Below are 115,343 nucleotides of genomic sequence, written 5' to 3'. Positions count from 1 at the left end.
GGCGCGCAGCGCCAGGCGCCGCGCGAATTCGTCCGGCGCCAGCCCGGGCGCGAACAGGAAGCCCTGGCCGACCGAGACCCCCAAAGAGGTCAGAAACTGGCGCTGGGCCTCCGATTCGATGCCTTCGGCCACCAGGCCCAGCCCGAGGCTGCGGGCGATCCCACAGACCGCCTCGCACACCGCCACGTCCGAGCGGTTGGCCGGCACCCCCTCGACGAACAGCTGGCTCAGCTTGAGGCCATGGATCGGCAGCCGGCGCAGATAGTTCAGCGCGCTGTAGCCCTCGCCGAAGTCGTCGATGGTCAGCAGCACGCCCATCTCGCGCAGCTGCGCGAAGGTGCGCAGGGTGTCCGGGGCATCTTCGATCAGCACCCGTTCGGTGAATTCCAGTTCCAGCGCGCTGCCGGGCAGATGGAACTCGTCCAGCACCGCGCGGACATGCCGGGCCAGGTCCTCGCCCACGAACTGCCGGTAGGACACATTGACCGCCACCCGCACGATGCCCAGCCCGTCATCCTGCCACTGGCGGACCTGCCGGCAGGCTTCGCGCAGCACCCACAGGCCGATCCGGACGATGTCACCGGTGCTCTCGGCATGGCCGATGAAGATGTCCGGGCGCAGCTCGCCGAGCTGGGTATTGCGCCAGCGGATCAGCGCTTCGGCGGCGATCAGCTGGCCGCTGTGCAGGTTGACCTGCGGCTGGTAGACCAGATGGAACTCGTCGTCGTCCAGCGCCCGGTGCAGCCGGCTCTCGATCTGCAGGCGGTCATGCTGGCGCTGGGCCAGCTCGGGCGAGAACACCTGCCAGCCGTTGCGGGTGCGCCGCTTGCAGTCGTACATGGCGATGTCCGCGTTCTGGATCAGCTGCTGCGGGCGCAGCCCATCCTGCGGCGCGCGCGCGATGCCGATGCTGGTGGTGACCGGGAATTCGTCGGCACCGAAGCGGAACGGTGTGCTGAAGGCGCGCGTGATCGCAGTGGCCAGCCGCTCGGGTTGATCGGCCTGGTCGCGGGTATCGCAGATCACCAGGAACTCATCGCCGCCGAACCGGGCCAGCAGGCCTTCGGTGCCGATCGCGGTGGCGATGCGGCGGGTGGCATCGATCAGCAGTTCGTCACCGGCGTTGTGGCCCAGCAGGTCGTTGACGGTCTTGAACCGGTCCAGGTCGATGTACAGCACCGCGACCCGGCAGTGGGTCGGGTTGGCCATGCGCATGGCCAGGTCGTTGAGCACCGCATCGCGGTTCATGATCCCGGTGAGCGGATCGGTGCGCGCCTGGATCCGCAGCGTCTCCTCGGCCTGCTTGCGCGCGGTGATGTCCTGCACGGTACCGGCGATGCGCGCGGCATCGACATCCCCGGCCTCGGCCTCGCCGATCATCCGCACCCAGAACGAATGCCCGTCGCTGCGCTGGCCCTGCAGCTCCAGTTCGAACGAGACCTGGCGGTCGACCACTTCCAGCAGCGCCTGCTGCAGCTGGGCGCGGTCGTCCACGCGCAGGCATTCCAGCAGCTCGGCCATGTCGCGCATCGGCAGCTCCTGGCCGAGGATGCGGGTCGCCTCGTCCGTCAGGTACAGCCGCTGCAGGCCGCGGTCCCACTCCCAGCCGCCGATGTGCGCCAGCGACTGCGCGCGGTCGAACAGCGTGTTGTTGCGTTTGAGTTCGGTGATGTCGCTGAACAGGCCGAACACATGGTCCGGCGCATCGCGCCCGTTGCCGTACACCGGCACGTTGGTGGTGGAGATCCAGATCATCCGGCCGCGCGGGCGGTGGTACAGCCCGACGATGGTGCTGCGCACGATGCGCCCACTGTGCAGAGAGACGCTGGCCGGCCATTGCTCGCGGGTGAGCGGGTGGCCGTGCTCGTCCACGCTGATCCAGTCTTCCGGGGCAAGCATCGCCTGCAGGCTGCCGCCATTGCCGGCGGTGCCCAGAATGCGGTGCGCGGCCGGGTTGGCCGAGACCACCCGCAACTGGCGATCGAACAGGATCACGCCCTTGTCGATGGATTCCATCAGCAGCCGGTAGCGCGATTCGGCCTGCCAGCGGCTGCTCAGGTCGCGCGCCACCGCCACGATGCAGTGCTCGCCCTGGTGCTCGAAGCCGGCCGAATGCACCTCCACCGGGAAGCGGCTGCCATCGCCGCGCATGTTGGTGACCTCGATGACATAGGTCTCGCCCCGGTGCAGTGCCTCCCAGACCGGATCGAGGTGGTCGCCCGGCAGGTCCGGGTTCAGCAGCTCGATCGGTTGCCCGACGATTTCCTCGCGGGGACGGCCATAGGCGCGCACGCCAGCCTTGTTGAGGTCCAGCACCACGCCGCGTTCGCTGAGGATGCTGACCGGGTCCGGGACCGCATCGAACAGCGCGGCATAGCGACGCAGCGCCAGCTGGCGCTCGTCCATGGCCTCCTGCAGGGCCTGCTGCACTTCTTCCAGCAGGCCGCGCAGATCGCCCGGTGACTGTGCCAGGGCGCGTTGCAGGGCGGCCAGCGCGTGGACGTGGGCGGTGAGATGATCACCTACCGCAGCGTCCTTGCGCGGGCCGCCGCTTTTCATGTCGCCGCCAGCGCCCTGCCGGTCTTGCTGCCGGTCTCGCGCCCCAGCCGTGCGGCCAGCCAGCGCCCGGTGGCGGCCAGCGCCGGCAGATCGATGCCGGTGCGCATGCCGATGCCATGCAGCATGTAGACCACGTCTTCGCTGGCGACGTTGCCGCTGGCGCCCTTGGCATACGGGCAGCCGCCCGCACCGGAGACCGCCGAATCGACCACGCGCACACCTTCTTCCAGGCAGGCATCGATGTTGGCCAAGGCCTGGCCATAGGTGTCATGGAAGTGCACCGCCAGCGCGGGCATCGGCAGTTCGCCGGCGACCGCCTTGAGCATGGCGCGGGCCTTGCGCGGCGTGCCGACGCCGATGGTGTCGCCGAGCGAGATTTCGTAACAGCCCATCTCGTACAGCGCGCGCGCGACGCGCACCACCTCGCTCACCGCGACCTCGCCCTGGTAGGGGCAGCCAAGCACGGTGGAGACGTAGCCACGCACCTTGACCCCGTCGGCCTTGGCCCGCTCCAGGATCGGTGCGAAACGGGCCAGCGATTCGTCGATGCCGGCATTGGTGTTGGTGCGGTTGAAGGTTTCCGAGGCGGCCGTGAACACCGCCACTTCCTGCACGCCCACCGCGCGTGCACGGTCATAGCCCTGTTCGTTGGGGACCAGTACCGGGTAATCGATGCCCGGGCGGCGCTCGATGCCGGTGTACACCTCGGCGGCGTCGGCCAGTTGCGGGACCCAGCGCGGGCTGACGAAACTGGTCGCCTCGATGGTGCGCAGCCCGGTCAGCGAGAGCTGGCGGATCAGTTCGATCTTGTCGGCGGTGGCCACCGGCTGGGCTTCGTTCTGCAGCCCGTCGCGCGGGCCGACCTCGACGATGCGGACGAAGTCATCCATGTGCCGGCCCTCCGCGAACGGAGCGACGGACGACCAGCAGGGGGCGGGGTGGGGTAGAGGTCACGGAGATTCCTGTCAGACGAAAGGCGGCCCACGTTCCCCGGCGGGCCACGAAAAGGGGATACGCGGGATGGGCGACAAAGCGGCCATCCCGCCGGCGTACGCGGTCAGCCGGGGTGGTGGCAGACCGCTTCGATGTTGTTGCCGTCCGGATCGAGCACGAACGCCCCGTAATAATCGGGGTGGTAATGCTCGCGGATGCCCGGGGCGCCATTGTCGGTGCCACCGGCCGCCAGTGCCGCACGGTGGAAGGCGTCCACGTCGGCCCGCCGGGTCGCGCTGAAGGCCAGGTGCACGCCGCCATGGGCGCCGGGGCCGTTGCTGATCCAGAAGTCCGGTTTGCCGCTACGGCCGAAGCCGGCGTGGTCATGCTCGCCGGTCTGGGCGGCCGAGACCTGCATCACCACGGTGACGCCCAGCGGCGCCAGGGCCTGCTGGAAGAACGCCAGGCTGCGCCCGAAGTCGGCGCAGCGGATACCTGCATGGTCGAGCATGACGCTGTCCTCAGTCCTGGGTGACCCAATGCGGGGAACGCTTGTCGAGGAAGGCCCCGAGGCCTTCCTGGCCTTCGGCCGAGACCCGCAGGCGGGCGATCAGCGCCGCGTTGTCGCGGTCGGTGGCGTCCCGGTCGCGGCCCAGCGCCACGCGCCGGACCAGGTCCTTGGCCGAGGCCGAGGCCACCGGGCCGGCCTTGTCGAGCAGGCCGAGCTGGCGCTGGACGGCCTCGTCGATCCGTTCCGGCTCGATCAGCTGGTGCACCAGGCCGATGCGCAGGGCGGTTTCGGCGTCGAAATGCTCGCCGGTGGCAAACCAGCGGCGGGCCTGGCGCGGGCCGATCGCGTCAATGACATAGGGCGAGATCACCGCCGGCAGCAGGCCCAGGCGGCTTTCGGTCAGGCCGAAGCGGGCGCTGGTGCTGGCGATGGCGATATCGCAGCAGGCCACCAGGCCGACCCCGCCACCGAAGGCGGCACCCTGCACGCGGGCGATGGTCGGCTTGGGCAGCTCGTCCAGGGTCCGCATCAGGCGGGCCAGGGCGAGCGAATCCTGGCGGTTGTCCTCCTCGCTGGCGGCGGCCATGCCACGCATCCACTGCATGTCCGCACCCGCCGAGAAGGAGGCGCCTTCCCCGGCCAGCACCACCGCGCGGACATGGTCGTCGCGTCCGGCGGCCTGCAGTGCGGCGGTCAGCTGGGCGATCAACGAGGCGTCGAAGGCATTGTGCAGGGTCGGGCGGTTCAGCCACAGGGTCAGCACCGAGGCGCTGCGTTCAATCCGTAATGCGTCACTCATGGGCGGGTTTACTCCATACATGTACAGATCATAGCGGGCCGTTGGTCACGGGCAATGACGCGGCGCGGCGATGGTAGAATTGATAACCATTCCTATCATCGAGAAGGCGCTCCGTGACGTTGTCCGATCTGGCGCTGTACAGCTCCGCCCTGGTGGAGTCCGTGCAGGAACTACACGCAAACGATGCGATCGCCCGCCGCCTGAAGGAGCTTGGCTTCGTCAAAGGGGAAGAGGTCCGTCTGGTAGCCCGTGGTCCGGTCGGCGCCGAGCCGCTGCTGGTGCAGGTCGGGTTCACGCGCTTCGCGCTGCGCCGCAGTGAGGCCGCCCGCATCGTGGTCACCGCGCTGCAGGGCCAGGAGGCCCGCGCATGAGCGCTGCCACCAACGCCCTGCGCATCGCTCTGGTCGGCAATCCGAACAGCGGCAAGACCGCACTGTTCAACCAGCTGACAGGCAGCCGCCAGAAAGTAGCCAATTACACCGGCGTAACCGTGGAGCGCAAGGAAGGCCGCCTGCGCGCGCCGTCCGGCCGCGAATTCGCCGTCCTCGATCTGCCGGGCGCCTACAGCCTGCAGCCGGCCAGCCTGGACGAGGCGATCACCCGGGACCTGTGCCGGGGCTTCTACCCGGGCGAGGCCGCCCCGGACGTGCTGCTGTGCGTGATCGATGCCACCAACCTGCGCCTGCACCTGCGCTTCGCGCTGGAACTGCGCGAGCTGGGCAAGCCGATGATCGTGGCGCTGAACATGGTCGATGCGGCCGAGCGCCGTGGCATCAAGATCGACGTCCAGGCGCTGGAGCAGGCGCTGGGCGTGCCGGTGGTCGAGACCGTGGCGGTGCGCCGCAACGGCGCGGCCAGGCTGGTGGAGCGCCTGGATGCGATGGTGCCGCACCTGCAGGCCCCGGTCGCGGTGCCCGCGGCGACCGATTACCACGCCCAGGTGCGCGACATCCTCGCCGCTTCGGTGAGCATGCCGACGCGGACGGCGAAGATCGACGACGCGCTGGACCGCTGGCTGCTGCACCCGGTGTTCGGGCTGCTGACCCTGGCGGTGGTGATGTTCCTGATCTTCCAGGCGGTGTATGCCTGGGCCACGCCGGTGATGGACCTGATCGAGGCCGGCACGGCCGCGCTGGGGGGCTGGATCGGCGGCGCGCTCCCCGAGGGCCCGCTCAACAGCCTGCTCACCGACGGCATCATCGCCGGCGTCGGTGGGGTGATCGTGTTTCTGCCGCAGATCCTGATCCTGTTCGCCTTCATCCTGGCGCTGGAAGAGTCCGGTTACCTGCCGCGCGCTGCCTTCCTGCTGGACCGCATGATGGCGGCGGCCGGCCTGTCCGGCCGTTCGTTCATCCCGTTGCTGTCCAGCTTCGCCTGCGCGGTGCCGGGCATCATGTCCACCCGCAGCATCCAGGACCCGCGCGACCGGCTGGCCACGATCCTGGTCGCGCCGCTGATGACCTGTTCGGCGCGCCTGCCGGTGTATGCGCTGCTGATCGGCGCCTTCATCCCGCAGAAGCAGATCTGGGGCGTGTTCAATCAGCAGGGTCTGGTGCTGTTCGGGTTGTATGCGGCCGGCATTCTCAGCGCGCTGCTGATGTCCTGGACCATGAAGAAGTGGCGCCGCGACAAGAGCGAGCATCCGTTGATGCTGGAACTGCCGTCCTACCGCATCCCGCACCCGCGCGATCTGGCGGTGGGCCTGTACGAGCGCGGCATGATCTTCCTCAAGCGCGTGGGCGGCATCATCCTTGCGCTGACCATCCTGCTGTGGGTGCTGCTGTCGTTCCCGGGGGCGCCGGAGAACGCGACCATGCCGGCGATCGACTACAGCTTCGCCGGTCAGATCGGCCACGCCATGGCGGTGTTCTTCGCGCCGCTGGGCTTCAACTGGCAGATATGCATCGCGCTGATTCCGGGCCTGGCAGCGCGTGAAGTGGCGGTGGCCTCGCTGGCCACTGTGTATGCGCTGTCGGCCGCCGATGACGATGCGGCCAGTCAGGCGCTGACCCCGCTGATCAGCGATGGCTGGTCGCTGGCCACCGCGCTGTCGCTGCTGGTCTGGTACATCTACGCGCCGATGTGTATCTCGACGCTGGCCACGATCAAGCGCGAAACCAATTCGTGGAAGCAGATGGGCTTCGCCACGTTCTACCTGTTCGCAGCCGCCTACATCGCCTCGCTGATCACCTACCAGGTGACCGTGGCACTGGGCGGCGGCTGATGAAGACCGGCCTGCTGCTGCAGTACGCCGTGATCGCGCTGGCCGTGCTGGTCAGCGCGTGGGTGGTGATGAAAAAGCAGTTCCCTGGCACCGTGCGCAAGGCGCGCGGGGCGATCGCGCTGGGGCTGGTGAAGCCGCAGCGCGCCGCCTGGCTGCAGGCGCTGGGCCGGAAGATCGCGCCACCTGCCACGGGTGGCGGTGGTGCGTGTGGCGGCTGCGACAGTTGTGGGCCGACGCCCCCGAAGCAGCACTGAGCCGCCAGGGCAGGGCCACGCCAAAACCTCTTGTGCAGCCTCACCACCACCCGCTAGCCTGCGTGCATGACTACCACTCCCCTACGTTTGCTCATCCACGGTGCCTCCGGCCGCATGGGCCAGGCGCTGCTCCGTCTTGCCGCCGACAATCCCGCCCTGCAGGTCGTTGCCGCGGTCACCCGCCGCTCGCCGGCCCAGCGCGTGGTGGACGGCGTGCCGCATTTCGCCAGCAGCGAGCTGGCCGGCGCGCCCCAGTTCGATGTCGCCATCGATTTCAGCCTGCCCGAGGGCTTTGATCCGGTGCTGGCGCTGTGCGTGGAGCGCGGTGCGGGCTTCGTGTCCGGCACCACCGGCATCAGCGAGACGCAGCGCCAGGCACTGATCCAGGCGGCGGGCCGGATTCCACTGGTCTGGGCCTCGAACTTCAGCCTGGGCGTGGCGGTGCTGGATGAACTGGTGGAGCGGGCCGCAGCGGCGCTGGCCGGCTGGGACTGCGATATCGTCGAATCCCACCACACCCAGAAGAAGGATGCGCCTTCCGGTACCGCCCTGACCCTGGGCGCCGCGGCGGAGAAGGGCGGGGCGCACCCGCACTACGCCAGCCTGCGTGCCGGGGACATCGTGGGCGAGCACCTGGTGCAGTTCACCGGGCTGGGCGAGCGCATCGAGCTGACCCACCGCGCCACCAACCGCGACATCTTCGCCCGTGGCGCGCTGTTTGCCGCGGCCCAGCTGCCGGGCCGCGCCCCGGGCAGCTATCGGGTCCGCGACCTGCTGGATGGCGCCACCCCGCCGCCCGCCGTCTGAATGGGGCCCGCGCGGCCAGCTGGGGCAGGCGCCTGAACCGGCGCCATGCCCTCTGTCGGGCTGAATAGGGCAATTGCACGCGGATACTGGCGTCGAACCCGGCTTCCCTTTACAATTCCCGCTCGCCGAATCACGACAGCCGGACCGGTCCAGAACCGCAGTCCGCGCTTTTTTGCAGCCGCTTTTTCGTGAAGCGCAGGCGTGACTTCGGCGACCCCTCGGTAGCCAAAGTGAGATTTCCGTGACCCAAGCCGCAATCCTCGTCCTCGAAGACGGCACCGTATTCGAGGGCGAATCCGTAGGCGCGCCCGGCCTGTCCGTTGGTGAGGTGGTGTTCAACACCGCCATGACCGGCTATCAGGAAGTGTTGACCGATCCTTCCTACGCCCGGCAGATGGTCACGCTGACCTACCCGCATATCGGCAATACCGGCATGACCGACCAGGACGACGAAGCGGCCAAGGTGTGGTCGGCCGGCCTGATCGTGCGCGATGTGCCGCGCCGCCCGAGCAACTGGCGCAGCCAGGTGTCGCTGCAGGATTGGCTGGTCCAGCGCGGCGTGGTCGCCATTTCCGGGATCGATACCCGCAAGCTGACGCGCATCCTGCGCGAGCGCGGCGCCCAGAACGGTGCGCTGATGGCCGGCGAAGGCCTGAGCGTGGAAACGGCGCTGGAAGCGGCCCGCACGTTCCCCGGCCTGAAGGGCATGGATCTGGCCAAAGTGGTCAGCACCGACAAGCGCTACACCTGGACCGAGGGCCAGCTGGATCTGGACAGCAACGCCTTCGTCAACGCCGCACCTCGCTTCAAGGTGGTGGCCTATGACTTCGGCGCCAAGCTCAACATCCTGCGCATGCTGGCCGAACGCGGCTGCGAGCTGACCGTGGTGCCGGCGCAGACCCCGGCCGCCGAAGTGCTGGCGATGAACCCGGACGGCGTGTTCCTTTCCAATGGCCCGGGCGACCCGGAACCGTGCGATTACGCGATCGCCGCCATCAAGACCTTCCTCGAGAAGAAGGTGCCGACCTTCGGCATCTGCCTGGGTCACCAGCTGCTGGCGCTGGCCTCCGGTGCGAAGACGGTCAAGATGGGCCACGGCCATCACGGCGCCAACCACCCGGTCCAGGACCTGGACGGTGGCCGCGTGATGATCACCTCGCAGAACCATGGCTTCGCGGTGGATGAAGCCTCGCTGCCGGCCACCCTGCGCGTGACCCACCGCTCGCTGTTCGACGGCACCAACCAGGGCATCGCCCGCACCGACGTGCCGGCGTTCTCGTTCCAGGGCCATCCGGAAGCCTCGCCGGGCCCGCATGACGTCGGTCCGCTGTTCGACCGCTTCGTGACCCTGATGGCCGAGGCCAAGGCGTGATGCGCAGCCCCGTGCTGCTGCTGTCGCTGTTGTGCTTCACCGGTGTGGCCCAGGCCGCACCGGCCACGGATGCGGAGGTGCGGGCGGTGGTCCAGTCCCTGGGCCTGGGCACGCTGGGCACGGACATGGCCAAGCTGATGGTCGACAACGTGCCCGCGCTCAATGCGCTGCCCGAGACCGATCGCCAGTGCGCGCATGCGCCGATCAAGAGCCTCCTCGACGCACAGTTCCGTCGTTCGGTGATCTCCGGCCTCGGCAACGACGGCGACGAGGTGATCGCGGAGTGGTCGCGCTTCCTGGGCACCCCCGGGGGCAAGAGCCTCTCCTCGGCCTTCGCCGCTGCGAATCCATCGACGATCGCCGAAAAGTCCAACGTGGATCTGAGTGAAGCCGAGCGCGCCGAAGTGGCTGCGTTCCTGGCCAGCCCGGCCTACACCCGCTTCATCGCCACGCTCGACATCGAATCGGAGCTGCCCGACGACATCGGCGTGCAGCTGGCCAAAGGACTGCAGGACCAGTGCCGGATCGCGCTGAACCCCGACGATATTTCCTGATCGACAGCGTGCGATCACCCCCATCTGCCTCGCTGTCCAGACTTAGAGAAGACAATGCCCAAGCGCACTGACCTTAAAACCATCCTCATCATCGGTGCTGGCCCGATCGTCATCGGCCAGGCCTGTGAGTTCGACTACTCTGGCGCGCAGGCCTGCAAGGCACTGCGCGACGAGGGTTACCGCGTGGTGCTGGTCAACAGCAATCCGGCCACGATCATGACCGACCCGGAGATGGCCGACGCCGTCTACATCGAGCCGATCAACTGGCAGACGGTCGAGAAGATCATCGCCAAGGAAAAGCCCGACGCGCTGCTGCCGACCATGGGTGGCCAGACCGCGCTGAACTGCGCGCTGGACCTGGCCGACAACGGCGTGCTGGAGAAGTACAACGTCGAGCTGATCGGAGCCAAGCGCGACGCCATCCGCATGGCCGAAGACCGCGAGCTGTTCCGCGTGGCGATGGGTGAGATCGGCCTGGAGTGCCCGTCCGCCGCAGTGGCGCACACGCTGGAAGAAGCGATCGAGATCCAGACCCGCGTCGGCTACCCGACCATCATCCGCCCCAGCTTCACCCTGGGCGGCAGCGGTGGCGGCATCGCCTACAACCGCGAAGAGCTGGTCGATATCGTGACCCGCGGCCTGGAGCTGTCGCCGACCACCGAAGTGCTGGTGGAAGAGTCGGTGCTGGGCTGGAAGGAATTCGAGATGGAGGTCGTGCGCGACACCGCCGACAACTGCATCATCGTCTGCTCGATCGAGAACCTGGACCCGATGGGCGTGCACACCGGTGACTCGATCACCGTGGCCCCGGCCCAGACCCTGACCGACAAGGAATACCAGCGCCTGCGCGATGCCTCCATCGCCGTGCTGCGCAAGATCGGCGTGGACACCGGCGGCTCGAACGTGCAGTTCGGCATCAGCCCGACCACCGGCCGCGTGGTGGTGATCGAAATGAACCCGCGCGTGTCGCGCTCCTCGGCGCTGGCCTCCAAGGCCACCGGCTTCCCGATCGCCAAGGTCGCGGCCAAGCTGGCCGTGGGTTACACCCTGGACGAATTGAAGAACGAGATCACCGGTGGCCTGACCCCGGCCTCGTTCGAGCCGTCGATCGACTACGTCGTCACCAAGATCCCGCGCTTCGCCTTCGAGAAGTTCCCGGCCGCCGACGCACGCCTGACCACCCAGATGAAGTCGGTGGGCGAGGTGATGGCGATGGGCCGCACCTTCCAGGAGTCGCTGCAGAAGGCCCTGCGTGGCCTGGAAACCGGCAAGATCGGGCTGGACCCGACCGGCCTGGACCTGGCCAACGAGGACGACATCACCACCCTCAAGCGCGAGCTCAAGGCCCCGGGCCCGGAGCGCCTGTTCTTCGTGGGTGATGCGTTCCGCGCCGGCTTCAGCGTGGAAGAGGTCTTCGCGCTGTCGCACATCGACCCGTGGTTCCTGGACCAGATCGAAGAGATCATCCAGGCCGAGGCCGAGGTGGCCGCCGACGGCATCGATGCACTGGACGCCGCACGCCTGCGCAAGCTCAAGCGCGCCGGTTTCTCCGACGCCCGCCTGGCCGAACTGACCGGCACCAACGAAGCGGCCGTGCGCGCGCTGCGTCGTGCCCACAAGGTGCGCCCGGTGTACAAGCGCGTGGATTCCTGCGCCGCCGAGTTCGCCACCAGCACCGCCTACCTGTATTCGACCTACGAGGACGAGTGCGAAGCGGCCCCGAGCAACCGCGACAAGATCATGATCCTGGGCGGCGGTCCGAACCGCATCGGCCAGGGCATCGAGTTCGATTACTGCTGCGTGCACGCCGCGCTGGCGCTGCGCGATGATGGCTTTGAAACCATCATGGTCAACTGCAACCCGGAAACCGTCTCCACCGATTACGACACCTCCGACCGCCTGTACTTCGAGCCGCTGACGCTGGAAGACGTGCTGGAGATCGTCGAGCTGGAACAGCCCAAGGGCGTGATCGTGCAGTACGGCGGCCAGACCCCGCTGAAGCTGGCGCGCGCGCTGGAAGCCAACGGCGTGCCGGTGATCGGCACCTCGCCGGACTCCATCGATCTGGCCGAAGACCGCGAGCGTTTCCAGCAGCTGGTGGAGAAGCTCGGCCTGAAGCAGCCGCCGAACCGCATCGCCCGCAACGACCAGGAAGCCCTGCTGCTGGCGCGCGAGATCGGCTACCCGCTGGTGGTGCGCCCGAGCTACGTGCTGGGCGGCCGCGCGATGGAAATCGTCTACGGTGAATCCGACCTGGCCCGCTACGTCCGCGACGCGGTGAAGGTCTCCAACGATTCGCCGGTGCTGCTGGACCGCTTCCTGGACAACGCCGTGGAAGTGGACGTGGACATCATTGCCGACAAGGACGGCAACGTGCTGATCGGCGGCGTGATGGAGCACATCGAAGAAGCCGGCGTGCATTCGGGCGATTCGTCCTGCTCGCTGCCGCCGTACTCGCTGTCCGCTGAAACCCAGGCCGAGCTGCGTCGCCAGGTGGTGGAGCTGGCCAAGGCCCTGAACGTGGTCGGCCTGATGAACACCCAGTTCGCGATCCAGGCCGGCGAGAACGGCGAAGACATCGTGTACCTGCTGGAAGTGAACCCGCGTGCCTCGCGCACCGTGCCGTTCGTCTCCAAGGCCACCGGCATGCCGCTGGCCAAGATCGCCGCGCGCTGCATGGCCGGCAAGACGCTGGCCGAGCAGGGCGCCACCAAGGAAATCGTGCCGGGCTACTACTCGGTCAAGGAAGCGATCTTCCCGTTCGCCAAGTTCCAGGGCGTCGACCCGATCCTCGGGCCGGAGATGCGCTCCACCGGTGAGGTGATGGGCGTGGGCCGCAGCTTCAGCGCCGCCTTCGCGCGTGCGCAGGAAGCCGGTGGCATCAAGGCCCCGCCGCTGGGCAAGGCCTTCGTCTCGGTCCGTGATCCGGACAAGAAGCGCGTCCTGCCGGTGGCCCAGGCCCTGCTCGAGCGTGGCTACACCCTGGTCGCCACCCGTGGCACCGCCGCGTGGCTGCAGCAGCACGGCATGGACTGCGAGATCGTCAACAAGGTGGTCGAAGGCCGTCCGCACATCGTCGATTCGATCAAGAACGGCGAGATCGTCTACATCGTCAACACGACCGAAGGTCGCGCGGCGATCAACGACTCGTTCTCGATCCGTCGCGAGGCGCTGCAGCACCGCGTCACCTATTCGACCACCATTGCCGGCGCCAAGGCGCTGGTGCAATCACTGGAATTCCGCGGGACCGGCCCGGTCTGGTCGCTGCAGGAACTGCACAAGGAGTTGAACGCATGAGAGCACCGATCACCCTGAAGGGCGCGCAGCGTCTGCGCGAAGAGCTTGACCACCTGAAGTCGGTCAAGCGCCCGAAGGTCATCGCGGCGATCGCCGAGGCCCGTGAGCACGGCGATCTCAAGGAGAACGCCGAGTACCACGCCGCGCGCGAAGAGCAGGGCTTCATCGAAGGCCGCATCAAGCAGCTGGAAGGCGAGCTTTCGCATGCCGAGATCATCGACATCACCAAGCTCAACGCCGGCAGCAAGGTGGTGTTCGGCGCCACGGTCGAGTTGTCGGACGTAGAGAGTGATGAAGAAAAGCGCTACCAGATCGTTGGCGACCTGGAAGCGGACATCAAGCTGGGCCTGATCGCGATCTCCTCGCCGCTGGCCCGTGCCTTGATCGGCAAGCTGGAAGGCGATGCGGTCACCATCGACGCGCCGGCCGGCCAGCGCGAGTACGAAATCGTCAGCGTCCAGTACCTGGACTGACGGCGATGGCCACGGCGACGTTGTTGCTGCCGGCGCGCAGCCGGTTTCCGGCGGCGCCGCTGCCCGATGACGTCGCCAAGGCGCTGGGGCGTGCCGAACGCCGCAGTGCCGATGCGGGCGAGCGCGCCCAGCTGCGTCGGCATTTCCAGACGCAGCCGGACGCGTGGTCGGCCGCAGCCCTGACTCGCCAGCTCGATGTTGGCGATGCCGATGGCGCGGTCTGGCTGCGGGCCGATCCGGCCAACGTGGTGCCGGACATGCACGGCGCCCGCCTGATGGGGCACGGGGATACCCTGCGCCCCGAACTGGCCGATGCCATGCACCTGCTGCCGGCGTTGCAGCCGTTGTTTGCCGGGTTCGGTTTCGTGCTCGATGCCCCGGTGCCGTCGCGCTGGTACCTGCGTCTTCCGCCGGGCACGACCCTGCCAGCCTTTGCCGAGCCGGATGAAGTGCTCGGCGATGATCTGTTCGCCCATCTGCCCGAAGGCGATGCCGGCCGCCGCTGGCGCGCCCTGCTGACCGAAGCGCAGGTGGTGCTGCACCAGCATGCGTGGAACCAGCAGCGCGTGAGCGAGGGCAAGCGCGCGATCAATTCGTTGTGGTTCTGGGGCGGCGGTGAGCTGCCCGAACGTGTGACCACCGCGCATGCCCAGGTCCGCAGCCGCGATGCGCTGCTGCAGGCACTGGCCAAGGCCGCGGGCCTGCAGGCCGACGGGGAGCAGACCGTGGATGCCCTGGTGGACCTGCGCCAGCTGCGTTCGCTGGAACAGCTGGGCAACGATGCGATCCGCCCGTTGCTGGCGGCGATCGCACGCGGGGAGTTGAAGCGGCTGGTGCTGGATTTCGAGGACGGCACCCGCGTGGAGATCGACAAGGCCCAGCGCTGGCGGTTCTGGAAGAAGCCGGTGCAGCTGCACGAGCTCTGAGTGCGCCGAACGGCAGCCGGCCAGCGGTCGGCTCTACCGGTAGCAGGGCGGTATCATGGGCGCGCACGTCATTGATCGAGCCTGTTTTGACCCAGTCTGAAGCACCCCGTATCCAGCGCCGTCCTGCCGCCGCCGTCAGCGAGTGGCCCTCGTCCATGTTGCCGTTGCTGCAGCGCCTGTATGCCGCCCGCGGCGTCACGGATGCCGCACAGGCCCAGCCGAAACTGGCCCAGTTGCATGCGCCTGACCTGCTCGGCAGCATGCAGGCCGCGGTAACACTGCTGGCCGATGCGATCGCCAACAACGAACGCATCCTGATCGTCGGTGATTTCGACTGCGACGGCGCCACGGCCTGTGCGGTTGGCGTGCGCGGCCTGCGCATGCTCGGCGCGCGCGATGTGGTGCACGCCGTGCCCAACCGCATGCTGCACGGCTATGGGCTGTCGCCGTCACTGGTGGCCGAACTGGCCCCACTCAACCCCGGGCTGCTGGTCACGGTCGACCATGGCATCGCCTGCCACGCCGGCGTCAACGCGGCCAAGGCGCTGGGCTGGAAAGTACTGGTGACCGATCACCACCTGCCTGGCGAGCACCTGCCGCCGGCCGATGCGATCGTGGACCCCAACATCAGCGGCGATGCCTTCCCGAGCAAGGCACTGGCCGGCGTCGGGGTGATCTTCTATGTATTGATGGCACTGCGCCGCCACCTGCGCGGGCAGGGCGCCTACGCCACGGCCCCGGAGCCGGACCTGCTGACCCTGCTCGACCTGGTCGCGGTCGGTACCGTCGCCGATCTGGTCGCGCTGGATGACAACAACCGCGCCCTGGTCTCGGCTGGCCTGCGCCGGCTGCGCAGCGGCAAGGGCTGCGTCGGGCTGCAGGCGCTGATCGAAGCCAGCGGGCGCGATGCCTCGCGGCTGACCGGCAGCGACATCGGTTTCGCGCTGGGCCCACGTTTGAATGCGGCCGGCCGGCTGGAAGACATGGCGCTGGGCATCGAACTGCTGCTCACCGAAGACCGCGCCCACGCGCGTGAGATCGCCACAACGCTGGAATCGATCAATACGGAGCGCCGTGCGGTTCAGCAGCTGATGACCGACGACGCCGAACTGGCCGTGTCCCGTGCGGTGCTCAGTGCCGAGGGCGTGCGCCCGGTTGCGGCCTGCCTGTTCGATGCCGAGTGGCATCCGGGGGTGGTGGGGCTGGTGGCGTCTAAGATGAAAGATCGCCTGCATCGGCCGGTGATTGCGTTTGCGCCTTCAGAGCCAGGTGGCGATTCGCTGCGTGGCTCGGCGCGCTCGATCCCTGGCTTCCATATCCGTGACGCGCTGGCCTTGGTCAACGCCGCGCACCCGGGCCTGATCGACAAGTTCGGTGGGCATGCGATGGCCGCCGGGCTGAGCCTGCCGCACGCGCAGCTGGCCGCCTTCGAGCAGGCCTTCGTGGACGTGGTGGAGCGCACGCTGGACCCGCTCTCGCTGCAGCAGCTGCTGCTGACCGATGGCGAGCTGCTGCCGCAGGAACTGGACTTCGCCCATGCCGAGGCACTGCGCCTGGCCGGGCCGTGGGGGCAGGGTTTCCCGGAGCCGTTGTTCGATGGTCACTTCCAGGTAGCCCGCTGGCAGGTGCTCAAAGAGAAACACCTCAAGCTGAGCCTGCGCGTGCCCGGCCGTGCCGAGCCGATCAGCGCCATCCACTTCAGCGGCTGGACCGGCAATGCACCGGCCAACCAGGTGCATATCGCCTACCGGCTGGTCAGCGATGATTACCGGGGCGGTGGGGCGATCCAGTTGATTGTGGAGCACTGCGCGGATGAGTGAGGCGCATGCCCGTTCTCTGACTTCAGGGGGGAGCGCCGAACGTCCGTGCCGATTGCGTTAACTTCTGGCGCAGCGGGGCAGTACTTGCTGTGCTGGACCAATTAGGATCTGAACCAACGAAAGCGGAATCGAGTGCGTTCAAAGTGGATCACCAGTTAATGGACATGATCGCCCTGGATATCATGACGGGGGACGGGGATCTTTATGGCTTGCCTGCCACCGATTCTGAGATCGAGACCGCGGAACAGACACTTGGTGTCAAGTTCAATGCTGACTACATCCAGTTCATCAAGGCGTTTGGGGGTGCATTTGGCGGTATCGAGATCCACGCTTTCAACAATGGCTCTCTTATCGGCAATGAAACAGTCACTGAGCTGACCGAGCGGTTTCGAGACAACTATCTGGAAAGTGCCGGAGAACAGTGGCGCGACGCCTACGTCATATCGGATGACGGGACCGGCAACCCGGTTTTGATGACGGCCGAAGGGGTCCTTCATCTGTATCTCCACGAGACTGGAGAAACCGAGTTGTTGTATGACTCGTTGGAGCAGCTGCTAAGCCAGACCTTCCCTTTCAGGATGCCGCGTCCGCCAAGGTGATTCCCTGGCACGGGCTGACCACTGCCCGATGACAGGGCAGCGGGCAGACGAGGCACTTACTTCAGCACACGGGTCACCAGTGTCGGCATCTGCCATGGTCCGCCAAGGGTGACAAGGCGGCACAGGCCGATAGTCAACGCCGATGTGGGGACAAAATCCTTGCCATCCCACGCCCAGCTCTTGGCCGATAAACAGTCGCCAGCAACATTCCTCTGTGATGCAAAAATGTGGCTTGCCCCAATACTTTCGTCGGCTGATATGGTGACCAGAGCAGCCTGATAGGGCGCGCGGTGGTTGACCATCCAATAGCCGAACCCTGCGTTTTGCCCCCTTATCCAGCATTGGGCGGAAACCGGCAGTTTGCTGCCGCTTAATCTGCGTACGGTCAGAGGGTGGTCGCGTTCGTCGAGGAACAGGTCGGGGCATCGTTCCTGCAGCTCCACCTGCTCGGTGGCACGCAGAGCCGAGCGACGGGAAGGGGATCGTTCCAATGCTCTATCCGCCGCGCGGGTCGGCGGTGGTGTCACTACTTTGACGATGGGCATGGAGAGTCCGGCGGGAACCCTCTCCTCGCTGCGCCCGCCACTGTGGAGCTTGGCGGTGATGCACACAGGCAACCGATCACCGCACTCTTTCCCAAACCGCGTTCGAGGGCTTACTCCATCACCTGCGTCACCAGCGTCGGCATCTCCCAGGCGCCACCGGCGGCAACCAGGCGGCACAACCCGGTGCTGGAATCGGCCGTCTTCACGAACTGCGAGCCCGTCCAGCCCCACGTGGTGGTGGACCAGCAGTCGCCGAGGCCACGGCCCTTCTGCGCCTCCTGGATGGTGCGCACCTCATCCCCCACGGCTGCCGTGGTGACCAGCCGCGGCTGGTACGGCGCGCGGTCGTTGATCACCCAGTAGCCGTCGCCGGTGTTGTAGGCCCCGCGCCAGCAACTCAGCGACACCAGCAGCTTGTCGGCACTGAGCCGCTGTACGGTCAGCGCTTCGGGTTCGCCGTCCGGTGACAGGCTGCCGCCGGCGCCCAACGCTTCGCAGTCGTCGGCCGACGTCACCGCCGCCAGCGCGGCGCGCAGCGCGGGCGACGCGGCGAGCGCCTTGTCCGCCGGGCGGGTTGGCACCGGCTTGCCCAGTTGCACCACCGGCACCGGCAGTGCAGGCGGCACCGAGGACTCGGCCTGCTTGCCCTTGCGCATCAGCGCGCCGGGTGTGCCGAGGCGGCCCTGGAACGCATCCATCTTCAACAGCACGGCCGAGGCGCCCTGATCGGAAACCGTCCAGCGCGCGCCATCGTCGCCCATCAGCTCGATGCGGCTGTTGCGTGCCAGCGAAGCGAGCAGGGCAGCGAGTTGCTTCGCGGAAAAGGTGGCGGTGCCCTCGGCGGCATCGAACTGCATCGGGCCCAGCGAGGTGCCATTGATACTCAGGCTGAGCCGCTTGGTGGCCGTGTTGTCGTCGTACTGGCCGAGCATCAGTTCCGCGTGGACCGGTTGATCCGGCCCGCCCGCGCGGGTGAGCAGGATCGAGACCGGGTCGCCGCCATTGTCATCGGCCTGATAACCGGCGGCGCGGCAGGTGCGGGTGTTGTCGCAGGCCAGCGTCCAGTCGTGGTGGGTGAACGTCACGCCCTCGATGGCGGCGGCATAACCGGGCAGGGCGAGCCCCATCAACAGCGGGGCGGTCAACAACAGGCGCATGCGGCATCCTTGGTCCATCAATCCGTGGAGAGCGATCTTGGCCCAGCGCGGATGAGGCGTCCATGACCGGAACAGGCGATTGCCACCGCTCAACCCCATTGCGGATCGCGGTGCGTTCAATGGAGGGACATCGGATCAGGAGCCTCACATGGGACTCGCACTGCGCAGTATCGGTCTGCTCGCGCTGCTGTGCTGGCAGCTGCCCAGCGCCCACGCACAGCCACGGCGTTTTCCCTCGCCGCGCCCACCCATCCTGGAGGTCGCCGGTGCCGAGGTGCCGGTGCGGTTGACCGAGGCCCACATCGACAGTCGCGTCGTGGCAGGGCTCGGCGAAACCACGATCGAATTGACCTTCCACAATCCCAATGCGCGCGTGCTGGAGGGGCAGCTGGAATTTCCGTTGGCCTACGGCCAGCAGGTGGCCGGTTTCGCACTGGATATCAATGGCGAGCTTCGCGATGCGGTGCCGGTACCCAAGTCGCAGGGACGCCAGGTCTTCGAGGCGATCGAACGCCGCCAGGTCGATCCGGGTCTGCTGGAACAGACCGCCGGCAACCAGTTCCGGCTGCGCCTGTATCCCATCCCGGCGCGTGGCGAGCGGCGTGTGCGGCTGGTGCTGCGTGACAGCCTGCCGCTCGTGCCGCAGGGTCTGCACTGGTCACTGCCGGTGTCCTTCGCACGCCAGGCCGAGCAACTGACGCTGCGGTTGGAGACCAGCGGGACCGGCAAGCCGGTCGGCGTGGGCGTCAATCCTCTCGGGTTTACGTTGAAGGCCGGTGCCTACGCGGCGCAGTGGCAGGGGCGGGGCGCCGATCTGCCTGCCCAACTGCAGTGGAGCCTTCCGCTTGCGCGCAGCACTGACCTGGTCACCGGGCTGCATGACGGGCAGCGCTATCTGCTGGCCAGCGTGCCGGTCCGCACCCCGACCGCCGCGCGTGTCCTGCCTGCGCGCATCGGTCTGCTCTGGGATGCCTCCGGTTCGGCCGGTACGCGCAACCGTGCGGCTGAGCTGGCCGTGCTGGACCGCTATTTCCAAGTGTTCGGCTCGGGTCAGGTCCAGCTGACGGTGCTGCGTGACCGCAGCGAAGCGCCGCGTGAGTTCCCGATCACCCGGGGCGACTGGTCGGCGCTGCGCGAGTATCTGTTGGCGCTGCCCCACGATGGCGCCAGTGCGCTGGGCGACTGGACGCCGAACCGCACCATCGGCGAGTACCTGCTGGTCAGCGATGGCCTGGCCAACTATGGCCGCCAGGCGTTGCCCACCCTGTCGCCCGATCAGCGCCTGTATGCATTGAGCAGCGCCGGTGCGAAGACCGACGCGCCGCGCCTTCGTGCGTGGACCAGCGCCCATCATGGTCAGCTGCTGCAGCTGGGCAGCGAGGCGGAGGTGGAGACGGTAATGCCGCTGCTGCTGCGGCAGCCCGCCGAAGTGACCGATGTGCTGGCACGTGGCGTGGAGGACGTGAACGTGGATGCCTCGCGGGCTGCGCAGGGCTGGATTCGCGTCACCGGCCGCCTGCTGCGTCCCGATGCGACGGTGCTGCTGTCCCTGCGTGGTGGCGACAGCGATCCGCAGCCGGTCACGCTCAACGTCGCGAACGCGCGTGCGGTGGACGGCGGCCTGGTCGCTCACGCGTGGGCGAATGACCGGTTGGCAGCACTGGCGGCGGACCCCGCCGGGGCGCCGGAGGCCAAGGCGCTGGCCCGGCAGTTCGGGATCGTGACGGCCGATACATCGCTGCTGGTCCTGGAGACGCTGGAGGACTATCTGCGCTATGGCATCCGCCCGCCGGCTCCGCTGCGCGCGGCCTACGACCAGCGCCATGCGTTGACGGTGGCCGACGTGGCAACCGAGCGGAAGCGCCGCCTGGATGGCATCGCCCGCCAGTTCGCCGAGCGCGAGCAGTGGTGGAATACCCGCTGGCCCAAGGATGCGCCACCGCAGCCCAAGCAGGAATCCCGATCCGTCGCCGCGCCGGTGGCCATGGCGATGGCCGCGCCACCGCCGGCACCTGCAGCGCCGATGGCGCTGGACCGTGTCGAGCTGACCGCCTCGGCGGCGGCCGATGAGGCGGAGGCCACCCCCGAGCGTCGCCCCAAATCGGCCCCCAGGGCCAACAATGGCCAGATCACACTGACGCTGGCGCCGTGGGCACCGGATTCGGCCTATGCACGCCGCCTGCGCGATGCAACGCCCGCGCAGCTGTATCCACTGTATCTGCAGGAGCGCGAACAGCACGCCGGCAGCAGCGCGTTCTATCTGGACGTAGCCGATCTGCTGCTGGCCAGCGGACAGCGGGAGCTGGCCCTGCGCGTGCTCTCCAATCTCGCCGAGATGGAACTGGAAAACCGCCACGTGCTGCGCGTGCTCGGCTATCGCCTGATGCAGGCCAAGGCGCCGGCGCTGGCCGTGCCGGTGTTCCGCCAGGTGCTGGCGATGGGCGAGGAGGAGCCGCAGAGTTTCCGTGACCTCGGCCTGGCGCTGGAAGCGGCCGGGCAGTACCAGGCGGCGGTGGCATCGCTGTATGAAGTGGTGGTACGCCCGTGGGATGGCCGCTTCGACGGCATCTCGCTGATCGCGCTGGATGAATTGACCCGACTGATCGCGCGCGAGCGTGTGGATGCCTCGGCCATCGATCCACGCCTGCGCCGTGCGATGCCGCTGGACCTGCGCGTGGTGCTGAGCTGGGACAGTGACAACAGCGACATGGACCTGTGGGTCACCGATCCAAATGGCGAGCGCGCCTACTACGGCAACCGGCTGACCTACCAGGGCGGGCAGATGTCGCAGGACTTCACCGGCGGCTATGGCCCGGAGCAGTTCTCGTTGCGCGATGCCAAGCCGGGCATCTACAGGATCGAAGCGAACTACTTCGGCAGCCGCGAGCAGCTGGTCACCGGTGCCACCACCTTGATGCTGCGCCTGAGCACCCGATGGGGCAGCCGCGACCAGCGCGACCAGCAGGTCACGCTGCGGTTGAAGGACCGCGCGGAGACGGTGCTGGTCGGGGAGTTCGAGGTGAAGTAGCCGCTTAGCCGGCCCCTGGCGATCCCGCCGCTGCGCCACCGGCGGCGGGACGCATCGGCGAGAGCCGCTCCCGGCGCAGTCCGAACAGTGGGCGCAGCCAGCCAACGCGCCGGATCAGCCCTTCGTACAGCACCAGGCAGCCGGCCACCGTCCCGGCCAGCACCAGCAGCGGCTCCCACCACGGCCCCAGGTGCAGCGGTTTGAGCCAGAACAGCAGCGCGATGATCAGGCTCTGGTGCAGGATGTACCAGGGATACACCGCCTCGGTGCAGTACGGCAGCCAGCGGAACGGGCGATCCAGATACACCTTGGCCCAGCCGAGCAGGGCCAGCAGCACGGCCCACAGGTACAGCGACTGGCTGGCCATCACCTGCAGCGTCCAGACACTGTCCGGCCACTGCCGCAGCACCGAATCGTCAGGCAACACCCGCCCCAGGAGGCGGATGCCGAAGTACCAGCTCGCCGCAACGGCTGCCACCCACAGGGTGGTCTGGCGCAGCTCGACCACGCGCGCCCAGAACGGGGTGGCGCGGGCAAGCAGGTAGCCGGCCAGGAACACCGTTCCGTACTTGGCGTGCTGGTACCAATCGCCAAACAGCAGGTTGGTGGACGGGAAGCGGGGATCGAGCCAGGCCACCCAGCCGAAGGAGAGCAGGCTGGGCAGCCCGATCAGCAGCGGCGCCGGCGCACGGGCGAAGCGCTCCACGGCGCGATGCACGGCAGCGGTATCCAGGACGGGCATCAGCAAGGCCAGTACCAGCGTGTAGACCCACAGGTAGGCCAGGTACCACAGGTGGTTCCAGGTGATGCGCAGCTGCCAGCCGGCAAAGCTGTCCTGCGGCCAGGCCGGCATCTGCCAGTAGCGCAGCAGGAACGCGCCGAAGCCGGGCTCGATGCGGCCGTTGGTCACTGCCTCGCAGTACGGCTGGATCGGCACCACCACGGCCATGCCGAATAGCAGCGGCAGCAGCAGCCGCCACGTGCGCAGCAAGGCGAAGCGCGCGATGCGCGTTTCGGGCCGCATCAGGGCGATGGCGATGCCCGAGAGCAGAAACAACAGCTGCATCCGCCAGCGGTTGACCAGCAGCATCGGCCATTGCAGCCACTCGGCGGTGTGGTCGCTCTTGAGATGGAACCCCCAGCCGTCCACGTAGGCCATGGCGGTGTGATACAGGATGAGCAGGGCGAAGGCGAGTACGCGCAGGGCGTCGATGTCGTGGCGGCGTGGCATGGATGGGGCAGGGAGGGCAGGAGCCTCCACGGTGCGCACTGTGAGGGGGTTCGGCCATGGCAAAGGGCTCTGCCGTGGGTGCCAAGTGACCAATGGCGGTCGCCAAGGGACGGGCGGGGCGCACTACCATGGCGTGATGAGTCAGGCTGACGACCCTTTGCGAATGGACGATTCAATGGCGAACGGACGTGCCGCGCGGTGGCGGCCGGGTGCGCGGATGCTGGTGTGGTCGGTGATCCTGCTGACCACCGCGGTGGCCAATGCGCTGGTGGAAGTGATGGATGCGGGGCGCCGTGGCGAAGAGCTGGGCCTGTGGCAGCCGATGATCTGGGAGTTGAGCAGCGTCACGATGATCCTGCTGACCCTGCCGGTCCTGTGGTGGGGCTGCCAGCGTTGGCCGCTGCATGCCGATACCTGGAAGCGCCGCCTGCCGCTGTACCTGCTGGCCAGCGTGGCGTGGTCGCTGGTGCATGTCACCGGGATGATGGGGCTGCGCCATCTCGCCTATGCCGCGCTCGGCTACCACTACCAGGACGATGCCAGCTGGCCGGTACGCCTGGTGTACGAGTACCTCAAGGATGTGCGTGCGTTCTTCACCTTCGTGGCGATCGAGCACTTCTTCAGCTGGTTCGGACGGCGCCGGCAAGGCGAGGCGCATCTGCTGGCCGCGCCGGACGATGCTCCGCCGGTGGACGCCGTGGAACGTCCGGAGCGGTTCCTGGTGCGCAAGCTGGGCCGCGACTTCCTGGTCGCCACCGGTGATATCGAGTACGCCCAGGCGGCCGGGAACTACGTCAATCTGCGGGTGCGCGGGCACGACTACCCGCTGCGCAGCACCATGGCGGCACTGGAAGAACGGTTGGATCCGGCCGTGTTCGTGCGGGCCCACCGCAGCTGGCTGGTGAACGTGCGGCACCTGGTCTCGATCGAGCCGCTGGACGGGGGCGAGGCCTTGCTGCACATGGACGATGGTGGGCGCGTACCGTGCAGTCGCCGGCAGCTGCCCTCGTTCCGGCAGGCGCTGGCGGTGCAGGCCACCGGCTGACGGCAGAGCGCCGCCAGCCGGCGTGGCATCCCGGCAGGCCGGGATGCCGTCAGGCAGCTCAGCGCTTGCTGTCTTTCTTGATCATCGCGTCGATGCGCCCGGCGCGGGCTTCCGAGCCCGGGTGGGAGGACATCAGGCCGCCCTTGCTGGACAGCTTGCGGAACATGCTGGCCAGGGCGGCCGGGTCGTACTGGTGGCGCTTCATGAAGCGGTAGCCGTATTCGTCGGCAGCGCTTTCTTCCTTCTGCGAGAACTGCGCGTTGACGAAGCCCTCGGCCAGTTCGCCGAGCTGGCCCTGGGTCAGGGTGGCGATGTTGGCATTGCCCGAGGCGGCCAGCGTGTCGCGACCGGCCGAGGCCAGCAGTGCGGTACGCATCTTGGTCTTGGAGTGGCCCAGTTTGACGTGGCCGATCTCGTGGCCGATCACGCCGCGCACTTCGTCGTCCGAGGCCATGTCCATCAGGCCCGAGTACACGCGCACGCAGCCGTTGGCCATGGCCCAGGCATTGACGTCGTCGGTCAGGTAGACCTTGAAGTTGAGGTTCATGCCGTCTTCGTTGGCCAGGCCCTGGGTGATCCTGGCCAGGCGCTGGGCGTAGGGCGAGTTGGCGGGGGCGACCTTGTTCTGCTGGTCCATGTAGACGCAGGCTTCGTCGGCGGCCTTGGCCACGTCCTGGTCGGACAGGGTGAGCGCCTGGCCGGCCTTCAGGCCGGTGCTGGTCAGCTGCTTGAGGTCCAGGGCCGAAGCGGCGGTGGAGGCGGTCAGGCAGGCGAAGGCCAGCAGCAGGGCGGAGGATGACGTCCTCATCGGGGTGGTGCTCCATGTAGTGCGTTGGGGGACGCCGCGGGCAGGGGGCCGCGCGGCGGGGCCGAAGTCTACCGTCTGGCCGGGCGGCCGTGTTCAGCGATCTCGCTTTCCTGCCCGCCGGCGGGTACCTGCCGCCCCGGCCACCGCCGAAAAGGCCCGGATAGGCTATGATGGACAGTCTTTTCGCACGCATTAATCGCCGACATGATCGAGCTCAATCCTGTCCGCCAGCGCATCACCGATCTCACCGATCGCGTGCTCTCGCTCAGGGGGTATCTTTGACTACGACGCCAAGAAAGAGCGTCTGGAAGAAGTAACCCGGGAACTGGAAAATCCTGATATCTGGAACAACGCCGAGTACGCCCAGAACCTTGGCCGCGAACGCGCCAACCTGGACAAGACCGTGGGCGGCATCGCCACGATCCTCGACGGCCTGACCGAGTCGGGCGAACTGCTGGAACTGGCCGAAAGCGAACAGGACGAAGAAACCGCCCTGGCCGTGGTCAGTGACCTGGACAAGTACCAGAAGCACGTGGAGCAGCTGGAGTTCCAGCGCATGTTCTCCGGCCAGATGGACAACGCTGCGGCGTTCGTCGATATCCAGGCCGGCGCCGGTGGTACCGAAGCCCAGGACTGGGCCGAGATCCTGCTGCGCATGTACCTGCGCTGGTGCGAATCGCGCGGCTGGAAGACCGAGCTGATGGAAGTCTCCGGCGGCGACGTCGCGGGCATCAAGTCGGCCACGCTGCGCGTGGAAGGCGATTACGCCTACGGCTGGCTGAAGACCGAGACCGGCGTGCACCGCCTGGTGCGCAAGTCGCCGTTCGATTCGGACAACCGCCGCCACACCAGCTTCACCTCGGTGTTCGTGTCGCCGGAAGTCGATGACAACATCGAGATCGACATCAACCCCGCCGACCTGCGCACCGATGTGTACCGCTCCTCCGGCGCCGGTGGCCAGCACGTCAACAAGACCGAGTCGGCGGTGCGTATCACGCACATCCCGACCAATACGGTCGTGGCCTGCCAGACCGGCCGCAGCCAGCACCAGAACCGCGACAACGCGATGAAGATGCTGGCCGCCAAGCTGTATGAGCTGGAGATCCAGAAGCGCAATGCCGAGCGTGACGCGGTGGAAGCCACCAAGTCCGACATCGGCTGGGGCAGCCAGATCCGCAACTACGTGCTCGACCAGAGCCGCATCAAGGACCTGCGCACCGGCATCGAGCGCTCCGATACGCAGAAGGTGCTGGACGGCGACCTCGACGAATTCGTCGAAGCCAGCCTGAAGTCCGGCCTGGCCGTGGGTGCCAAACGCACCGACGCCTGACCGTCGGGGCCGCCACGCGCGGCCCCGATCCGTTGTGCCCGGGCCGCGCCCGGTTTCGCAATCCGCCCCGACCATCGGCATGATGGCGGGGACCGTACCTCCCCCCCGACATACATAGACCCACGCCATGAACGATCAGACCGCCGCGCCGCAGCCCCCCGTCGACGAGAACAGCCTCATCGCCGAGCGCCGCGCGAAACTGACCGCCCTGCGCGGGCAGGGCATTGCCTACCCGAACGATTTCCGCCGCGAGCACTTCGCCGGCACCCTGCAGGCCGAGTTCGCCGATGCAGAGCACTGGACCGCCGAAGCGCTGGAGGCCAGCGACCGCCAGGTCAAGATGGCCGGCCGCCTGATGGCCAAGCGCGTGATGGGCAAGGCCAGCTTCGCCCAGATCCAGGACGAGTCCGGCCGCATCCAGCTGTTCCTGCAGGGCAGCACGCTGGGCGATGCCTACACCGCCTTCAAGGGCTGGGACGTGGGCGACATCATCGCCGTGGAGGGCGGGCTGACCCGGACCAAGACCGGTGAGCTGTCGGTCAAGGCCACCAGCATCCGCCTGCTGACCAAGTCGCTGCGCCCGCTGCCGGACAAGTGGCACGGCCTGGCCGACGTGGAGCAGCGCTACCGCCAGCGTTATGTCGACCTGATCGTGACCCCGGAGTCGCGCGAGGTGTTCATCAAGCGCTCGCGGATCATCCGCGCCATGCGCGCGTGGCTGGACAACCGCGACTTCCTGGAAGTCGAAACGCCGATGATGCATTACATCCCCGGCGGCGCCACGGCCAAGCCGTTCACCACCCACCACAACGCGCTGGACCTGGACCTGTACCTGCGCGTGGCCCCGGAGCTGTACCTCAAGCGCCTGGTCGTGGGTGGGCTGGAGCGCGTGTACGAGATCAACCGCAACTTCCGCAATGAGGGCGTGAGCACCCGCCACAACCCGGAATTCACCATGATGGAGCTGTACGAGGCCTACGCCACGTACACCGAAGTGATGGACCTGACCGAAGGCGTGATCCGTGACGTGGCCAGCAAGGTGCTGGGCACCACCACGGTGGAGTGGGACGGTGCCACGATCGACCTGGCCCCGGCGTTCCGCCGCTGGCGCATGGACGAGGCGGTGCGCCACCACAACCCGGAGATCAGCGCCGCCGACTGCACCGACCGCGATGCGCTGGCCGCCCACTGCGAGCGCCTGAAGATCCGCATCAAGCCGTCCTTCGGCTGGGGCAAGCTGCTGCTGGAGATCTTCGAGGCCACCGTCGAGCACACCCTGATCCAGCCGACCTTCATCACCGACCACCCGGTCGAGGTCTCGCCGCTGGCCCGCGCCAACGATGACCAGCCCGGCTACACCGACCGCTTCGAGCTGTTCATCAACGGCAAGGAGCTGGCCAACGGCTTCTCCGAGCTGAACGACCCGGAAGACCAGGCGGCCCGGTTCCAGGCCCAGGTCACGGCCAAGGAAGGCGGCGATGACGAGGCCATGCACTATGACGCCGATTACATCCGCGCGCTGGAGTACGGCATGGCCCCGACCGGCGGCCTGGGCATCGGCATCGACCGTCTGGTGATGCTGCTGACCGGCAGCAGTTCGATCCGTGACGTGCTGCTGTTCCCGTACATGCGTCCGGAAAACTGAGACCTGGGTCCGGGCGTGCTTGGGGCACGTCCGGCGCGGGGGTTCCGCTGCCGTGGCCGCGCGGGTATGGTTTCTGCGTGGCCTTAACAGGCGCTATGGCGTGATGGCCACAGACCATGACGGGTTGCAGGGAGACGCCGACACCGGCGTCACACTGTGACGACGATCATGAACTGGGGTGTTCATGACGGGAGGCGGACCGATGCAAGGTGCCAGCGTGCAGAGCGGCGGAGTATCCTCTTCGCAGCATGTTCCAGTGTGGTCAAGGAAGAAGGCAGAAGCAGCCTTGAATATTGTCATCGTTGACGATCAGACGTCCGCGCGTACCATGCTGCGCCATGTCATCGAGGACATCGCGCCGGAACTGTCCGTGCACGACTTCGGCGATCCGCTGACGGCGCTTGCCTGGTGCGAGTCGCACGCCGTGGATCTGCTGTTGCTCGATTACCGCATGCCGGAGATGGACGGGCTGGAGTTCGCCCGCCGCTTCCGCCGCCTGCCCAAGCACCGCGACATCCCCGTGATCCTGATCACCGTGGTCGGCGACGAGCCGATCCGCCAGGCCGCGCTGGAGGCCGGGGTGATCGATTTCCTGGTCAAGCCCATCCGCCCGCGCGAACTGCGCGCGCGCTGCTACAACCTGTTGCAGCTGCGCCAGCAGTCGGAGAACGTCAAGCAGCGCGCGCTGTCGCTGGAGCAGCGCCTGCTGGCCAGCATGCACGAGGTGGAGGAGCGCGAGCGCGAGACGCTGTCGCGGCTGGCGCGGGCGATCGAATTCCGTGATGCCGGCACCAGTGCCTACCTGGAGCGCATGGCCCATGTCGCCGGGCTGATCGCCGAGCAGCTCGGGCTGCCGGAAGAAGAGGTCAAGCTGATCGAGATGGCCGCGCCCCTGCACGACATGGGCAAGATCGCCATTCCCGATGCGGTCCTGCTCAAACAGGGCAAGCTGAGCGATGAGGAGCAGGCGATCATGCGTCGGCACCCGCGGATCGGCTACGAGCTGCTGAGTGGCAGCCAGAACCGTTTCATCCAGGTCGGGGCCCTGATCGCGCTGCGCCACCATGAGCGCTACGACGGCAGCGGCTACCCGGATGGGCTGGTCGGCGATGCGATTCCGCTGGAAGCGCGGATCGTGGCGGTGGCCGATGTGTTCGACGCGCTGATCTCACCGCGTCCGTACAAGGAAGCATGGACCATGGAAGCCACGCTGGCGTATCTGTATGCCCAGCGGGGCCGGTTGTTCGATCCGCGCTGCGTCGATGCCCTGCTGCGCGGCCGCCTCCAGCTTGATGAGATCTGCGCACAGCACTCCACCGCGTCATCCCGCCCGGGGATGTGATATGCGTCGTCTGTACCCGCGCCTGAAGCACCGCCTGGCGCAGCGCCCGGATACCGAACACGGCCAGGCGATCGTGCGCATCGTGCTGATCACCCTGATCCTGCTGTATGTGCTCATGCCGGGGCCGCGCCACGACCTGCCCCCGGCGCAGTACCACGGGGTGCTGGCGATCGTGCTGACCGGCCTGACCCTCTCGCTGGGGCTGTTCGGCTGGCTGCTGTGGCGGCCGGGACGCTCGGACCCGCGCCGGGTGGCCGGCATGCTCGCCGATTACGGGCTGATCGCCGCCGGCATGGTGCAGATGGGCGAGCCACTGGCCTGGGTCTACATCGTGGTGATGTGGGTGACGGTCGGCAACGGCATGCGCTACGGCAACAACTATCTGTACGTCGCGGTGGCGATGGCGATGGTCAGCTTCGGCAGCACCGCACTGCTGACCCCGTACTGGCATCAGAACGCGCGGCTGGCATTCGGCCTGTGGCTGGGCCTGGCGGCAGTGCCGCTGTATTTCTCCACGCTGCTGCGCCAGCTCACCCGTGCGATGGCCGAGGCGCGCCGCGCGAGCGAGGCCAAGAGCCGTTTCCTGGCCAACATGAGCCACGAGTTCCGCACGCCGCTCAACGGCCTGTCGGGCATGACCGAGCTGTTGGCCACCACCAAGCTCGATGACGAGCAGCGCGAGTGTGTGAACACCATCCAGGCGTCCTCGCGCAGCCTGCTGGCGCTGGTGGAGGAAGTGCTCGATATCTCTGCGATCGAAGCGGGCAAGCTGCGCGTGACCGCCGAGGACTTCGCGCTGGCCGATGTGATCCAGGCCATCGGGTTGATCCTGCTGCCGCAGGCCAAGGCCAAGCGGCTGGATTACCGGGTCAAGGTGGCCGATACCGTGCCGCCGCTGCTGCGCGGTGACCTGGGTCACCTGCGGCAGATCCTGCTCAACATCGCCGGCAACGCGGTCAAGTTCACCGACCACGGCCGGGTCGAAATCCGCGTGGCCGTGCTCGATGCCGAATCCAACGGCGGGGTGCGCCTGCGGTTCGACATCCTCGATACCGGCATCGGTGTCGCCCCGGAGATGCGCCCGCGCCTGTTCGAAGCGTTCGAGCAGGCTGACGTCAGCATGGCGCGCCGCCACGAAGGCACCGGCCTGGGCACGACCATCGCCAAGGGCCTGGTCGAGGCGATGGGCGGGGACATCGGCTACGAAGAGAACCCGCCGCAGGGCAGCCATTTCTGGTTCGAGCTGCCGTTCGCGCCGCCGCGCGTGCCGCTGGGCACGGTCACCCCGGCGCTGGTCGGCGACGGGCTGCCGGACCGCAACGGCAATGTCATTGCGTTCGCCGACCCGTTCCTGCGCCACCGCGCGCGCGTGCGCAGCATGCACATCCTGGTCGCCGACGATCACGAGGCCAACCGGATGGTGCTGCAGCGCCTGCTGCAGAAAGCCGGCCACAAGGTGCTGTGCGTCAACGGCGGTGAAGCGGTGCTCGATGCGATGGCCGAGAGTGATTTCGATGCGGCCATCGTGGATCTGCACATGCCCGGCATGAGCGGCCTGGACATGCTCAAGGAACTGCGCGTGATGCAGGCCGGTGGCGGTCCGCGCACGCCGGTGCTGGTGCTCAGTGCCGACGTCACGCCCGAGGCCATCCAACGCTGCACCCAGGCCGGCGCGCATACGTTCCTGGCCAAGCCCGTGGTCGCGGTGCGGCTGCTGGATGTGCTTGCCGATATCGCCTCCAACGGCCAGCTCAAGGCCAGCGCACCGATCGTGCGTACCGCTACCGTGCTGGATGGTGTACTGGACCCGGGCGTGCTCGACGAGCTGGCCTCGCTCGGCATGGGTGACGGTTTCGAACGCGAGTTCATCCGCCAATGCCTGGCCGATGCCGACCAGTGCATCGGCGTGGCACTGGCCGACGGCGAGCGCAGCGACTGGGTCCATTTCCGCGAGCAGGCGCACGCGATCAAGGGCGTGGCCAGCAATCTGGGCCTGGTCCGCGTTGCCAACCGTGCCGGAGATCTGATGCGCATGGCCGACTGGCAGCTCAAGAGCGAATGGCGGCAGCGCGTGACCCTGCTGCAGGCGGGCATCAAGGAAGGCCGGCAGGCGCTGGATGCACGTGCGCAGCGCAAGGCGCAGGGGCAGGCCGACGACGGCGGCGACATGCGCTGAGTGGGGCTGCAATAAAAAAAGCCCGGCGGCAGCCGGGCTTGAACAACACAGGGGAGGGGATGGCTCAGGCGACGTCGAGGGTGGCGCGGCGGGTCTGGGCCTTGATCAGGCGGTCCATGGTGCGCAGCGACTTGTCGCCCAGCGCAAGGGCGGAGTCCACCCAGACCTTGGTGATTTCCAGCAGTTCGTCATAGCGCACGGCCTGGGCCAGGTTGCGCGCGGCGTTCATCGCCAGATACGAATGCGGAATGCGCTGGTGCTGGCGGATCAGATCTTCCACGGCCTTGACGCCCTGGCCCTTGGGCACCAGCACATCGACCACGCCCATGGCATGCATCTCTTCGGAGGAATACACGCGGCCGTCGAGGATGATCTTCTCGGCCAACTGCGGGGCTACGCGTTTGCACAGGAAGGAATAGGCGCCCATGCCCGGGAACAGCCCGAACAGCACTTCCGGCAGGCCCATGCCGCAGCCTTCCTCGGCCACGATGGTGTGGCAGGCCAGCGCCATCTCCAGGCCGCCGCCGAGGGCATCGCCCTGGATCAGCGCGATCGAGCGCACGTCGCCACCGAAGCCGGTGTGCAGGTGGTGCACGCCTTCCACGCAACGCTGCGCATAGGTCAGCAGGCGGTCGCGGTTGCCCTCGCGGATCAGGCGGGTGAACAGGTCCAGATCGCCGCCCAGGTTGTAGGCATTGGCATCGGACGCGAGCACGAAATGGCGCAGCTTGCCGCTGTTGCGCTCGGCCGGGCTGCGGGTGATCGCGCTCATGAAGTTCCACATTTCATCGAGCATGTCCTTGCGGCAGCACGGGCGGATGCCGCTGGCGGCATCGGCATGCATGAACAGCCAATGGGCATCGTCGTTGCCGGTGGTTTCAGTGCGGATGGTGGCGTAGCGGTGGTTGACGGGCAGCTTTTCAATGGTGCTCATGGCGATTTCCTCGGAGGCTGGCCCGCTGGGAGGACGGTGGGCGGCGGGCCTGACGGGTCCACACGCCGCGATCCTACACCCCCGGCATCTCACGCAATGCAAAAGGCCCCCGCCGTTGCCGGCAGGGGCCCTGTGAAGATGCAGCCGTTGGGGAACCGTTACGGCGCAGGGGTATCGCGCAGTTCGCGGCGCAGGATCTTGCCGACGTTGGTCTTGGGCAGTTCCTTGCGGAACTCCACGATCCGCGGGTGCTTGTAGCCGGTCAGGTTCGCGCGTGCATGTTCCTTGACCATCTCGGCGGTGAGGTTGGGGTCCTTCTTGACGATGACCACCTTGACCACTTCACCGGACTTCTCATCGGGCACGCCGACCGCCGCGACTTCGAGCACGCCGGGCATCATCGCGATGACGTCTTCGACCTCATTGGGGTACACGTTGAAGCCGGACACCAGGATCATGTCCTTCTTGCGGTCCACGATGTAGAAGAAGCCCTGCTCATCCATCCGTGCCATGTCGCCGGTGTGCAGCCAGCCCTCGGCGTCCACCGCCTGCGCGGTATCTTCCGGACGCTGCCAGTAGCCCTTCATGACCTGCGGACCCTTGATGCACAGCTCGCCGACTTCGCCGACGGCCAGCGTCTTGCCGGCGTCATCCTTGACGCAGGCATCGGTGGACGGGATCGGCAGGCCGATCGCACCGTTGTACTCGGCCAGGTCGAGCGGGTTGATGCAGGCGGCCGGCGAGGTCTCGGTCAGGCCATAGGCCTCGACCAGGGTGACGCCGGTGACCTTCTTCCAACGCTCGGCGACGGCGCGCTGCACCGCCATGCCGCCGCCCAGGGTGACCTTCAGCGAGGAGAAATCGACCTCGTCGAAGCCCGGGGTGTTGAGCAGGCCGTTGAACAGCGTGTTGACGCCGGTGATCGCGGTGAAGCGGGTCGCCTTGAGCTCCTTGACGAAGCCCTTCATGTCGCGCGGGTTGGTGATCAGGTAGTTGCAGCCACCGAACTTCATGAAGACCAGCCCGTTCGCCGTCAACGCGAAGATGTGGTACAGCGGCAGGGCGGTGATGATCACCTCCTTGCCCATCTCGATCCCCGAGGCGGAGATCCAGGCCGAGGCCTGCTGCATGTTGGCGACCAGGTTGCGGTTGGTCAGCATCGCGCCCTTGGCCACGCCGGTGGTGCCGCCGGTGTACTGCAGGAAGGCGACATCGTCGTGGTCGATCTCGACCTTGGGCAGGGTGTGGCGGCTGCCCAGCTTGAGCGCCTGGTTGAAGCGGATCGCGCCGCGCAGGCTGTAGTTGGGCACCATCTTCTTGATGTACTTCAGGACGAAGTTCACCACGATGCCCTTGGCGCCGAGCATGTCGCCCAGGCCGGTGGTCACCACCTGCTTGATCGGGGTGTCGGCAATGACCTGCTGCACGGTGTCGCAGAAGTTGTCCACGACCACCAGCACGGCCGCGCCGGAATCCACCAGCTGGTGCTTGAGCTCGCGGGCGGTGTACAGCGGATTGACGTTGACCACGGTCAGGCCGGCACGCAGCACGCCGAACGTGGCGATCGGGTACTGCAGGCAGTTGGGCATCATCAGGGCAACGCGGTCGCCCTTCTTGAGCTGTAGCTCACCCAGCAGATAGGCGGCGAACTGTTCGACCAGTGCGTCCGTTTCCCCGTAGGTCAGGACCTTGCCGAAACTGGAGTAGGCGGGGCGGTCGCGGAACTTGGCCACCGAAGTGTCGAAGACGGCCGAGACCGAATGGAACTCGTTGACGTCGATCTCGGCGGGTACACCTTTGGGATAGCTCTGCAGCCAGGGTCGTTCCAGACTCATATTCCCCCTCCAGGAAACGTGGATGATGTAAAGCGATGACGGAGAGTATCCGTCGTTTCATGCCTCGGCAGCATACCGTCCCGAATGGAAAACGCGAAGGGCCGGTGAACAACGGCGGCAGCGGGGCCGCGGGGCAGGGTGGCGCCGGTGATAAATGACGTTTGCAGCCGCATGTGTTCGCTCATCCGTCCATCCCTGCTCATCGCGGCGGCTCGCCAGCGCAGCTGTCGTGGCACTGCAGTGCAGCTTCCAGCACCGGCACGGCCCAGTCGGGTGTCTGCCGCAGTTGGGCGGCGTCATCGGCCGCAGGCCAGGTCAAACGGCCACCGTCCATCTGCAGCACAAGCTGTGGATCGGCAACCGACTGGCCAGGACCGGCCTCTGCACTGTTGTCGTACACCTGCAGCTGTGCCAGCGCTGGCAGCAGGGCGATCAGGTTCTGCAGCGCCAACGGGTAGCGGCGGTGGATGTCCGCATCGCTGATCGGGTGGCCACCGGCCGCAACGCGTGCGCGCACCCGTGCGATGTGCTGCTGGGGAGAGGCCAGGCCGCAGTACCAGACCAGTACGTCATGCGTGGCGCAGGCCTCGGCCAGGGTCGCGGCGATCGACTGCCCGCCCAAGGTGGTTTCGAAGGCGTGGTTGCGGCGTTCGGCGATGGCAGAGCGCAGCCGGCTGAAGCCCTCCGTCCACGCCCGGCCATTGGCCTCGCGCTGATTCATGCCGAATTCGCGGCACAGCTGGCGGGCCCAGTCGTCGGGATTGAACCAGTCCAGACCCGCTTGGCGGAGCAGATGGCCACCAATGGAGCTCTTGCCTGCGCCGTTGACCCCTGCCAGCACGAACAGGAAGGGCCGTGCAGGCATCAGTAACCGCTGCCTGCGGTCACCTTGCCCTTGAGGCGTGCCGGCTTGCGCAGCAGCGCGCGCGCCTTGTTGGCGGCCGCGGCGCTGTCCAGCACGGCAAGGCGATCATCGAAGCGCTGACGGAGCTGCTGCAGGGCCGGTGCCTGTTCGCGCAGGGACGCGAGGTCCCGCTGCAACGACACGACCTCGGCTTGCATGGCCTGGTACTGCTGGGCGGACAGAATGACGGCCTGCGGCTCGTTGTGATTGGTGACCAGTACGGCCTGCTGTTCGCGGACGTCCTGCATCACCTTGCGCCAGTGCTCCTTCACCGTCGAGGCGGTGGTGCGGGTCAGCTCGGTGATCGGGTCGAACTTGAGCGCGTGCAGCATGGCGGCGGCTCCCTGGCGGATGGCGTCCAGTGTAGCCCGATCCGTACGAATTGGGAGAAATATGGGATTTATGAAATTTATGAAAATGAAGACTGGCGGCGGGGAACGCCAAACAGCAGCAAGGGGGCGTGTGCCCCCTTGCTGTCGTGCAATCCCTCTATCGGAGAGGGCGTAATTGGCGCCGTGCCAGGCGCTTACTTCTTTCCGGCCAGCTGACGCAGCACGTACTGCAGCAGGCCGCCATGCTTGAAGTACTCCACTTCCTTCGGCGTGAGCAGCATCACGTGGGCCTCGAAGGACTTCTTCGTGCCATCGGCCTTGGTCGCGGTAAGGGTGGCCGTCTTGCTGGCGCCATCCTCCAGGCCGGTGATGTCGATTACTTCCGAACCGTCCAGGCCCAGGCTCTGTGCGTTGTCGCCGTTCTTGAACTGCAGCGGCAGCACGCCCATGCCGACCAGGTTGGAGCGGTGGATGCGCTCGAAGCTCTCGGCGATGACCGCCTTGACGCCCAGCAGGTTGGTGCCCTTGGCGGCCCAGTCACGCGAGGAGCCGGTGCCGTATTCCTTGCCAGCAAAGACGACCAGCGGAACGCCCTCGGCCTTGTACTTGACCGCCGCATCGTAGATCGCCAGCTTCTGCGGCTCGCCGCCATCCTTCGGGAAGTACAGGGTGTTGCCACCTTCTTCGCCGCCGAACATCAGGTTCTTGATGCGGATATTGGCGAAGGTGCCGCGCACCATGACGTCATCGTTGCCGCGGCGGCTGCCGTAGCTGTTGAAGTCGGCCGGCTGCACGCCGCGCTCCTGCAGGAAGCGGCCCGCCGGGGAATCCTTCTTGATGTTGCCGGCCGGGGAGATGTGATCGGTGGTGATCGAATCGCCGAACAGGCCCATCACGCGGGCGCCATGCACATCTTCGATGTGGCCGACGTCCATGGTCATGCCCTCGAAGTAGGGCGGGTTCTTGATGTAGGTCGAGCTGCCGTCCCACTCATACAGATCGCCATCGGGCGACTTGATGGTGTTCCAGCGGGTGTCGCCCTTGAACACGTCGGCATAGTTCTTCTTGAACATCTCCGGCCCGATGGTCGCGGCAATCACATCGCCGATTTCCTTGTTGCTCGGCCAGATATCGCGCAGGTACACCGGCTGCCCATCGCTACCCGTGCCCAGCGGCTCGGTGGTCAGGTCGATGTCGGTGGTGCCGGCGATGGCATAGGCGACGACCAGCGGCGGGCTGGCCAGGTAGTTCATTTTGACTTCCGGGTGCACGCGGCCTTCGAAGTTGCGGTTGCCCGACAGCACCGAGGCCACCACCAGGTCACCGGCGGCGATGCCGGCACTGACTTCGGTGGGCAGGGGGCCGGAGTTGCCGATGCAGGTCGTACAGCCGTAGCCGACCACGTAGAAGCCGACCTTCTCCAGCTCGGTCAGCACACCGGCTTTTTCCAGGTAATCGGTGACCACGCGCGAGCCTGGGCCGAGCGAGGTCTTGACCCACGGCTTGCGGTCCAGGCCCTTGGCGGCCGCGTTGCGGGCGAGCAGGCCGGCACCGATCATCACCGCCGGGTTGGAGGTGTTGGTGCACGAGGTGATCGCAGCGATGACCACCGCGCCATCCTTCAGGCGGAATTTCTGGCCATCCAGTTCGACATCGCTGTATCCCTTGGCCAGCTGTTCGTTGCCGACCGCCGCGCCGCCACCTTCGTTGACGAACTTGGCGACATCATCGTTGCGCTTGTCGCGGTTGGTGGTCAGGCCGACGAGGTTCTCGCGGTAGTTCTGCTTGACGTCTTCCAGCAGCACGCGGTCCTGGGGGCGCTTCGGGCCGGCCAGCGACGGCTTGACCTGGCCCATGTCCAGTTCCAGCGTGGCGCTGTAGCTGGCGTGCGCGGTGTTGGCGTCATGCCACAGGCCCTGGGCCTTGGCATAGGCTTCCACCAGCGCGATCTGCTCCTCGCTGCGGCCGGACAGGCGCAGGTAGGTCAGTGATTCTTCATCGATCGGGAAGATGCCGCAGGTGGCGCCGTACTCCGGGGCCATGTTGCCGATCGTGGCACGGTCGGCCAGCGGCAGGTGCTGCAGGCCTTCGCCGAAGAACTCCACGAACTTGCCGACCACGCCGTGCTTGCGCAGCATCTGGGTGACGGTCAGCACCAGATCGGTGGCGGTGGCCCCTTCGGGCATGCGGCCGGTCAGCTTGAAGCCGACCACCTGCGGGATCAGCATCGACGACGGCTGGCCCAGCATCGCCGCTTCCGCTTCGATACCGCCCACGCCCCAGCCGAGCACGCCGATGCCATTGATCATGGTGGTGTGGCTGTCGGTGCCGAACACGGTGTCCGGGTACGCAACGGCCTTGCCATCCTTCTGCGCGGTCATCACCACGCGGGCCAGGTTTTCCAGGTTGACCTGGTGGACGATGCCGGTGTTGGGCGGCACCACCTTGAAATTATCGAAGGCCTTCTGGCCCCAGCGCAGGAAGCCGTAGCGTTCCTGGTTGCGCTGGAATTCGATCTTGCCGTTGAGGTCCAGCGCGTCGGGGGTGCCGAACACATCGACCTGCACCGAGTGATCGATCACCAGCTCGGAGGGAATCTGCGGGTTGATCTGCTCCGGGCGTCCGCCGAGCTTGACCACGGCATCACGCATCGCGGCCAGATCGACCACGCAGGGCACGCCGGTGAAATCCTGCAGCACCACGCGCGCGGGCATGAACGCGATCTCGATGTCCGGTTCGGCCTTGGGGTCCCACTGGGCGACGGCCTGGATGTGGTCCTTGCCGACGGTCACGCCGCCATCCTCGTGCCGGAGCAGGTTCTCCAGCAGGATCTTCATCGAGTAGGGCAGGTGGGAGATGTCGAACGTCTGTCCGAGCTTGGGCAGGCTGAAGTAGTCGTAGGTGGTGCCGCCGACGTCCAGCTGGCTGCGGGTGGAGAACGAATCGCTCATTGCAGATGACTCCTCTTGCGGATGGCTTGCGTTGGCCCGCCCGAGGCAGACCTGCTTGCGTTCGCCGCTGACCGGTGGGCCCGCGATCATCCTGATTATGAACGATTCAGGGCGGTGTCCACCTGCGGCAGTTGGTCTCAGGCTACATGGAGATATGTATCCCTCATGTCACGGATGAGACAGATCCTTTCTGTGCCAAGGGTCTTGGCGGCCAGATCAGTACTCCAGTGGAAGTATGCCCCCGGAAGTATGTATAATTTGTGCATACTTTGGAGGGCGTACCGATGGAAGCTACCGTTGCAGAACGCGGGCAGATCACCTTGCCCAAGGCGGTCCGTGATGCGCTTGGCCTGACCAAGGGCACCCAGCTGAAGGTGGAGCTCGAGGGCAGCCGCATCATCCTGCGCAAGAGCGTGGACGATGCGATCTCCCGTGCCCGCGGCAAGTTCGCGCTGGATGGTTTCGATTCGGCCGAAGCAGCCGTGCGCGCGGTCCGCGACGAGGAATGAGCGCGTGATGATCGCCGTGGATTCACCGGTGCTGATCGAGCTGCTCAGCAATGGCCCGCAGGCCGACGCGGTCGAAGCGGGCCTGCGCCAGAGCCTGGTCGGCGGGCGCGTGGTGATCTGCGGGGTGACCCTCGCCGAGATCTGCGCGTCGCTGCGCGGCGGCGCCGAAGTGCAGGAGGCGCTGGAGGAAATGGGCGTCCACTTCAGTCCGCTGGAGGCCAAATCCGCATTGCGCGCCGGTGAGATGCACCGCCGGCACCGGCAGCGGGGCGCCAAGCCACGCGGGCTGGACGAATTCATGGTTGGGTCGCATGCACTCCTGCAGTGCGATGGCCTGATTACCTGGAACGACACGTTTTACCGCGACTACTTCAAGGGCCTGAAGCTGATCGTGCCGCACGCCTGAGCCCATACTTTTAAACCGCATTCTTTCAAAGAATCACCCGGGAGTTGTCATGTTGGAAGCCTACCGCCACCACGTAGCCGAGCGCGCCGCGCTTGGCATCCCGCCGCTGCCGCTGAGCGCCCAGCAGACGGCCGACGTCATCGAGCTGCTGAAGAACCCGCCGGCGGGCGAAGCCGGGTTCCTGCTGGAACTGCTGACCCACCGCGTGCCGGCCGGCGTCGATGACGCCGCCAAGGTCAAGGCCTCGTACCTGGCCGCGATCGCGCTGGGCAGCGAAGTCAATCCGCTGATCACGCGCGAGCGCGCCACCGAACTGCTGGGCACCATGCTCGGTGGTTACAACGTCGCCCCGCTGGTGCAGCTGCTGGACGACGCCACCGTCGGCGCGATCGCCGCCGAGGCGCTGAAGAACACCCTGCTGGTGTTCGATGCCTTCCACGATGTGCAGGAAAAGGCCAAGGCCGGCAACGCGAACGCCCAGGGCGTGCTGCAGAGCTGGGCCGATGCGGAGTGGTTCACCAGCCGCCCGCAGGTGCCCGAGAGCCTGACCATCACCGTGCTCAAGGTGACCGGCGAAACCAACACCGATGACCTGTCTCCGGCCCCGGATGCCACCACCCGCCCGGACATCCCGCTGCACGCCCTGGCGATGCTGAAGAACAAGCGTGATGGCATCGAGCCGGAAGAAGACGGCAAGCGCGGCCCGGTCAAGTTCATTGAATCGCTGAAGGACAAGGGCCATCTGGTTGCCTACGTCGGCGACGTGGTCGGTACCGGTTCCAGCCGCAAGTCGGCCACCAACTCGGTGCTGTGGTTCACCGGCGAAGACATCCCGTTCATCCCGAACAAGCGTTTCGGCGGCGTCTGCCTGGGTTCGAAGATCGCACCGATCTTCTACAACACCATGGAAGATGCCGGCGCGCTGCCGATCGAACTCGACGTGTCGCAGATGAACATGGGCGATGTGATCGAGCTGCGCCCGTACGACGGCAAGGCCCTGAAGGACGGCGCCGTCATCGCCGAGTTCAAGGTCAAGTCCGACGTGCTGTTCGACGAAGTGCGCGCCGGTGGCCGCATTCCGCTGATCATCGGCCGTGGCCTGACCGCCAAGGCGCGCGAAGCGCTGGGCCTGGCCCCGACCGATCTGTTCCGCCTGCCGATGGACCCGCCGGATACCGGCAAGGGCTTCTCGCTGGCGCAGAAGATGGTTGGCCGCGCCTGTGGCCTGCCGGAAGGCCAGGGCATGCGCCCGGGCACCTACTGCGAACCGAAGATGACCTCGGTGGGCTCGCAGGACACCACCGGCCCGATGACCCGTGACGAGCTGAAGGACCTGGCCTGCCTGGGCTTCTCGGCCGACCTGGTGATGCAGTCGTTCTGCCACACCGCGGCGTACCCGAAGCCGGTGGACGTCAAGACCCACCACACCCTGCCGGAGTTCATCTCCACCCGTGGCGGCATCTCGCTGCGCCCGGGCGACGGCGTGATCCACAGCTGGCTCAACCGCATGCTGCTGCCCGACACCGTCGGCACCGGCGGCGACTCGCACACCCGTTTCCCGGTGGGCATTTCGTTCCCGGCCGGCTCGGGCCTGGTTGCCTTCGCCGCCGCCACCGGTGTGATGCCGCTGGACATGCCCGAATCGGTGCTGGTCCGCTTCAAGGGCACGATGCAGCCGGGCGTGACCCTGCGTGACCTGGTCAACGCGATCCCGCTGTACGCGATCAAGTCCGGCCTGCTGACCGTGGCCAAGGCCGGCAAGAAGAACATCTTCTCCGGTCGCATCCTGGAAATCGAGGGTCTGCCGGATCTGAAGGTCGAGCAGGCGTTCGAACTCTCCGATGCCTCGGCCGAGCGTTCGGCGGCCGGTTGCTCGGTGTACCTGAACAAGGAGCCGATCATCGAGTACCTCACGAGCAACATCACGCTGCTGAAGTGGATGATTGCCGAGGGTTACCAGGACGCCCGTTCGCTGGCGCGCCGCATCGAGAAGATGGAAGCCTGGCTGGCCAACCCGGAGCTGCTGGAGCCGGATGCCGACGCCGAGTACGCCGCCGTCATCGAGATCGACCTGGCCGACATCCACGAGCCGATCGTGGCCTGCCCGAACGATCCGGACGACGTCAAGACGCTGTCCGACGTCGCCGGTGCGGCGATCGACGAAGTGTTCATCGGTTCGTGCATGACCAACATCGGTCACTTCCGTGCGGCGGCAAAGCTGCTGGAAGGCAAGCGCGACATCCCGACCAAGCTGTGGGTCGCCCCGCCGACCAAGATGGATGCTTCGGAGCTGACCAAGGAAGGCCATTACGGCACCTTCGGCACCGCCGGTGCCCGCATGGAAATGCCGGGCTGCTCGCTGTGCATGGGCAACCAGGCGCAGGTGCGTGAGGGCGCGACGGTGTTCTCCACCTCGACCCGCAACTTCCCGAATCGCCTGGGCCGCAACTCCAACGTGTACCTGGGCTCGGCCGAGCTGGCCGCGATCTGCTCGCGCCTGGGTCGCATCCCGACCAAGGAAGAGTACATGGCCGACATCGGCGTGCTGGATGCCAGCAGCAAGGACATCTACCGCTACATGAACTTCGACCAGATCGAGGACTATCAGGGCGTGGCCGGTACGGTTGCTGCCTGATCCGACGCCGGGCGCTGCCCGGCTTCGGTAACCCAGCGGTCACTGGCCGATGGATGAAGCACGAAAACACCCGGCGCGAGCCGGGTGTTTTTTCATATGCACGATCAGGTTGCCGGAAACCGGAACGGCCAGGCGTCGTCGGTCACCTCATTGCGCTCGGCACAGACCTGGCGGAAGGTTTCCACGAACGCCTGCTGCAGCCGGGTAGGGTGCCAATCGGCGCGGGTGGTGAGGCCGATGCGGCGGCGCAGGTCATCACCGGCCCGCCCGACCTCGCAGAGCAGGCCGGCGCGACGTTCGAACACGAACTGATCGCGCGACATCAAGGTGAGCCAATCATCTTCGAGCAGCAGGCCGCGCGTGATCAACACCGAACCACACTCGATGCGCAGCCGCGGCGGTTCGTGGCCGTGCTGCCGGAACATGTGTTCCCAGCGCGCCCGCACGGGTGCGCCGGTCGCGGCGATCACCCACGGGTAGTCCAGCAGCCGGGCAAAGCCGAAGCCCTTGGTCGCGGCCAGGGGATGACCGCTGCGCGCGACAATGACCGGGTCGTCGTCGAACAGCCCTTCCTGGGCGATGTCGCGCACCGGCAGCCTGTCGCGCATCGCGCCGATCAACAGGTCCAGGCTGCCCTCGCGCAGATCGCCCAGCAGTTCGGCGTAGGGGCCTTCGATCACGTTCACCGTGGCGCCCGGATAGCCCCGCGCGAAGCGTGCCAGTACCTGGGGCAGCAGGATCGCCCGCGCGAGCGGCATGACCCCCAGCGAAACCCGGCCGCCCTGCTGCGAGCGCAGCGAGGCGAGTTCATCGATGCCGGCGCCGAGTTCGGACAGGGCCAGCCGGACCAGGCGCAGCATGCGCGTCGCCGCCGGAGTGGGCTGCACGGTCTTGCCTCGGCGCACGGTCAGCGGTGTTTCGATCACCTCGGACAACTCGTGCACCGCACGGTAGATCGCGGGCTGCGACACGCCCGCGCGGCTGGCAGCCAGGGTGAAGCTGCCGGCCGTATCCACCGCCGCCAAGGCGCGCAGCTGGCCCAGGGTGACGCGGCGTTCGACAGCCGGCATCGCCGGCAACCGCTGCGCGCGACGAGCCACGCGGACCCCGTGCGTGATGTAGTCCAGCGCGCGTTCGATGCGGGGGACCAGCAGGTCGGCCGCCTCGGTGGGCGACATGCCACCGGGCTGCCGGTCGAACAGCGGCGCGTCCAACTGTTTCTCCAGCCGCGCGATGGCCTGGGTCAGGGCCGGCTGGGACAGGTTCACGTGCGGAGCGGCGGCGCTGATGCCGCCGTGGTGGTAGACGGCGGCAAGGGCGTGCAGATGCTTGAGGTTCAGATCCAGAGGGCGGCTCATGGATCAACTATAACCAAACCCAATGGCTGTTTCGAAAAACGATCTTGAGGGGGCAGACCGGGCGACGACAGACTGCGTCATCGTCAACGAAGGATGGATGGATGTCCCGGGTAGTCTCTTCTATCGAACGCGCTGCTCCGGCGGCGATCCAGGTGCTGGCAGAGGCCGGTGTCGCCACCGCGCACGAAGCGCAGGGCCGCAGCGGCCTGCTGCATCCACGGCTGCGCCCGATCTACAGCGGCGTCCGCATCGCCGGCAGCGCGGTCACTGTGTCGGTGCCGCCGGGCGACAACTGGATGATGCACGTGGCGATCGAACAGCTGCGCGAGGGCGATGTACTGGTGGTCGCGCCCACCAGTGATTGCACTGACGGCTACTTCGGCGATCTGCTGGCGACCTCGGCCCAGGTGCGCGGCTGCCGCGGGCTGGTGATCGATGCCGGCGTGCGCGACGTGCGTGACCTCACCGCGATGGGCTTTCCGGTCTGGAGCCGCGCGGTCCACGCACAGGGTACGGTCAAGGAAACGCTGGGTTCGGTGAACGTGCCGGTGGTCTGCGGCGGGGCGCTGGTCCAGGCGGGCGACGTGGTGATCGCAGACGATGACGGCGTCTGCATCGTGCCGCGTGCCGATGCAGACCGGGTTGCCGCCGACGCACGGGCGCGCGAGGCGCGCGAGGCTGACAAGCGCGAACGCCTGGCCAACGGCGAGCTCGGCCTGGACATCTACCAGATGCGTGAGCGCCTGGCGGCCAAGGGCCTGCGCTATGAGTAAGGGCGTGCGCGCGATGTGGATGCGCGGTGGCACCTCCAAGGGCGGGTTCTTCCTCGCTTCGGAGCTGCCCGCCGAGCCGGCCGCGCGTGATGCCTTCCTGCTGCGTGCGTTCGGTTCGCCCGATCCGCGCCAGATCGATGGCATGGGCGGCGGCGATCCGTTGACCTCCAAGGTCGCCGTCGTGGCGCCTTCCAGTCGCGCCGATGCCGACGTGGAGTACCTGTTCCTGCAGGTTTTCGTGGACCAGGCCGTGGTGAGCGATGCGCAGAACTGCGGCAACATGCTGGCCGCGGTCGGCCCGTTCGCGATCGAGCGCGGGCTGGTTGCCGCCACCACGGATCAGACCGAGGTGCGCATCTTCATGTGCAACACCGGTACGCTCGCCGTGGCCAGCGTACAGACGCCGCAGGGCAAGGTGGCCTACGACGGTGAGGCGCGCATCGATGGTGTCCCTGGCAGCGCCGCGCCGGTGCCGCTGGCGTTCGCCGATGTTGCTGGCTCCAGCTGTGGTGCCCTGCTGCCGACCGGCCAGGCCGTGGATGTCATCGACGGCGTGCAGGTGACACTGATCGACAACGGCATGCCGTGCGTGGTGCTGCGTGCCGGCGATGTCGGGATCAGCGGGCATGAGGACCGCGCCACGCTGGATGCGGACGAGGCGCTCAAGGCACGGTTGGAGGCCATCCGCCTGCAGGCCGGCCCGCTGATGCGGCTCGGCGATGTCCGTGCCCAGTCGGTGCCCAAGATCATGCTGGTGGCCGCGCCGCGCGCGGGCGGGGTGATCAGCGTCCGTTCCTTCATTCCGCACCGCTGCCACGCCTCCATCGGCGTGCTCGGTGCAGTGACGGTCGCCACCGCCTGCCTGCTGCCGGACTCACCCGCGCACGCCCTGGCGGTGCTGCCCGGCGGCCTGCACCAGACGCTGGAGATCGAACATCCCAGCGGCAGCACCGCGGCCGTGCTTGATCTGGATACGGCCGGGCAGGTGTCCCGCGCCGCCGTACTGCGCACTGCGCGGAAGCTCTTCGACGGCGTGCTGTTCGACTGAATACGCACGACGTCCTTATTCTTGTGACCTGGGAGGGTTGATATGACCGTTGTAGAGAAGCGGCCGAGCCGCTTCGGCATTGTTGGCCAGCTCTGGTTCCAGGTGCTGGCCGGTACGCTGATCGGTGTGTTGTTGGGGTGGCTGCAGCCAGACATCGGCTCGGCGATGAAACCCTTCGGCGATGCGTTCATCAAGCTGATCCGGATGATGATCGGTCCGATCATCTTCGTCACGGTGGTGCATGGCATCGCCGGCATGCGCGACATGCGCAGCGTGGGCCGCCTGGCCTTGAAGTCGCTGATCTACTTCGAAGTCATCACCATCCTGGCGCTGATCGTGGGCCTGGTCGTGGTCGATGTCTGGAAGCCGGGCGCCGGCATGAACATCGACCCGGCCACGATCGACATGGCCAGCATCCAGGGCTATGTGCACAGTGCGCACGACCAGTCGATCGTGTCCTACATCATGGCGATCATCCCCAATACGCTGGTCAGCGCTTTTACCGAAGCGCATGTGCTGCAGGTGCTGTTCGTGGCGGTGCTGTTCGGCGTGGCGCTGGCCTCGATCGGCGAGCGCGGCGCGCCGGTGATGAAGGTGATCGAGTCGACCTCGGGCGCGCTGTTCAAGATCATCGGCTACATCATGTACTTCGCCCCGATCGGTGCGTTTGGTGCGATCGCCTTCACCGTCGGCCAGTTCGGCGCCGGCTCGCTGCTGTCGCTGGGCGAGCTGATCATCGAGTTCTTCGTGGTCTGCGGGCTGTTCACCGTGCTGGTGCTGGGCAGCGTGTGCTGGTGGACCGGCGCCAGCCTGTGGCGGCTGCTGGGCTATCTGCGCGATGAGATCGTGATCGTCGCGGCGACCACCTCCACCGAAACGGTGCTGCCGCGCCTGATCGAGAAGATGAAGAAGCTGGGCTGCGAGGAAGGCGTGGTCGGTTTCGTGATCCCCGCCGGTTACTCGTTCAACCTGGATGGCACCTGCCTGTACCTGACCACCGTGGCGCTGTTCCTGGCCCAGGCGACCAACACCGAACTGACCGTCTGGCACCAGCTGGGCCTGATCGCGGTGCTGCTGCTGACCTCCAAAGGGGCGGCCGGCGTGGCCGGTGCGGCATTCGTGGTGCTGGCGGCGACGCTGGGCACGACCGGCACCATTCCGGTGGCGAGCATCGCGTTGATCCTGGGCATCCACCGGATCCTGGCCGAGGGGCTGACCTTCGTGAACCTGATCGGCAATGCGATCGCGGTGCTGGTCATCGCCAAGTGGGAAGGCAAGCTGGATGAGAAGGTGCTGGCCGAGCAGATCGGCACCCGCCGCCTGCGCCGCCGCGTGCTGACCGCCGCCACGGTCTGATCCTCCCGCCGCGGCGCTGCCGCGGCCTCCCGACATCCATCCGTTGCGCGGCTCCGGCCGCGCACAGGAGGCGCTTGTGTCCCGTTTCTCCCGTAACACCCTTTCCCTGCTGGTGGCTGCCAGCCTGGCGGCGCCGGCGTTCGCCGCGTCCTCTGCAACCCAGGGCGGTCTGCCTGATGGCGTTGATCTCACGCTGGACCTGGTCGGCAACGTCGCCTCCAATCCGGTCGGCGGTGTCGAGCAGGGCACCGAAGGCTCGTACTGGGTGATGGCCCAGTCCAAGCTGGATCTGGACACGCTGTGGGGTATCCACAACACCGAGGTCGACGCGCAGTGGGCCTGGTTCGCTGGCCGCAACCTGGCACGCGAGAAGATCGGCAATTCGATCAGTGCCCAGCAGACCTGGCGGCCGGTGGCCGGCGGGCGCCTGACCCGCCTGACCCTGCGCCACCGCTTCGACAACGGCCTGAGCATCATCGCCGGGCGCGCCCCGGTGAACAGCTACTTCAACAGCTCCGCGCTCAACTGCGTGTTCATGAGCAACGCGATGTGCCTGACCCCGTATGGGGCGATCACCGACCTGGGCATCACCGCCTACCCGAACGCGTCCTGGGCCGGGATCGTGCGCTACGACGTGAACGAGCGCTGGTATGCGCAGGCTGGCGCGTTCGACTACAACAACGAGTTGAACAAGGCTGGCAAGAACGGCCTGGACTTTTCGGTGGGCGAGGGCACCGGCACCATCACCGCCTATGAAGTGGGTTACCAGACCAGCTTCGCCAATGACCGCCTGCCACGGACCTACCGGCTGGGCATGTACCGCAACAGCGATGGGGGCAAGAGCTCCTACTACGACGCCGACGGCAACTCCGCGGCGCTGACCGGCAGACCGACCGCCGTGCAGGACGGTGCGCGGGCGGGCGGGTATGCGATGGCCGACCAGACCGTCTGGCGTGGCGAAGGCAAGCGCAACCTCGCGCTGTTCGCACGGGCATACGTGAACACGGGCAACGAAGCACCGATCGATACCTTCTTCTCGGCCGGCTTCGTCAAGACCGGTACCTTCGCCGGCCGCGAGCAGGACACGCTGGCGATGTTCGTCTCCAACACCCATTTCAGCGATGAACAGATCGACTTCCTGCGCGACCGGCGCACCCGAAACGGCGGCAGCGGGGCTCCTCATGCGGACGAGATCATCGCCGAACTCAGCTACGGCTGGGCCGTGCACAAGGGGATCCGCGTGATGCCCAACCTGCAGTACGTCATCAACCCCGACCCCATCTACGCGCCGACCCGCACCACCGACATCCCCGATGCGCTGATCGTCGGGCTGCGCGTGGACATCCACTTCGCCCAGCTGTTCGGCTGGTGATTCCTCCCCCACGAGGCCCTTGCATGATCATCGACTGCCACGGTCACTACACGACCGCCCCCGCCAGCCACGACGCCTTCCGCAAACAGCAGATCGCGCACTACAACGATCCCTCGCTGCCTGTGCCGGTCTATCCGGACATCAGCGATGCGGAACTGCGCCAGAGCGTGGAGGGCAACCAGCTGCGCCTGCTGCGCGAGCGCGGTGCGGACATGACCATCTTTTCCCCGCGCGCCAGCACGATGGCCCACCACATCGGCGATGACCGGGTCAGCGCCGAGTGGACCCGCCGCTGCAACGACCTGATCGCCCGCGTGGTGGCGCTCTACCCGGAAACCTTCATCGGCGTGTGCCAGCTGCCGCAGTCGCCTGGCGTACCGATCGCCCACTCCATTGCCGAGCTGGAGCGCTGCGTCAACGAACTCGGCTTCGTCGGCTGCAACCTCAACCCCGACCCGTCCGGCGGACACTGGACCGGCCTGCCGCTGACCGACCGCGCCTGGTATCCGTTCTTCGAGAAAATGGTGGAACTGGACGTGCCGGCGATGGTGCACGTCTCGGGCAGCTGCAATGCCAACTTCCATGCCACCGGCGCGCACTACCTCAATGCCGATACCACGGCGTTCATGCAGTTCCTGCAGGGTGACCTGTTCCGTGACTTCCCCGACCTGCGCTTCATCATCCCGCATGGCGGCGGCGCGGTGCCCTACCACTGGGGGCGCTTCCGCGGGCTGGCCGACATGCTGGGCAAGCCGCCGCTGAACGAGCACGTCATGAAGAACGTGTTCTTCGATACGTGCGTCTATCATCAGCCGGGCATCGATCTGCTGTTCAAGGTGATCGACATCGACAACATCCTGTTCGGCTCGGAAATGGTGGGCGCGGTGCGGGGCATTGACCCGGAGACCGGGCAGTTCTTCGACGACACGCTGCGCTACGTGAACGCGCTGGGCCTGTCCGAAGGCGACCGTTACAAGGTTTGCGAAGGCAACGCGCGGCGCGTCTATCCGCGCCTGGATGCACAGCTGAAGGCAAGGGGTCTGTGAAATGACGACGTTCGTGAAAGACGCTGACTGGCTGGATTTCTGCCCGGACCCGAGCGTGCCCGGTTTCGTGCCGCCGCCCGGCGCGGTGGATGCGCATTGCCACGTGTTCGGCCCGGGCGACCGGTTTCCGTATGCCCCCGAGCGCAAGTACACCCCGTGCGACGCGGGCAAGGACCAGTTGTTCGCGCTGCGCGACCGGCTGGGTTTCGAGCGCAACGTGATCGTACAGGCCACCTGCCACGGCGCCGATAACAGCGCCCTGGTCGACGCCCTGCGCAGCGCGGAAGGCCGCGCCCGTGGCGTAGCGACCGTACGCGATAGTGTGACCGATGCAGAGCTGCAAGCGCTGCACGAAGCTGGCGTGCGCGGGGTCCGCTTCAACTTCGTCAAGCGGCTGGTCGACCCCAAGCCGGATGCCTACTACCGCGCGATCATCGAGCGCATCGCGCCGTTGGGCTGGCACGTGGTCGTCTACTTCGAGGCGGCTGACCTGGCCGAACGCTGGGGCTTTTTCACCTCGTTGCCGACCACCGTGGTGGTGGACCACATGGGGCGCCCGGACGTCACCCAACCCGTGGATGGCCCGGCGTTCCAGCAGTTCGTGCGGCTGATGGCCGAGCACCCGAATGTGTGGAGCAAGGTGAGCTGCCCGGAGCGTCTGTCACGGAGCGGCCCGCCGACCTACGACGACGTGGTGCCGTTCGCCCGGCATCTGGTGGAGCGCTTCCCCGATCGCGTGCTGTGGGGCACGGACTGGCCGCACCCGAACCTGAAATCGCATATGCCCGATGACGGCGCGCTGGTGGATGTCATTCCCCGGATCGCGCCGACCGCCGAGCTGCAGCGCAAGCTGCTGGTGGACAACCCGATGCGGTTGTACTGGGCATAGGGCCAGCGGGCGGTCCGTCGGGGTCAGCTGCGCGCCAACGCCATCAAGCGCTCGGCGATCCGCTCCAGCGGCACCATTTCCTCGGCCGCGCCGATCCTCACCGCGCTGCCGGGCATGCCCCAGACCACGCTGGTGGCCTCGTCCTGCACCAGGGTCGGGGCGCCGGCATTGCGCAGGTCCAGCAGGCCGCGGGCGCCGTCGTCGCCCATGCCGGTCAGGATGGCGCCGATGGCGTTGGCCCCGGCACTTTCGGCCACCGAGCGGAACAGCACATCGACCGCCGGCTTGTGGCGGTTGATCGGGGGGCCATCGTCGATCCGGCAGCGCCAGCGGGCGCCATCGCGGATCACGCGCAGGTGCTTGCCGCCAGGGGGCAGGTAGGCGTGGCCGGGCAGCACCGCTTCACCGTCTGTGGCCTCGCGCACCGACATCGCCGAATGGCGGTCCAGGCGCTCGGCGAAGGGGGTGCTGAACTGCGCCGGCAGGTGCTGGGTCATCACCACCGCCGGGGCGTCGGCCGGCAGGCCCTCCAGCACCACGCGCAGGGCTTCGGTACCCCCGGCCGAGGCACCAATGGCGATCAGGCGGTCGGTGGTGCGGAACTGGATGGAGCGGGGCACGGCCACGGGCGCAACCGCATCGAGCGTGATGCGCGGCGGGTTCGGCCGCGACAGGGGCCGCACGCGCGAGCGCGCGGCCATCTTGACCTTGGCGATGATCTCCTCGGCGTAGCCCTGCAGGCCGCGGGCGACGTCGAGCTTGGGCTTGGAGACGAAGTCCACCGCGCCCAGCGCCAGCGCCTGCAGGGTGGTGTCGGCACCGCGCTCGGTCAGCGAGGAAATCATCACCACCGGGAGGGGGTGCAGGCGCATCAGGTTTTCCAGGAAGGCCAGCCCGTCCATGCGCGGCATTTCCACGTCCAGCGTGATCACATCCGGCGCCAGGCGCTTGATCTTCTCGCGCGCCAGCAGCGGATCGGCCGCGGTGCCGACCACCTCGATACCGGGATCGCTGGCGAGGATCTCGCTGAGCATCTGGCGCACGACCGCCGAGTCGTCGACGATCAGGACCTTGCAGGGCTCACCGTGGCTCATTCGAACAGCTCCACGCCACCGGTGACGGGGGCTTTGGACAGGCGGGCGCGCACGGCCGATTCGGTCGCGGCCACTTCGGCTTCGTGGGCGTGCGGCAGTCGCTGCACCACCACGCGCCCGGTATCGGCGAAGAACCACACCTTGCGCGGGTGGATGCCGCACAGGTCCTCGGCGATGATCGGGATGTGCTCGGCCTGCAGGTACTGGCGGACGAACTCGGCGTTGCGGGTGCCGACCGGATTGCTGGTGAATCCCTTGAGCACGTTGGCACCGCCGAACACTTTGGCCTCCAGGCGCTTGCGGTGGGCGCCGCGCTTGAGCAGGTCGTTGATCAGCAGTTCCATGGCATAGCTGCCGTAGCGTGCAGGCGCGCCATCACCGACGTTGCCCTCGGGCAGCAGGAAGTGGTTCATCCCGCCGATCTTGAGCACCGGGTCGCGCAGGCAGGCGGCCACGCAGGAGCCCAGGGTGGTGGTCAACGCGGTGGCGTCGTCCACGGCCAGGTACTGGGTCGGCAGCAGCTTGGCCGCGGTGACCTGGAAGCGGCTGTCGAAATACCGCATCACCTCGTCGTTGCGGATCGGCAGACTCATGCCGGCGCTCCCGTCGCGCGTTTGTACAGCGTGCGGCCACAGGGCTGGATCAGGTCGGCGGCGTGCAGGTAGTTCTCCGAGTGGCCGGTGTAGAGCAGGCCGTCATCGCCCATGTGCTGGATGAGCCGCGAGAGGATGCCGCGCTGGGTGGGTTTGTCGAAGTAGATCATCACGTTGCGGCAGAACAGGGCATCGAACGGGCCGCCAACGTCGTAACGGGTGGCGAGCAGGTTGAGCGGGCGGTAGTCGATCAGGTCGCGCAGCGCGGGGTTGACCCGGCAGTGACCTTCGTTGGGACCGGTGCCGCGCTGGAAGTACCGCTTGCGGATCGCCGGATCCAGCCCGGCGACGCGGTCGATCGCGTAGACGCCACGGCTGGCGGTGGCCAGCACCTGGGTGTCCACGTCGGTGGCCAGGATGCGCACCGGCGGCTTGAGCGTGCCGAAGGTCTCGCAGGCGGTGATCGCCATCGAGTAGGGCTCCTCACCGGTGGAGGCCGCGCACGACCACAGCTGCAGCGTGCCCTGGCCGGCGCGCAGGCGCAGTTCCTCGGCCAGCTTCTCGAAGTGGTGCGGCTCGCGGAAGAAGGCGGTCAGGTTGGTGGTGAGCGCATTGGTGAACGCCTGCCATTCGTCGCCGCCGTGGGCTTCAAGCTGGTCCAGGTACTCGCTGAAACTGCGCATGCCCAGCGCCCGCAGCCGGCGCGACAACCGGCCGTAGACCATGTCGCGCTTGGCCGGCGCCAGCGAAATGCCGACCCGCTGGTAGATCAGTTCGCAGACGCGGCGGAAGTCGCGGTCGGCGAACTCGAATTCGCGAGCGTTCGGTGAAGCGGCGTTGGCGGGGGGCGTGGACACGGGCGGACTCGCAGGGGAAGGGGATGCGGCGACCGGGTGATCGCCGCGGGCACTCAGAACTCTTGCCAGTTGCCGTCATCGGCCAGCGTGCTGCGCGCGGGACGCATCGGCGTGGCGGCACGCGGGGCGGCCGGCGTTGGGCGGCTGACGGGACGCACCGGCGGCATCCCGGCAACCGCGCGGGCGGTGACCGCGCTGACGGCCTGCGCGACCTGGTTGTCCAGGCGGAAGATGGCCACGGCATCGGCCAGCTGGGTGGCCTGTTCTTCCATCGCGCGGGCGGCAGCCGTGGCTTCTTCCACCAGGGCGGCGTTCTGCTGGGTGGTCTCGTCCATCTGCACCACGGTCTGGTTGACCTGGTCGATGCCGGCGGACTGCTCCTGCGAGGCCGCCGAGATCTCGGCCATGATGTCGGTCACGCGCTGCACCGAGGCGACGATCTCGCCCATGGTCGCGCCGGCCTGGTTGACCAGCTGCGAGCCTTCGGCGACCTTGCCGACAGAGTCGTCGATCAGGCCCTTGATCTCCTTGGCCGCACCCGCCGAGCGCTGGGCGAGGGTGCGCACCTCGGAGGCGACCACGGCAAAACCACGTCCCTGTTCCCCGGCACGTGCCGCCTCCACCGCGGCGTTCAGCGCCAGGATGTTGGTCTGGAAAGCGATGCCGTCGATGACCGAGATGATCTCGGCAATCTTCTTCGAAGAGGTCTGGATCGCGGCCATGGTGGTGACCACTTCGCCGACGACATGGCCGCCCTGGGTGGCCACGGTGTGGGCGCCGATCGCGAGCTGGTTGGCCTGGCGCGCGTGCTCGGCGTTCTGGCGCACGGTGGAGGTGAGTTCCTCCATCGAGGCCGCGGTCTCTTCCAGGTTGGCAGCCTGCTGCTCGGTACGGCGCGAGAGATCGCTGTTGCCGGTGGCGATTTCGCCGGCGGCGAGGTTGATGCTGCCCGCGGCCTCCTGGATCTGGCCGACGATCTGGGTCAGCTGCGCGACGGTGGCGTTGGCATCGTCGCGCATGGTGGCGAACACGCCCTGGAAGTCGCCGTGCATGCGTGCGGTCAGATCACCCTCGGCGATCGCCGAGAGCAGCTGGGAGAGCTTGCCCAGGTTGTCATCGCTGACCTGCATCATCGCGTTGAGGTGGCCGATCATCCGGCGGAAATCGTGATCGAAGCGGGCGGTGTCGCCACGCTGGCTGAAATCGCCGGCGGCGGCTGCCGCGGCCAGGCGCTGGATCTCGCCGTTGATGTTGCCCAGGTTCTGCTTGACCGCATCCACGGTGGCGGTGATGGCGGCCTTCTCACCGGGGTAGCGCGCAATGTCCGCGCTGAGGTCGCCCTGCGCGTAGCGTTGCACCACCGCCAGCACCGCATCCATGGTCTGCACGTGTGCGCCGACCAGGGTATTGGTTTCATGCACCATCAGCCCGTACTCACCGGGGAAGGCGGTTTCGTCCATGCGGTAGCCGGTGCTGCCGGCATCGTGGCGGCGGGCCATCTCGCGCTGGCCGCTGATCACCGCATGCAGCTGTTCCTGCATGCGCGCCATGCTTTCCAGCAGGCGGCCGGGCTCGTCGTGCGCCTGCTCACCGATGCGGCTGTCCAGCTTGCCGCGGGCGATGCTTTCGGCCACGTGGGTGGCCTGGCGCAGGGGCAGGGTGATGCGGTTGCCGATCAGCCAGCTCAGCCCCAGCACGATCAGCACCACGGCGCCGCCACTGGCGGTCATCACGGCCGTGAAGGCCAATGCGTCGGACTGCACGTCATCCATGTACACGCCGCTGGTGATGACCCACTGCCACGGGGCGTACATGCCGGCGTAGGTGACCTTCTCGATCAGGGCGTCATTGCCGGGCTTGGTGGTCTTGTAATACGTGTAGCCGCCGCCGGTCCTGGCCATGTCGACCTGCTGCAGATAGATCGGCACGCCGTCCTTGGAGGTGTAGTCCTTCTGCACCTTGCCCACGCGGTCACGCGCGAAGGGGTGCATCAACAGGGTGTAGTCGGTGCCGAGCACGTTGTAGTACGCGCTGTCATTGTCGGCACGCATCACGTCCAGCGCCTGCAACGCCGCTGCCTTGGCGGCCTCTTCGGTCAGCTCGCCGGAACTGGCCAGTCGGGTGTAGTGCGCCAGGATGCCGTAGCTGAGTTCGACCTGGGTCTTCAGCGCTTCCTTGCGGGTTTCGGCAAGGTCCAGGTACTGCATGCGGGCAGCAATGATCGCCAGCGCGATCACGCCGACGGCGATGAGTGCGGTCAGCAGGTTGAGCTTGCGCCTGACGGACAGGTTGGAGAAGGACTGGTTCCAGCGGCTGAGTAGATTCATGGGCAGGGGTCTTTGATCGACAGACATGTCGCGGCAATGCTGTTATCGGCCGCAGGTCGCCACGATTGAGTCCGCTCGACTGAGCGTATTCAGGTTGCGGGCGGCGCCGCAGTGGAACGCGCAGAAAAAAGGCCCCGATGCGCATGCATCGGGGCCTTTCCGCGTGGTGCGTGGCGGGCTTAGAACTCCTGCCAGTCGCCGTCGGCCAGTTCGGTGGCCACCGGGCGCGAGGCCGGGCGACGTACCGCGGCCTGCGCCAGCGGCGCACGCACGGCGCGCGGCGGTGCGGCCACGACCGGCGCCGGGGCGATCTCCTGCTCGTCGAGCTTGAAGATGGACACCGCGTCGGTCAGGTGACCGGCCTGTTCTTCCATGGCACGGGCAGCGGCGGTGGCTTCTTCCACCAGCGCGGCGTTCTGCTGGGTGGTCTCATCCATCTGTACGACGGTCTGGTTGACCTGCTCGATGCCGGCCGACTGTTCCTGCGAAGCTGCGGAAATCTCGGCCATGATGTCGGTCACGCGCTGCACCGAGGCGACGATTTCGCCCATGGTGGCGCCGGCCTTCTGCACCAGCGCCGAGCCATCGTTGACCTTGCCGACGGAGTCGTCGATCAGGCCCTTGATCTCCTTGGCCGCGCTGGCCGAGCGCTGGGCCAGGGTGCGCACCTCGGAGGCGACGACCGCAAAGCCACGCCCCTGCTCGCCGGCACGTGCCGCTTCCACCGCGGCATTCAGCGCCAGGATGTTGGTCTGGAAGGCGATGCCATCGATGACCGAGATGATCTCGGCGATCTTCTTGGACGAGGTCTGGATCGCACTCATGGTGGTCACCACCTGGCCGACCACATCACCGCCCTGGGAGGCGACGCTGTGTGCGCCGATGGCGAGCTGGTTGGCCTGGCGGGCGTGCTCGGCGTTCTGGCGCACGGTGGAGGTCAGCTCCTCCATCGATGCGGCGGTTTCTTCCAGGTTGGCGGCCTGCTGCTCGGTGCGGCGCGACAGGTCGCTGTTGCCGGTGGCGATCTCGCTGGCGGCCGAGTTGATCTGCTGGCTGGAGTGCTTGATCCGGGTGACGATGCCGCTGAGCTGTTCGGCGGTGGCGTTGGCATCGTCGCGCATCCGGGCGAACACGCCCTGGAAGTCGCCGTGCATGCGCACCGTCAGGTCGCCCTGCGAGAGCGAGGCGAGCAGGTTGGAGACCTGTTCGATGCTGGCCGAGTTGGCATCCAGCAGACCGTTGAGCTGCTGGGCCAGCTGCAGGAAGAAGCCTTCCTTGCCGTCGCTGTCGATGCGGCCGGAGAGGTCGCCGGCCGCTGCCTGGGCGATCACGCGGGCAACTTCGGCTTCCACCAGGGCTTCAGGGGTACGGTCGCGCCATTCGATGACGTGGCCGACGGTCTCGCCCTGCTCGTTGGCGATGGAGGAGATCACCTGGGCGAACTGGGCCTGGCCGAACTGCATCGGGCGGCGGCTGACGCCATGCTGCTGCAGCTGGGCCAGGGTCTTGGGAGCGATTTCGCTGCCATGTTCCAGCGTCGCGGCCGACTTGCCGATCAGCGAAGCGGCGGCGTCGAAGTCCGGCAGGTCCTTGCGGATGTCGGCTTCGTACTGGCTCAGCGTCTGCTGCAGGGCGCGGTTGCTGTAGACGATGGTGTGGTGGGCATCGGTCAGGTAGACGCCGGTGGAGCTGTAATCCAGCGCGGTACGGATGCGCAGGTTCTCGCGGGCGATGGCCTGGTCGGTTTCGGTGCGCTCGCGCAGGTCGCGCTGCATGCGCTGCATGGCCTGCAGCAGATCGCCCACTTCATCCTTGCGGCTGACGTCGATATGGCCGTCCAGCTTGCCGCTGGCGACATCGTTGGCGACCGAGACGGCGCCGCGCATGCTGCCCACCAGCGAACGGGCAAACAGATACACCAGCACCAGGCCCAGGGCGGCGCCGCCAAGCAGGGTGATGACGGTCAGCGTGGCCGAGGCGGCGTAGGTGGATTCGGCTTCCTCGCGGGAGGCGCGTGCGAGACGGTTGTCTTCAGCAATCAGCGCTTCCAGCGCCGCCGAGGCCTTGCGGTGCTTGGCGCGGGTTTCGCCGACGAAGGTGTCCACGGCATCGTCGGGCAGGTCCAGCTCGAGCATTTCGGTAACGGCGTCGTAGGACGCCAGCGAATCGGTCCAATCCTTGGCGAAGGTGTCAAACAGCTTCTTCTGCTGGGGATTGTCGATCAGCGCGGGGTATTTCTTGATCGAGGCGTCGATCTGGGTGCGAAGCTCCGCGGCGCGGGCCTTGGCTTCGGCCTTGACGTCATCGCTGGCGCGGATGAGCCCCTGGTAGGCGGAGTTGCGGTACTCGCCGACCATGCCACGCAGCTCACCGGCAGTGCGGATGCTGTCCATCCGGGGGCCGGCCAGTTCGGTGGTGACGTTGTTGAGTGAGTGCAGGCCACGATAGGCCACGATGCCCTGCAGCAGCATCACCAGCAGGAGGACGCCGAAAGTCAGCATCAACTTGGGCATCAGTTTGAGGTTGTTGATCCACGGCATGGCAGGTGCGGTCTCCAGTGGCAAACGCGTCCGGCCGTCGGGGCCGGTTGCAGCGACCACGCCGGCCAGGGCCGGCGTGGCAGGGCGAACGGGCAGTTACTTGATGTTGGCCAGCTTCAGGCCGGCCGGCGAGCTGACTTCGATTTCAGCACGCGAGGCATCGCGGGCGATCTTGCCGATCACGCAGACGGTCTTGCCTTCCAGCGATTCCAGCGGGAAGCTGAACTTGTCGCGGTTGGCGCCGGCGATGCGGGCCGAGAAGGTGTGGCGCGGGAAGGCGCCGCCCATGTACAGGAAGGTCGGCTGGCCTTCGGAGCCTTCGGCGTAGCGGGCCTTTTCGACCTTGCCGCAGACCATGCCGTCCTTGCCGACCGAGCGCGGTGCCAGTTCCGGCGGAATCATTTCACCGGACTGGGCGAATGCAGTGGAGGCGGAAGAGGCGATCACGGCGACCGAGAACAGGGCAAGCAGGGACTTCATCGGGAAAATTCTCCGGGGATATGGGCAAGGTGGCCCGGCCATGGGCGATCCAGTGCAGCCGGGTTCTGAAACCAGCTATCGGCCGGTCAGGGGGGAACTGAAGCAATTTTTTCGACGGTGGCCGTTGCAGACGGCGGCAGCGGCGTGACTGCCGTTTTTCTGTGACGGATGTCTCAGGCGGCAACGTCGTCGATGACCGCTGCCTGGCCCATGTCGGCGCTGTCGAGCAGGGTTTCGATATCCAGCAGGATCAGCATCCGGTCGTCCTGGGTGCCGATGCCGGAGATGAAGCGGGTATCGACGGCGGCGCCGAATTCGGGGGTCGGGCGGATCTGGTCGGCGGCGAGCGGGATGACGTCGGAGACGCTGTCCACGACGATGCCGACGACGCGGTCTTCGACGTTGAGGACGATCATCACGGTGAAGGCATCGTAGGTGGCATTTTCCAGGCGCAGTTTGAGGCGCAGGTCGATGACGGGGACGATGGTGCCGCGCAGGTTGATGACGCCTTTGATGTAATCCGGGGCATCGGGCACGCGGGTGACGGAGTCGTAGCCGCGGATTTCCTGGACTTTGAGGATGTCCACGCCGTAGTGCTCGGCGCCGAGGGTGAAGCTGAGGTACTCGCCGCCGTCGCTGGCGGCGTTGCTGTTCTTGTCGTTCATCGAGGGGTCCTGGGTCGGGCGTGGCGGTCGAAAAACCGGGGGTCACGCTGGATATCGGCCTGCCCGGGGGCGACTTTAGCTTCCACCCACCCAAACCCTGCCTTCAGTCGGGACCATGAGCCGCAGGGATGCGGCGACGCCATGCCGTTGAAGCAGCGATCAACTCTCCCCGTTCTTCCGCGCACTCCGCTGCCGGTCGATACGGAAGATGTAGCGCTGGATCGCGCTGTCGCCGCCGCGCGGGAGGTCGTCGAAGCGCATGCCGATCCGCTTCATCTCCGCCCCGTTGGGCAGTTTGAGCGCCAACTGGTTGCAGACGATCAGCGAGACGTGCAGTGGGCTGCCGTCGGGGAGGTCGAGCCGGGCGGCGTAGCGTTTCTGCAGGGAGAACACGTTGCAGTCCACCGGCACCGTGACGGCCAGGCCACCGCCGCTGATGTCGACTACGCGCAGCTGGAGCGCTTCGCTGCGGTCTTCGTTGACCGGGAACTGCAGGTGCGGGGAATCGGTGATCGGCGTTTCCAGCCGGTACAGTTCGCGGCGTTGCAGATGCACCAGTTCCTGCGGGAACGGCACGCGGAAGGCGACATGGCCTTGGTTGCGCACGCGCTCCAGCCCGTCCAGGCGGAAGCGGACCATCACCCGGTCCAGCTGGGCGAAGCAGAGCAGGTGGCCGGCTTCTTCGGCGGCGCGGTTGGAGGGCTCGGACGGGCTGCCGTCGAGCAGCAGCCAGTCGTCGTCTTCGTCCAGTTCCAGGACGGCCGTGGGGAAGGACTGGTCACGGCCGCCGAGATGGGCGTTGATCAACGAACGCTGGTCGATCAGCGCCTGCAGCAACTGCCGGATCTGGCGGGGGTTGCGGACCAGGTACCTGTCATCCGTGGCATCGTCGTGGATGCCATGGGGGCGGTCGTGTGCGTCGAGGCTGCCTTCGGACATGGAATCTGCTGGGTTGGGCGGGTGCCGGCAGGCGTAGATGCCGGGGCTCTGTCCGTTTATCGGCAGTAGTTCACATTTATGTAGGGGCAATTGCAGCGCGGCGGTGCGCGATGGCCCTGCCGAAACGACGACACCCCGCCGGAGCGGGGTGTCGAAGGGCGCGTGATCACGTGGCAGGCGCAATCAGAACTCCTGCCACTCGGTGTCGTTGGCCAGGGCCGGTTCGCGGGGGCTGACCCGGCGCGGTGCGGCAACGACGCTGCGCGGCTTGGCCGCTGCGACGGCTCGTGGCGCGGCCGGTGCATGGACCACGGTGGCCGGTGCCGCGTGCGCGTGGCTGTCCAGCTTGAACAGTGCGACAGCGTCGGTCAGGTGACCGGCCTGTTCTTCCATGGCACGGGCGGCGGCAGTGGCTTCTTCCACCAGCGCGGCGTTCTGCTGGGTGGTCTCATCCATCTGCACGACGGTCTGGTTGACCTGCTCGATGCCGGCCGACTGTTCCTGCGAGGCCGCGGAAATCTCGGCCATGATGTCGGTCACGCGCTGCACCGAGGCCACGATTTCGCCCATGGTCGCGCCGGCCTGGTTGACCAGCTGCGAGCCTTCGGCAACCTTGCCGACCGATTCGTCGATCAGGCCCTTGATCTCCTTGGCCGCACCGGCCGAACGCTGGGCCAGGGTGCGCACTTCGGAGGCGACCACGGCGAAACCACGGCCCTGCTCGCCGGCACGGGCCGCTTCCACCGCGGCGTTCAATGCCAGGATGTTGGTCTGGAAGGCGATGCCGTCGATCACGGTGATGATGTCGGCGATGCGGCGCGAGGAGGCGTCGATCTCGTGCATGGTGCTGACCACGCGGCCCACCACGTCACCGCCCTGCGAGGCGACCGAATGTGCGCCGATCGCAAGCTGGTTCGCCTGACGGGCGTGTTCGGCATTCTGGCGCACGGTGGAGGTCAGTTCCTCCATCGACGCGGCGGTTTCTTCCAGGTTGGCGGCCTGCTGCTCGGTACGGCGGGACAGGTCGTTGTTGCCCGAGGCGATCTCGCCAGCTGCGGTGCTGATGCTGGAAGAGGCCTGCTGGATGCGGCCGACGATCCGGGTCAGCTGGGCGACCGTGGTGTTGGCATCGTCGCGCATCGAGGCGAACACCCCGTGGAACTCACCCTGCATGCGGGCGGTCAGGTCGCCGTTGGCGATCGACTGCAGCAGGTGCGACAGCTGGGACAGGTTGCCATCGGCGACCTGCATCATGGTGTTGAGGTGCTCGATCATGACCCGGAAGTCGTGGTCGAAGCGCGTCGCATCGCCACGCTGGGTGAAGTCACCGGCCGCGGCCGCCTGGGCGAGTGCCTGGATCTGGGTATTGATCGCCAGCAGGCTGGCTTTGGCCGCATCCATCGATTCGTGCAGGATCGCGCGGCTGCCGGGCAGGCGGCGGGCATCGGGGGAGAGGTCGCCGGCGGCGTACTGGTTGAGGACGTTGATCGCGTCCTGGATCGCATCCAGGTGCTCGAAGATCACCGTATTGATGCCGACGGCCAGCTGGCCGTACACGCCGGGGAAATCTTCCGGGATGCGGTGGCTGATGTCCGGGCCGGCGTGCATGTCGACCATCTGCTGGGTCTGCTCGGAGAAGCGGCGCAGCATCACGGTCATGTCGCGGGTGGCGGCCAGCATCTTGCCTGCTTCATCCCTGCTCGTGGCCTGGATGTTGACCGACAGGTCACCACGGGCGACCGACTGGATGGCGTGCACGGCCTGGCCCAGCGGGCGGGTGATGGCGCGCGAGATGACCACGCCCATCACGGCGGCCAGCAGCGACAGCAGCACGATGCAGCCGATGATCGCGTAGACGCTGTTCTGGTGGGTAGCGTTGGCCGTCTCGATGCGGCTGGCCATCACGCCATTGCTGAACTCCCCCAGCTCCTTGAGCGCGGCGAACAGGGCGCGGCGTGCCGGGCGGGACTGCTCATCGGAAATCTGCTGGGCGGTGACGCCGTCGCCGGCGGCGATCGCTTCCTTGATCAGGCCGTTGGCCTTGAAGTAATCGGCGGTGCGCGCGGCGACCACGTCATACAACTGGCGTTCCTTGTCGCCGGCCGGCAGGGCGGCATACGCGGCCAGCTCGGCGTTGACGACCTTGCCGGTGTCGGCCATGCGCTTGTCGTAGTCGGCAACCGACTCGGGTTTGTCGAGCACGGTCAGCTGCGCCATTTCGTAGGTGCGGAACTCGCCGAGCTGCGCGCGAACTTCGCCCAGGTGCTGCACCGAGGGAATGTCGTTGGTGCTCATCGCGCGCAGCTGCGCGTTGGCCTCGCCCAGGCGGACCAGGGCGAAGCTGCCCAGGGCCAGCGTCATCAACGTGGTGAGGGTGAACCCTACCGCCAGCTTGCGGGCGATGGGCAGGTCGTGGAACCACTTCATGGTTGAAACTCCGGGCAGGGCAGTGGCGCACAGCCGTGGGGTGCTGGGCGGAATCAGCGGGGTGGGAGAGGGTGGAGCGCAGGCGCGAGCCGGTTGCCGTGGTCGCTACTTCGGATAGCGGCGTCGATCCGTTGCAACTTGATAGTGCGACGTCACATTTTTTTCACAAGCGCAGCTGCGGTTCATCGGTCGCCGATGGTTGCTGTTGCAAGGGTTATGGGCGGATCGGCCATACCGTGGCGAACGGTTGGCAGGGCAATCACGAGGGCGAGGCGGTGGATGAAGGTCACACTTTCCGGCCCACGCGCATGGGACCGCGCGCCCACGAACGAACGCCGCCGCTCCCGGGGGAGCGGCGGCGTCGGGACCAACGCGATGGCAGCGGCGTTACGCGGCCTGCGGCACCTTGAGCGAACGCACGAGGCCGCCGATGTCCACGATCAACGCGACCCGGCCATCGCCCAGGATGGTTGCGCCGGACACGCCGCTGATCCGCCGGTAGTTGTTCTCGATGTTCTTGACCACCACCTGCTGCTGGCCGACCAGTTCGTCCACTTCCAGCGCGATCTTCTGGCCATCGCCCTCGACGACGACCACCAGCGGATCGTCCAGCGCGCGCCCGCCGTAGCCGTAGTACTCGCTGAGCGAGAGGATCGGCAGGTACTCGCCGCGGACGCGCAGCACGCGGCCCTCGCCAGCCATGGTGCGCACATCGTCGGCCTGCGGCTGCAGGGCTTCGAGGACGTAGGCCAACGGCAGGATCAGGGTTTCGCCGGCCACCGAGACGGTCATGCCATCCAGGATCGCCAGCGTCAGCGGCAGGCGGATCAGCACGCGGGTGCCGTTGCCGGCCTGGCTTTCCAGCTGCACCTCACCGCCCAGTGCCTGGATGTTGCGGCGGACCACGTCCATGCCGACGCCACGCCCCGACAGATCCGTGACGGCATCGGCGGTGGAAAAGCCCGGCTGGAAGATCAGGTCCCAGACCTGCGCGTCGGTGGGGTTGTCCGGCACGCTCAGGCCACGCTCGAGCGCCTTGGACAGGATCTTGTCGCGGTTCAGGCCGCGGCCGTCGTCACTGACTTCGATCACGATGTGCCCACCCTGGTGCGAGGCGGCCAGCGTGATCGTGCCGGTTTCGTCCTTGCCCGCCTCGCGACGCACGTCCGGCATTTCCAGACCGTGATCGATCGAGTTGCGGACCAGGTGCACCAGCGGGTCGGCGATCTTTTCGATCAGGCCCTTGTCCAGCTCGGTGCCTTCGCCGATGGTGCGCAGGCGCACGTGCTTGCCCAGGCGCGAAGAGAGATCGCGGACCAGGCGCGGGAAACGGCGGAACACCGCATCCACCGGCAGCATGCGCACGCCGATGACCGCTTCCTGCAGATCGCGGGTATTGCGTTCCAGCAGGTCCAGCCCGGTCAGCAACTGCTCGGCCTGTGCCGGATCCAGTGCGTGCGAGACCTGCTTGAGCATGGCCTGGGTGATGACCAGTTCACCGACCAGGTTGATCAGCGCATCGACCTTGTCCACGCTGACGCGGATCGAGGTTTCAGCTTCGTGTGCGGCGGTGGCCGGTGCTGCTGCGGCCGGTGCGGCGGGGGCGATGGCGGGGGCGACGGCAGGCTTGGCCTCGGCCGGCGCGCTGGTGGCCAGGCTCGGCGGCGCGGCCGGACGGATGTCCAGTTCGCAGTCGTCCACGACCCAGGCAAAGGTATCTTCGATCTTGCTGCGCGGCACCTTGCCGACCAGCCCCAGGTCCCAGGCCAGGTGCGCTTCGAGCGGATCGAGCTGGTCGAAGCCGGGCAGGCGGTCCAGGCGCGCGGCAACCTGCAGCGAGCCCAGGTGTTCAAGCTCGCGGATGATGCGCAGCGGGTCGTTGCCGCTCATGAACAGCGACGGTGCCGGCACGAAGCCGATCTGCCACGCCTCGGGCGTGTCATCGACCTTGGCGGCGGCGACCGGCGCCACGGTGGCGGCCTGGCCGGACAGCACCGCTTCCAGGCGCGCCTTGACCTCGGCAACCGCCTGCGGGTCTGCCGCCTGGCCGTGCTCTGCTTCACGCAGCAGGGCGCGCAGCACGTCCACCGAGGCCAGCATCGCGTCCACCGCGGCCGGCTCCAGCGCGCGCTTGCCGGCGCGCAGTTCGTCCAGCAGCGTTTCCAGCACGTGGGTCAGCGCGGCGATCGCATCGAAGCCGAACGTGCCGGCGCCGCCCTTGATCGAGTGCGCGGCGCGGAACACCGAGTTGATGATCTCCGGGTCCTGCTGGCCCGATTCGAGCGCCAGCAGGCCAGCTTCCATCGCATCCAGCCCCTCGCGGCTTTCTTCGAAGAAGGTGGCGTGGAAACGTTGCAGATCCATGCTCATGGTGCGGGGTGTCCGGTTGCGAGGGGAGGGAAAGGTGAAGCGGGATCAGCCCAGGACTTTCTGGACGGTGGCCACCAGCTGTTCCGGATTGAACGGCTTGACCAGCCAACCGGTGGCACCGGCGGCCTTGCCTTCGGACTTCTTGTCCGCAGCCGATTCGGTGGTCAGCATCAGCATCGGCGTGAACTTGTATTCGGCCAGCTGGCGCAGCTCACGGATCAGCGAGATGCCATCCATGTTGGGCATGTTGACGTCGGTGACCACCGCGTTGAAGCGTTGGCCCTTGGCACGCCCGAGGGCGACCGCGCCGTCTTCGGCTTCCTCGACGGAAAAGCCGGCCGAGGTGAGGGCGAAAGAGACCATCTGGCGCATCGACGCCGAATCGTCCACCACCAAGATACGTGCGCTCATGCAGCGTTCTCCACAGATTTCAGGTTGTCATGGGGTGCATCCAGGCCGAGGGCCTGGGTGACGCCGAGCAGTCGCGCGGCATCACGGAAGGTTGCGGTGCAACCGTGGAATCCGGTGGGATGCCCGGCCTTGCGGCGGGCCTCGACGAATGCGCACAGCACCTGCACCGAGGCGGTATGGATACGGCCGATCTGGCTGGCATCCAGCGTCAGATCGCCGGCCTGATCCACCAGGGGGGCCAAACGTGTTTTCAGCTCGGTGCTGGTCTCGATACCGAGATCATCACCCAGGGCCACAGTGCTCATCATTGCTCCGGACAAACGGTTCCGAGAGAGATAACGGCCCGAACCCACAAAGCTTTAGGGGCGGCGTGGGCGATCGCGTGGGTGCTGGTCAGTTCAGCAACTGGGTCGCGTCCAGCAGGATCATCGGCTGGGCGCCGCACCGGGCCACGCCACGGAACAGGTCGTTGGAGATCTGGCAGATGCGGGCGGTGTCGGGGGGCTCGATCTGGGAATCGGTGAGATTGGCGACATCCTCCACGGCCGATACGCGCAGGCCCATGGTCTCGCCGTTCTCCTCCAGCACCACGATGCGAGTGTTGGCGTCATTGCCGGCCGCACTGCTGCCCAGGTGGAGGCCCAGGTCCATTACCGGCACGACCTGGCCACGCAGGTTCATGATGCCCAGCATCGCCGGGGAGGTGCCGCGCAGCGGCAGCAGCGGCACGGGCAGGACCACTTCCTGGACCTTGAGCAGTTCGAGCGCGTAGGCCTGGGCGCCGCAGCGCAGGCGCAGCCAGCGCGAGGTACGCTCGCTGGCACGGCGGTTCTCGCGCGGGCTGGAGGCCGGGTCGCGTGCCTGGCGCTGCAACTCTTCCCAGCTGCCGGGCCGGCTCTGTGCCAATGAGGGCGTGCCGGCGCGGGCACTCGTTGCTGCCGGCATGGGTGGCATCGAGGGCATCTGCCGGGCAATCGGTGCGCGGGCGACTGGCGCGACAGGCGCGGACAATTCGGCTGGCGTGCTGGCGCCTGCGGGCATGGGATCGGTTTCGTAGACGACCTCGGGCGGCAGGTCGTCCCAGCTGGGGCGCGCTTCTTCGGCGGGCGCGGGCATCGCGCCGCTGAGCAGCGGATCGTTGCGAAGTTCGTCGAGCAGGTCGTCGAATCCCGGTGCAGGCGCGCTGATGGCAGCCGAGGCTGCCTCGGCGTCCAGTGCAGCGCCCGCCGTGGGCAGCGTCATGGCGCCGCTCAGCAGCGGATCGTCGCGAAGCTCGTCGAGCAGGTCACTGAAGCCTGGCGGGACAACCGGGTCGTCTGCCGCCGGCGCTGTACCAGCGGCGGTCTGTTCGTCGGTGGCCGGCGCCGCGTCGGCGCTGGCCGTTTCGACAGTCGCAGGTGCAGCGTCGAGGCCGCCGGTCGCTTCGACGGTGTCGGCCGTCGCGACGGCCACCGGTGACGCTGCCGGCGGCGGCATCGCGTCGCCAAGCAGCTGCTCCAGGTAATCGTCGAGCACGCCGGCGGTGTTCATGCCGCGCGCTCCATCTGCTGTGCATCGTCGGCCAGGATCCATTCCAGCGCGCGGCGATACGCGGCCAGGCCACGGCCGGGGTAATCCTCCGATTGCGGCGGCACGGTCAGGCTGGCGGCATTGCAGATGCGGGTATCGACCGGAATCGCGTCTTCCCAGACGCGATGGCCATGCTTGTCCTGCATCAGCTTGACGGTCTCGTTGCCGGCGCGGGTGCGGCGGTCGAACAGGGTCGGCAGGATCGACATCGGCAGCGCGCGGCGGCGCGAGCGCTCGACCATCTCGCCGGTGCGGACCATGCCATCCAGGCCATGCAGGGCGAGTGGCTCGGCCTGGGTCGGGATGATCAGGCGGTCGGCCGCGGCCAGTGCGTTGATCATCAACAGCCCCAGGGTGGGCGCGCAGTCCAGCAGGATGTAGTCATGCTGGCCCTGGTGACGGCCGAGCGCGTTCTGCAGGGCCAGGCCGAGGCCCGGCTGGTTGGCGCTGCGCCGTTCCAGCGTGGCCAGTGCCGCCTGTGCGCAGACGTAGTCCAGGCCCGGGATGTCGCTGTGGCGGGCGAGGGTGGGCAACTCGGCCGGCGGCGTGGCGAACAGCTCCAGCACACCCTGAGGCGGCGGATCCAACGGCACGCCGAAGGCGCGGGTCAGCGAGGAATGCGGATCCAGATCGATCAACAGCACGCGGTGGCCCTGCGTGGCCAGGCCGCGGCCGAGTGCGAGCGTCGTGGTGGTCTTGCCCACGCCGCCTTTCTGATTGGCAACAGCCCAGATACGCATGCGGTTCACTCCTTCATTGCGGGCGGAACGGCGGCGCCAACGCGGCTGCCGGCCGGCACCGGTGGCAACTGCACCGGTGCGATGGGGGTAACGGGGGTAACGGGGTTGCCGACGCTGGAGGCCTTGGCGGCATCGGTGGGGTCGGCGTCGGCGCTGAGCCGGTCGGTGATCGGGTCGATGCTCTGCGCCGTGTCGGCCAGGATGATCACCATCACCCGCCGGTTGCGGTTGCGGCCTTCGGCGCTGGCATTGTCTTCGCGCGGGCGGAACTGGCCGTAGCCGACCATCGCCAGGCGTGCCGGCTGCAGGCCCTGGTCGGCGAACAGGTGCACCACGCTGGCCGCGCGTCCGGCCGAGAGCTCCCAGTTGGAGGGGAACAGCGAGGTGGCGATCGGAATGTTGTCGGTATGGCCTTCCACGCGTACGCCGTTGGGAGCGTCACGCAGCACTTCGGCCAGCTTGGAGAGGGTGTCGCGCGCGTGAACGTCCAGCGTGGCCGAGCCGGTCGGGAACAGGATGTCGCTGTTGATCTCCACCTCGATCCACAGCTCGGTGCGGCGCACGGTGATCATGCCGCGCTCGATCAGCGGTGCCAGCGTGGCGGTGAGCTTGTCGGCGATGCCGTTGAGCTGGCGCTCGGCACGCTGCAGCTGTTCCTGGTTGCGGATCGAGACCGGCATGCGCATCTGCGAGGCCATCGCCGGCAGCAGGGTCGGGTCGTTGCTCGGTGCTGGTGCGGAGGGGCCGATCCGGTTTCCGGCCTTGATCACCGAGGGACTGTCCCAGCCACCGCCCTGGACCTGCTGGTTGCCGACCTGCACCGGGTTGATCGTGCGCGGCGCGCCACCGAAGGCGGTGGTCAACGCGTCGGCCATGATCCGGTACTTGCCTTCGTTGAGCGAGGAGATGGCGTACATCACCACGAAGAAGGCGAGCAGCAGCGTCATGAGGTCGGCATAGGGAATCGCCCAGGCCTCATGGTTGGCGTGCTCTTCGTGGTGCCTGCGGCGGGCCATGTCAGTGCAGGAACCCGGACAGGTTGGTTTCGATGTTGCGCGGGTTCTCGCCCTGGGCGATGGAGATCAGCCCTTCGATGATCATCTCGCGGTCGCGGCTGTTGTGATGGATCACGCTCTTGAGCTTGGCCGAGACCGGCAGGAACAGCAGGTTGGCCGAGGCGATGCCGTAGATGGTGGCGGTGAACGCCGCGGCGATGCCATGCCCGAGCTTGCTCGGGTCGGCCAGGTTCTTCATCACCGCGATCAGGCCGAGCACGGCGCCGATGATGCCCAGGGTCGGGGCGTAGATGCCCATGCCCTCGAACACCTTGGAGGCGGCCAGGTCCTGGCTTTCCTGGCTGCTCAGTTCAATTTCCATCATGTGCCGGATGGTCTCCGGCTCCACGCCGTCCACCAGCAGCTGCAGGCCTTTGCGCAGGAACGGATCGTCCTGCGCATCCACCTGCGCTTCCAGGCCGAGCAGGCCCTGGCGGCGTGCGATGTTGCTCCATTCCACGATCTGCTGGATCAACTGGCGACGGTCACTGCTCGGCGGCCGGATCACCCAGCGCACGATCTTGAACGCATGCTTGAAGACTGCCGGCGAGGTGTGCAGCAGGATCGCGGCGATGGTGCCGACGATGACGATCACGAAGGCGGCCGGCGACCACAGCGACGCCAGACCGGCTCCCTTGAGGATGCTGCCGCCGACCAGCGAGGCCAACGCGAGGAATAGTCCAATGAGGCTGAGTCTGTCCATGGCTCCGTTATCGGCTTGTATGAATGGGACTTGAGACGCCGAAGGAATCCAGTGATGCGGCAGTCACACTTTCACGCGGTCAATCGTGGTGGGTGCGCAGTCCATCCACGTCCAGGATCAGCGCCATCCGGCCATCGCCGATCAGGGTGGCACCGGCATAGCCGCGCAGGCCACGTAGCGCCTTGGGCAGGGGTTTGATCACCACTTCCTCGCGGCCGCGCACCTGGTCGACCACCAGGCCGAAGCGGGCTTCGCCGGCCTGCAGCACCACGATGGTCAGCAGCGAGGAGGGCATCGGCTCCACATCCAGCCAGTGGCGCAGATCGACCAGGGCCAGCGTGTGCGACTTGCGGTCCAGCACGGCGCGGCCATCGAACCAGCCCAGCGAGCTGTTGGGCGCATGCAGCACCTCCATCACGCGGGCCAGGGGCAGGGCGTAGACGTCTTCGCCGGCCTGCACCAGCAGGGTGGGCAGGATCGCCAGGGTGAGCGGCACGCGGATCATGAAGCGGCTGCCACGGCCCAGTTCGGACTGGATCTGGATCTGGCCGCTCAGCTCGCGGATGCGCGACTGGACCACGTCCATGCCCACGCCGCGGCCGGAGATGTCGGTGACCTGCTGTTTGGTCGAAAAGCCGGGCAGGAACACCAGGTGCAGGCATTCTTCGCTGCTCAGGCGAGCCGCCGCTTCCGGATCGATCAAGCCTTTCTCGCGCGCCTTCTGGCGCAGGCGTTCGGGATCGATGCCGGCACCATCGTCCTGCACCTCGATGCTGACGTAGTCGCCTTCCTGCTGGGCCGACAGGCGCACGTGGCCGCTGCGCGGTTTGCCCTGGGCTTCACGCAGCTCCGGCATTTCCACGCCGTGGTCGATCGCGTTGCGGACCAGATGCACCAGCGGATCGGCCAGTGCTTCGACCAGGTTGCGGTCCAGTTCGGTTTCGGCGCCGATCAGTTCCAGCTCGACTTCCTTCTTCAGCGAGCGTGCGACATCGCGGGCCACCTTGGGGAAGCGCGAGAACACCTTGCCGACCGGCTGCATGCGGGTACGCATGACCGCCGACTGCAGGCGCGCGGTGGCGATGTCCAGCGTGGACACCGCGCGGTCGAGTTCTTCATCGTGCAGGCGCGCACGCAGGGTCTTGAGGCGGTTGCGCGAGAGCACCAGCTCGCCGATCAGGTTGACGATCGCATCCAGGCGCTTGGTATCCACGCGCACGGTGTGTTCGGCTTCGGCGACCGGTTTGGCCGGGGCCGGCTTGGCGTTCGGCGCCGCCGGGGCGGCCACGGCGCGCGGGGGCGCTGCAGGCACGGGCGCAGCGGCAATGGCCTTGGCACCGGGAACGGCGCCGCCATGCAGCTGGTCAAGCAGGGCTTCGAACTCGTCTTCGCCAATCAGGCCGTCGTCCTTCTTCGACACGGCCACCGCGGTCGGCGCGGCGCCGCCATGCAGCTGGTCGAGCAGTGCTTCGAACTCATCATCGGTGATCAGCTCGCCACCGCCGCTGCCGGCGCTGGCGGCAGCCGGGGGTGTCGGGGTGGCCGGACCGTTGACGTCGAACTGGGCGATCAGTTCCGGCGGGGCATAGCCCGGCTCGGTTCCGGCCGAGACCGAATCCAGCATCGACTGCAGGTAGTCCAGCGACTGCTGGGCCGCATCGAAGTGGTGCGCCTGCAGCGTGGCCTGGCCCGAACGCGCCATGCCGAGGGTTTCCTCGGCCGCGTGGCACAGTTCGACCATCGCCTGGATGCCGAGGAAGCCGGCACCGCCCTTGAGCGTGTGGAAGCCGCGGAACACGGCATTGAGCTGGTCGGCGTCCTGGGGCGCCTGCTCCAGCGACACCAGCTGTTCGCCGACGCGGTCCAGGATTTCCTGGGCCTCGAGGATGAAGTCGGCAGCGATATCGTCTGGAACAGCACTCATGATCGTTACAGTCCCAGGTCCGAGAGCAGGTCGTCGGCGTCGTTCTGTGACACCGCATGGCGATCCAGGCCGCTCACGGCCGGGCCGGCCAGGCCGTTGTTGTCGCGCTTCTTCTCGTCTTCCTGTGGCGGCAGACCGAGCGCACCGAAACCTTCATGCACGCGGCGCACGATCCCCACCACGCGGCGGATGATCTGGCCGGTGAGGTCCTGGTAGCTCTGCGTCAGCGCGATTTCGGTGAGATTGTGGCGGATCCGGTCGAGCTGTTGGCCCTGGTCGGGCGTCAACCCGTTGGCGCGCAGCTGTTCGGTGAGCGAGCGACACTCCTCGGCCAGGTCCAGCGTGCGGTGGGTGGCCTGTTCGGTCATCGCCACCACGTGGTCCAGGCGCGCGCAGGCGTCATCCAGTTCGCCGGCTTCGCTGGGCAGGCTGGGCAGCTCGCCCAGGGCCTGGCCGAGTTCGCGGGCCAGGCGGTTCAGGCCGGCCATCATCGGCTGCGTGCGCAGCGCGGCGAGGGCGTCGATTTCCCGGCGCCAGCCGGCTTCGTCGCCAGTTTCCAGCGCGGCCAGGGCATCCTGCAGGCGCTGCACCAGCGCGGATTTGTCGCTCAGGGTCTCCATCAGGCGCTCGCTGCCAGGCGTTCGAAGATCTTGCCGAGCTTCTCTTCCAGCGTCTGCGCGGTGAAGGGCTTGATGATGTAGCCGTTCACGCCGGCCTGGGCCGCTTCGATGATCTGCTCGCGCTTGGCTTCGGCGGTCACCATCAGCACCGGCAGGGTCTTGAGCTTGGCATCGGCACGCACGGCCTTGAGCAGGTCGATGCCGGTCATCACCGGCATGTTCCAGTCGGTGACCACGAAATCGAACGGCTGGCTCTGCAACATCGCCAGCGCGGCATGCCCGTCCTCGGCTTCGGCCGTATTGGTGAAGCCCAGATCGCCCAGCAGGTTCTTGACGATACGACGCATGGTCGAGAAGTCGTCGACGATCAGGATACGCATGTTCTTGTTCAAAGCACTTTCCTCGATTTCAATGGTTCTCGAGGCCGGCGTCTGCCGCCTCGAAGATCTTCAGCCGGCCCCGCAGGCGCAGCACGGCCTGGCCATGGATCTGGCACACGCGCGATTCGCTCACACCCAGTACGGCGCCGATCTCTTTCAGGTTCAGTTCCTGCTCGTAGTACAGCGACAGGACCAGCTGTTCGCGCTCGGGCAGCAGGCCGATCGCGTTGCCCAGCTCGCGCCCGAACTCGCCGCGTTCCAGCACCTGCTGCGGGGTTGGGCCGCCCTGGGCGACGGTGTCGAGCTCGCCCTGGTCTTCGATCCGCGATTCCAGGCTCAGCACCTGGCCGCGCGAGGCGTCTTCCATCAGCCGCAGGTAATCCGGCAGCGGCATGTCCATCGCGGCCGCCACTTCGGTGGCGCTGGCGGCGCGGCCGGTGCTCTGCTCGAGGCGACGGATGGTGGCGGCGGCATCCCGGGCCCGGCGGTGGACCGAGCGCGGCACCCAGTCGCCCCGGCGGATCTCGTCGATCATCGAACCGCGGATGCGGATCGAGGCGTAGGTCTCGAAGGAGGCGCCCTGGTCGGCGTCGTAGCTGCGCGAGGCCTCGATCAGGCCCATCATGCCGGCCTGGATCAGGTCGTCCACTTCCACGCTCGCCGGCAGGCGCGCGGCAAGATGGTGGGCGATCCGCCGGACCAGGTCCGAGTGCTGGGCAATGCACTCGTTGGCCGCGGTCCGCTGGACCTCTTTGTATTGTGCTGCGCCCTTCATACCGTCACCCCGCGTTGCTTGAGGATGCGTTCCAGGAAGAACTCGACCCCGCCACGCGGCTCGGTCGGGGCCTGCCAGCGGGCGGTGCGGCGCGCGATCTCGGTCAGCGCCAGGGCCGCCGGGCTGGAGGGGTAGGCCTTCACCACCGGCTGCTGGCGCTGCACCGACAGGCGCAGCCAGTCATCCTGCGGCACGCAGCCCAGGTAGTTCAGCGAGACATCGGCGAGGAACTTCTCGCACACGCGGGATAGCTTCTCGTACAGCACGCGGCCTTCGTTCGGGTCGCGGACCATGTTGGCCACCACCTGGATCCGGTCCACGCCGCGCTCGCGCGAGAGCACCTTGATCAGGGCGTAGGCATCGGTGATCGAGGCCGGCTCGTCGCAGACCACCACCACGGTGTCCTGCGCGGCCTGGCAGAAGGTGAGCACGCCATCGGTGATGCCGGCGGCGGTGTCCACGATCATGATGTCCAGCTCGCGCTCGAGCTCGGAGAACACATTGACCAGGCCGACGTGTTCGGCCGGCTGCAGTTCGGCCATGTGACGGCGGCCGGAGGCGGCCGGGACCACCAGCACGCCACCGGGGCCTTCCATGATCACTTCTTCCAGCGTGCAGCGCCCGGCGACCAGGTCGGCCAGGGTCACCTTCGGCTGCAGGCCCAGGATCACATCGATGTTGGCCAGGCCGAGGTCGGCGTCCAGCAGCAGCGTGCGTTTGCCCATGTCTGCCAGCGCCACGGCCAGATTGGCCGAAACGTTCGTTTTGCCCACGCCGCCCTTGCCGCCGGTGACGGCGATGGTGCGGACCGGGCCCAGCGGCTGGCTTCGGGTAGCCGACAACGGGAAGGTCTTGGTCAGCTTGGCGTACTCACGCGACGGCATGGTTCAACTCCGGGTTGCAGGGCATATCGGCCGCGCGGCGCAAATCTTCAAGGCGAAGTACAAGATTGGCCGCACTGGCACGGTGCAGGTCTTCAGGAACGTCCTGGCCATCGGTGACCCAGGTGATCGGCAGGCGGTGGTCCACGGCCACCGACAGGGCGCTGCCGAAGCGGCCGGTCTCGTCCAGCTTGCTCAGCACCACGCCCTGCGGGTTGGCGGCGCTGAAGCGGCGGACCACCTCGTCCATGTCGCCGAAGCTGGTGTTGGCCGGCAGCACCAGCAGGGTGCGGATCTGCTGGGCCGCGCGCAGCCACTGCAGCTGGGCGGCCAGGGCGCGGTCACGCGGGCCCAGGCCCGCGGTGTCGATCAGGACCAGCTTGTAGTCCTTCAGGCGCTCCAGCAGTTGGTTCAGATCGCTGCCGCTGCTGGCCTCATGGACCGCGATGCCGAGCTGCCGGCCGAAGCCGTACAGCTGCTCGCGGGCGCCGATGCGGCCGGTATCGGTGGTGACCAGGGCGACATCGCGGGCCGCATGCGCCTCGGCGAAGCGCGAGGCCAGCTTGGCGATGGTGGTGGTCTTGCCGGCACCGGTGGGGCCGACCAGGGCGATCACGCCGCCAGCTTCGAGCGGGTCGACCGGGGCGATCGGCAGCTTTTTGGAGAGCAGGCCGAGCATCAGCCCGCGGCCACGGTGGGCTTCGGTGTCCAGCGGAATCTGCATGGCCACGTCGCGACTGATGCCGGCATCGAAGCCGTACTCGTCCATCAGGTCCAGTGCGGCAGCGCGGACCGGCGAGCCGCGCAGGCGCTCGTCGGTGAAGCGGTTCATCTCGCGCTCGATGACATGGCGCATGCCGGCCACTTCGTGACGCAGCTGGCGGATCTCTTCGTCATCACGCTGCACCACCACCAGTTCGGCGGCCGGCTGGGGCTGGGCCTGCGCCGGTTCGGCGACAACGGCGGGCGCCGGGTTTTCGGCACGCGCTTGGGCGGCCGTGTCCGGCGCTGCCACGACGCTCTCGGCCGCAGGCAGGGCCGGCGGCACGGTGACGCTGACCGGCAGCGGCGGCATCGCCACGGCGGCGGCCGGCACGTGCATCTGGAAGTGCGGTTCGTCGTCCATCGGCGGGTCGATGACGAAGCGCGCGCGGTTGATCGGCGGGTTCACGGCCGCCACGGTGGGCTCGGCGACAAGCGGCTCAGGCTGCAGCAGCGCTGGCGACGCGGCCGCGGCCTGCTCGACATTGAACGGCGCGAAGATCTGCTCCGGCAGCGACGGTTCGTTGACGGCCGGGCCGACGCTGGCACGGGCCAGGGTGGCGGCGAAGCCGCTGCTGCCCGGCGGCGGCACGATCTCGTTGGCGGTATCCAGGGTGCGACCGGTGGCGCCGACGGCGGCGCGGGCCAGCGCGGCGACGGCCGAGGTGGTCGCGGCCACCGGCTCGGGCGCGGCGACCGGGGCCCTGCGGCGGGTCACGGCGGCGATCACGGCATCGGCGGCGCTGCGCGGGCGCGGCACCGGCGGTGGGGCCACGTCCTTGCGGGCCGCTTCCAGCGCACGCTGCACGGCGCTTTCGTCATAGTTGGCCGCCGCCACGATTTCGACACCTTCCTCGATCCGGCGGTTGGACAGGATCACTGCGTCCGGTCCGTGTTCCTTGCGCACCAGGTTCATGGCCGAGCGCATATCGGAGGCGACGAAGCGTTTGATTTTCATGCTGTGGTACCGGGACTGTGGCGGCGGAGTCGTGGAAGGGAAACGCTGGTTGTCGGTGGTCTGCACGGTCAGGGAGTCCCTTTATTTCCTGCTGCGGTGAAATCGAATGAGGTGTCTGTTTTCTGTCGCGGTACCGTCGGGTGTCCGGCTCAACTGATCGTGCCGACCAGCTTCAACCGTTTGTCCTCGGGCACCTCGCTGTAGGCGAGTACGGACAGCGAGGGGACGCTGTGGCGTACCAGCCGTGCCAGCGCCGCACGTACCGGGCCAGGCACCAGCACGACCGCGGGCTCGTTCTTCGCTTCCTGCTTGCCGACACATTCGGCCAGGCTTTGATGCAGTCGCTCGGCGAGTCCGGGTTCCAGCGCGGCGCCGTTGCCCTGCGTGGACTCCTGCAAGACCCGTTCCAGTTGCGGGTTGAGGGTGAACACCGGCAGCTCCGGCGACATCCCGGCGATCTCCTGCACGATGAAACGGCCCAGCGCGTTGCGTACGGCAGCGGTGAGCACGGCCGGGTCCTGGCTGGTCGGCGCGCTTTCCACCAACGATTCGACGATCTTGCGCAGCTGGCGGATCGGGATGCGCTCGATCAGCAGGTTCTGCAATACCCGCACCACGGCCGACAGCGGCAGCGACTTGGGCGTCAGATCTTCGACGAGCTTGGGGGCGCTCTTGGCCAGGTTGGCCAGCAGCTGCTGCACTTCCTCGTGGCCGAGCAGCTCCGGGGCGTGCTCGCGGATCAGGTGCGACAGATGGGTGGCGACCACGGTGGCCGGGTCGACCACGGTGTAGCCCATCGATTCGGCATTGGCGCGCTGGTGCGGCTGGATCCAGGTGGCATCCAGGCCGAAGGCGGGGTCCTTGCCGGCAATGCCTTCCAGCGTGCCCAGCGCACTGCCCGGGTCCAGCGCGAGTTCGCGGTCGGGATGGATTTCCGCGGTGGCCACCGGCACCCCGTGGATCAGCAGGCGGTACGCGGTCGCCGGCAGTTCCAGGTTGTCGCGGATATGCACCGAGGGAATCAGGAAGCCGATGTCGTGGGTGAGCTTGCGGCGCACGCCCTTGATCCGCGCCATCAGCTCGCCGCCCTGGTTTTTGTCCACCAGCGGGATCAGCCGGTAGCCGACTTCCAGGCCGAGCGGATCGACCGGGCGCAGTTCGTCCCAGGTCAGCTCGGCGGTGGGCGAGGGCGCTGCACCGGGCAGGCCGAGAGTATCGGGGCGATTGGCGGCTGGGGAATCAGCCGCCGCGGCCTGGGCGGTGCTCTTCTTCCACGCCTTCCAGGCGATGAAGCCGAGGATCGCGGCCAGCGTCAAGAAGGCGACGTTGGGCATGCCCGGGACCAGGCCGACGACTGCGAGGATCGCCGCGGCGATGGTCAGTGCGCGGTACTGGCCGAATACCTGGCCCATCATGGCCTGGGCCATGTCCTGCGAGCGCGAGGCGCGGGTGACCAGCATGGCCACCGCCGAGGACACCAGCAGGGCCGGCAGCTGGGCCACCAGGCCGTCACCGATGGAGAGCAGGGTGTAGGTCGCGGCGGCATCGCCGAAGGGCATGCCATGCTGCAGCACGCCGACCGCCAGGCCGCCGACCAGGTTGATGAACAGGATCAGGATGCCGGCGATCGCGTCGCCGCGGATGAACTTGCTGGCACCGTCCATTGCGCCGTAGAAGTCAGCTTCCTCACGGACCTCCTCGCGGCGGGCCTTGGCCTCTTCACGCGTCAGCAAACCGGCGTTGAGATCGGCGTCGATCGCCATCTGCTTGCCGGGCATGGCATCGAGGATGAAGCGTGCGGTCACTTCGGACACGCGGCCGGCGCCCTTGGTGATCACCACGAAGTTGATGATGGTCAGGATCGCGAAGACCACGATGCCGACCGCGTAGTTGCCGCCGATGACGAACTCGCCGAACGAGGCGATCACCTTGCCGGCGGCCTCGTGGCCGTTCTGGCCGTGCAGCAGGATCACGCGGGTGGAGGCCACGTTCAGCGCCAGCCGCAGCATGGTGGTGATCAGCAGCACGATCGGGAAGATGGTGAAGTCCAGCGGGCGCTTCACATAGACCACCGCCAGCAGCACCATCAGCGAGATGGCGATGTTGAAGGTGAACAGCGCATCCAGCACGGGCGGTGCCAGCGGCACCACCACCATCGCCAGCAGGGCCAGCACGATCAGCGGGGCACCCAGCCCGTGGCGGATCATGTCCAGCGCGCGGCGCGCGTTCATGCCGGCCGGCTGCGCGCTCACGGGCGGCCTCCCTTGCCGAATTCATCGATGTCGATGCTGGGCGCTGCCGGCATCGGGCCGGTCTGCCAGCCGCGCAGCTGGTAGACATAGGAGAGCACCTGGGCCACGGCCGAATACAGTCTCACGGGAATTTCCTTTCCAAGTTGACCTTCCCGATACAAGGCGCGTGCCAAAGGCGGGGCGGAGACGATGGCGACCTTGTTGCCGTCGGCCACCTCACGGATGCGCAGGGCGGTTTCATCCACGCCCAGGGCCACCACGGTGGGCGCCCCCATCTTTCCGCCTTCATACTTCAGGGCCACCGCGTAATGGGTGGGATTGACCACCACGACATCGGCGGTGGGCACCGCTTCCATCATCCGGCGGTTGGACATCTGCTGCTGCAGCTGGCGGATGCGGCCCTTGACCTCCGGGCTGCCCTCGCTCTCCTTCATTTCCCGGCGCAACTCTTCACGGGTCATCTTCAATTTGCGCATCCAGTTCCAGCGCTGGTACGGGGCATCGATGGCGGCCAGCAGCATCATTGCGCCGCCGGTGGCGAGCATGAGCTTCAGGGTGAAGCCCAGGCCGTGGATCATCGCGGCCTCCAGTGGCTGGTTGAGCAGGTCACGCAGCGAGCGGATGCCGTGCCACACCACCAGCCCGGCGGCGGTGCCGACAAAGGCGATGCGCAGCAGGGACTTGGTGAACTCGGCAATCGCTTCCGGGCCATACAGGCGCTTCATGCCGGCCATCGGGCTGAGCCGCTTGAAATCGGGCATCAGCGATTTGTTCGACCAGCGCAGCCCGCCCATCGCCACTGGCGAGAGGAAGCAGGCCAGCAGACAGATCACGAGCAGCGGCCACATGGCCACCAGCAAGCGCAGCATCAATTCGCCGAAGTGCCCGAACAACGCCTGGGGATGCAGGCGCAGCCCCGGCTCGGGGCTCAGCGCGACCTGCATCCAGGTCTTGGCGTTGCGGGCGATGGTGCCGGAGAAGGCCATCAGCGCCAGCACACCGGCACCGAACACAGCCGCCGTCGCCAGCTCACGCGAACGCGGGATGTTGCCCTGTTCCTGGGCATCGCGCAGGCGTTTTTCGGTAGGTTGCTCGGTCTTTTCGCCGGCTTGTTCGTTCTCGGACATGGGCTGCACGACACGGGGGAATACCCGGGGTCGTGCAAGAACCGTTCCGTGACGTCAGATCGAGCCGCTGCGCGCGTGCGACACCTGCACCTGTCCGGACGGCGTCGCGGTGGCGATGGCCTCCTTCAAGGGCACCTCACCCACGCCCAGCGCCCGCTCGACCACCAGCTCAGTGCCTTGACCGTGCAACAGCGCCTGCAGCCGTCCGAACTCGCCGCACCACAGGGTTTCGATGTCGCGGTCGCGACTGCGGTCACGGTCGGCCGCCAGCGCCACGGCCCGGACCTGCAGACGCCCACCGTCGGCCTGGCCGCCCACTTCAACGCCATAGCCGGGGGTGGCGGCTTTCTTGAGCACCACCGCGCCACTGTCCTGCCATGCGGTGGCCATGCCTTCGCGCACCTCATAGCCGAGGCTGGCCAGACCGTCGAGTACGGCCTGGCGCCGGGAAACTGCCGCCAGCGCCTGCTGGTGGCTGGCCAGGGCGGCGTCGCACTGCTGGGTCAGCGCGGTCAGCAGCGGCAGCGCGGTGGCGGTACTGCACGCGCCCACCTGGGCCAGCAACGGCGCAGGGTCAACCGGGTCCAGTGCCGCCAGCCTGCTGGCCACATCCTGCAGCCGCTCCAGCTGCACGCGGCGCTGGGCGAACGCGGCCGAGGCGGCGGCCAGTTCCAGAACCAGGCTGTCCAGCAGCAGGTTGCGCCGCTGCGGAGCGGTTTCCTGCTCGGCGTGGTGCAGCGCCTCCAGGTAGGGCGCGGCGACTGCCGGGCCTTGCAGTACCTGCAGTTCGGCGATGTAGCGGTCCACGCGCAGCAGGCGCGCCGCGCGTCCGGGGTCGGCGGGCTGCCCGGCGGCCCAGTCGGCCAGCGTGGGGGTGGGCGCCGAGGTCTGCAATGCAGTGGCCAACGCGCGCTGGTCCTCGGTCAGTGTTGCCTGCTCCTCCGGGGGCGAAAGGAGGGCGAAGGCACGGGCCAGCACCGCCTCCGCGTCAGCACCGGGATGACCGTCGGCCAGTGCCCGTAGCGCCTGCAGCAGGCTCGCATCTGCATCGACGGGTCGATCCTGCAGCGTTTTGAGCACGGCCGCAGCGTTGTCGCGCTGCCGCCGCTGCTGCTGGCGGCCTGCCGCAGCGCGGTCCACGGCGCGCGCCTCGCGGTCGCGGGTGTCGGCCTGCAGGAAGGCGATTTCGGCCTCGATCAGTTGCGCATACCGCGTGTTGTCGCTGTCTGCCAGCAGTGCCTGCAGGGCCTGGCGGCGTGCCATGACGGCGGCCACGGCCGAGGCGTCACGCTCGCCGACCTGCTCGCACTGCGCCTGCCAGCGCGCTACCGCCTGGTCCAGCCGGTGCAGCATCGCCTCGCGCAGGGCCAGCAGTTCTTCGGCAGTCACGATACGGACGACTTTGGGACCACTCATGGCAGGGTTTCCGGTTGCGCGGGGACAGGCGGGGGCGGCACCGGGGCGGGGGCCATGGCCGCCTCGATGGCAACGCGCAGGCGTGCCCGTTCGGCCTCACCGTCGTGGTACCAGGCATGCGAGGACACCCGGTGGATGCCGCCGATGGCGCGACGCAGGACCGAGGGGCGCCAGATTTCACGGGCGCGGGCATGCGCCAGCAGCGGGTGGCTGGGCGCGTCGCACTCGATGCCGATGGCGAAGTTGCCGGTGTCGGGGTGTTCGATGGCGAAGTCCAGCCCGAATGCATCGCCTTCGCTGGCGGCGGCCGCATTCCATCCCAGCGACTGCAGGTAGGCACCGACGATCTGCGTGAAGCCGTCGGCGGGCGCCGCGTGGGTGCGGTTGGCCACGCTGCGGTCGGTCTGCAGGCGATCCAACAGCCGTGCGCTGCCGTCGAACTCGCCGGCACACAGGGCGCGGGCGTACTCCAGGTAACCCTGCAGGTAGTCGCGCGGGCTGGCCGGGGCGCGCTGGGTGTTGAACAGGTCGGAGATGTCGGCGATCGGCATCGAGGTGATCATCACCACCCGTTGCCGGGCGCGGGTGACGGCCACGTTGAGGCGGCGCTCGCCGCCGGTCTGGCCGAGCACGCCGAAGTTGCGCCGGAAGGTGCCCTGCGCGTTGCGGCCGAAGGTGGAGGAAAACACGATGATGTCGCGCTCGTCGCCCTGCACGTTTTCCACGTTCTTGACGAAGACCGACATGTCCTCGCCGTCTTCGCTGCGCTCGCGTTCCTCGGCGAATGCGGCGCGGAAGGCGGCATCCTGCCCGGCGCGCTGTTCCAGGTGTTCCTCGATCAACTCGGCCTGCTTGCGGTTGAAGGTGACCACGCCCACCGAGGGGCGCATGGCATAGGGCTGTTGCCACACCTGGGCCAGGTACTCCACCACCCGCGCCGCCTCGGCAGGGTTGCTCTGGTGCTGGTACACGCCGTCGACCTGGATCAGCTCCAGGGGCTTGATCCGCGCGATGCTGCTGCGCGGATGGCGTACCGGCACGTTGAGGCGGTTGCCGTAGAAGGCCGCATTGGAGAAGCCGATCAGTTCGCGGTACGCCGAGCGGTAGTGGATCTGCAGCGTGGTGCTGGGCAGGGCATTGCGGGCCAGCTGCAGCAGGTCCGGGCAATCCTTGATTTCGCGCCGGTTCCAGGTTTCCTCGAAGGCGTCGCGCTGTTCGGCATCGACCTCGGCATCGGGCTCGTCGCCATCGAAGACCTCTGCTTCATCGCTTTCCACCCGGCTGGAGAAGAAGGCGGTGGGCGGCATCTGCTTCTCATCACCGCTGACGACCGTGACCCGGCCACGGAACAGCGTGGGCAGGGCGAACTCGACCGGCATCTGCGAGGCCTCGTCGTAGATCACCGTGTCGAACAGCCCCGCCTGCAGTGGCAGCACGCGGCTGGCCACGTCCGGGTTCATCAGCCAGACCGGGCGCAGGTGCATCAGGCCCAGTTCGCTACCCAGCTCGATGAACTCGCGCAGGCGGCGCGAACGGCGCCCGGTCAGCCGGGTGACGTCTTCCCACTGTTTGCGGTTGCCCAACGGCTGCAGGTCGATGTGGGTGCCCAGCATCTGGCGGTTGAGCCGGCGCATCTGCTGGTCGGCAGCGGCCAGGCTGGCGACCTTGGCCTGGGTTTCATCCTGGCCGAACTGCAGCGCCGGGTTCGCCTGCTCCATGCGGTGCTTCCAGCCCAGCCGTGCTTCGCGATGCAACAGGCGGCGCACGGCCGGCTCCAGCGCGTCGCTGGCAAGAGTATCCAGCTGCGGTTGCAGCTGGCGCAGCAGTGCCAGCAGTTCGAGGTCTGCGCTTGACAGCTGCCCGGCGCGCCCGCGGAAGGCCTGGTAGGCAGCCAGATGGGGCAGGGCCTCGTGCAGGTGCTGCAGCGCCTGGGCGTTGCTGTGGTTGTGGGCGATGGCGGCGGCCAATGCATCGACCAGCGCCTGCTCCAGCCAGTCGGCCAGCAATGCGAGCTGCTGCGCGCTGGCATGGCGGGCGGCATGCCGGGCGAGCGAGGCATCCAGGTCCTGCAGCAGTGCGTCCAGGTGCGCGCGGTCGCCCGCCAGGGCCGCGTCGTCGGCCTGCTGGGGGCGGGGCGACTGCGCCAGCGCCTGGGCAAGTGCCTGCACATCCAGCAGTTGGCGCCCGCTGGCGCGTGCCATCGGGCCCAGCGCGATGCCGGTCTGTTGGCCAACCGGGTCCAGCGCCAGCTGCTGGTGCAGGCCGGCCAGTTCGGTGCGCAGCGGGCGCAGGCGCGCTTCCAGCGTCGCGGCGGCCAGCAGTGCTGCGGTGCCCGCTTCCCCCATCACATGGGACTGCGCCTGCAGGACGCGGTTCACCCGTTGCCGGCGCAGCAGGTGCAGCGGGTTGATGCGCGCCAGCAGGCCGCGCGCGCCCAGCACGCGCGCGGCATCGCGCTGCAGCTGCGCAAGCGTGCGCTCGTCGACGCTGGCGAGCGCCGGCGACAGCGTGCTGGAGAACGCGTCAAGGTCGAGCGCCGCCACGGCCTTCTCGATCTGCTGCAGCCGGTCCAGCGCGATGTCGCCGTGACTTGGCTGGCCCGCGCGCGCGGTGCGGAACAGCGGCAGCCAGCGTGCCAGTCGGCTCCGTTGTGCGTCATCCAGGCCGAGCAGGGTCGCCACATGCGCCGACTTCCACGCCTGGTGCGGCGCGGGATCGTCCAGCTCGAACGTGGCCGGGTGCGCCGGCAGGATCGCCTGCCGGTGCTGTTCGGCCGCAGTGAACGTCTGCAGGGCGGCAACGAATGCGGCGAGGGTGTCCGCGTCGGCCGCGAAGGGGCGCAGCTGCGCCAGCGGGCTGCCCTCGTAACGGGCCGGCAGCCACAACCGGATCAAGGGCGCGCAGGCTTCTTCGCGCTGCACCAGGGTGGGCAGGTCCAGTGCCAGCAGGCGCTGGCGCAGGGCGGGCAGGACCAGCGCGGGCGTACCGGCGTCCAGCGCGATCAGTTCGCCGAGCAGGCGCCGGTAGCTCAGCCCGGTGGCGTCGTCGATCTGGTGCAGGCTGTGCTGGTGGCGATCAAGTTCGCCTTCCAGTGCCTCGATCCGCGCGGCCACCTGCTGGCGCTGCTGCTGCCAGGCCGTTTGCGTGGCGCCGGCGGTAAACAGGGCGTCGAGCTGCTCGCGGATGCTGCGGATGACCGGTTCGCGGTCGCGGTTGACGTCGTTGAGCATGACCACGCGCTGGCCCAGCCCTTCAGCGACCAGGCGCTTGTGCACCACTTCCAACGCCGCATGCTTCTGGCAGACGATCAGCAGGCTGCGTTGCCGGCCGATCGCGTCGGCCACCATGTTGACGATGGTCTGGCTCTTGCCGGTGCCAGGCGGGCCTTCGATCAACAGGCCCGGCCCCTGCCGTGCCTGCAGCACTGCCGCTTCCTGCGAGGGATCGCTGGCCACGGTGAAGTAGCGCTGCAGCTCCGGCGTGGCAGGCGTGGCAGTGCCGTCGGCGTCGGTCGGCGGTGCCAGCCGCAACGCGGTTTCGAGGCCGGTGCCGGACGGCGACAGAACCTTGAGCTGGCGCAGGTCTTCGCCGATGGCCTGGCCCATGAACGTGACATGGAAAAGTACCGCGGCGCACTCCAGTTCGTCCTGGTAGGGCGCCACCTCCACGCTGCTCGGGGGCAGGCCGACCAGGCTGCGCGAGCGGATCGTGGCCAGCATCCCGAAGGCATCCATCACATCGGCGGCGCGGATCGCCGAGCGGCCCAGCAGTTCGTCGGCGGTGCTGCGCCAGCGCTTGCAGGTCTCGGCACCCAGCATGCTTTCAAGCGCAGGGTTGAGCCGTACTTCCTCGCGTTCGCCATCGAAGGCCAGCCCGACCTGGCCGCGCGTGCCCGGCTCCAGCAGCAGCGTGGCCGGCCACAGCAGCAGCGGAATGATGCGGGTGCGCGAGGTGCCGCGCGGATCGCGGCTGAGCAGGAACGGAAAACCCAGATACAGCCCATCGATGCCGGTGTCGCGCTTGTACAGCGCGCTCTGCCGTGCCAAGGCCATCAGGCGGGGTTCCAGCAGCGGGTTGCGCTGGAACGATTCGGGGTCCAGCTGCACGGCGCGCGCGTTGCGCTGCAACAGGTGATCGAGCAGCGCGGCGGCGGGTCGCCGGGCGCTGTCCACGTCGTGCATGTCCACGCGTGCGGTGGTCTTGCCGATGCTCATGCGCACCAGCGGGCCGCGCATCACCGCGGTGACCACTTTCTTTTCGAAGAAGTCCAGGATCTGCGACACGTACTGCTGCTTCTGCGGCTGCAGCCAGCGGCTGGCGGGCACGGCCAGCACCACCAGGGCGCGCGCCAGCGGCATGCGCCGTTCCAGCCGGAACTGCTCGGCCCAGCCATCCACCACGGGCAGGCCGGAGCGGGCGAAGCCCAGGATGCGTGCGTCCACGCTGCGATACAGCTCGGTACGCGGGTGCTGCAGCAGGGCCGCGGCTGCGTCGCTGTCGAAGGCGTCGAGACCGGCGCTGGCGGCGAGCGTGGCCGCCTCGGCAAGGATGGCCTCGGCGCTGCGGAACTGGCCGATTTCCGCGCTCAGCAACACGATCAGGTCTTCTTCGGCCACCACCCGGCGCTCGGCCAGCGACAGCAGCCCGGGATGCGCGGTGTCAGGCAGCAGGCGCTGGCGTTCCTGCCATTGCGAGGCCAGCTTGGCCCGCGAGGTGGACAGCAGGTAGACGCGCAGGGATTCCTCGACCAGGGCGATGTGCTGGTGCAGCGCGCGCTGGCGCACGCTTTCCTCGCGCCGCTTGAGCCTGCACAGCCAGTTGTCGGTCTGCAGGTGTTCCAGCAGGTCCGGCACCGAACCGCTGACCAGCCGGTAGCCCTCCAATGGGTGCTCAAGCAACCAGCCGGGCGTGACGATGTCGCCCCGATGGATCAACGGCATTTCCGGGTTGAGCACCTTCAACGCCAGCATCAGCCGGAAATCGTCCTCGATGCCTTCGTGGCGGGCAATCTGGCGCAGCCCGGCGATGCCGGTGGCAGGCAGGCCGACCTGCTCGGCCCAGGTGACGATCGCTCCGCGCAGCAGGTGGTCCAGGGCCTGGTCCCAGCCGTCGGCCTGGGCGGCGGCCAGCGCGAACACGGCCGGGCGATGATAGCGGCGCGTGGCCAGCGGCAGGCTGGCGCCATCGCCCTCATCGTGCGCGTGCTGCGCCGCCGGCGGTGCCGGCACGGCGATGCCGGCCAGCCAGTCGGCCACTTGCGGCCATTGCCAGCGCTGGTGGCGGTCGCGGGCCAGCAGCCCGCGCAGCAGCAGCGCCAGCTCCGGGTCCAGCGTTTCCGGAATCGGGACACCATTGGCCAGCACGTGGATCAGGAACGCTTTGGGATGGATGCCGTCGAAGCAGGCGCCGTCGGTGAGCTGTTCGAGCAGGATCATCCCCAGGCTCCACCAGTCCGACGCCGCTGCCACGCCACCGGCGATCGCCTCGGGCGCCATGTAGCGGCTGATCTCCAGGGGCGAGACGATGTCCAGGTCGAACTCGGACAACCGGGCCGAACCGAATCCGCTGATCACCAGGTCCAGTGGCGCGCGCGCCCGCACCAGCAGGCTGGCCGGGCGCAGGTCGCGGTGGCGCAGCCCGGCTTCGTTGAACGCATGCAGCGCCTGGCCCAGTTCGCTGACGATATGCCGGACCGCATCGCGGTCGCCGATCACGCTGCCCAGTTCGGCCAGGGTGCCACCGGTGAGCATTTCCACCACTTCAAACGCGCGGTCATCCCAGCGCCCGGTGGCGATGATCTCCGGCACGTGCGCGCGGGGCAGGCGGCGGATCACGTCGTAGATGGCCGGGTCGGGCTCGGCACCGGGGCGGTACAGGGTTAGCACGGCCTGCACCGCCGTGGTGGTGTGTTCGGTTTGGTAGCGGTCACGCACGCCGTCGGTGCTGCTGATCTGGCGCAGCAGCCGCCAGCCATCGATGACGGTTTCGCTGCTGTCGGCCACAGGGGGCGGCAGGTCCGTCGCCGCCGTCCCATCGGTCGCGCTGGCGCCGCAGTGCAGGCACATCAGGTCGCCGGGGGTCATCGGGTGGCCGTTGTCGCAGACCACCTCCGCGGCAACGGCGCCGACCGTCGATGCCTGCACCGCTGCCTGGGTGACCACGCTCTGCGGCCGCCAGCCATCGGGATGGATCGGCTCGCCGGCCAGATCCCAGCCGCACGCGTGCGCATCGACATGGCCTTCGCAGAACATCTCGGCCAGCGCGCGTTCGGTGTGGCAATTGGGGCAAAAACGAATCATGGAGTTACTCGACTGGACGACGCGATGAAGTGTGTGCGCTGGTCTGTACCTGGTGGCCCTGCGCGCGCAGCAGCTCGCGCAGGCGCAGCAGGTCGCCGCGGCGGGGGATGCCGGCCATCCAGACGGTGCCGGTGGCATCGAACATCAGGTCAAGTGCCTTGTCGGCCGGCGTGCTGGCCCGCTCCAGGCCGGCCAGGCGCGACCGACCCAGCGCGGTGAGCAGAGTGAGGCGCTGGTTGTCGCTGCCGCGCAGCGCCAGCGACTGGTCCGCCTGTTCGAGGTAGGGGTCGCTGATGACCGCGTCGATCAGGTCGCGCGCCTGGTCCAGCATGGGCTGCAGCGTTTCCAGCGGGTGGCCGCTGTACACCAGGATGTCCGCGGCGGTGCGTTGGCGCAGTCCCACCAGCATCTGCAGCAGGGCGTCGAACTGGTCGAACGGCTCGCCGCCGGAAATGGTGACGCCGTCGGCCTGATCCAGCCACGGGGCCACCTGCTCGAGCAGGGAGGCCACGTCGACGACAGTGCGCCCCGGGCCCCAAGTGTCGGCTGAAATGCAGCCGCTGCAGCGGATGCTGCAGCCCTGGAACCAGATGCCCAGGCGTTGCCCCGGCCCCAGCGTGGTCACCGGGAAATGCACGCGTGACAGCTGCAGTGGACGGTTCAACCGCGTTCCAGGTTGAGCACGTTGGCATCCACCGCAACGATGGTGAACTGCTGGCCGGGCTGCGCGTCCTGGTCGAACAGGGCACGCGCCAGCGGGTTGAGCAGGTGCGCCTCGAGCTGGTTGCGGATGCCGCGCCCGCCGTTGGAGAGGTCCTTCAGGCATAGCGCGCGCAGCGCGTGGCGGGCCGGCGCGGCCAGGGTCACGCGCAGGTGCTGGGCCTGCAGGTCGGCCAGGGTCGCGTCGACCATCTGGTCGAAGATCTGCACCGCGACCTCCTCGCGGATGAAATCGAACACGATGATGTTCTCGCCGATCCGGTTGAGGATCTCCGGCCGGTTCAGGACCAGTTTGAAGTGCCGGTCGATTTCGTCGTGCACCTTGCTCTGCACCTGTTCGAAAGGCTCGCCGGGCAGCACGTTGGCCACGCGCTCGCCATGCTCGCCCTGACGGTAGATGCCCAGATTGGAGGTGAACACGATCAGCGCCTCGGAGAAGTACACGCGGTCGCCACGCCCGGACGTGAGCACGCCGTCATCGAGGATCTGCAGGAACTTGTCGAGGATGCGCGGATGGGCCTTCTCGATCTCATCGAACAGGACCACGCTGAACGGCTTCTCGCGGATGGCGTTGGTCAGTTCGCCGCCCACGTCGTAGCCCACGTAGCCGGGCGGAGCGCCGATCAGCCGCTGGTCGGCATGCTCGGCGCTGAACTCGGACATGTCGAACCGGATGTAGGCGCTTTCGTCACCAAATAGCAGGCTGGTGACGGTCTTGGCCAGCTCGGTCTTGCCCACGCCGGTGGGGCCGGCCAGGAACGCCACGCCGCGCGGCCGGTTGCCCTTGCGGCTGGCCCCCACGCCGGTCATCGCGCGCTTGACGATGTCCAGCATGTGGGTCACCGCATGGTGCTGGCCCTTGACCCGCTGGTGGACGAACGCATCGCCCATGCGGATGCGCTGCCGGTCAATGCGCAGCCAGGGGTCTTCGGTGACCCCGACCTTGTAGCGGCGCACGGCGTCGCCGATCTGGTCCACCGCCACCCCTTCGACCCGGGCCAGCTGCGCGATGGCACTGAGGTCCAGCAACAGCAGCCCCTCGGTGCTCTGCACGAATGCATCCACCGCCTGCGCGGTGGCCTCGGCACTGGCGTCCGGGGCACCGGCCAGACCCTTGAGCAGCGCCGGGGCCAGTGCGCGCCGGGTGAGCTGGTCCGGCTTGACCACCGGAATGTGGCGGATGCGCGGGTTGCCGACCAGCAGCCAGTCGGGCAGGTCACCTTCCTTCTCCACTACCCAGAGCACCGTGTTGAAGAAGGGCTTGCGCTGCACGCCACCCGGTCGGCTGCGTGCCTGGTGGGAGAGCACCAGGGCCTGGGTGAACAGCTGGTGTTCGGCGGCGCTGAGGGCGTCGCTGCGCACTGCCAGGCGCGAGGCGAAATCGATGATCACTGCCACCGGCTCGCCCGGGCGGACCACCAGCCGCTGGAGCGTGGCACTGAGCAGGTCGATACCGGCGGGCGCGGCGCCATCCACCGGGGTCAGCCCCAGCGATTGCAGCAGGGCGATGCCGCTGGCGGGATCGGTGCCGGGGCGTTCCAGGGCGCGGAAGCCGGCCAACGGATCCCAGCCCAGCACCTGCGCATAGCCCTGGTCGAGCAGGGTGTTGCACAGGGTCTGATTGAAGCTCTGCGCGGTGACCGTGCCCGGTGCCACTTCGGCGGCCTGCAGGTCACGGATGTTCCCGGAAAGCACGAACTGGCTCTTCAAGGGAAGGAAACGAACAAGATCGCGCTGCCAGCGCGGACCTTCAAACACATTCTTCCCTGACATCCTGCTGCCTGCTGTTCCCATGATAGGGGGCAGGGTATTGCGCGCAGCCGTCAATTTCCAGCGCGTGCGGCTAGCCTGTTGCCGCGCCTGGCCGCGCCTCCGCCTTCCATCCGGCGGCGATCTCCACCCGCGGGCGCGGGTGGTCATGCAGCTGCATGAACCGCTCCGGGTCCACCGGGCGCCCCAGCAGGTAACCCTGCAGGTAGTCGCAGCCCAACCGTTCCAGGTAGGCGCGCTGCCCGGCGGTTTCGACGCCTTCGGCCACGATGTCCATGTCCAGCGCGTGCCCCAGCGCCACGATCGCCGAGACGATCACCACGTCTTCGGAGCTGTTCTCCAGGTCGCGTACGAAGGCGTGGTCGATCTTGATCTCGGTTGCCGGCAGGCGCTTGAGGTAGAGCAGGCTGGAGTAGCCGGTACCGAAATCGTCGATGGAGATGCCCACGCCCAGCGCCGCCATCGCCAGCAGCAGCGTCAGGCTCGCCTCGGTGTCGCGCATGACCGTGTTTTCCGTGATTTCCAGGATCAGCCGGCGTGGTTCGATCCGGTGGGTCTGCAGCGCCTCGCGCACCTCCTGCAGCAGGTTGGGCGAGGCGAACTGGATCGGGGAGAGGTTCACCGAGACTGTCCAGCCGTCATGCCCGGCGTCGTGCCACACACGCAGCTGGCGGCAGGCTTCGTCCAGCGCCCACCGGCCGATCTCGTTGATCACGCCGCTGCGCTCGGCCAGGCGGATGAAGCGGTCTGGCGGAATCAGCCCCTGCTGGGGATGGCGCCAGCGGATCAGGGCTTCAGCGCCGCTGACCGACTGCCCGGCCACGCGGGTCTTGGGTTGATAGTGCAGGAACAGCTGCTCGGTGCCGATCGCGCGGCGCAGGTCGGCCAACAGCTGGAACTGCTGTTCGGCGCTGTCGTTCATCCACTCGGCGAACAGCACGTAGGCATTACGCCCGGCCTCCTTGGCCTGGTACATCGCGGCATCGGCGAAGGCCATCAGCTGCCGCTCGCTGGCGGCGTGGTCCGGACAGATCGCGATGCCGACGCTGGCCGTCACCTGCAGGTCGTGGCGCGGCAGCAACGGCTCGCGGCCGACGGTCTGGATGATGCGGCTGGCCAGTGTCGCCACGTCTTCGTCGTTCTCGATCGGCACCACCAGCACGAATTCATCGCCGCCCAGCCGCGCCAGCATGTCCGCCGGGCGCAGCAGCTTGCGGGTGCGGTCCGCCACGGCGACCAGCAGGGCGTCGCCGGTCTGGTGGCCGTAGGCATCGTTGACCTGCTTGAAGCCGTCCAGGTCCATGAACATCACCGCAAACCGGCTGCCGCGCTGCTCCGCTTCGGCCAGGGATTGCTCGATCCGCTGCTGCAGCAGGCGACGATTCGGCAGGCGGGTGAGCGGGTCGTGCAGGGCCGCCTGGGTCAGCTCGGCATAGGCATCGTCAAGCGAACTGCTCAGGTCGGTGTTGCGCAGACGCAGCAGCTGGGCCTCCATGCGCTGGTCCAGCCAGGACACGATCAGCACCACCGCCAGGATCGCGATGGTCAGGGCCAGCACCACCAGTGCCAGCCACTGCGCCTGCAGGCCCTCTCCGCCGGCGGCACCGCAGATGCTGCCCGCGGGGAAGCGGGCGGCGGCCATCCCGGTGTAGTGCATGCCCACGATCGCCGTGCCCAGCACCAGTGCCGGCGCGGCACGGTCGCGCAGGCGCCGATGGCTGCTGCGCAGGCGGAAGGCGATGAACAGCGCGGTCCAGGAGGCGACGACGGCGATCAGCAACGACAGGGCCACCCAGCCGGGGTGGTAGTCGATGCCGGGCTGCATGTGCAGCGCGGCCATGCCCAGGTAGTGCATCGCGGCGATGCCGCTGCCCATCAGCAGTGCGCCAAGGGCGAGGCGGCCGTGCGGCAGGGTCGGCTGCGAAACCAGCCACAGCGCGAAGATGGACGAGGCCATCGCAGCCAGCAGCGAAACCGTGGTCAGGCCGAGCGCATAGCCGAGTGGGATGGGCAGGCGGAAGGCCAGCATCCCGATGAAATGCATCGACCAGATGCCCAGCCCCATCGCGCAGCCGCCGCCGATCAGCCACAACCAGGTGGTACGGCGCGTGGCCGCGGTGGTGACGCGGCTGGCCATGTCCAGCGCAGTGAACGAGGCCAGCACGGCAACCAGGAATGACACGATCACCAACCACGGGGTGTAACTGCCGATCAGCATGGATGACGCTCTCCTTGGTCAACGCCTGAGCGATACGACAGAACGCGCCGCCATCAGCGCAGAGCGCGGGTGAAGATTTCGTCGTCAGCCAAGACTAACGCCACGCACCGGGGGGATCGCAAGTGGCAGGCGTGCAGGGCGATGCGGTGCCCACGCGGTTGTCCCGCACGTGTCCCGGGTCAGCGGCTGACGCTGTCGGCGGCATCGAACGCCGCATCGAACAGGCGTTGCACGGGCGGGCCCATCTCACCGGCCAGCACGGTCAGCAGGAACAGCCCCAACAGCAGCGCGACCGGCAGGCCGAGCTGGATCGGGTTCAACGCGGGCGCCGCACGGGCCAGTACGCCGAAGGCCAGGTTGATCGCCAGCATCGCCACGGTCAGCGGCAGCGCCAGCGTGAGCGCGCCGCGGAACACCTGCAGCAGGAACGTCGGCGCGATGCTCAGGAATGCCTGGGGGTCGGGCAGCGAGGTGCCGATCGGCAGGGCCTTGTAGCTGTCCATCAGCAATGAGATCAGGGCCAGGTGGCCATTGGCGGTAAAGAAGAGCAGGCCGAACAGCAGATAGAACCATTGCCCGATCACGCCGGAGCTGCCGCCACGCAGCGGGTCGCTCATCTGCGCGAAGGCCAGGCCGGTCCCCTGCGCGACCAGCTCGCCGGCCATCGCACCGGCCTCGAACACCAGCCGCAGCACGAAGCCGATCGACACGCCGATCGCCAGTTCGCGGGCAATGGTCAGCACCGTGGCCGCATCGAAGCCGGTCCATTCCGGCACCGGCGGCAGCATCGGCGACAGCGCGATCGCCAGCGCGCCGGCCAGCAGCACGCGGATCCGGGAGGGCACCGCGCGGGTGCCGATCAGCGGCATGGCCATCAACATCGCGCCGATGCGCAGCATCGTCCACAGGATCGTGCCGATCATGCCGAAGGCCTGCAGGCCGTCGGCGGCCATCTGGGTCGCGGAATCCACGGCGGCTGGCCTCAGCCGATCAGGTGCGGGATGCGCTGGAACAGCAGCGTGGTGTATTCGACCAGATGGCCGATCAGCAGGCTGCCCAGCGCGAACAGCACCACGGTCAGTGCCGCCGCCTTGGCGACAAAGGCGATGGTCGGCTCGTTGAGCTGGGTCGCGGCCTGGACCACGCCGACCACCACGCCGACGATCAGCACGGTGAGGAGCAGCGGGCCGGCGACCCACAGCACGGTGATCAGGCCACCACGGAGTTCGGTCAGGGCAAGTTCGGGCGTCATGTCGGTCTCGGGTCCGTATCGATCAGCAGGGCAGGGCGGTCAGACCGCATTGAAACTGGCGGCCAGGGTGCCCACCACCAGGACCCAGCCATCCACCAGCACGAACAACAGGATCTTGAACGGAGCGGAGACCAGCATCGGCGAGAGCATCATCATGCCCATCGACATCAGCACGCTGGCCACGACCAGATCGATGATCACGAACGGGATGAAGATCAGGAAGCCGATCTCGAAGGCGGTCTTCAGCTCGCTGGTGACGAACGAGGCGACCAGGATCGGGAACGGAATGGCATCCGGGCTGGAGTAGGTGCCGTGCCCGGCCATGCCCGCGAAGGTCATCAGATCGGTCTCGCGGATCTGCGCCAACATGAAGGCGCGTAGCGGCTGGGTGGTCAACGTCCAGGCGGTCTGGAAATCGATCTCGCCGTTGAGGTAGGGCGCCATGCCGCTGCCCCACGCCTTCTGCCACACCGGCAGCATCACCATCGCGGTGAGGAACAACGCCAGGCCGAGCAGCACCTGGTTGGATGGGGTCTGGCCGGTGCCCAGCGCCTGGCGCAGCAGGCCGAGCACGATGATGATGCGGGTGAAGGCGGTCAGCACCAGCAGCATCGACGGGATCAGGGTGATCGCCGTCATCAGCAGCAGGGTCTGCAGCGGCAGGCTCACCGGCTGGCCGCCGATCTTGCCGACATTCACATCCGGCAGTGCGGGCACGCCCGGCACGCCGGGCGCGGCCCAGGCCAGGGCCGGCAGCGCGCACAGCAGGGCAGTCAGCAACAGCGGCAGGTAACGGGTCCAGGAGGTACGGGGGCCACGCATGTTCAGGGTTCCTTGCGCAGCCGCTGTTGCAGCAACTGGGCGAAATTCGGGAGTTGTTTGAAATCGGGAAGGCGCGCCGGCGCCGGCGGCGGCAGGGGGTCGGGAAGCTGATGCAGCGTATTGATGCCGCCGGCCGTGACGCCCAGCAGCAGCTGGGTGCCATTGACCTCGACCACCACCACGCGCTCCTTGGCGCCGACAGTGAGGCTGGCGACCACGCGCAGCCCCTCGGCCGGGCGGAAGCCGCTGCCGGGCATGCGCTTGAGCAGCCAGCCCAGGCCGACGATCAGTGCCAGCACGCCCAGCAACGCCAGCACCGCACCGAACATGCCCGGTGCGGCGGCGGCATGCTGGCCGACCTTGACGGTCGAGGCGCCGGCCGCGATCAGCAGCCCGGCACTCAACGCAGTCTCCGGATCCGTTCGCTCGGGCTGACCACGTCGGTCAGGCGCACGCCGAAGCGATCGTTGATCACCACCACCTCGCCATGGGCGATCAGGGTGCCGTTGACGAACACGTCCAGCGATTCGCCAGCGCCGCGTTCCAGTTCCACCACCGAGCCCTGGTTGAGCTGCAGCAGGTTGCGGATCGGCAGGCGCGCGCGGCCGACTTCCAGCGACAGGGTCACCGGTACATCCAGGATCACATCCAGGTTGAGCTCGTCGCCGACGCTGGCGTCGTCTGACTGCAGCTGGGTGAACTGTGCCGGTGCCGGCTCGTTGGATTCGATATCGTTCATTGCGGGTCTTCCTGCAGTACGGGAACGCGTGGGCGGATGCCCGGGGGATGGGTGGCGGTGATCTTCACCGCGTTGAAACCGTTGGCGACGCCGAACTCACCGGTGAACACCGGCACGTTTTCCACGCACAGCGGCACCTGCTTGGGCAGCTCGATCGGCAGCACGTCACCGATCTTCAGGCGGGTCAGGTCGCGCAGGCTCATGCGCTTGGTGGCGAGCACGCTGGAGAGCGTGACTTCGGCGATGTTGAGCTGCTCGCGCAGCATCACGCCCCAGCTGGCGTCGCGGTCGTTGCGGTCGCTCTGGATACCGGCGTCGAGCAGCTCGCGGATCGGCTCGAGCATCGAGTAGGGCAGGGTGACGTGGATATCGCCGCCACCGCCATCGAGCTCGACATGCAGGCGGCAGACCACCACGTACTCGCGCGGCGTCACGATGTTGGCAAAGTGCGGGTTGATCTCGGAATTGATGTATTCCAGCTCCACGTCCATCACCGGCGCCCAGGCTTCCTGGAGGTCGGCGAAGGTCTGCTTGAGCAGCAGGTGGATCACGCGCATCTCGGTGGCGGTGAACTCGCGGCCTTCGATGCGGGTCGGGTAGCGGCCGTCGCCGCCGAAGAAGTTGTCCACGATCGCGAACACCAGCGTCGGCTCGAACACGATCAGCCCGGTGCCGCGCAGCGGCTTGAAGCGGATCAGGTTGAGGTTGGTCGGCACGTACAGCGAGTGCATGTAGTCATTGAACTTGATCAGCTCGATGCCACGCACGGACAGTTCGGCCGAACGGCGGATCAGGTTGAACAGGCCGATCCGCCACAGGCGCGCGAAACGCTCGTTGACCATTTCCAGGGTCGGCATGCGGCCGCGGATGATGCGGTCCTGGCTGGCGAAATCGTACGAACGCGCCTCGCCGGGCGTGGGCGCATCGATGTCGGTCTCGACCGCACCGGAATCCACGCCGTGCAGCAGGGCATCGATCTCGTCCTGGGAAAGCAGGTCATTCATGGTCGCCCTTACTGGGTCACGAAACTGGTGAACAGCAATTCGTCGGCACCGGGCTTGCCGGTCTCGGCCTTGAGCAGCTTCTGCACTTCGGCCAGGGAACTGGCCTGCAGGCGCTCTTTGCCGGCGCGGTCGGCGATGTCGCTCGGCTCGACCTGCGAGAACAGCATCAGCAGCTTGGCGCGGATGGCCGGGGCGTGAAGCTTGATCGCTTCCATCGCGGCCGGGTCACGGCTCATGAGCTGCACTTCGACCTGCAGGTAGCGCGGGCCGTCGAAGCTGCTGTTGAGGTTGACCACGAACGGCGGCTCTAGGCCGAAGTACTGCGCCGGGGCAGGCACTGCGGATTTGCTGGCAGCCGGCTTGGCGGCCTTGTCGCCGTGCTTGGGCTGGGTGAAGTACCAGACTCCGCCACCGGCGGCGCCAGCGGCGAGCACCGCAGCCAGGGCGGTGACCAGGAGCGGACTGCGCGGCTTGGCGGCCTTGTCCTTCTCGGCGGATTTCTTGGTTTTATCGGCGGCTGCGGCCACGAGGGGAAGCTCCAGAGGATTGCTTCCTGCCTACATGCAAACGGTGTGCCTGAATGCCGGGGATCCGGTGCGTCGGGTTTCTGGCGGCGCGGTGGAGGCCGCGCCGCCGCACCGCGCCGGGTCACGCGTAGGCGTCGACCAGGCCGCGCTGGCGGATGAATTGCGAGGGCGACAGCGTGGTCTCGGCCAGTGACGGTTCTCCGTCCTCGCCGGTCATCCCGCTGCCGGCGTTGCCACGTCCGCCGTCCGGCGCGGTCTGCTGTTGGCCCACGTCGGCATGGCCAAGCTGGAAGCCCTGTTCGCCGAGCAGCTCGCGCAGGCGCGGCAGGCTGCTTTCCAGTGCGTGGCGCACATCGGCATGGGCACTGGTGAAGCTCGCATGGACCTTGTCCCCATCCAGCTGCAGGCGCACGTCGATCGGGCCGAGGTCGTTCGGGGTGATCTTGATGTCGGCGTGGCCGATCTTCTGGTCCGCCAGCCAACCGACCCGGGCGCCGACGGCATCATCGAAATCCTCACCGCCCAGGTGTGGGGTGGCGGTGGGGGAGCCGGTGAACAGGCTGGCCATCACCGGCTTGGCTTCGGTCATGCCGTGCAGGGCATGCAGCAGCGGCGTGGCCGGTGCATCCGGACCGTCGGCGGTTGCCGCGGTCAAGGCATCAGTGAAGGTCTTGAGCAGCGGGGCATCGTCGGCCGCGGCGGCGTCCGCAGTCAGGGCGGGCAGTGCGATGCCGCCCTCGGTGGAGGGGCTGGGAGGTGCCGGCGCCGGTGCGGTACCCTCGGCCGCCTGGGCGCCCGCCGTCAACGTGGGCAAGGCCGCATTGGCGCCCGTCGCCGGGCCGGCGAGGCCTGCCACGGCCGGGGTCGGCGCGGGTACCGGCAGGCCGTTCAACGCCAGGCCGGCCAAGCCCAGCGGTGGCCAGGCGGCCTCGGTGTCGTCCGCTGGCTCGGCGGCGGGCTTTTCGGCACGGGCCGATGCTGGCGTGCCGGCGTCGGCGGGAGCGGGCGTGTCCTCGGCAGTCCTGGCACCGGACGTGGCAGGACGCATTGCTGCGTGCTTGTCCTGGCGCGATGTGTCTGTCGCCGCGTGCTTTCCGGCATCGCGGCTGCTGCCCGCCTTGCGCGGCGTATCGCTGCGCGGTGCTTCGCTGCCGGGCTTGAGCAGTGCGTCAAAGTCCCGACGGTCGCCGGTGCGGTTGTCGTTGCTGTCGGCGCGGGCACCTGAAGGCGTGCTGCCCGCGTTCTGTACCGGCGCGGCGCCGCCGAGCAGGGCGGCGGGCATCACGGGGCCTCTCCGTTCTCGCCGTCTTCGCGCTGTGACTGGCGCGAGCGACGCGCACCCAGATCATCCATCTCGCGCTGGTCGCGGCGGTCGGTGACGACCTTTTCCTGGGCGCGGTAGCTGGCGGCCAGCTGTTCCAGCACCTGCTTGTCACGGCTGGCCAGCAGCAGGCGGGCGCGTTCGGCGTCGACCTTTTCGCGGTTGTTGTCCACGGTTTTGCGCTGCTGGGCGACCGCGCTGTCCAGGCGATCCAGGAATGCGCGGCGGTTCATCAGCTGGGCCGGGCTGGTGGCCGACATCTGGGCGCCGGCGTATTCCTCGGCGTAACGGCGCAGCTCATCCAGGCGCGACACATGCGTGTCGAGCGCACGCTGGCGCTCGGCCAGGTCGCGGGCGACCTCGTCTTCGTGGTCCTGGGCTCGTTTCAGCAAGGGGTCGAAGCGCTTGGATTGGATCATGGCTTAAGTCTCTGGTTCCACCAGCCGCTTGAGGGCGGCCTGACTGTGCGGCAGGTCGGCGGCCTTGCCGACGTCCTGGCCGAGGAATTCAACGATGTCCGACCAGCGCTCCAGCGCTTCGTCGGTGGCCGGGTCATTACCGCGCTGGTAGGCGCCGATCGCGATCAGGTCGCGGTTGGACGAGTACGCCGACACCAGCCGCTTGAGCTTGCGGATGCGCAGGCGCCACGGTTCGTCGGCGATTTCCGTGACCACGCGGCTGACCGAGGATTCCACGTCGATGGCCGGGTACAGCCCGCTGTCGGCGACCCGGCGCGAGAGCAGGATGTGGCCGTCGAGAATGGCGCGTGCGGCATCGGCGATCGGATCCTGCGGATCATCGCCTTCGGTCAGCACGGTGTAGAAAGCGGTGATCGAGCCACGGCCCTTGGCGCCGTTACCGGCACGTTCGACCAGGGCGGGCAGCTTGGCGAACACCGACGGTGGGTAGCCGCGGGTGGTGGGGGGCTCACCCACGGACAGGCCGATCTCACGCTGGGCCTGGGCGAAGCGGGTCAGCGAATCCATCAGCAGCAGGACGTTCAGGCCCTGGTCGCGGAACCACTCGGCGATCGCGGTGGCGCGGTAGGCGCCGTGCAGGCGGGCCAGCGGCGGACGGTCGGCCGGGCTGGCGACCACCACGGCGCGACGCAGACCCTCTTCGCCCAGCGTGCTTTCCACGAAATCGCGCACTTCGCGCCCACGTTCACCGATCAGGCCGACCACGATGACGTCGGCCGCGGTGTAGCGGGTCATCATGCCCAGCAGCGTCGATTTGCCGACACCGGAGCCGGCGAACAGGCCCACACGCTGGCCGCGGCCGATCGGCAGCAGCGCGTTGATCGCACGCACGCCCACGTCCAGTGGCTGGGTGATCGGCTCGCGCGCGAGCGGGTTGATCGAGACGCCGGCCATGCCGACGGTGCCTTCGGCGCGGATCGGGCCCTTGCCATCCAGCGGCACCCCGTCGCTGTCGATCACGCGGCCGAGCAGGCCTTCGCCCACTTCCACGCCGCCCCGGCCGAGCGAGGGCACGACCCGCGCGTTGGGCAGCAGGCCGTGCAGTTCGGCGCTGGGCATCAGGTAGGTGCGTTCACCGGCGAAGCCGACGACTTCGGCATCGACCCAGCCGCCATCGGCAACTTCCACCTTGCAGCTGGCACCCATCGGTGCCTCGCAGCCGACCGCCTCCAGGGTCAGGCCGACTGCGCGGCGCAGCACGCCCTCGCGGATCAGGCCACGGCCGTGCGCGGTATCCGGGCGGATGTTGTCCAGCCGCGAGGCCAGCCGCAGGTTGCGGGCGGCGGTCCAGTCGGCGGGCGGGGGCAGGGTCTCGGTGTTCATGGGGTGGTTCCGGCTTTGCGGATGACCGCATCCAGGGCGCCGCGCAGGCGTGCATCCAGGGTGCCGTCGATGCGCACGGCTTCGGCGTGTACGCGCAGGTCGCCGCGGCTCAGGCTCAGGTCCGGGGTCAGGCGCTGGTTCGGTGCCAGGTTGAGCACCGGGGCCAGCGCGGCGATGTCGTCCGGGTGCAGGCGCACTTCCACATCGCGGCTCGCGCCGCCGACGGCATCCACCGCTTCGTTGACCAGCTGCGCCAGCAGTTCCGGCTCGGCTTCATAGGCCCGCCCGACCAGGTTGCCGGCCACGCGCACTGCCAGCTCGCCCAGCGCGGCGACCACTTCGTTCTCCAGCCGCACCAGCGGCCGGCTGAAGTTGTCCAGGATGCCTTCGATCTGTGCGATCAGGCGGCGCACCTCGGCCTGGCCCTGGGCCAGCCCTTCGGCGTGGCCCTGATCGAAGCCGTCCTTCTCGGCACTGTCCTGGATGGCCTGGATCTCCTCCAGGGTGGGCAGCTGCAGCAGCGGCTCCGGCTCGTGGTCCGGATCGGGTTCGGTGAGCCCGAACTGTTCTTCCGGTGGCGGCTCGGGCACTGCCAGCAGATCCGGGGCAAGCCAGCGCACGGCATTGTTCACAGCATGGCCTCCGCGTTGCCACCAATGGTGACCGTGCCTTCATCGGCCATGCGCTTGACGATGGCCAGGATCTCGCGCTGCGCCACTTCCACATCCGACAGGCGCACCGGGCCCCGGGCTTCCATGTCTTCAAGCAGGATCTCAGCAGCACGCTGGGACATGTTGCGGGTGATCTTGTCGCGCACCTTGATGTCGGCGCCGCGCAGGGCCAGGCCGAGCCGCTCGCCGCTGACTTCGCGCAGCACCAGCTGCAGCTCGCGGTCGTCCAGGTCCACCAGATCGTCGAACACGAACATCAGGTCCTGGATGCGGCCGCTCAGCGGTGCATCGATGCGGGCGATTTCGCCCAGGATCGCCTGGTCCTGCCCGCTGTCCATGAAGTTCAGGATGTTGGCCGCGCACTGCACGCCGCCCACGTTGGACGACTTCAGGTTCTGGTTGCCGGCGAACTGGCGCTCCATGATCTCGTTGAGTTCATTGAGGGCGTTCGGCGGAATGCCATCCAGCGTGGCGATACGCAGCAGTACGTCCACCCGGGTGCGTTCGGGCAGCAGCTTGAGCGCGTCGGCGGCCTGGTCGGTTTCCAGGTGGGCCATCACGATGGCGATGATCTGCGGGTGCTCATTGCGGACCAGGTCTGCGACGGCACGCGGATCCATCCACTTCAGCGCGTCCAGGCCGGTGGTGTTGCGACCCAGCAGGATGCGGTCGATCAGGCTGCCGGCCTTTTCGGTACCCAGCGCCTGCACCAGCATGTTGCGGATGTAGTCGTCCGAGCCCACGCCCAGCGAGGTCTTGGAGCCCAGCTCGCTGCCGAACTGGTCCATGACCCGCTCGACCTGTTCGCGCGTGATGTCGGTCATGGTCGCCATGGCGATGCCGATCTTCTGGACTTCCTTGGGCTCCATGTGGCGCAGCACTTCGGCCGCGTCCAGTTCACCAGCGAGAGCAGCAGGACGGCGGCGCGCTGCACGCCGGTCAGCGGGGGAGGTGCATCAATCATTGGCCACCCAGCCCTTGACCACCTGGGCCACGCGCTTGGAATCGGTCTTTACAGCTTCACGCGCCATGCGCAGTCGTTCCTCGTAGGAGTCCACCGGCAGGGCCAGCGGTTCATGTCCGGCCGCGTGCAGGCGTTCGCTGCCGATCGCGGGCAGGCCCTCGCCGTCATCGACCAGCTGCACATCGGCACTGTGGGGTTCCAGCGCGTCGTCCTTGGGCTTGGTCTGCCCGGTGATCGAGCGCAGCGCCGGGCGCAGCACGCCGAACACCAGGGCCAGCACCACGATCGCGCCGAGCAGCAGACGCAGTGCGTCCTGTACCTGCGGCAGCTCCCACCACTTCGGCCCTTCGACCGGGGTGACCTCACGCACGAACGGGGCATTCATCACCGAGACCGTGTCGCCACGCTCGGCATCGAAGCCGACCGCCTGCTTGACCAGCGCTTCAACGCGGGTCAGTTCGGCCGCGGAGAGGGCCTGGTCGATCATCTTGCCGTTGGCACCGGCGCGCGGCACGTTGTCCACCAGCACCGCCACCGAGACGCGCTTGATGCGACCGGCCGGTTGGCGGGTGTGCTGCAGGGTGCGGTCCAGCTCGTAGTTGCGGGTGGCGTTCTTGGAGGTTTCCGTCGGTGCCTGCGCGGTGGCCGGGGCGGCCGCCGGGCCGGGCGGGGTGTTGCTCGCGGCGCCGGGCACGCCCTGCGGGCCGGGCACGTTGCTGCTGTTTTCGCTCATCTGCTCGCTGCGCAGCTTCTGCGGCTCGCCGTTGTAGAGCTCACGGGCTTCTTCGATCACCGAAAAATCCATGTCCACGCTGACTTCCGGGTTCACGCGGCCCGGCCCGGTCATCGGCTCGAGCAGCTCGCGGATGCGCTGGTTGAACGAGGTTTCCTGGCGGCGCACCTGTTCGAACTGCGCGGCATTCATGGCCGCTTCGCTGTTCGGGTCGGAGACGCTGAGCATGCGCCCGCTCTGGTCGACGACGGTAACGCGCTCGGGTGCCAGGTCCGGGATGCTGGCGGCGACCATGTGCACGATCGCATCGATCTGGCCGCGTTCGAGCTGCTGGCCACCGCGCAGTTCCAGCACCACCGAGGCACTGGCCACGTCGCGCTGGCGGGTGAAGGCGCTGGGCTTGGGGATGGCCAGGTGCACGCGCGAATCACGGACCGGGCGCAGCGTATTGATCGTGCGCGACAGCTCGGTTTCCAGCGAGTGCTGGTAGCGCGCGTTCTCCATGAACTGGCTGACGCCGAAGCCCGGGTCGCGCTCCATCAGCTCAAAGCCAAGGCGGCCGCTGTCGGTCAGGCCGGAGCCGGCCAGCTTCAGGCGCGCATCGTGCAGGTTCTTTTCCGGCACGGTGATGCCGCCGGTGGCGGGGTCCATCTGGAACGGAATCTGTGCCGCGCGCAGCAGGTCGGTGGCCTCGGCCGTGGCCTTCTGGTCCAGCCCGGTGTACAGCGGCACCATGCCCGGCTTCTGCGACCAGAAGAACACGAACAGGCCCGCCGCCACGGCCACGGCGATCATTGCCATCAGGCCGAGCCGACGGGTGATCTGCAGGCTTTGCAGCCGGTCGAACCACTGGCCCGCCTTTTCGGTGTTCAGCGATTCTTTGGAGAGCGACAGGGCCATGCGTTTCTATCCTTACAGCGGCATGTTCATCACGTCCTGGTAAGCCTGGACGAGACGGTTGCGGACTTCCACGGTGGCGCGGAAGGCGATCTGGGACTGCTGCGAGGCGACCATGACCTTGGCCAGGTCCGCACCGGGTTCACCCAGTTCGAAAGATCTGGCCAGGGCGCCGGATTTCTGTTGCGCATCGTTGACGCCGGCGATGGCGCCGCGCAGCGTTTCGGTGAAGCTCGGGCCCTGGATCTCCTGGGGGGACACCAGACCCTGGATGGCATTGCTGCGCGGCAGCTCCGTCAGCGGGCTGACGGCGGGCTGCCCCATCTGGGTCTGGAAGGTGCGGATCTGAGAAAGGATCGAGGTGACGGAGTGCGACATCTGGAACGTTCCGAAGCAGGGGTGGGTTACACCGGGAGACGTTGCAAGTGCCGTGCCGAAATGGATGAGTGATTCAGTTTTGTAACGGTGGCGCGGGGTTGCGCGTCACGCAGCGCCCGAGCGCGTGACGGCCTGTCCGGTGTGGGCGACGGCGCGCCCATGCGGCGGGGTAAAGCAGCGTTGTGCCGGAGAGTCGACGCCGGAAAACCGGCGGGGCGGACGGTCGTGGCAACAAAAAAGCCCGGGACATGCCCGGGCGTCTGGTTTCCGCGTGCCGGCCCGCTCAGCCGGCCAGTTCGGTCTGGTCGCGTTCGATCCCGTACTTGCGCAGCTTTTCCACCAGGGTGGTGCGGCGCAGGCCGAGCAGCTGGGCGGCATGGGCGACGACGCCCTGGGTGCGCTCCAGCGCTTCGTTGATCAGGTTCAACTCGATGCTGGCCATGTGGTTGCGCAGATCCAGGCCGTCATCGGGCAGGGCCGGGGCGCGGGCGACCGGGCCGGTGCCGTTGTCCGTGGCCGTGCTGCCCGGTGCACCCGGGGTGTGGAAGGAGAAGCTGCGCAGGTCCAGCCGCTCATCGGCCTGGGCCGGCGCTGCTGCCGCGGGCACGGGTGCGGCGGCCGCGAAGTCGCCGCGATAGCGGGCCGGCAGATCCTGCACGCGCACGTTGCCGCCGGGGTGCAGCACGGCCAGGCGTTCCACCAGGTTGGTCAGCTCGCGCACATTGCCCGGCCATTCGTAGGCGGCCAGCGCCTGCAGGGCTTCGCCGGTGAAACGCACTTCACCGCGGCCGGTACGGGCCAGCTGCCCGGCAATGGTGGTCACCAGCGCCGGCAGGTCTTCGCTGCGCTCGCGCAGGGCCGGCACATCGATGGGGAACACGTTGAGGCGATAGAACAGATCCTCGCGGAACTTGCCGTCGGCGATGCGCGATTCCAGGTCGCGGTGGGTCGCGGCGATCACGCGCACGTTGCAGCGGATGGTCTGGTTGCCCCCCACGCGCTCGAAGCTGCGCTCCTGCAGCACGCGCAGCAGCTTGACCTGCATCGGCAGGCTCATGTCGCCGATTTCATCGAGCAGCAGGGTGCCACCTTCGGCCATTTCGAAACGGCCCTTGCGTGCGCTCAGCGCGCCGGTGAAGGCGCCCTTTTCGTGACCGAACAGCTCGCTTTCCAGCAGATCCGGCGGAATCGCGCCGCAGTTGATCGCCACGAACGGACCATCGCGACGTGGCGAGCGCTGGTGGATGGAGCGCGAGACCACTTCCTTGCCGGTGCCCGATTCACCCAGCACCAGCACGGTGGTGTCGAACGCGGCCACCTGCTCGATCATCCGGCGCAGCTGGGTGACCGCCGCGCCTTCACCGGTCGGCCCCTGTTCCTGCACGGCGCCGGCCTGGTGCTCGGCATCCAGGCGCTTGAGGCTGGCGCGACGCAGCAGGCCTTCCATCTGTGCATGGCGCAGCGGCGCTTCCAGCGGCCACACATTGGCTTCGTGCAGGCCGTACTGCTGGGCGAAAGCGGTGGTGTCACCGTCGATCAGCATGACCGGCGGCGGCAGCGCGCCCTTGCCCAGCCAGGCGAACAGTGCATCGCTGCGCTCGGAACCGTCCAGGCCACCGATGATCGCGGCCATCCAGTCGTTGGGGCGGTGGCGGGTGATGTCGAAATCGTTGGCGTCGGCCACCCAGCGCGGGTTGAAGTCCATGAACTCCAGCAGGGCGACGGTGCGCTCGGCGCGCACGGCGTCGTTGTCCAGTACCAGGATGCGGGATTCGCTCATGATCCGTTCCCCTTCAGGCCTTCCAGGATCGGCATCACTTCCTGGATGTAGGACAGCTTGCTGACGAAGTTGTCGGCACCGGCGCGCAGGGCATGCTCGCGGTGTTCGGCGTCATCGAAGTGGCTGGCGATGACGATGTAGGGCGCGTCATCCTGCGATTTGATCAGGCGGGTGGCCTGCAGGCCACCCATCTCCGGCATGGCCAGGTCCATCAGCACCACCTTCGGGCGCAGCGACTCGGAGCGTTCGATCGCTTCCAGGCCATTGGCGGCGCTGCCGATTACATCGAGCCAGTCGACCTTGCGGAAGTGGCGCATGGCGGCGTTGATGAAACCTTCGTGGTCGTCGACCAGCAGGACGGTGAGCTTGTTCATGTCTTCCATTTCCTTCAGCCCACCCGGGCCAGGAGGTGCGGGGTGCTGGCATGGCTGCGGCGGCGTTCGCGCGCCGGGGCGATGTCCAGTTGTTCGCGGTATTTTGCAACGGTACGGCGGGCGATGTTCACCCCTTGGCGCGAGAGCAGGCCGGCGATCGCTTCGTCGGCCAGCGGCCGGGCGGCCGGTTCGGACTCGATCAGGCGGCGCACCATCGCTTTCACGGCCTGGCCGGACACACTGGCACCTTCCAGGCGCACCGCGAAGAAGTGCTTCAGTTCCAGCGTGCCGCGCGGGGTCTGCAGGTACTTGCCGGTGGTGATGCGCGAGACGGTGGACTCGTGCATGCCGATTTCGTCGGCCACTTCCTTCAGCGTGAGCGGTGCCATCGCTTCTTCGCCACGGGTCAGGAAGCCGGCCTGGCGCTCGATGATCACCCGCGCGGTGCGCAGCAGCGTGTCGTAGCGCATCGACAGACCGCGGGTCAGCCAGCGGGCCTCCTGCATCATGTCGCGCAGCGGCTGTGCGGCGTCGCTGGTCTCGGCCAGCGCCTGCTCGTACTGCGGGTTGATGCTGAGGCGGCGGCTGGTGGCCGGGTTGAGTGCGACGCGCCACTGGCCATCGGCGTGCCAGGCGACCACGTCCGGGATCACCACCCCGTTGCTCTCCGGCAGCAGGCTCTCACCCGGGCGCGGCTGCAGCGAGAGGATCAGGCGGACGGCTTCATGGATGTCGGCGACTTCGGCATCCAGCTGCTTGGCCAGCGCCGGGTAATCGTGTGCGGCCAGCGCGGCCAGGCCATCGTCGAGCACACGCTGGGCAAGGTGGCGGGCCGGCACACGGCCGGGCAGGCAGCGCAGCTGCACGCTCAGACATTCATGCAGGTCCTGGGCGGCCAGGCCGACCGGATCGCCGTGCAGGATCTGCTGGCGCACCGCTTCCACGCCGGCCGCATCCACATCGCAGCGCGCACTGGCCAGCAGGGTCAGCTGGGCGAGCGGGGCATCCAGATAGCCGGCGTCGTCGCAGTGCTCCAGCCAGAAACCGGCCACGGCCAGCTCGCGGGCATCCATTTCCATCGCCAGGCGCTGCAGGGCGCGCAGCTGCGGATCGGACGACTCACCGGCCGCCACGCGCTGCATGCGGTCATCGTCGCCGTCCTGCCAGCCGGCACCGGGCACGTCCCACAGGGAGGATTCCGGCAGTTCGTCGAAGGCGGCCACGTCCTGGGTGGTGCTGGCCGGATCGGTGTCGGCAGCGACCGGTTCCGGCGCCTCTTCCAGTTCCAGCAGCGGGTTGGTCTCCAACGCGCGGCGGATTTCCAGTTCCAGCTGCATGCCGTCCAGCTGCAGCAGACGGATGGACTGCAGGAGCTGAGGGGTGAGGTGAAGCTGCTGACCCATCTGGGTCGACATGGAGGCTTTCAAGGTGGTTCCCCGTTCGCACCGACTCCCCGGTGCGTTATGGAACACATCTTGCTTGTGTTCCCGTACACCGGGAATCAGGGGGTTCCTGAGTCGGGTCGTCAAATGCCTGACAGCGTGTAGGGGATATCCCGACATCGGCGCGGTATTTTGACGGGCGTTGGCGCGCAGGCCTTGTCTTTCCGTGCCCAGCCTGCCGGCCGGGCTTCAAAAATCCGTCGCCCTGCGTGGCGGGGAAGCTGTGTGTGCCGGAGAACCGGCGCTGATCACTCCAGCTCGTGCTGGTGACGGGCAGCGAGCAGCACCAGGTCATTGGCGCGGCGACAGCCCAGCGACTCCATCATCCGGGCGCGATGGGTTTCCACCGTCTTGACACTGATGCCCAGGTCCGCGGCGATTTCCTTGTTGCTCTCGCCCTTGCCGATACGGCGCAGGATCTCGCGCTGCCGCGGCGACAGGGCTGCGACCCCAACCGGTTTTTCCCTGCCCAGCATGGGGGCGAGCATCTTGGCCGAGATCTGCGGGCTCAGGAACACCTGGCCGGCATGCGCGGCGCGCAACGCCAGTTCCAGTTCCTGCGGCGCGGCATCCTTGACCACGAAGCCGACCGCACCACGATCCAGCGCATCGCGAACGTGCACGGCGTCGTCGTGCATGGTCATCATCACCACGCGCGAGCCGGGCGTCCGCAGGAGAATGTCGCTCAGGGCCTCCAGCCCGGTTCGGCCGGGCAGGGACAGGTCCATCAGGACGACATCCGGGGAGTGCTGCACGCTCAGCTGCAGCGCCTGCTCGGCGTTGCTGGCCTCGGCGATGACTTCGACGTCGGCAAAGCCCTGCAGCAGACGGCTGAGGCCGGCACGGACCAGGGTGTGATCATCGACGATGAGAACGCGCACAGGCTGCTTGGGGAGCGGGGAGGCCGTCACCTTAACGGAGTGAAGGCCTACCGCCAAGCCGAATGCGTCACAGTCGGGGCCGTACGGTCAACGCAGGCGACGCGCTTCTGCGATCTGGCGGCGGTGCAGCCGGAACAGATGCCGCTCCAGGGCCATCTCCAGCGCATCGCTGAGCCCTTCGAAACGCAGCCACAGATAGTGCGCGCCGGAGCCATTGGCCGCTTCGGCCACGATCACCACGGGCAGGTCGATATGGTCGGGCAGCCAATCGCAGGGCTGCAGGCGGATGACGCCCATGCTGCCCGGTGCGGCGCCGCTGCGGCTGCCCTGTTCCAGGCGGATGCCACGGCGTGACCAGCGCAGGGGGCGCAGTGGCAGGTCCTGCGCACTCTGCCGGACCAGGCGGCCCAGCAGCACCATGACCAGATCGAGCTTGGCTTCCAGGCGTTGCACCTGCAGGGTGGCATCGCTGCGGTCGTCATGCCCGTCATCGCCGCGGGCATCCTCCACCAGCGCCACGCTGCGCAGCAGGGTCTCGGCCGTGCCGGGGCGGATCACTGCGCTGCCGATGCGGAACTCGGCCGGCAGCGCCACTTCGCAGCTCAGCGTCTCATCGAACAGCTCGCTTTCGGCCGGGTGATGGATGGCGCTGGTGCGAAGCTCGTTCATGACAGGGATTCTGCGCAAAGGCGCGCCTGTGTGGCGCGGGGTGGGTGGCGATGGTCACGGCCAGAGCGGCTGGTTCCCTCGCGCTGCCGCATCATGAACAGCATGATGCGCTGCTGGCGTGCCTGTAGTGAAGCCAGCCCCGGCACGTCGAACAGGGCTGATGGACCGGCCAGATAATTGCGCTGGGCGGCATCGAGGGCATCCAGCTGGCGACCCGCTTCGACCAGGTTCTCATCATGCAGGGCCGCTTCCAGTGCATCCAGCCGTGCGTTGATCGAGCCGAGCGAGGCGATCACAGTGCCTCTGCCTGCAGGTAGGCGTGGGCGGCGCGGAGGGAGCGCCCGCTGTGCTGCAACTGCGCGGCAGCTTCGTCGCGCAGCTGGACCATGCGCGAAAGCACGCGCTGCTGATGGTCGCGCAACGCCTGGATCGCAGCATCGGTCGGGCGTTCAACCACCAGTGACAGCGCCGCAACCGCCTGCAGATGGTCGGTCATCAAGCGTTGGCTGGCTTCGTGGTCGCCGCTGGGCAATGCAGCTTCCAGGGTATCCAGAGTGTCGTGGAGCGGGCGCAGGTTCATGGCGCAGCAACCGGCCGCACCTGCCGGTGGTCGGCCGGAATGGCGTTCCACGCCGAGTCGATTTCCATCACCAGTCCAAGGGCCTCTTTCAACGCCGTTGGATCGTTGTGCAGGTTGGCCTCGGTCAGGCGCATGATGATGAAATCGTAGAGTGCCGAAAGGTTGGCCGCGATCTCTCCGCCGGCCTCATGATCCAGCGAACCGTTGAGGTGCCCGACGATGGCGCAGGCTTCGCCGATGGCCTTGCCCTTGCGCGGCTGGTCATTGCGCTGCAGCGATGCTTCGGCCGTACGGATACGCTCGCAGGCGCCAGCCAGCAGCAGGGCGACGAGCTTGTGCGGATCGGCATCGACCACTGAAGTGGTGACGCCGACTTTGCGGTACTGCTCGGCGAACTGCCGATTGGGACCGTACATGTATGGACTCTCCTGAGTTGCCTGCGTGCCGGAGTACCTGCGCGGTTGACGCAGCGTGGCACAGGTCTTACTGGGTTATCGGCGCATACGGCCGCCGACTTGAGGCTGCCGTATGCAAAGGGGGAAGGCGGGGCGGATCAGCTGGTCAGCTGCGAGGCCAGCGAGCTGCTGGCCGATTGCATCTGGGTGACCAGCGATTCCATGGCGGTGAACTGCTTGGTGTAGCGATCGGAGACTTTTTCCATCCGCGCATCCAGGTCGTCCAGTTGCTTTTCCAGCGCCTTGATCTGTTTGTTGAGCGAGCTGGTGCGCTGGGTGATGGTGCCCGTGGTCGCATCGAGATTGCTCTTGAGCAGCTCGGTCATCGGCTTGCCCATGGCGCCATCGGCCCCGAACAGTTTCGTTGCGGCCTCGGGATTCTTGGACAACGCCGTATCGAGCGTGGTCGAGTTGAGGCTCAGGGTGCCATCGGCGGCGATCGTCACGCCCAGCGCCTTCAGGTCGTTGACGTTTGCGCTTATCTGCCCGCGCAGCTGCTGCTGCAGGCCGCGCACCATCGCATCGCCGGTCATGGTCGAGGCGGTGCCGGTTTCGGCGTTGTAGGCGCTGGAGTTCTTCAGCGTGGACTGGATGGAGTTGTAGGCGGTGATGAACGCGTTGAGGTTGGTCTTGAGCGTGCTGTTGTCCGGGCTGATGGTCAGCGTCTGGGTCTCGCCCTCCTTGGCCTTGGTCAAGGTCAGGCTGACGCCAGGCACCAGATCGGTGATGGTGTTGGAGCTGCTGGTCCGGGTGAACCCGTCCACCACCACCACCGCATCCTTGGCTTCGACCATCACGTCCATCGTCGAGGCATCGGTACCGTCGTACTGCAGCGCCGCGAGCCCGCCGTTGCCGCCGCTGGCGCTGACCTTGAGGGCACCCTTGGTGCCGGCGTCCACCGCCGTCAGCACCAGGTGCTCGCCATCGTCGGCGGTGACGACCGCCGCGGTCACGCCCTTGCTGGCGGCGGCGGAATTGATCTCCGCCGCGATCTTGGCCAGCGTTGCGCCCGCTTCGATGGTGACACTGACGCTCTTGTCGCCATAGCCGATCGTCAGCGTACCGTCACCGACGACCGCTTCTTTCTCATAGGCCTTCGAACTCAGCTTCTGGTTCTGTGCCAGGGATTTGACTTCCACCTGGTGAGTACCCGCTGCCGCTTTTCCAGCGGTGGTGCTGGTATCCAATGCAGCGGTGAAGTTGGACTCGGTCGGCGTGCTGGTCTTCAGCCCGGGGGTGGCCATGCCCTTCGTCAAAGTGGTCAGCGCCGTCTGCAGACCGGTCATGCCGCTCTTGATGGTGCCCAGCGCCGAGAGTTTGGCGCTGGCGGCCACGCCGGCGGTATTGATCTGCTTTTCCCGGGGTTCGCGCTCCTTGGCGACCAGCTGTGAAACCAGGGAGGGAATGTCGAGGCCGGAGCCAATCGTGCCGAGGGCCATGAAGGGGATCCTTGTTCTGGGGCGGGCCGTGCGGATGTCCTGCATCTGCTATCGGCTGTTGATGGACGAGCTTGAGCGCCTGGGCGCATCCCTGCGTGTTGCAAGCTCCGTGCCACGTTTGCTCCGGACACGAAGAAGGGGGCTTTCGCCCCCTTCCCGTTACTGCAAGGTACTACCGCTGGATCAGCGCAGCAGGCTCAGCACGTTCTGGCTGGACTGGTTGGCCTGGGCCAGCATGGCGGTACCGGCCTGCTGCAGGATCTGGTTGCGGGTCAGCTCGGCGGTTTCCGAAGCGTAGTCCACGTCGCGGATACGGCTACGGGCGGCGGACATGTTTTCCGACGAGGTGTTCAGGTTCGCAACCACCGAGGTGAAGCGGTTCTGGATGGCGCCCAGGTCGGCACGGGCCGAGTTGACCGAGTTCAGGGCGGCATCCATCGCCAGGATGGCGTTGTCGGCACCGTTGACCGAGGAGATGTCCAGGCCTGCGAAGCCTTCGGCTGCGGTGCCACCATCGTACTTCTGGATAGTGGCGCCGGTGGTCGTGGCGGTGTTGGCAGCTGCCAAGCCCGTTGCTGCCTTCAAATCTGCCGCACTCAGGGAGCTCTCGATGGCGAAATCCTTGTCCTTCGAGGTCAGCTGCAGCTTGCCTTCGATCAAGGACGCGGTGACGCCGGTCTCATGGGTCTTGGCATTGACGGCGTTCACAAGCGAGGTGGCGCGGTCGCTCGCGGTCTTGGCTTCATCAACCTTGATATCCACGCCATTGATCTTCAGCTGGCCGGCAGTGACGGCACCGAACTTAGCACCGACCAGTGAAGCTTCGTGCGTACCTGCGAAGGTGGCATTGGCGAAGCCGCCCGCGGTTGCCATCGTGTTGGCAACGGTCACTTCGAGGTCCGTGCCATCAGCCTTGGCGAAGGCCAAGGTGCCAGCCGCAGCCGTACCCGAGACCTTGATGCCTTCAGCTTCCAGTGCGTCCGCGACGGCAGTGGTAGCGAGTGCCGTATCGATATCTGCTGCCTCGACTTCGTCACCGGCAGCGGCTGCAGTCACATCGAGGACGGTGGTGGAACCGACGGTCAGCGTGAACTTCTGGCCGGCAGCGTCGGCGGATGCAGTACCAAATGCTCCGGAAACACCCGAGCTGGCGGTGGCGGTGAGGGCCGGCAGAGAGCCCGAGACGCTCGCACTGGTGGAAGCGGTCGTCCAGTTGCCCAGCTTGCTGATGTTGGCGTTGGCCACCTGCGAGATGTTGATCGTCTGGCCCTGGTTGGCGCCGATCTGGAAGGCCTGGTTGGTGAAGGTTCCGTCCAGCAGGTTGGTGCCGTTGAAGTTGGTCTGTTCGGCGACGCGCTGGATTTCCTGCTTCAGCAGCTGGACTTCGGCGTTCAGCGCCTGGCGGTCCGAATCCGAGTTGGTGGCGCTGCGCGACTGCACGGCCAGTTCACGGACGCGCTGAAGATTGTTGCCGATCTCACCCAAGGCGCCTTCGGCGGTCTGTGCCAGCGAGATGCCGTCGTTGGCGTTGCGGGCGGCCTGGTTGGCGCCGCGGATCTGGGTGCTGAAGCGCTCGGAAATGGCCAGGCCGGCCGCGTCATCCTTGGCGCTGTTGATGCGCAGGCCGGAGGACAGGCGCTGGATCGTGGTGGCCAGGTTGGTGCCGCTGGTGCCCAGGTTGCGCTGGGCGTTCAGCGACATGGTGTTGGTGTTGATGACTTGTGCCATGGTGCGGTTTCCTTGTTGGCAGTGTGTCCGGCAGAGCAGCCTGACCGGTTTCGGGGGGCAGTGGCTGGCGCCCCACCAAGGGGTGTGCTACCGCTGCTGAAATCAATAACGGCACCCCACGCCCTGCCTTTAGCGGTCTTTCCCGTTTTTTTCGTGGCGGCCAACGAAAAGGCCCCGCCATCTGCATGGCGGGGCCCGTTCAGAGCTTGTTACCGGCGGCGGATTACGACTGCAGCAGTCGCAACACGTTCTGCGGCACCTGGTTGGCCTGGGCCAGCATGGCAGTGCCTGCCTGCTGCAGGATCTGGCCGCGGGTCAGCTCGGCGGTTTCCTGCGCGTAGTCCACGTCGCGGATACGGCTGCGCGCGGCGGAAAGGTTTTCCGAGGTCGTGTTCAGATTGGCGATGGTCGAGGTGAATCGGTTCTGGATCGCACCCAGGTCGGCACGGGACGAATTGATCGACTGCAGTGCGGCATCCATCGCCAGAATGGCGTTGTCAGCATTTTCCTGGTTCGAGATATCCAATTCGGCAAAGCCGGTGGCGGCTTCACCCACCTTGAACGAGGTAGCACCGGCGATCGGCGTCGTCGCGGTTGCGTCGGTGCTGCCGGCCGTCAGACCGGTTGCGGCTGCCAAGCCGCCTGCAAGGGTGCCGCCAACAACAAAGTCCTTGTCCGGCGAGGTCAGCTGCAGCTTGCCGTCAATCAGCGAAGCGCTCACGCCGGTCTTGTGGGTCTGCGCGTTGATTGCATTGACCAGAGTGGTAGCGCGCTCGCTGGCATCCTTGGCAGCGCCGACTTCGATGTTCTGGCCATTGATGGTGAACTGACCAGCAGAAATCGCGTCGAACTTGCTGACGGCTGCAACGCCGTCGGTACTGGCGGTCGGGAAGCCCAGGCTGGCGGCAGTCGTGTAGCCAGTGGCCGCTTCCGTGACGTCGATGTTCGAACCGTCGGTGCGAATCACCTTCAGGTTGCCGGCCGCAACCGCTGCAGCGACCGTGGTGCTGGCACCGAGATCCAAGGTGAAGCCGTTCACCTCGTTCTTGCCGTCTGCACCGAATGTCTCCTGCAGGGCCGTGGCAACGCTGGCGTTGTCGACCGTACCGGTGATGTTGATGCTGACCGACTTGCCGTTATCGGCAGTGAAGGTGGTCGCCAGGGTGCTTCCGGCAGTGCCACCAGCACCGCCCGCAATGGCACCGATGCTTACAGTAGCCGGAGTGGCTGCCGCAGCGGTCGCGCCGGTCGGCGAGGTACCCACTAGCGAAGCAGCGCGGGAAGCCGTGGTCCAGTTTCCCAACATGTGCACATTCGCATTGGCGATCTGCGAAATGTTGATGGTCTGGCCCTGGTCGGCGCCGATCTGGAAGGCCTGGTTGGTGAAGCTGCCGTCCAGTAGGCTGGTGCCGTTGAAGTTGGTCTGTTCGGCCACGCGCTGGATTTCCTGCTTCAGCAACTGCACTTCGGCATTCAGCGCCTGGCGATCGGAAGAGGAGTTGGTGGCGCTGCGGGCCTGCACGGCCAGCTCGCGGATGCGCTGCAGGTTGTTGCCGACTTCGCCCAGCGCGCCTTCCGCGGTCTGCGCCAGCGAAATGCCGTCGTTGGCGTTGCGGGCAGCCTGGTTCAGGCCACGGATCTGGGTGGTGAAGCGCTCGGAGATCGCCAGGCCGGCCGCGTCATCCTTGGCGCTGTTGATGCGCAGGCCGGACGACAGGCGCTGGATGGAGGTGGCCAGCGAGTTGCTGCTGGTGGTCAGGTTGCGCTGAGCATTCAGCGACATCGTGTTGGTGTTGATGATCTGTGCCATGTTGCGTCTCCGTGGGTGCTCGATTCGGGTCGGGTGGGTCTGGCGCGGGATGCGCCCTGCGTGGATTCAGAGGAAGGGAAGGGGGGATCAGCGGATCATGTTGAAGAGGGACATCGATTGCATCTGGCTGAAAATGGTCTGTGCAGCCTGGAGAGCGGCGCTCTCCAGCTTGTACTGGCCGATGGCATCGGCGTAGTCGAGGTCACGCATGGTCGACAGCGTGGATTTGACGGTGACAGCAGTGGATTCACGCGCACTGGCCGCGCTGTCGATGGCGGCCAGCTGGGCACCGCCTTTGGCACGCGCATCGATCATGTTTTCCGATGCGCGGGTGATGTCGCGGATGCTGGACTGCAGGGTGTTCTGCAGTGCGGCGCGATCGCTGTCGGTCGACGGATCGGTTTCCAGCGCACTGACCAGCTTGTCCAGGGTGGAGAAGATGTCGCGTGTCTCCGCATCGCCGACGTTGAACGCATCGCCGGCGGCGGGCTTGCCTTCGATACGAAGACGAACACCGGCGACCACGATGTCTTCCCCGGCAGCATGCGTGCCAGTGCCGACCACGGCGCCGCCGGCGTCCAGAACCTCGTAGGCGCCCTCACCGGCATCGGTGAAGTGCACGGTCAGCGAACCGCCTGCCCACGCGCCGGTGCCGTCGCGACTGACCGAGGTCAGCAGACCGCTGCCGGTGTTGCCGGCGCTCGCACTGGCATCCACCGTGCCATCGCCGGTGCGGATGCGCATGAAGATGTCGCTGCCGGGCAGGGCATCGGATACCAGTTGCCCGGGGGCGACCTCCACCTGTCGCTGGCTCTGGTCACCGGTGTAGCTGACACTGCCGCCGGTGAGCAGGAAGGGGGCGTCAGCATCGTTGTTTCCGCCGAAGAGGTAGCGGCCACTGCCGTCCTTGGAATTGGCCAGCGACAACAGGCTCTGCTGGATGGTCTTCAGTTCGCTGACGATGGCCTTCAGGTCGCTGCTCTTGGGCACCGGGCTGTTGGCCTGGATGCTCAGCTCGACCGCGCGCGACATCAGGTCGTTGACCTGCGCCAGCGCGTTCTCCTGCATGCCGAGGCGGTTCTGGACGTTGTTGGCGTTCTTGCCCAACTGCTCCAGCCCGGCGACGACACGATCCAGGCCGACCGCAGCGCCGGCCGAGACCGGGTCGTCCTTGGCGGAGACGATCTTGCTCCCGGTGGCGATCTGGTTCTCCAGATGGTTCAGCTTGGCCTGCTTGGCCAGCATCAGCGAAACCGACTGGTTGAACATCATGCCGGTAGAGATGCGGTTGTTCATGAGCGTACGGCTCCCAGGATCGTCTGGAACATGGTGTCGGCGGTGGAGATCAGCTGCGATGCAGCCTGGTAGGCCTGTTGAAGGCGAAGCATGTCGGCCGCTTCCTCATCCAGATTCACGCCGGATATCGAGTCGCGTGCGGCCTGCGCCTGATCGGTGATCACCTGCTGGGCCTGCAGCGAGTACTCGGCCGAGCGGGCGGCGGCGCCGACCTGGGTGGTCAAGCCGCCCAGCGCGCCACTGAGCGTCACCGTGCCTGCATTGAACGTTTTGGCGTCTTCGACCTTGGCCAGCAGCAGCGCATTGCTGTTGTCCGAAGAGCCGGCCGGGGTCGGCCCGATGTTGAAGGTGTCCCCCTGCTTGGGTGCGCCGTCCAGCACGAAGCTCCAGCCGTTGGCGGTGATGGTCTGCCCGGCGGTGTAGGTGTTCGGGCCGACGCCATCGATGGTGTATTCGGTAGCGCTGGTGAACACGATCGCCGCAGGATTGCGCAGCGCCGGGTTGCCGGCATCGGTCACCTTGACCCCGGTGAGCTTGCCGGTGCCGGTGTTGGCCATCGCGGCGCTGCCCTTGATCGGCGCGGCGGCGGCGATGCGCGAGGTGTCGGTGATCGCCACTTCCATGCTGCCGGCCACGCCTGCGGTAGGCTGCAGCAGGAAGCGGTCGTCCTTGGCCGGCGTACCACTCATGACCAGGCTGACGCCATTGAGCACCAGCGGGTCGGCTGCCGTGCCGGTGCCGGTCATCGGGATCGTGGCGCCGGTGTCGGCGCGGGTGGCCTGCCACTGGGTGCCATCGAACTTCATCACGATGTTCTGGCCATCCAGCTTGGCGAGGTCGCCGAAGCTGGCGCTCATGCTGGCCGTGCCGGTGTTGCTGCTGTTGGCAGTGATGCGTGGGTTGCCGATGGTGAAGAAGTCGCCGCCCATGTTGCCGTACAGATCCGCGCCCTGGCGGTGGACGTCGTTGAAGCTGCTGGCCATGCCGATCGCCAGCTTGCCCAGCTCGGCCTGCGCCGGGGTCAGGACGGTATTGCGGAACTCCAGCAGGCCACCGATCTGGCCACCGAGCGTTTTGCCATCGATGGTGATCTTCTGACCCTGGCTCTCCAGCGCCAGCTGCAG

94 protein-coding genes and 2 pseudogenes (2 of these 96 running past the window's edge) are annotated in these 115,343 nt (G+C 67.4%); 26 read left to right on the top strand and 70 right to left on the bottom strand.

All coding sequences use genetic code 11. The annotated features are described in order from the left end of the window. From POS15_RS08125 to POS15_RS08110, 4 genes are all read right to left on the bottom strand, one after another. A protein-coding gene (locus tag POS15_RS08125; protein WP_019182970.1) for an EAL domain-containing protein crosses the window boundary here: on the bottom strand, nt 1-2,559 show its 5' portion. 30 nt of this gene lie to the left of the window's left edge; the window shows 2,559 of its 2,589 coding nt (coding positions 1-2,559); its start codon is at nt 2,557-2,559; its stop codon lies beyond the left edge, outside the window. Next, entirely contained in the window at nt 2,556-3,449 is an 894-nt protein-coding gene (locus POS15_RS08120; protein ID WP_019182969.1) for a hydroxymethylglutaryl-CoA lyase, read from the bottom strand. The genes POS15_RS08125 and POS15_RS08120 overlap by 4 nt, the downstream gene beginning before the upstream one ends. A gap of 167 nt (nt 3,450-3,616) precedes the next feature. Then, nucleotides 3,617-4,003, bottom strand: coding sequence for a VOC family protein (locus POS15_RS08115; protein ID WP_046273451.1), 387 nt, complete (start codon nt 4,001-4,003; stop codon nt 3,617-3,619). 10 nt (nt 4,004-4,013) lie between these two features. After that, on the bottom strand, nt 4,014-4,802 hold the full coding sequence (locus POS15_RS08110) for an enoyl-CoA hydratase-related protein (RefSeq protein WP_046273450.1): 789 nt from the start codon (nt 4,800-4,802) through the stop codon (nt 4,014-4,016). A gap of 113 nt (nt 4,803-4,915) precedes the next feature. On the opposite strand from POS15_RS08110, the gene POS15_RS08105 reads away from it, so the two are divergent. From POS15_RS08105 to POS15_RS08055, 11 genes are all read left to right on the top strand, one after another. Beyond that, nucleotides 4,916-5,173 carry a FeoA family protein gene (locus POS15_RS08105; RefSeq protein ID WP_019182966.1) on the top strand — a complete coding sequence of 86 codons (258 nt, stop codon included), beginning with the start codon at nt 4,916-4,918 and terminating at the stop codon, nt 5,171-5,173. Then, nucleotides 5,170-7,026, top strand: coding sequence for a ferrous iron transporter B (locus POS15_RS08100; protein WP_284129414.1), 1,857 nt, complete (start codon nt 5,170-5,172; stop codon nt 7,024-7,026). The genes POS15_RS08105 and POS15_RS08100 overlap by 4 nt, the downstream gene beginning before the upstream one ends. Next, entirely contained in the window at nt 7,026-7,280 is a 255-nt protein-coding gene (locus POS15_RS08095) for a DUF6587 family protein (protein ID WP_046273449.1), read from the top strand. The genes POS15_RS08100 and POS15_RS08095 overlap by 1 nt, the downstream gene beginning before the upstream one ends. 66 nt (nt 7,281-7,346) lie before the next feature. After that, complete coding sequence (gene dapB, locus POS15_RS08090) at nt 7,347-8,087, top strand: 4-hydroxy-tetrahydrodipicolinate reductase (RefSeq protein ID WP_026069739.1); 741 nt, start codon at nt 7,347-7,349, stop codon at nt 8,085-8,087. 241 nt (nt 8,088-8,328) lie between these two features. Next, nucleotides 8,329-9,459, top strand: a complete 1,131-nt coding sequence (gene carA / locus POS15_RS08085; protein ID WP_284129413.1) for a glutamine-hydrolyzing carbamoyl-phosphate synthase small subunit — start codon at nt 8,329-8,331, stop codon at nt 9,457-9,459. Beyond that, nucleotides 9,456-10,013: a hypothetical protein gene (locus tag POS15_RS08080; protein WP_139146366.1), complete on the top strand. Its 558-nt coding sequence runs from the start codon at nt 9,456-9,458 to the stop codon at nt 10,011-10,013. The genes carA and POS15_RS08080 overlap by 4 nt, the downstream gene beginning before the upstream one ends. Nucleotides 10,014-10,067: 54 nt before the next feature. Continuing rightward, nucleotides 10,068-13,310, top strand: a complete 3,243-nt coding sequence (carB, locus tag POS15_RS08075; protein ID WP_019182957.1) for a carbamoyl-phosphate synthase large subunit — start codon at nt 10,068-10,070, stop codon at nt 13,308-13,310. Nucleotides 13,311-13,318: 8 nt separating this feature from the next. Further along, nucleotides 13,319-13,783, top strand: a complete 465-nt coding sequence (gene greA / locus POS15_RS08070; protein WP_026069738.1) for a transcription elongation factor GreA — start codon at nt 13,319-13,321, stop codon at nt 13,781-13,783. Between the two features lie 5 nt (nt 13,784-13,788). Further along, nucleotides 13,789-14,709, top strand: a complete 921-nt coding sequence (locus POS15_RS08065) for a phosphoglycerate mutase (RefSeq protein WP_046273446.1) — start codon at nt 13,789-13,791, stop codon at nt 14,707-14,709. A gap of 155 nt (nt 14,710-14,864) precedes the next feature. Next, the gene (recJ, locus tag POS15_RS08060) at nt 14,865-16,529 is read left to right on the top strand and encodes a single-stranded-DNA-specific exonuclease RecJ (protein WP_284129628.1); all 1,665 of its coding nucleotides are present in this window, start codon (nt 14,865-14,867) and stop codon (nt 16,527-16,529) included. A 158-nt stretch (nt 16,530-16,687) separates the two neighbouring features. Beyond that, nucleotides 16,688-17,128: an SMI1/KNR4 family protein gene (locus POS15_RS08055; RefSeq protein WP_284129412.1), complete on the top strand. Its 441-nt coding sequence runs from the start codon at nt 16,688-16,690 to the stop codon at nt 17,126-17,128. A gap of 56 nt (nt 17,129-17,184) precedes the next feature. On the opposite strand, the gene POS15_RS08050 is transcribed toward POS15_RS08055, so the two are convergent. Both POS15_RS08050 and POS15_RS08045 read right to left on the bottom strand, forming a co-directional pair. Further along, nucleotides 17,185-17,739 (bottom strand): DUF1176 domain-containing protein, encoded by a 555-nt coding sequence (locus POS15_RS08050; RefSeq protein WP_160298455.1) that lies wholly within the window; start codon nt 17,737-17,739, stop codon nt 17,185-17,187. Between the two features lie 44 nt (nt 17,740-17,783). After that, the gene (locus POS15_RS08045) at nt 17,784-18,830 is read right to left on the bottom strand and encodes a DUF1176 domain-containing protein (protein WP_284129410.1); all 1,047 of its coding nucleotides are present in this window, start codon (nt 18,828-18,830) and stop codon (nt 17,784-17,786) included. 148 nt (nt 18,831-18,978) lie between these two features. On the opposite strand from POS15_RS08045, the gene POS15_RS08040 reads away from it, so the two are divergent. After that, nucleotides 18,979-21,858, top strand: coding sequence for a VIT domain-containing protein (locus POS15_RS08040; protein ID WP_284129408.1), 2,880 nt, complete (start codon nt 18,979-18,981; stop codon nt 21,856-21,858). 4 nt (nt 21,859-21,862) lie between these two features. Here the strand turns inward: POS15_RS08040 and POS15_RS08035 are convergent, their stop codons facing one another. Then, on the bottom strand, nt 21,863-23,089 hold the full coding sequence (locus POS15_RS08035) for an acyltransferase (RefSeq protein WP_284129407.1): 1,227 nt from the start codon (nt 23,087-23,089) through the stop codon (nt 21,863-21,865). A 175-nt stretch (nt 23,090-23,264) separates the two neighbouring features. Between POS15_RS08035 and POS15_RS08030 the strand changes: the two genes are divergently transcribed. Beyond that, nucleotides 23,265-24,134, top strand: coding sequence for a LytTR family DNA-binding domain-containing protein (locus POS15_RS08030; protein WP_284129406.1), 870 nt, complete (start codon nt 23,265-23,267; stop codon nt 24,132-24,134). 58 nt (nt 24,135-24,192) lie between these two features. Here POS15_RS08030 and POS15_RS08025 read toward each other — a convergent pair whose 3' ends face one another. Next, entirely contained in the window at nt 24,193-24,942 is a 750-nt protein-coding gene (locus POS15_RS08025; RefSeq protein ID WP_019182947.1) for a M48 family metallopeptidase, read from the bottom strand. A 204-nt stretch (nt 24,943-25,146) separates the two neighbouring features. Here POS15_RS08025 and prfB point away from each other — a divergent pair. The 4 genes from prfB (at nt 25,147) to POS15_RS08005 (ending at nt 31,435) form a co-directional block, all read left to right on the top strand. Beyond that, nucleotides 25,147-26,272 (top strand): peptide chain release factor 2 gene (gene prfB, locus POS15_RS08020; protein ID WP_102788438.1). Its coding sequence is split into 2 segments (ribosomal slippage): nt 25,147-25,221 and nt 25,223-26,272, totalling 1,125 coding nucleotides; the frame shifts between segments, so codons are not numbered across the junction. Between the two features lie 127 nt (nt 26,273-26,399). Further along, on the top strand, nt 26,400-27,917 hold the full coding sequence (gene lysS / locus POS15_RS08015; protein ID WP_284129405.1) for a lysine--tRNA ligase: 1,518 nt from the start codon (nt 26,400-26,402) through the stop codon (nt 27,915-27,917). 202 nt (nt 27,918-28,119) lie between these two features. Then, nucleotides 28,120-29,259, top strand: a complete 1,140-nt coding sequence (locus POS15_RS08010; RefSeq protein WP_019182944.1) for a two-component system response regulator — start codon at nt 28,120-28,122, stop codon at nt 29,257-29,259. Nucleotide 29,260: 1 nt separating this feature from the next. After that, nucleotides 29,261-31,435, top strand: coding sequence for an ATP-binding protein (locus tag POS15_RS08005; protein WP_046273437.1), 2,175 nt, complete (start codon nt 29,261-29,263; stop codon nt 31,433-31,435). Between the two features lie 64 nt (nt 31,436-31,499). On the opposite strand, the gene POS15_RS08000 is transcribed toward POS15_RS08005, so the two are convergent. From POS15_RS08000 to acnA, 5 genes are all read right to left on the bottom strand, one after another. Then, on the bottom strand, nt 31,500-32,369 hold the full coding sequence (locus POS15_RS08000; RefSeq protein WP_070427299.1) for a crotonase/enoyl-CoA hydratase family protein: 870 nt from the start codon (nt 32,367-32,369) through the stop codon (nt 31,500-31,502). Between the two features lie 158 nt (nt 32,370-32,527). After that, nucleotides 32,528-34,204 carry a long-chain fatty acid--CoA ligase gene (locus POS15_RS07995; RefSeq protein ID WP_046273435.1) on the bottom strand — a complete coding sequence of 559 codons (1,677 nt, stop codon included), beginning with the start codon at nt 34,202-34,204 and terminating at the stop codon, nt 32,528-32,530. A 199-nt stretch (nt 34,205-34,403) separates the two neighbouring features. Beyond that, entirely contained in the window at nt 34,404-35,069 is a 666-nt protein-coding gene (locus tag POS15_RS07990) for an AAA family ATPase (protein WP_284129403.1), read from the bottom strand. Further along, on the bottom strand, nt 35,069-35,440 hold the full coding sequence (locus POS15_RS07985; RefSeq protein ID WP_284129402.1) for a type II toxin-antitoxin system prevent-host-death family antitoxin: 372 nt from the start codon (nt 35,438-35,440) through the stop codon (nt 35,069-35,071). The genes POS15_RS07990 and POS15_RS07985 overlap by 1 nt, the downstream gene beginning before the upstream one ends. Before the next feature lie 194 nt (nt 35,441-35,634). After that, a complete protein-coding gene (gene acnA, locus POS15_RS07980; RefSeq protein WP_284129400.1) occupies nt 35,635-38,391 on the bottom strand; it encodes an aconitate hydratase AcnA in 2,757 nt (918 codons plus the stop codon). 284 nt (nt 38,392-38,675) lie between these two features. Here acnA and POS15_RS07975 point away from each other — a divergent pair, with 284 nt between their 5' ends. The 3 genes from POS15_RS07975 to acnB are packed head-to-tail and all read left to right on the top strand — an operon-like array spanning nt 38,676 to nt 41,941. Then, nucleotides 38,676-38,900 carry an AbrB/MazE/SpoVT family DNA-binding domain-containing protein gene (locus POS15_RS07975; RefSeq protein WP_019182937.1) on the top strand — a complete coding sequence of 75 codons (225 nt, stop codon included), beginning with the start codon at nt 38,676-38,678 and terminating at the stop codon, nt 38,898-38,900. Between the two features lie 7 nt (nt 38,901-38,907). Beyond that, on the top strand, nt 38,908-39,306 hold the full coding sequence (locus POS15_RS07970) for a type II toxin-antitoxin system VapC family toxin (protein ID WP_019182936.1): 399 nt from the start codon (nt 38,908-38,910) through the stop codon (nt 39,304-39,306). 49 nt (nt 39,307-39,355) lie between these two features. Further along, a complete protein-coding gene (acnB, locus tag POS15_RS07965) occupies nt 39,356-41,941 on the top strand; it encodes a bifunctional aconitate hydratase 2/2-methylisocitrate dehydratase (RefSeq protein WP_284129398.1) in 2,586 nt (861 codons plus the stop codon). A 104-nt stretch (nt 41,942-42,045) separates the two neighbouring features. On the opposite strand, the gene POS15_RS07960 is transcribed toward acnB, so the two are convergent. Then, nucleotides 42,046-43,299, bottom strand: a complete 1,254-nt coding sequence (locus tag POS15_RS07960) for a LysR family transcriptional regulator (RefSeq protein WP_345782486.1) — start codon at nt 43,297-43,299, stop codon at nt 42,046-42,048. 101 nt (nt 43,300-43,400) lie between these two features. Here POS15_RS07960 and POS15_RS07955 point away from each other — a divergent pair, with 101 nt between their 5' ends. The 6 genes from POS15_RS07955 (at nt 43,401) to POS15_RS07930 (ending at nt 49,783) form a co-directional block, all read left to right on the top strand. Continuing rightward, nucleotides 43,401-44,072, top strand: a complete 672-nt coding sequence (locus tag POS15_RS07955) for a 4-carboxy-4-hydroxy-2-oxoadipate aldolase/oxaloacetate decarboxylase (RefSeq protein WP_284129397.1) — start codon at nt 43,401-43,403, stop codon at nt 44,070-44,072. Next, nucleotides 44,065-45,120, top strand: a complete 1,056-nt coding sequence (locus POS15_RS07950; RefSeq protein WP_284129396.1) for a 4-oxalomesaconate tautomerase — start codon at nt 44,065-44,067, stop codon at nt 45,118-45,120. The genes POS15_RS07955 and POS15_RS07950 overlap by 8 nt, the downstream gene beginning before the upstream one ends. Nucleotides 45,121-45,162: 42 nt before the next feature. Further along, a complete protein-coding gene (gene dctA / locus POS15_RS07945) occupies nt 45,163-46,476 on the top strand; it encodes a C4-dicarboxylate transporter DctA (RefSeq protein ID WP_046273429.1) in 1,314 nt (437 codons plus the stop codon). A gap of 76 nt (nt 46,477-46,552) precedes the next feature. Next, the gene (locus POS15_RS07940) at nt 46,553-47,848 is read left to right on the top strand and encodes a carbohydrate porin (RefSeq protein WP_261997529.1); all 1,296 of its coding nucleotides are present in this window, start codon (nt 46,553-46,555) and stop codon (nt 47,846-47,848) included. A 23-nt stretch (nt 47,849-47,871) separates the two neighbouring features. Beyond that, nucleotides 47,872-48,894, top strand: a complete 1,023-nt coding sequence (locus POS15_RS07935) for an amidohydrolase family protein (protein WP_284129394.1) — start codon at nt 47,872-47,874, stop codon at nt 48,892-48,894. Between the two features lie 13 nt (nt 48,895-48,907). Further along, on the top strand, nt 48,908-49,783 hold the full coding sequence (locus POS15_RS07930) for an amidohydrolase family protein (RefSeq protein WP_237740281.1): 876 nt from the start codon (nt 48,908-48,910) through the stop codon (nt 49,781-49,783). Between the two features lie 23 nt (nt 49,784-49,806). On the opposite strand, the gene POS15_RS07925 is transcribed toward POS15_RS07930, so the two are convergent. The 56 genes and pseudogenes from POS15_RS07925 to flgK all read right to left on the bottom strand — a co-directional run. After that, nucleotides 49,807-50,877 (bottom strand): chemotaxis response regulator protein-glutamate methylesterase, encoded by a 1,071-nt coding sequence (locus tag POS15_RS07925; RefSeq protein ID WP_019182927.1) that lies wholly within the window; start codon nt 50,875-50,877, stop codon nt 49,807-49,809. Further along, nucleotides 50,874-51,470, bottom strand: coding sequence for a chemoreceptor glutamine deamidase CheD (cheD, locus tag POS15_RS07920; protein ID WP_019182926.1), 597 nt, complete (start codon nt 51,468-51,470; stop codon nt 50,874-50,876). Before cheD ends, POS15_RS07925 begins: the two co-directional genes overlap by 4 nt. Further along, nucleotides 51,467-52,327 (bottom strand): CheR family methyltransferase, encoded by an 861-nt coding sequence (locus tag POS15_RS07915; protein ID WP_284129391.1) that lies wholly within the window; start codon nt 52,325-52,327, stop codon nt 51,467-51,469. Before POS15_RS07915 ends, cheD begins: the two co-directional genes overlap by 4 nt. 53 nt (nt 52,328-52,380) lie before the next feature. Further along, nucleotides 52,381-54,654 carry a methyl-accepting chemotaxis protein gene (locus POS15_RS07910; protein WP_284129390.1) on the bottom strand — a complete coding sequence of 758 codons (2,274 nt, stop codon included), beginning with the start codon at nt 54,652-54,654 and terminating at the stop codon, nt 52,381-52,383. A 179-nt stretch (nt 54,655-54,833) separates the two neighbouring features. After that, nucleotides 54,834-57,194 carry a methyl-accepting chemotaxis protein gene (locus tag POS15_RS07905; RefSeq protein ID WP_284129389.1) on the bottom strand — a complete coding sequence of 787 codons (2,361 nt, stop codon included), beginning with the start codon at nt 57,192-57,194 and terminating at the stop codon, nt 54,834-54,836. A 96-nt stretch (nt 57,195-57,290) separates the two neighbouring features. Continuing rightward, a complete protein-coding gene (locus tag POS15_RS07900) occupies nt 57,291-57,674 on the bottom strand; it encodes a hypothetical protein (RefSeq protein ID WP_019182922.1) in 384 nt (127 codons plus the stop codon). Between the two features lie 173 nt (nt 57,675-57,847). Then, nucleotides 57,848-58,339 (bottom strand): chemotaxis protein CheW, encoded by a 492-nt coding sequence (locus POS15_RS07895; protein ID WP_019182921.1) that lies wholly within the window; start codon nt 58,337-58,339, stop codon nt 57,848-57,850. A 159-nt stretch (nt 58,340-58,498) separates the two neighbouring features. Beyond that, on the bottom strand, nt 58,499-59,278 hold the full coding sequence (locus tag POS15_RS07890) for a flagellar brake protein (protein ID WP_019182920.1): 780 nt from the start codon (nt 59,276-59,278) through the stop codon (nt 58,499-58,501). Nucleotides 59,279-59,461: 183 nt separating this feature from the next. After that, nucleotides 59,462-61,705 (bottom strand): methyl-accepting chemotaxis protein, encoded by a 2,244-nt coding sequence (locus tag POS15_RS07885; protein ID WP_284129385.1) that lies wholly within the window; start codon nt 61,703-61,705, stop codon nt 59,462-59,464. Nucleotides 61,706-62,092: 387 nt separating this feature from the next. Next, a complete protein-coding gene (locus POS15_RS07880) occupies nt 62,093-64,075 on the bottom strand; it encodes a chemotaxis protein CheA (RefSeq protein WP_284129383.1) in 1,983 nt (660 codons plus the stop codon). Nucleotides 64,076-64,120: 45 nt separating this feature from the next. Next, nucleotides 64,121-64,486 carry a response regulator gene (locus POS15_RS07875; protein WP_019182916.1) on the bottom strand — a complete coding sequence of 122 codons (366 nt, stop codon included), beginning with the start codon at nt 64,484-64,486 and terminating at the stop codon, nt 64,121-64,123. Continuing rightward, the gene (locus tag POS15_RS07870; RefSeq protein ID WP_019182915.1) at nt 64,483-64,791 is read right to left on the bottom strand and encodes an STAS domain-containing protein; all 309 of its coding nucleotides are present in this window, start codon (nt 64,789-64,791) and stop codon (nt 64,483-64,485) included. The genes POS15_RS07875 and POS15_RS07870 overlap by 4 nt, the downstream gene beginning before the upstream one ends. Before the next feature lie 88 nt (nt 64,792-64,879). Beyond that, nucleotides 64,880-66,016, bottom strand: a complete 1,137-nt coding sequence (locus POS15_RS07865) for a chemotaxis protein CheW (RefSeq protein WP_284129381.1) — start codon at nt 66,014-66,016, stop codon at nt 64,880-64,882. Then, entirely contained in the window at nt 66,013-66,795 is a 783-nt protein-coding gene (locus POS15_RS07860; protein ID WP_070427596.1) for a ParA family protein, read from the bottom strand. The genes POS15_RS07865 and POS15_RS07860 overlap by 4 nt, the downstream gene beginning before the upstream one ends. Nucleotides 66,796-66,965: 170 nt before the next feature. Beyond that, nucleotides 66,966-67,811, bottom strand: a pseudogene (gene motD / locus POS15_RS07855) (flagellar motor protein MotD); the annotation flags it as partial. A gap of 1 nt (nt 67,812) precedes the next feature. After that, nucleotides 67,813-68,553, bottom strand: a complete 741-nt coding sequence (locus POS15_RS07850) for a flagellar motor protein (protein ID WP_019182911.1) — start codon at nt 68,551-68,553, stop codon at nt 67,813-67,815. 79 nt (nt 68,554-68,632) lie between these two features. Next, a complete protein-coding gene (locus tag POS15_RS07845; RefSeq protein ID WP_284129376.1) occupies nt 68,633-70,477 on the bottom strand; it encodes a chemotaxis protein CheA in 1,845 nt (614 codons plus the stop codon). 5 nt (nt 70,478-70,482) lie between these two features. Continuing rightward, nucleotides 70,483-71,097 (bottom strand): protein phosphatase CheZ, encoded by a 615-nt coding sequence (locus POS15_RS07840; RefSeq protein WP_284129374.1) that lies wholly within the window; start codon nt 71,095-71,097, stop codon nt 70,483-70,485. Further along, a complete protein-coding gene (gene cheY / locus POS15_RS07835) occupies nt 71,097-71,489 on the bottom strand; it encodes a chemotaxis response regulator CheY (protein WP_019182908.1) in 393 nt (130 codons plus the stop codon). Before cheY ends, POS15_RS07840 begins: the two co-directional genes overlap by 1 nt. 16 nt (nt 71,490-71,505) lie before the next feature. After that, entirely contained in the window at nt 71,506-72,252 is a 747-nt protein-coding gene (locus POS15_RS07830) for an RNA polymerase sigma factor FliA (RefSeq protein WP_019182907.1), read from the bottom strand. Beyond that, nucleotides 72,249-73,136: a MinD/ParA family protein gene (locus POS15_RS07825; RefSeq protein WP_019182906.1), complete on the bottom strand. Its 888-nt coding sequence runs from the start codon at nt 73,134-73,136 to the stop codon at nt 72,249-72,251. The genes POS15_RS07830 and POS15_RS07825 overlap by 4 nt, the downstream gene beginning before the upstream one ends. Next, nucleotides 73,123-74,853 carry a flagellar biosynthesis protein FlhF gene (gene flhF / locus POS15_RS07820; protein ID WP_284129372.1) on the bottom strand — a complete coding sequence of 577 codons (1,731 nt, stop codon included), beginning with the start codon at nt 74,851-74,853 and terminating at the stop codon, nt 73,123-73,125. The genes POS15_RS07825 and flhF overlap by 14 nt, the downstream gene beginning before the upstream one ends. A 149-nt stretch (nt 74,854-75,002) precedes the next feature. Further along, a complete protein-coding gene (flhA, locus tag POS15_RS07815) occupies nt 75,003-77,084 on the bottom strand; it encodes a flagellar biosynthesis protein FlhA (RefSeq protein WP_026070046.1) in 2,082 nt (693 codons plus the stop codon). Nucleotides 77,085-77,101: 17 nt separating this feature from the next. After that, complete coding sequence (flhB, locus tag POS15_RS07810; protein WP_284129370.1) at nt 77,102-78,232, bottom strand: flagellar biosynthesis protein FlhB; 1,131 nt, start codon at nt 78,230-78,232, stop codon at nt 77,102-77,104. Between the two features lie 54 nt (nt 78,233-78,286). Further along, complete coding sequence (locus POS15_RS07805) at nt 78,287-79,648, bottom strand: hypothetical protein (protein WP_046273541.1); 1,362 nt, start codon at nt 79,646-79,648, stop codon at nt 78,287-78,289. Then, nucleotides 79,645-85,947 carry an AAA domain-containing protein gene (locus tag POS15_RS07800; RefSeq protein ID WP_284129369.1) on the bottom strand — a complete coding sequence of 2,101 codons (6,303 nt, stop codon included), beginning with the start codon at nt 85,945-85,947 and terminating at the stop codon, nt 79,645-79,647. The genes POS15_RS07805 and POS15_RS07800 overlap by 4 nt, the downstream gene beginning before the upstream one ends. A 4-nt stretch (nt 85,948-85,951) precedes the next feature. Further along, nucleotides 85,952-86,611 carry a 4Fe-4S single cluster domain-containing protein gene (locus tag POS15_RS07795; protein ID WP_080341543.1) on the bottom strand — a complete coding sequence of 220 codons (660 nt, stop codon included), beginning with the start codon at nt 86,609-86,611 and terminating at the stop codon, nt 85,952-85,954. Further along, complete coding sequence (locus POS15_RS07790) at nt 86,608-88,440, bottom strand: AAA family ATPase (RefSeq protein ID WP_284129368.1); 1,833 nt, start codon at nt 88,438-88,440, stop codon at nt 86,608-86,610. The genes POS15_RS07795 and POS15_RS07790 overlap by 4 nt, the downstream gene beginning before the upstream one ends. Before the next feature lie 70 nt (nt 88,441-88,510). Further along, a complete protein-coding gene (locus tag POS15_RS07785; protein WP_284129366.1) occupies nt 88,511-90,655 on the bottom strand; it encodes a bifunctional diguanylate cyclase/phosphodiesterase in 2,145 nt (714 codons plus the stop codon). A gap of 179 nt (nt 90,656-90,834) precedes the next feature. Beyond that, a complete protein-coding gene (fliR, locus tag POS15_RS07780) occupies nt 90,835-91,626 on the bottom strand; it encodes a flagellar biosynthetic protein FliR (RefSeq protein WP_046273537.1) in 792 nt (263 codons plus the stop codon). An 11-nt stretch (nt 91,627-91,637) separates the two neighbouring features. Next, entirely contained in the window at nt 91,638-91,907 is a 270-nt protein-coding gene (locus tag POS15_RS07775) for a flagellar biosynthetic protein FliQ (RefSeq protein ID WP_019184809.1), read from the bottom strand. Between the two features lie 39 nt (nt 91,908-91,946). Next, nucleotides 91,947-92,729 carry a flagellar type III secretion system pore protein FliP gene (gene fliP, locus POS15_RS07770; protein WP_019184808.1) on the bottom strand — a complete coding sequence of 261 codons (783 nt, stop codon included), beginning with the start codon at nt 92,727-92,729 and terminating at the stop codon, nt 91,947-91,949. Nucleotides 92,730-92,731: 2 nt separating this feature from the next. Continuing rightward, nucleotides 92,732-93,133: a flagellar biosynthetic protein FliO gene (gene fliO / locus POS15_RS07765; RefSeq protein ID WP_019184807.1), complete on the bottom strand. Its 402-nt coding sequence runs from the start codon at nt 93,131-93,133 to the stop codon at nt 92,732-92,734. After that, complete coding sequence (fliN, locus tag POS15_RS07760) at nt 93,130-93,468, bottom strand: flagellar motor switch protein FliN (RefSeq protein WP_046273536.1); 339 nt, start codon at nt 93,466-93,468, stop codon at nt 93,130-93,132. The genes fliO and fliN overlap by 4 nt, the downstream gene beginning before the upstream one ends. Beyond that, the gene (fliM, locus tag POS15_RS07755) at nt 93,465-94,472 is read right to left on the bottom strand and encodes a flagellar motor switch protein FliM (protein ID WP_019184805.1); all 1,008 of its coding nucleotides are present in this window, start codon (nt 94,470-94,472) and stop codon (nt 93,465-93,467) included. The genes fliN and fliM overlap by 4 nt, the downstream gene beginning before the upstream one ends. A gap of 8 nt (nt 94,473-94,480) precedes the next feature. Next, complete coding sequence (locus tag POS15_RS07750; protein ID WP_284129361.1) at nt 94,481-94,999, bottom strand: flagellar basal body-associated FliL family protein; 519 nt, start codon at nt 94,997-94,999, stop codon at nt 94,481-94,483. 121 nt (nt 95,000-95,120) lie between these two features. Next, nucleotides 95,121-96,281, bottom strand: coding sequence for a flagellar hook-length control protein FliK (locus tag POS15_RS07745; protein ID WP_284129359.1), 1,161 nt, complete (start codon nt 96,279-96,281; stop codon nt 95,121-95,123). Then, nucleotides 96,281-96,739 carry a flagellar export protein FliJ gene (gene fliJ / locus POS15_RS07740; RefSeq protein WP_284129357.1) on the bottom strand — a complete coding sequence of 153 codons (459 nt, stop codon included), beginning with the start codon at nt 96,737-96,739 and terminating at the stop codon, nt 96,281-96,283. The genes POS15_RS07745 and fliJ overlap by 1 nt, the downstream gene beginning before the upstream one ends. Nucleotides 96,740-96,742: 3 nt before the next feature. Continuing rightward, nucleotides 96,743-98,122 (bottom strand): FliI/YscN family ATPase, encoded by a 1,380-nt coding sequence (locus POS15_RS07735; protein ID WP_019184801.1) that lies wholly within the window; start codon nt 98,120-98,122, stop codon nt 96,743-96,745. Next, nucleotides 98,119-98,754: a FliH/SctL family protein gene (locus tag POS15_RS07730; protein ID WP_284129355.1), complete on the bottom strand. Its 636-nt coding sequence runs from the start codon at nt 98,752-98,754 to the stop codon at nt 98,119-98,121. Before POS15_RS07730 ends, POS15_RS07735 begins: the two co-directional genes overlap by 4 nt. Continuing rightward, nucleotides 98,751-99,736, bottom strand: a pseudogene (gene fliG / locus POS15_RS07725) (flagellar motor switch protein FliG). The gene POS15_RS07730 and the pseudogene fliG overlap by 4 nt, the downstream one beginning before the upstream one ends. Nucleotides 99,737-99,749: 13 nt before the next feature. Then, nucleotides 99,750-101,390 carry a flagellar basal-body MS-ring/collar protein FliF gene (gene fliF / locus POS15_RS07720; protein ID WP_284129353.1) on the bottom strand — a complete coding sequence of 547 codons (1,641 nt, stop codon included), beginning with the start codon at nt 101,388-101,390 and terminating at the stop codon, nt 99,750-99,752. Between the two features lie 12 nt (nt 101,391-101,402). Beyond that, nucleotides 101,403-101,765, bottom strand: coding sequence for a flagellar hook-basal body complex protein FliE (gene fliE, locus POS15_RS07715; protein ID WP_019184797.1), 363 nt, complete (start codon nt 101,763-101,765; stop codon nt 101,403-101,405). 283 nt (nt 101,766-102,048) lie between these two features. After that, nucleotides 102,049-103,545: a sigma-54 dependent transcriptional regulator gene (locus tag POS15_RS07710; protein WP_284129351.1), complete on the bottom strand. Its 1,497-nt coding sequence runs from the start codon at nt 103,543-103,545 to the stop codon at nt 102,049-102,051. Beyond that, nucleotides 103,542-103,919, bottom strand: coding sequence for a response regulator transcription factor (locus POS15_RS07705; RefSeq protein WP_026070040.1), 378 nt, complete (start codon nt 103,917-103,919; stop codon nt 103,542-103,544). The genes POS15_RS07710 and POS15_RS07705 overlap by 4 nt, the downstream gene beginning before the upstream one ends. A 14-nt stretch (nt 103,920-103,933) precedes the next feature. Beyond that, complete coding sequence (rpoN, locus tag POS15_RS07700) at nt 103,934-105,346, bottom strand: RNA polymerase factor sigma-54 (protein ID WP_284129348.1); 1,413 nt, start codon at nt 105,344-105,346, stop codon at nt 103,934-103,936. Nucleotides 105,347-105,609: 263 nt separating this feature from the next. Continuing rightward, the gene (locus POS15_RS07695) at nt 105,610-106,242 is read right to left on the bottom strand and encodes a response regulator transcription factor (RefSeq protein ID WP_026070039.1); all 633 of its coding nucleotides are present in this window, start codon (nt 106,240-106,242) and stop codon (nt 105,610-105,612) included. An 87-nt stretch (nt 106,243-106,329) separates the two neighbouring features. After that, nucleotides 106,330-106,911, bottom strand: a complete 582-nt coding sequence (locus tag POS15_RS07690) for a PilZ domain-containing protein (protein ID WP_019184792.1) — start codon at nt 106,909-106,911, stop codon at nt 106,330-106,332. Then, entirely contained in the window at nt 106,908-107,207 is a 300-nt protein-coding gene (locus POS15_RS07685; protein WP_284129347.1) for a hypothetical protein, read from the bottom strand. Before POS15_RS07685 ends, POS15_RS07690 begins: the two co-directional genes overlap by 4 nt. Further along, nucleotides 107,204-107,491: a hypothetical protein gene (locus POS15_RS07680; protein ID WP_019184790.1), complete on the bottom strand. Its 288-nt coding sequence runs from the start codon at nt 107,489-107,491 to the stop codon at nt 107,204-107,206. Before POS15_RS07680 ends, POS15_RS07685 begins: the two co-directional genes overlap by 4 nt. Beyond that, nucleotides 107,488-107,907: a flagellar export chaperone FliS gene (gene fliS / locus POS15_RS07675; RefSeq protein WP_019184789.1), complete on the bottom strand. Its 420-nt coding sequence runs from the start codon at nt 107,905-107,907 to the stop codon at nt 107,488-107,490. Before fliS ends, POS15_RS07680 begins: the two co-directional genes overlap by 4 nt. Nucleotides 107,908-108,044: 137 nt before the next feature. Then, entirely contained in the window at nt 108,045-109,385 is a 1,341-nt protein-coding gene (gene fliD / locus POS15_RS07670; protein WP_019184788.1) for a flagellar filament capping protein FliD, read from the bottom strand. 183 nt (nt 109,386-109,568) lie between these two features. Continuing rightward, nucleotides 109,569-111,113, bottom strand: coding sequence for a flagellin (locus tag POS15_RS07665; RefSeq protein ID WP_284129345.1), 1,545 nt, complete (start codon nt 111,111-111,113; stop codon nt 109,569-109,571). Between the two features lie 223 nt (nt 111,114-111,336). Beyond that, entirely contained in the window at nt 111,337-112,923 is a 1,587-nt protein-coding gene (locus POS15_RS07660) for a flagellin (protein ID WP_284129343.1), read from the bottom strand. A gap of 87 nt (nt 112,924-113,010) precedes the next feature. Then, the gene (flgL, locus tag POS15_RS07655) at nt 113,011-114,219 is read right to left on the bottom strand and encodes a flagellar hook-associated protein FlgL (RefSeq protein ID WP_019184785.1); all 1,209 of its coding nucleotides are present in this window, start codon (nt 114,217-114,219) and stop codon (nt 113,011-113,013) included. Then, nucleotides 114,216-115,343, bottom strand: partial view of a flagellar hook-associated protein FlgK gene (gene flgK / locus POS15_RS07650; protein ID WP_284129340.1) — the 3' portion only. 753 nt of this gene lie beyond the right edge of the window; 1,128 of the gene's 1,881 nt are visible here — the last part of the coding sequence; its start codon lies beyond the right edge, outside the window; its stop codon occupies nt 114,216-114,218. Before flgK ends, flgL begins: the two co-directional genes overlap by 4 nt.

Origin of the sequence: Stenotrophomonas sp. BIO128-Bstrain (assembly GCF_030128875.1) — a bacterium.
GTDB classification, from domain to species: Bacteria; Pseudomonadota; Gammaproteobacteria; order Xanthomonadales; family Xanthomonadaceae; genus Stenotrophomonas; species Stenotrophomonas bentonitica_A.
The sequence above is the reverse complement of the archived record's forward strand: the minus strand, read 5'-3'. Positions and strand labels throughout refer to the sequence as shown.

Coding starts and splice junctions, on each gene's coding strand:
- POS15_RS08025 (WP_019182947.1), bottom strand. CDS start 24,942: ATGAGGACGTCATCCTCCGCCCTGCTGCTGGCCTTCGCCTGCCTGACC.
- POS15_RS07880 (WP_284129383.1), bottom strand. CDS start 64,075: ATGAGCATGGATCTGCAACGTTTCCACGCCACCTTCTTCGAAGAAAGC.
- POS15_RS08115 (WP_046273451.1), bottom strand. CDS start 4,003: ATGCTCGACCATGCAGGTATCCGCTGCGCCGACTTCGGGCGCAGCCTG.
- POS15_RS07990 (WP_284129403.1), bottom strand. CDS start 35,069: ATGCCTGCACGGCCCTTCCTGTTCGTGCTGGCAGGGGTCAACGGCGCA.
- POS15_RS07875 (WP_019182916.1), bottom strand. CDS start 64,486: ATGAGCGCACGTATCTTGGTGGTGGACGATTCGGCGTCGATGCGCCAG.
- POS15_RS07710 (WP_284129351.1), bottom strand. CDS start 103,545: ATGAGCGAATCCCGCATCCTGGTACTGGACAACGACGCCGTGCGCGCC.
- POS15_RS08030 (WP_284129406.1), top strand. CDS start 23,265: ATGGCGAACGGACGTGCCGCGCGGTGGCGGCCGGGTGCGCGGATGCTG.
- POS15_RS07900 (WP_019182922.1), bottom strand. CDS start 57,674: ATGAAGTCCCTGCTTGCCCTGTTCTCGGTCGCCGTGATCGCCTCTTCC.
- fliM (WP_019184805.1), bottom strand. CDS start 94,472: ATGAATGACCTGCTTTCCCAGGACGAGATCGATGCCCTGCTGCACGGC.
- POS15_RS08010 (WP_019182944.1), top strand. CDS start 28,120: ATGCAAGGTGCCAGCGTGCAGAGCGGCGGAGTATCCTCTTCGCAGCAT.
- fliJ (WP_284129357.1), bottom strand. CDS start 96,739: ATGATCCAATCCAAGCGCTTCGACCCCTTGCTGAAACGAGCCCAGGAC.
- POS15_RS08035 (WP_284129407.1), bottom strand. CDS start 23,089: ATGCCACGCCGCCACGACATCGACGCCCTGCGCGTACTCGCCTTCGCC.
- POS15_RS07925 (WP_019182927.1), bottom strand. CDS start 50,877: ATGAGCCACGGTGAGCCCTGCAAGGTCCTGATCGTCGACGACTCGGCG.
- POS15_RS07790 (WP_284129368.1), bottom strand. CDS start 88,440: ATGTCAGGGAAGAATGTGTTTGAAGGTCCGCGCTGGCAGCGCGATCTT.
- flhA (WP_026070046.1), bottom strand. CDS start 77,084: ATGAACGCGCGCCGCGCGCTGGACATGATCCGCCACGGGCTGGGTGCC.
- POS15_RS07825 (WP_019182906.1), bottom strand. CDS start 73,136: ATGCCGTCGCGTGAGTACGCCAAGCTGACCAAGACCTTCCCGTTGTCG.
- flhF (WP_284129372.1), bottom strand. CDS start 74,853: ATGAAAATCAAACGCTTCGTCGCCTCCGATATGCGCTCGGCCATGAAC.
- fliF (WP_284129353.1), bottom strand. CDS start 101,390: ATGGCCCTGTCGCTCTCCAAAGAATCGCTGAACACCGAAAAGGCGGGC.
- POS15_RS07705 (WP_026070040.1), bottom strand. CDS start 103,919: ATGAACAAGCTCACCGTCCTGCTGGTCGACGACCACGAAGGTTTCATC.
- carB (WP_019182957.1), top strand. CDS start 10,068: ATGCCCAAGCGCACTGACCTTAAAACCATCCTCATCATCGGTGCTGGC.
- lysS (WP_284129405.1), top strand. CDS start 26,400: ATGAACGATCAGACCGCCGCGCCGCAGCCCCCCGTCGACGAGAACAGC.
- POS15_RS07690 (WP_019184792.1), bottom strand. CDS start 106,911: ATGAACGAGCTTCGCACCAGCGCCATCCATCACCCGGCCGAAAGCGAG.
- fliN (WP_046273536.1), bottom strand. CDS start 93,468: ATGAACGATATCGAATCCAACGAGCCGGCACCGGCACAGTTCACCCAG.
- cheD (WP_019182926.1), bottom strand. CDS start 51,470: ATGAGTCTGCCGATCCGCAACGACGAGGTGATGCGGTATTTCGACAGC.
- POS15_RS07890 (WP_019182920.1), bottom strand. CDS start 59,278: ATGTCCGAAGGCAGCCTCGACGCACACGACCGCCCCCATGGCATCCAC.
- fliE (WP_019184797.1), bottom strand. CDS start 101,765: ATGTCGCACTCCGTCACCTCGATCCTTTCTCAGATCCGCACCTTCCAG.
- POS15_RS08005 (WP_046273437.1), top strand. CDS start 29,261: ATGCGTCGTCTGTACCCGCGCCTGAAGCACCGCCTGGCGCAGCGCCCG.
- dctA (WP_046273429.1), top strand. CDS start 45,163: ATGACCGTTGTAGAGAAGCGGCCGAGCCGCTTCGGCATTGTTGGCCAG.
- POS15_RS07905 (WP_284129389.1), bottom strand. CDS start 57,194: ATGCCGTGGATCAACAACCTCAAACTGATGCCCAAGTTGATGCTGACT.
- fliS (WP_019184789.1), bottom strand. CDS start 107,907: ATGTACGGTCCCAATCGGCAGTTCGCCGAGCAGTACCGCAAAGTCGGC.
- dapB (WP_026069739.1), top strand. CDS start 7,347: ATGACTACCACTCCCCTACGTTTGCTCATCCACGGTGCCTCCGGCCGC.
- POS15_RS07850 (WP_019182911.1), bottom strand. CDS start 68,553: ATGGACAGACTCAGCCTCATTGGACTATTCCTCGCGTTGGCCTCGCTG.
- fliP (WP_019184808.1), bottom strand. CDS start 92,729: ATGCGTGGCCCCCGTACCTCCTGGACCCGTTACCTGCCGCTGTTGCTG.
- flhB (WP_284129370.1), bottom strand. CDS start 78,232: ATGTCCGAGAACGAACAAGCCGGCGAAAAGACCGAGCAACCTACCGAA.
- POS15_RS08045 (WP_284129410.1), bottom strand. CDS start 18,830: ATGCGCCTGTTGTTGACCGCCCCGCTGTTGATGGGGCTCGCCCTGCCC.
- POS15_RS07830 (WP_019182907.1), bottom strand. CDS start 72,252: ATGAAGGGCGCAGCACAATACAAAGAGGTCCAGCGGACCGCGGCCAAC.
- POS15_RS07660 (WP_284129343.1), bottom strand. CDS start 112,923: ATGGCACAGATCATCAACACCAACACGATGTCGCTGAATGCTCAGCGC.
- POS15_RS07935 (WP_284129394.1), top strand. CDS start 47,872: ATGATCATCGACTGCCACGGTCACTACACGACCGCCCCCGCCAGCCAC.
- POS15_RS08065 (WP_046273446.1), top strand. CDS start 13,789: ATGGCCACGGCGACGTTGTTGCTGCCGGCGCGCAGCCGGTTTCCGGCG.
- fliD (WP_019184788.1), bottom strand. CDS start 109,385: ATGGCCCTCGGCACGATTGGCTCCGGCCTCGACATTCCCTCCCTGGTT.
- POS15_RS08100 (WP_284129414.1), top strand. CDS start 5,170: ATGAGCGCTGCCACCAACGCCCTGCGCATCGCTCTGGTCGGCAATCCG.
- POS15_RS07955 (WP_284129397.1), top strand. CDS start 43,401: ATGTCCCGGGTAGTCTCTTCTATCGAACGCGCTGCTCCGGCGGCGATC.
- POS15_RS07805 (WP_046273541.1), bottom strand. CDS start 79,648: ATGAGTGGTCCCAAAGTCGTCCGTATCGTGACTGCCGAAGAACTGCTG.
- POS15_RS07885 (WP_284129385.1), bottom strand. CDS start 61,705: ATGAAGTGGTTCCACGACCTGCCCATCGCCCGCAAGCTGGCGGTAGGG.
- POS15_RS07895 (WP_019182921.1), bottom strand. CDS start 58,339: ATGAACGACAAGAACAGCAACGCCGCCAGCGACGGCGGCGAGTACCTC.
- POS15_RS08110 (WP_046273450.1), bottom strand. CDS start 4,802: ATGAGTGACGCATTACGGATTGAACGCAGCGCCTCGGTGCTGACCCTG.
- POS15_RS08120 (WP_019182969.1), bottom strand. CDS start 3,449: ATGGATGACTTCGTCCGCATCGTCGAGGTCGGCCCGCGCGACGGGCTG.
- POS15_RS07665 (WP_284129345.1), bottom strand. CDS start 111,113: ATGGCACAAGTCATCAACACCAACACCATGTCGCTGAACGCCCAGCGC.
- POS15_RS08000 (WP_070427299.1), bottom strand. CDS start 32,369: ATGAGCACCATTGAAAAGCTGCCCGTCAACCACCGCTACGCCACCATC.
- POS15_RS07975 (WP_019182937.1), top strand. CDS start 38,676: ATGGAAGCTACCGTTGCAGAACGCGGGCAGATCACCTTGCCCAAGGCG.
- POS15_RS07865 (WP_284129381.1), bottom strand. CDS start 66,016: ATGAACACCGCCGGCGTGCTCGACGATTACCTGGAGCAGCTGCTTGGC.
- POS15_RS07845 (WP_284129376.1), bottom strand. CDS start 70,477: ATGAGTGCTGTTCCAGACGATATCGCTGCCGACTTCATCCTCGAGGCC.
- POS15_RS07985 (WP_284129402.1), bottom strand. CDS start 35,440: ATGCTGCACGCGCTCAAGTTCGACCCGATCACCGAGCTGACCCGCACC.
- acnB (WP_284129398.1), top strand. CDS start 39,356: ATGTTGGAAGCCTACCGCCACCACGTAGCCGAGCGCGCCGCGCTTGGC.
- POS15_RS07995 (WP_046273435.1), bottom strand. CDS start 34,204: ATGAGTCTGGAACGACCCTGGCTGCAGAGCTATCCCAAAGGTGTACCC.
- POS15_RS07680 (WP_019184790.1), bottom strand. CDS start 107,491: ATGAACCTGCGCCCGCTCCACGACACTCTGGATACCCTGGAAGCTGCA.
- POS15_RS07800 (WP_284129369.1), bottom strand. CDS start 85,947: ATGATTCGTTTTTGCCCCAATTGCCACACCGAACGCGCGCTGGCCGAG.
- POS15_RS07960 (WP_345782486.1), bottom strand. CDS start 43,299: ATGAGCCGCCCTCTGGATCTGAACCTCAAGCATCTGCACGCCCTTGCC.
- POS15_RS07840 (WP_284129374.1), bottom strand. CDS start 71,097: ATGGAGACCCTGAGCGACAAATCCGCGCTGGTGCAGCGCCTGCAGGAT.
- POS15_RS08095 (WP_046273449.1), top strand. CDS start 7,026: ATGAAGACCGGCCTGCTGCTGCAGTACGCCGTGATCGCGCTGGCCGTG.
- POS15_RS08055 (WP_284129412.1), top strand. CDS start 16,688: ATGGACATGATCGCCCTGGATATCATGACGGGGGACGGGGATCTTTAT.
- acnA (WP_284129400.1), bottom strand. CDS start 38,391: ATGAGCGATTCGTTCTCCACCCGCAGCCAGCTGGACGTCGGCGGCACC.
- flgL (WP_019184785.1), bottom strand. CDS start 114,219: ATGAACAACCGCATCTCTACCGGCATGATGTTCAACCAGTCGGTTTCG.
- POS15_RS07785 (WP_284129366.1), bottom strand. CDS start 90,655: ATGCTGATCGGCAGTTACACCCCGTGGTTGGTGATCGTGTCATTCCTG.
- POS15_RS07970 (WP_019182936.1), top strand. CDS start 38,908: ATGATCGCCGTGGATTCACCGGTGCTGATCGAGCTGCTCAGCAATGGC.
- recJ (WP_284129628.1), top strand. CDS start 14,865: ATGTTGCCGTTGCTGCAGCGCCTGTATGCCGCCCGCGGCGTCACGGAT.
- POS15_RS07950 (WP_284129396.1), top strand. CDS start 44,065: ATGAGTAAGGGCGTGCGCGCGATGTGGATGCGCGGTGGCACCTCCAAG.
- POS15_RS07735 (WP_019184801.1), bottom strand. CDS start 98,122: ATGAACACCGAGACCCTGCCCCCGCCCGCCGACTGGACCGCCGCCCGC.
- POS15_RS07870 (WP_019182915.1), bottom strand. CDS start 64,791: ATGAGCACTGTGGCCCTGGGTGATGATCTCGGTATCGAGACCAGCACC.
- POS15_RS07745 (WP_284129359.1), bottom strand. CDS start 96,281: ATGCCCGCCGCCCTGCTCGGCGGCGCCGCGCCGGTACAGAACGCGGGC.
- POS15_RS08040 (WP_284129408.1), top strand. CDS start 18,979: ATGGGACTCGCACTGCGCAGTATCGGTCTGCTCGCGCTGCTGTGCTGG.
- POS15_RS07910 (WP_284129390.1), bottom strand. CDS start 54,654: ATGAATCTACTCAGCCGCTGGAACCAGTCCTTCTCCAACCTGTCCGTC.
- POS15_RS07775 (WP_019184809.1), bottom strand. CDS start 91,907: ATGACGCCCGAACTTGCCCTGACCGAACTCCGTGGTGGCCTGATCACC.
- POS15_RS07860 (WP_070427596.1), bottom strand. CDS start 66,795: ATGCGTATCTGGGCTGTTGCCAATCAGAAAGGCGGCGTGGGCAAGACC.